General features: G+C 69.2%; 114 protein-coding genes, 3 tRNA genes and 2 pseudogenes (1 of these 119 only partly in view). 31 read left to right on the top strand and 88 right to left on the bottom strand.

The genetic code is table 11. The features are described 5' to 3' along the window. Positions 1-900, top strand: partial view of a 1,4-alpha-glucan branching protein GlgB gene (glgB, locus tag IM777_RS07585; RefSeq protein WP_194385138.1) — the final stretch only. It extends 1,281 nt beyond the left edge of the window; 900 of the gene's 2,181 nt are visible here — the last part of the coding sequence; its start codon lies beyond the left edge, outside the window; it ends in the stop codon at positions 898-900. Positions 901-955: 55 nt separating this feature from the next. On the opposite strand, the gene IM777_RS07580 is transcribed toward glgB, so the two are convergent. Continuing rightward, positions 956-1,858 (bottom strand): tetratricopeptide repeat protein, encoded by a 903-nt coding sequence (locus tag IM777_RS07580; RefSeq protein WP_194385489.1) that lies wholly within the window; start codon positions 1,856-1,858, stop codon positions 956-958. Between the two features lie 23 nt (positions 1,859-1,881). After that, positions 1,882-3,723, bottom strand: a complete 1,842-nt coding sequence (locus IM777_RS07575) for a DUF8094 domain-containing protein (protein WP_228481073.1) — start codon at positions 3,721-3,723, stop codon at positions 1,882-1,884. 174 nt (positions 3,724-3,897) lie between these two features. Between IM777_RS07575 and IM777_RS07570 the strand changes: the two genes are divergently transcribed. Further along, positions 3,898-4,959 carry an AI-2E family transporter gene (locus IM777_RS07570; protein ID WP_194385136.1) on the top strand — a complete coding sequence of 354 codons (1,062 nt, stop codon included), beginning with the start codon at positions 3,898-3,900 and terminating at the stop codon, positions 4,957-4,959. Positions 4,960-4,962: 3 nt separating this feature from the next. Here IM777_RS07570 and IM777_RS07565 read toward each other — a convergent pair whose 3' ends face one another. The 9 genes from IM777_RS07565 to rpsB all read right to left on the bottom strand — a co-directional run bounded on the left by IM777_RS07565 (position 4,963) and on the right by rpsB (position 11,660). Continuing rightward, positions 4,963-5,691 carry an alpha/beta hydrolase gene (locus IM777_RS07565; protein WP_194385135.1) on the bottom strand — a complete coding sequence of 243 codons (729 nt, stop codon included), beginning with the start codon at positions 5,689-5,691 and terminating at the stop codon, positions 4,963-4,965. Next, on the bottom strand, positions 5,691-5,978 hold the full coding sequence (locus IM777_RS07560) for a hypothetical protein (protein ID WP_194385134.1): 288 nt from the start codon (positions 5,976-5,978) through the stop codon (positions 5,691-5,693). The genes IM777_RS07565 and IM777_RS07560 overlap by 1 nt, the downstream gene beginning before the upstream one ends. A gap of 3 nt (positions 5,979-5,981) precedes the next feature. Then, entirely contained in the window at positions 5,982-6,704 is a 723-nt protein-coding gene (locus IM777_RS07555; protein WP_194385133.1) for an aggregation-promoting factor C-terminal-like domain-containing protein, read from the bottom strand. A 55-nt stretch (positions 6,705-6,759) separates the two neighbouring features. Beyond that, the gene (locus tag IM777_RS07550) at positions 6,760-7,347 is read right to left on the bottom strand and encodes a DivIVA domain-containing protein (RefSeq protein WP_194385132.1); all 588 of its coding nucleotides are present in this window, start codon (positions 7,345-7,347) and stop codon (positions 6,760-6,762) included. Further along, on the bottom strand, positions 7,344-8,393 hold the full coding sequence (locus IM777_RS07545) for a phosphatidate cytidylyltransferase (protein ID WP_194385131.1): 1,050 nt from the start codon (positions 8,391-8,393) through the stop codon (positions 7,344-7,346). Before IM777_RS07545 ends, IM777_RS07550 begins: the two co-directional genes overlap by 4 nt. Positions 8,394-8,401: 8 nt before the next feature. After that, complete coding sequence (gene frr / locus IM777_RS07540; RefSeq protein ID WP_194385130.1) at positions 8,402-8,956, bottom strand: ribosome recycling factor; 555 nt, start codon at positions 8,954-8,956, stop codon at positions 8,402-8,404. A 52-nt stretch (positions 8,957-9,008) separates the two neighbouring features. After that, a complete protein-coding gene (gene pyrH, locus IM777_RS07535) occupies positions 9,009-9,728 on the bottom strand; it encodes a UMP kinase (RefSeq protein ID WP_071043235.1) in 720 nt (239 codons plus the stop codon). 83 nt (positions 9,729-9,811) lie between these two features. Then, a complete protein-coding gene (gene tsf, locus IM777_RS07530; protein WP_071043233.1) occupies positions 9,812-10,639 on the bottom strand; it encodes a translation elongation factor Ts in 828 nt (275 codons plus the stop codon). Between the two features lie 97 nt (positions 10,640-10,736). Next, entirely contained in the window at positions 10,737-11,660 is a 924-nt protein-coding gene (rpsB, locus tag IM777_RS07525) for a 30S ribosomal protein S2 (protein WP_071043231.1), read from the bottom strand. Positions 11,661-11,758: 98 nt separating this feature from the next. On the opposite strand from rpsB, the pseudogene IM777_RS07520 reads away from it, so the two are divergent. Then, positions 11,759-12,442, top strand: a pseudogene (locus tag IM777_RS07520) (murein hydrolase activator EnvC family protein); the annotation flags it as partial. 77 nt (positions 12,443-12,519) lie between these two features. Here IM777_RS07520 and IM777_RS07515 read toward each other — a convergent pair. The 6 genes from IM777_RS07515 to IM777_RS07490 all read right to left on the bottom strand — a co-directional run bounded on the left by IM777_RS07515 (position 12,520) and on the right by IM777_RS07490 (position 17,723). Then, positions 12,520-13,113: a DUF3060 domain-containing protein gene (locus IM777_RS07515; protein ID WP_194385129.1), complete on the bottom strand. Its 594-nt coding sequence runs from the start codon at positions 13,111-13,113 to the stop codon at positions 12,520-12,522. A gap of 27 nt (positions 13,114-13,140) precedes the next feature. Then, complete coding sequence (locus IM777_RS07510) at positions 13,141-14,043, bottom strand: tyrosine recombinase XerC (RefSeq protein ID WP_194385128.1); 903 nt, start codon at positions 14,041-14,043, stop codon at positions 13,141-13,143. 48 nt (positions 14,044-14,091) lie between these two features. Beyond that, positions 14,092-15,276, bottom strand: a complete 1,185-nt coding sequence (gene dprA, locus IM777_RS07505; RefSeq protein ID WP_194385127.1) for a DNA-processing protein DprA — start codon at positions 15,274-15,276, stop codon at positions 14,092-14,094. Further along, positions 15,273-16,805: a YifB family Mg chelatase-like AAA ATPase gene (locus IM777_RS07500; protein WP_071043221.1), complete on the bottom strand. Its 1,533-nt coding sequence runs from the start codon at positions 16,803-16,805 to the stop codon at positions 15,273-15,275. The genes dprA and IM777_RS07500 overlap by 4 nt, the downstream gene beginning before the upstream one ends. Positions 16,806-16,941: 136 nt before the next feature. Next, positions 16,942-17,304, bottom strand: coding sequence for a YraN family protein (locus tag IM777_RS07495; RefSeq protein WP_194385126.1), 363 nt, complete (start codon positions 17,302-17,304; stop codon positions 16,942-16,944). Between the two features lie 95 nt (positions 17,305-17,399). Continuing rightward, a complete protein-coding gene (locus IM777_RS07490) occupies positions 17,400-17,723 on the bottom strand; it encodes a DUF2469 family protein (RefSeq protein ID WP_071043217.1) in 324 nt (107 codons plus the stop codon). A gap of 129 nt (positions 17,724-17,852) precedes the next feature. Here IM777_RS07490 and IM777_RS07485 point away from each other — a divergent pair, with 129 nt between their 5' ends. Further along, on the top strand, positions 17,853-18,533 hold the full coding sequence (locus IM777_RS07485; RefSeq protein WP_228481009.1) for an alpha/beta fold hydrolase: 681 nt from the start codon (positions 17,853-17,855) through the stop codon (positions 18,531-18,533). A 14-nt stretch (positions 18,534-18,547) separates the two neighbouring features. On the opposite strand, the gene IM777_RS07480 is transcribed toward IM777_RS07485, so the two are convergent. The 4 genes from IM777_RS07480 to IM777_RS07465 all read right to left on the bottom strand — a co-directional run bounded on the left by IM777_RS07480 (position 18,548) and on the right by IM777_RS07465 (position 21,191). Further along, entirely contained in the window at positions 18,548-19,207 is a 660-nt protein-coding gene (locus IM777_RS07480; protein ID WP_194385125.1) for a ribonuclease HII, read from the bottom strand. Then, the gene (gene lepB / locus IM777_RS07475) at positions 19,204-19,992 is read right to left on the bottom strand and encodes a signal peptidase I (RefSeq protein ID WP_194385124.1); all 789 of its coding nucleotides are present in this window, start codon (positions 19,990-19,992) and stop codon (positions 19,204-19,206) included. Before lepB ends, IM777_RS07480 begins: the two co-directional genes overlap by 4 nt. Before the next feature lie 157 nt (positions 19,993-20,149). Then, positions 20,150-20,497 carry a 50S ribosomal protein L19 gene (gene rplS, locus IM777_RS07470; protein WP_071043209.1) on the bottom strand — a complete coding sequence of 116 codons (348 nt, stop codon included), beginning with the start codon at positions 20,495-20,497 and terminating at the stop codon, positions 20,150-20,152. 172 nt (positions 20,498-20,669) lie between these two features. Further along, entirely contained in the window at positions 20,670-21,191 is a 522-nt protein-coding gene (locus IM777_RS07465; protein WP_194385123.1) for an MFS transporter permease, read from the bottom strand. A 120-nt stretch (positions 21,192-21,311) separates the two neighbouring features. Between IM777_RS07465 and map the strand changes: the two genes are divergently transcribed. After that, positions 21,312-22,094, top strand: a complete 783-nt coding sequence (map, locus tag IM777_RS07460; RefSeq protein ID WP_071043205.1) for a type I methionyl aminopeptidase — start codon at positions 21,312-21,314, stop codon at positions 22,092-22,094. A 21-nt stretch (positions 22,095-22,115) separates the two neighbouring features. Here the strand turns inward: map and trmD are convergent, their stop codons facing one another. From trmD to rpsP, 4 genes are read right to left on the bottom strand one after another with little or no spacing between them, the layout of a single operon-like run. Then, positions 22,116-22,790, bottom strand: coding sequence for a tRNA (guanosine(37)-N1)-methyltransferase TrmD (gene trmD, locus IM777_RS07455; RefSeq protein WP_071043203.1), 675 nt, complete (start codon positions 22,788-22,790; stop codon positions 22,116-22,118). A 7-nt stretch (positions 22,791-22,797) separates the two neighbouring features. After that, a complete protein-coding gene (rimM, locus tag IM777_RS07450) occupies positions 22,798-23,427 on the bottom strand; it encodes a ribosome maturation factor RimM (RefSeq protein ID WP_228481007.1) in 630 nt (209 codons plus the stop codon). Continuing rightward, positions 23,420-23,650: an RNA-binding protein gene (locus IM777_RS07445; protein ID WP_071043200.1), complete on the bottom strand. Its 231-nt coding sequence runs from the start codon at positions 23,648-23,650 to the stop codon at positions 23,420-23,422. The genes rimM and IM777_RS07445 overlap by 8 nt, the downstream gene beginning before the upstream one ends. A 4-nt stretch (positions 23,651-23,654) precedes the next feature. Next, on the bottom strand, positions 23,655-24,077 hold the full coding sequence (gene rpsP / locus IM777_RS07440; RefSeq protein WP_071043198.1) for a 30S ribosomal protein S16: 423 nt from the start codon (positions 24,075-24,077) through the stop codon (positions 23,655-23,657). A 228-nt stretch (positions 24,078-24,305) separates the two neighbouring features. Here rpsP and IM777_RS07435 point away from each other — a divergent pair, with 228 nt between their 5' ends. Genes IM777_RS07435 through IM777_RS07425 form a run of 3 tightly spaced genes read left to right on the top strand, consistent with a single transcriptional unit; the run spans position 24,306 to position 26,238 of the window. Further along, positions 24,306-24,704: a DMT family transporter gene (locus tag IM777_RS07435; protein WP_194385121.1), complete on the top strand. Its 399-nt coding sequence runs from the start codon at positions 24,306-24,308 to the stop codon at positions 24,702-24,704. Further along, on the top strand, positions 24,701-25,024 hold the full coding sequence (locus tag IM777_RS07430; protein ID WP_194385120.1) for a DMT family transporter: 324 nt from the start codon (positions 24,701-24,703) through the stop codon (positions 25,022-25,024). The genes IM777_RS07435 and IM777_RS07430 overlap by 4 nt, the downstream gene beginning before the upstream one ends. A gap of 50 nt (positions 25,025-25,074) precedes the next feature. After that, positions 25,075-26,238, top strand: a complete 1,164-nt coding sequence (locus IM777_RS07425; RefSeq protein ID WP_194385119.1) for a glutamate--cysteine ligase — start codon at positions 25,075-25,077, stop codon at positions 26,236-26,238. 2 nt (positions 26,239-26,240) lie between these two features. Here IM777_RS07425 and ffh read toward each other — a convergent pair whose 3' ends face one another. Together ffh and IM777_RS07415 are read right to left on the bottom strand one after the other, a co-directional pair. Then, positions 26,241-27,794, bottom strand: a complete 1,554-nt coding sequence (gene ffh / locus IM777_RS07420; RefSeq protein WP_194385118.1) for a signal recognition particle protein — start codon at positions 27,792-27,794, stop codon at positions 26,241-26,243. Positions 27,795-27,824: 30 nt separating this feature from the next. Next, positions 27,825-28,382 carry a TetR/AcrR family transcriptional regulator gene (locus IM777_RS07415; protein WP_194385117.1) on the bottom strand — a complete coding sequence of 186 codons (558 nt, stop codon included), beginning with the start codon at positions 28,380-28,382 and terminating at the stop codon, positions 27,825-27,827. A 104-nt stretch (positions 28,383-28,486) separates the two neighbouring features. On the opposite strand from IM777_RS07415, the gene lipB reads away from it, so the two are divergent. Continuing rightward, entirely contained in the window at positions 28,487-29,125 is a 639-nt protein-coding gene (gene lipB / locus IM777_RS07410) for a lipoyl(octanoyl) transferase LipB (RefSeq protein WP_194385116.1), read from the top strand. Continuing rightward, positions 29,122-30,147: a lipoyl synthase gene (gene lipA, locus IM777_RS07405; RefSeq protein ID WP_194385115.1), complete on the top strand. Its 1,026-nt coding sequence runs from the start codon at positions 29,122-29,124 to the stop codon at positions 30,145-30,147. The genes lipB and lipA overlap by 4 nt, the downstream gene beginning before the upstream one ends. 32 nt (positions 30,148-30,179) lie before the next feature. Here the strand turns inward: lipA and IM777_RS07400 are convergent, their stop codons facing one another. Genes IM777_RS07400 through smc form a run of 3 tightly spaced genes read right to left on the bottom strand, consistent with a single transcriptional unit; the run spans position 30,180 to position 35,236 of the window. Beyond that, a complete protein-coding gene (locus IM777_RS07400; protein ID WP_071043184.1) occupies positions 30,180-30,680 on the bottom strand; it encodes a DUF2004 domain-containing protein in 501 nt (166 codons plus the stop codon). Between the two features lie 58 nt (positions 30,681-30,738). Next, entirely contained in the window at positions 30,739-31,611 is an 873-nt protein-coding gene (ftsY, locus tag IM777_RS07395) for a signal recognition particle-docking protein FtsY (RefSeq protein WP_194385114.1), read from the bottom strand. Positions 31,612-31,660: 49 nt separating this feature from the next. Further along, positions 31,661-35,236, bottom strand: coding sequence for a chromosome segregation protein SMC (smc, locus tag IM777_RS07390; RefSeq protein WP_194385113.1), 3,576 nt, complete (start codon positions 35,234-35,236; stop codon positions 31,661-31,663). 449 nt (positions 35,237-35,685) lie between these two features. Between smc and IM777_RS07385 the strand changes: the two genes are divergently transcribed. Then, positions 35,686-35,940 (top strand): hypothetical protein, encoded by a 255-nt coding sequence (locus IM777_RS07385; protein ID WP_194385112.1) that lies wholly within the window; start codon positions 35,686-35,688, stop codon positions 35,938-35,940. A 22-nt stretch (positions 35,941-35,962) separates the two neighbouring features. Beyond that, positions 35,963-37,066, top strand: a complete 1,104-nt coding sequence (locus tag IM777_RS07380; protein WP_194385111.1) for a GNAT family N-acetyltransferase — start codon at positions 35,963-35,965, stop codon at positions 37,064-37,066. 3 nt (positions 37,067-37,069) lie between these two features. Here IM777_RS07380 and mutM read toward each other — a convergent pair whose 3' ends face one another. The 6 genes from mutM to IM777_RS07350 form a co-directional block, all read right to left on the bottom strand. Then, complete coding sequence (gene mutM, locus IM777_RS07375) at positions 37,070-37,978, bottom strand: bifunctional DNA-formamidopyrimidine glycosylase/DNA-(apurinic or apyrimidinic site) lyase (protein ID WP_194385110.1); 909 nt, start codon at positions 37,976-37,978, stop codon at positions 37,070-37,072. Beyond that, positions 37,971-38,675: a ribonuclease III gene (rnc, locus tag IM777_RS07370; protein WP_194385109.1), complete on the bottom strand. Its 705-nt coding sequence runs from the start codon at positions 38,673-38,675 to the stop codon at positions 37,971-37,973. The genes mutM and rnc overlap by 8 nt, the downstream gene beginning before the upstream one ends. Positions 38,676-38,694: 19 nt before the next feature. Then, the gene (gene rpmF / locus IM777_RS07365; protein ID WP_045297913.1) at positions 38,695-38,904 is read right to left on the bottom strand and encodes a 50S ribosomal protein L32; all 210 of its coding nucleotides are present in this window, start codon (positions 38,902-38,904) and stop codon (positions 38,695-38,697) included. Between the two features lie 39 nt (positions 38,905-38,943). Beyond that, positions 38,944-39,417 (bottom strand): YceD family protein, encoded by a 474-nt coding sequence (locus tag IM777_RS07360; RefSeq protein WP_194385487.1) that lies wholly within the window; start codon positions 39,415-39,417, stop codon positions 38,944-38,946. Positions 39,418-39,536: 119 nt separating this feature from the next. Next, positions 39,537-40,034 (bottom strand): pantetheine-phosphate adenylyltransferase, encoded by a 498-nt coding sequence (gene coaD, locus IM777_RS07355; protein WP_071043171.1) that lies wholly within the window; start codon positions 40,032-40,034, stop codon positions 39,537-39,539. A 27-nt stretch (positions 40,035-40,061) separates the two neighbouring features. Then, positions 40,062-42,242: an ATP-dependent DNA helicase RecG gene (locus IM777_RS07350; protein WP_194385108.1), complete on the bottom strand. Its 2,181-nt coding sequence runs from the start codon at positions 42,240-42,242 to the stop codon at positions 40,062-40,064. A gap of 53 nt (positions 42,243-42,295) precedes the next feature. Between IM777_RS07350 and IM777_RS07345 the strand changes: the two genes are divergently transcribed. Continuing rightward, positions 42,296-42,898, top strand: a complete 603-nt coding sequence (locus tag IM777_RS07345) for an RsmD family RNA methyltransferase (protein WP_194385107.1) — start codon at positions 42,296-42,298, stop codon at positions 42,896-42,898. Here the strand turns inward: IM777_RS07345 and thiL are convergent. Next, the gene (thiL, locus tag IM777_RS07340) at positions 42,868-43,848 is read right to left on the bottom strand and encodes a thiamine-phosphate kinase (RefSeq protein WP_194385106.1); all 981 of its coding nucleotides are present in this window, start codon (positions 43,846-43,848) and stop codon (positions 42,868-42,870) included. The genes IM777_RS07345 and thiL overlap by 31 nt on opposite strands. A 52-nt stretch (positions 43,849-43,900) precedes the next feature. Between thiL and IM777_RS07335 the strand changes: the two genes are divergently transcribed. After that, positions 43,901-44,389, top strand: coding sequence for a DUF3515 family protein (locus IM777_RS07335; RefSeq protein ID WP_228481004.1), 489 nt, complete (start codon positions 43,901-43,903; stop codon positions 44,387-44,389). Positions 44,390-44,398: 9 nt separating this feature from the next. Here IM777_RS07335 and IM777_RS07330 read toward each other — a convergent pair whose 3' ends face one another. From IM777_RS07330 to IM777_RS07300, 7 genes are all read right to left on the bottom strand, one after another. Beyond that, positions 44,399-45,481, bottom strand: coding sequence for a D-alanine--D-alanine ligase family protein (locus IM777_RS07330; RefSeq protein ID WP_194385105.1), 1,083 nt, complete (start codon positions 45,479-45,481; stop codon positions 44,399-44,401). After that, positions 45,387-46,517 carry an NAD(P)H-dependent glycerol-3-phosphate dehydrogenase gene (locus IM777_RS07325; RefSeq protein ID WP_194385104.1) on the bottom strand — a complete coding sequence of 377 codons (1,131 nt, stop codon included), beginning with the start codon at positions 46,515-46,517 and terminating at the stop codon, positions 45,387-45,389. Before IM777_RS07325 ends, IM777_RS07330 begins: the two co-directional genes overlap by 95 nt. Beyond that, entirely contained in the window at positions 46,507-47,223 is a 717-nt protein-coding gene (locus IM777_RS07320) for a lysophospholipid acyltransferase family protein (RefSeq protein WP_194385485.1), read from the bottom strand. The genes IM777_RS07325 and IM777_RS07320 overlap by 11 nt, the downstream gene beginning before the upstream one ends. A gap of 52 nt (positions 47,224-47,275) precedes the next feature. Next, positions 47,276-48,646 carry a UDP-N-acetylglucosamine 1-carboxyvinyltransferase gene (gene murA, locus IM777_RS07315; protein WP_194385103.1) on the bottom strand — a complete coding sequence of 457 codons (1,371 nt, stop codon included), beginning with the start codon at positions 48,644-48,646 and terminating at the stop codon, positions 47,276-47,278. Between the two features lie 68 nt (positions 48,647-48,714). Next, positions 48,715-49,311, bottom strand: coding sequence for a 3-isopropylmalate dehydratase small subunit (leuD, locus tag IM777_RS07310; RefSeq protein WP_194385102.1), 597 nt, complete (start codon positions 49,309-49,311; stop codon positions 48,715-48,717). A gap of 1 nt (position 49,312) precedes the next feature. Then, complete coding sequence (gene leuC, locus IM777_RS07305) at positions 49,313-50,797, bottom strand: 3-isopropylmalate dehydratase large subunit (RefSeq protein ID WP_194385101.1); 1,485 nt, start codon at positions 50,795-50,797, stop codon at positions 49,313-49,315. A gap of 162 nt (positions 50,798-50,959) precedes the next feature. Then, the gene (locus IM777_RS07300; RefSeq protein ID WP_194385100.1) at positions 50,960-52,066 is read right to left on the bottom strand and encodes a TerC family protein; all 1,107 of its coding nucleotides are present in this window, start codon (positions 52,064-52,066) and stop codon (positions 50,960-50,962) included. 236 nt (positions 52,067-52,302) lie between these two features. Here IM777_RS07300 and IM777_RS07295 point away from each other — a divergent pair, with 236 nt between their 5' ends. Together IM777_RS07295 and IM777_RS07290 are read left to right on the top strand one after the other, a co-directional pair. Further along, positions 52,303-52,860 carry an RNA polymerase sigma factor gene (locus IM777_RS07295; protein WP_194385099.1) on the top strand — a complete coding sequence of 186 codons (558 nt, stop codon included), beginning with the start codon at positions 52,303-52,305 and terminating at the stop codon, positions 52,858-52,860. Then, positions 52,857-53,951: a DUF4349 domain-containing protein gene (locus IM777_RS07290; protein ID WP_194385098.1), complete on the top strand. Its 1,095-nt coding sequence runs from the start codon at positions 52,857-52,859 to the stop codon at positions 53,949-53,951. Before IM777_RS07295 ends, IM777_RS07290 begins: the two co-directional genes overlap by 4 nt. Before the next feature lie 7 nt (positions 53,952-53,958). Here the strand turns inward: IM777_RS07290 and IM777_RS07285 are convergent, their stop codons facing one another. Together IM777_RS07285 and IM777_RS07280 are read right to left on the bottom strand one after the other, a co-directional pair. Further along, positions 53,959-54,606 (bottom strand): response regulator, encoded by a 648-nt coding sequence (locus IM777_RS07285; protein ID WP_194385097.1) that lies wholly within the window; start codon positions 54,604-54,606, stop codon positions 53,959-53,961. Beyond that, positions 54,594-56,297, bottom strand: coding sequence for a sensor histidine kinase (locus IM777_RS07280; protein WP_194385096.1), 1,704 nt, complete (start codon positions 56,295-56,297; stop codon positions 54,594-54,596). The genes IM777_RS07285 and IM777_RS07280 overlap by 13 nt, the downstream gene beginning before the upstream one ends. Positions 56,298-56,451: 154 nt before the next feature. On the opposite strand from IM777_RS07280, the gene IM777_RS07275 reads away from it, so the two are divergent. Continuing rightward, positions 56,452-58,053 (top strand): serine hydrolase, encoded by a 1,602-nt coding sequence (locus tag IM777_RS07275; protein WP_194385095.1) that lies wholly within the window; start codon positions 56,452-56,454, stop codon positions 58,051-58,053. A gap of 143 nt (positions 58,054-58,196) precedes the next feature. Here the strand turns inward: IM777_RS07275 and IM777_RS07270 are convergent. Next, positions 58,197-58,269, bottom strand: a tRNA-Glu gene (locus IM777_RS07270). A 106-nt stretch (positions 58,270-58,375) separates the two neighbouring features. On the opposite strand from IM777_RS07270, the gene IM777_RS07265 reads away from it, so the two are divergent. Then, positions 58,376-59,011, top strand: a complete 636-nt coding sequence (locus tag IM777_RS07265) for an MBL fold metallo-hydrolase (RefSeq protein ID WP_194385094.1) — start codon at positions 58,376-58,378, stop codon at positions 59,009-59,011. A 15-nt stretch (positions 59,012-59,026) separates the two neighbouring features. Then, the gene (locus IM777_RS07260) at positions 59,027-59,371 is read left to right on the top strand and encodes a YchJ family protein (protein ID WP_228481000.1); all 345 of its coding nucleotides are present in this window, start codon (positions 59,027-59,029) and stop codon (positions 59,369-59,371) included. A 74-nt stretch (positions 59,372-59,445) separates the two neighbouring features. Here the strand turns inward: IM777_RS07260 and IM777_RS07255 are convergent. From IM777_RS07255 to IM777_RS07225, 7 genes are all read right to left on the bottom strand, one after another. Further along, a tRNA-Gln gene (locus IM777_RS07255) sits at positions 59,446-59,517 on the bottom strand. A gap of 70 nt (positions 59,518-59,587) precedes the next feature. Continuing rightward, positions 59,588-61,096, bottom strand: coding sequence for a glutamate--tRNA ligase (gltX, locus tag IM777_RS07250; RefSeq protein ID WP_194385093.1), 1,509 nt, complete (start codon positions 61,094-61,096; stop codon positions 59,588-59,590). A gap of 10 nt (positions 61,097-61,106) precedes the next feature. Continuing rightward, positions 61,107-62,366 carry an MFS transporter gene (locus IM777_RS07245; RefSeq protein WP_194385092.1) on the bottom strand — a complete coding sequence of 420 codons (1,260 nt, stop codon included), beginning with the start codon at positions 62,364-62,366 and terminating at the stop codon, positions 61,107-61,109. Further along, positions 62,356-63,123, bottom strand: a complete 768-nt coding sequence (locus IM777_RS07240) for a fumarylacetoacetate hydrolase family protein (protein WP_194385091.1) — start codon at positions 63,121-63,123, stop codon at positions 62,356-62,358. Before IM777_RS07240 ends, IM777_RS07245 begins: the two co-directional genes overlap by 11 nt. Positions 63,124-63,150: 27 nt before the next feature. Then, positions 63,151-64,257: a branched-chain amino acid aminotransferase gene (locus tag IM777_RS07235; protein WP_194385090.1), complete on the bottom strand. Its 1,107-nt coding sequence runs from the start codon at positions 64,255-64,257 to the stop codon at positions 63,151-63,153. A 45-nt stretch (positions 64,258-64,302) separates the two neighbouring features. Further along, on the bottom strand, positions 64,303-65,355 hold the full coding sequence (locus IM777_RS07230; protein ID WP_194385089.1) for a 3-isopropylmalate dehydrogenase: 1,053 nt from the start codon (positions 65,353-65,355) through the stop codon (positions 64,303-64,305). A gap of 56 nt (positions 65,356-65,411) precedes the next feature. Then, positions 65,412-66,959 carry an MFS transporter gene (locus IM777_RS07225; protein WP_194385088.1) on the bottom strand — a complete coding sequence of 516 codons (1,548 nt, stop codon included), beginning with the start codon at positions 66,957-66,959 and terminating at the stop codon, positions 65,412-65,414. Between the two features lie 73 nt (positions 66,960-67,032). Between IM777_RS07225 and IM777_RS07220 the strand changes: the two genes are divergently transcribed. After that, complete coding sequence (locus IM777_RS07220) at positions 67,033-67,581, top strand: TetR/AcrR family transcriptional regulator (RefSeq protein WP_194385087.1); 549 nt, start codon at positions 67,033-67,035, stop codon at positions 67,579-67,581. Positions 67,582-67,587: 6 nt separating this feature from the next. Here the strand turns inward: IM777_RS07220 and serA are convergent, their stop codons facing one another. The 9 genes from serA to IM777_RS07175 all read right to left on the bottom strand — a co-directional run bounded on the left by serA (position 67,588) and on the right by IM777_RS07175 (position 77,932). Beyond that, positions 67,588-69,192: a phosphoglycerate dehydrogenase gene (serA, locus tag IM777_RS07215; RefSeq protein WP_194385086.1), complete on the bottom strand. Its 1,605-nt coding sequence runs from the start codon at positions 69,190-69,192 to the stop codon at positions 67,588-67,590. 148 nt (positions 69,193-69,340) lie between these two features. Next, the gene (locus IM777_RS07210; protein WP_194385085.1) at positions 69,341-69,697 is read right to left on the bottom strand and encodes a hypothetical protein; all 357 of its coding nucleotides are present in this window, start codon (positions 69,695-69,697) and stop codon (positions 69,341-69,343) included. After that, complete coding sequence (locus IM777_RS07205) at positions 69,694-70,275, bottom strand: DNA polymerase III subunit gamma/tau (protein WP_194385084.1); 582 nt, start codon at positions 70,273-70,275, stop codon at positions 69,694-69,696. Before IM777_RS07205 ends, IM777_RS07210 begins: the two co-directional genes overlap by 4 nt. 240 nt (positions 70,276-70,515) lie before the next feature. After that, positions 70,516-71,592 (bottom strand): ketol-acid reductoisomerase, encoded by a 1,077-nt coding sequence (gene ilvC / locus IM777_RS07200; protein WP_473743251.1) that lies wholly within the window; start codon positions 71,590-71,592, stop codon positions 70,516-70,518. Between the two features lie 31 nt (positions 71,593-71,623). After that, on the bottom strand, positions 71,624-72,133 hold the full coding sequence (ilvN, locus tag IM777_RS07195) for an acetolactate synthase small subunit (protein WP_194385082.1): 510 nt from the start codon (positions 72,131-72,133) through the stop codon (positions 71,624-71,626). 1 nt (position 72,134) lies between these two features. Continuing rightward, a complete protein-coding gene (locus tag IM777_RS07190; RefSeq protein WP_194385081.1) occupies positions 72,135-73,937 on the bottom strand; it encodes an acetolactate synthase large subunit in 1,803 nt (600 codons plus the stop codon). A gap of 43 nt (positions 73,938-73,980) precedes the next feature. Beyond that, positions 73,981-75,687 (bottom strand): dihydroxy-acid dehydratase, encoded by a 1,707-nt coding sequence (gene ilvD, locus IM777_RS07185; RefSeq protein WP_194385080.1) that lies wholly within the window; start codon positions 75,685-75,687, stop codon positions 73,981-73,983. Between the two features lie 53 nt (positions 75,688-75,740). Further along, positions 75,741-76,508: a trehalose-phosphatase gene (gene otsB, locus IM777_RS07180; RefSeq protein WP_194385079.1), complete on the bottom strand. Its 768-nt coding sequence runs from the start codon at positions 76,506-76,508 to the stop codon at positions 75,741-75,743. Further along, positions 76,505-77,932, bottom strand: coding sequence for an alpha,alpha-trehalose-phosphate synthase (UDP-forming) (locus IM777_RS07175; protein ID WP_194385078.1), 1,428 nt, complete (start codon positions 77,930-77,932; stop codon positions 76,505-76,507). The genes otsB and IM777_RS07175 overlap by 4 nt, the downstream gene beginning before the upstream one ends. A gap of 127 nt (positions 77,933-78,059) precedes the next feature. On the opposite strand from IM777_RS07175, the gene IM777_RS07170 reads away from it, so the two are divergent. Further along, positions 78,060-78,320, top strand: a complete 261-nt coding sequence (locus tag IM777_RS07170; protein WP_071043113.1) for a hypothetical protein — start codon at positions 78,060-78,062, stop codon at positions 78,318-78,320. Between the two features lie 203 nt (positions 78,321-78,523). Here the strand turns inward: IM777_RS07170 and IM777_RS07165 are convergent, their stop codons facing one another. The 4 genes from IM777_RS07165 to IM777_RS07150 form a co-directional block, all read right to left on the bottom strand. Next, a complete protein-coding gene (locus tag IM777_RS07165; RefSeq protein WP_194383877.1) occupies positions 78,524-79,930 on the bottom strand; it encodes an IS1380 family transposase in 1,407 nt (468 codons plus the stop codon). 123 nt (positions 79,931-80,053) lie between these two features. Next, positions 80,054-81,238 (bottom strand): acetyl-CoA C-acetyltransferase, encoded by a 1,185-nt coding sequence (locus IM777_RS07160; RefSeq protein WP_194385077.1) that lies wholly within the window; start codon positions 81,236-81,238, stop codon positions 80,054-80,056. Further along, positions 81,235-81,918: a 3-oxoacid CoA-transferase subunit B gene (locus IM777_RS07155; protein WP_194385076.1), complete on the bottom strand. Its 684-nt coding sequence runs from the start codon at positions 81,916-81,918 to the stop codon at positions 81,235-81,237. The genes IM777_RS07160 and IM777_RS07155 overlap by 4 nt, the downstream gene beginning before the upstream one ends. A gap of 1 nt (position 81,919) precedes the next feature. Continuing rightward, the gene (locus tag IM777_RS07150; RefSeq protein WP_194385075.1) at positions 81,920-82,696 is read right to left on the bottom strand and encodes a CoA transferase subunit A; all 777 of its coding nucleotides are present in this window, start codon (positions 82,694-82,696) and stop codon (positions 81,920-81,922) included. Positions 82,697-82,773: 77 nt separating this feature from the next. On the opposite strand from IM777_RS07150, the gene IM777_RS07145 reads away from it, so the two are divergent. Then, on the top strand, positions 82,774-83,598 hold the full coding sequence (locus tag IM777_RS07145) for an IclR family transcriptional regulator (protein WP_194385074.1): 825 nt from the start codon (positions 82,774-82,776) through the stop codon (positions 83,596-83,598). Positions 83,599-83,729: 131 nt separating this feature from the next. Here IM777_RS07145 and IM777_RS07140 read toward each other — a convergent pair whose 3' ends face one another. The 10 genes from IM777_RS07140 to IM777_RS07095 form a co-directional block, all read right to left on the bottom strand. Further along, positions 83,730-84,632: an alpha/beta fold hydrolase gene (locus IM777_RS07140; protein ID WP_194385073.1), complete on the bottom strand. Its 903-nt coding sequence runs from the start codon at positions 84,630-84,632 to the stop codon at positions 83,730-83,732. Next, a complete protein-coding gene (locus IM777_RS07135; protein WP_194385072.1) occupies positions 84,629-85,381 on the bottom strand; it encodes a 3-hydroxybutyrate dehydrogenase in 753 nt (250 codons plus the stop codon). The genes IM777_RS07140 and IM777_RS07135 overlap by 4 nt, the downstream gene beginning before the upstream one ends. Then, a complete protein-coding gene (locus IM777_RS07130) occupies positions 85,374-86,060 on the bottom strand; it encodes a TetR/AcrR family transcriptional regulator (RefSeq protein ID WP_228480996.1) in 687 nt (228 codons plus the stop codon). The genes IM777_RS07135 and IM777_RS07130 overlap by 8 nt, the downstream gene beginning before the upstream one ends. Beyond that, positions 86,044-87,612, bottom strand: a complete 1,569-nt coding sequence (locus IM777_RS07125; RefSeq protein WP_194385071.1) for a class I adenylate-forming enzyme family protein — start codon at positions 87,610-87,612, stop codon at positions 86,044-86,046. Before IM777_RS07125 ends, IM777_RS07130 begins: the two co-directional genes overlap by 17 nt. Next, positions 87,609-88,733 carry a branched-chain amino acid ABC transporter permease gene (locus IM777_RS07120; protein ID WP_194385070.1) on the bottom strand — a complete coding sequence of 375 codons (1,125 nt, stop codon included), beginning with the start codon at positions 88,731-88,733 and terminating at the stop codon, positions 87,609-87,611. Before IM777_RS07120 ends, IM777_RS07125 begins: the two co-directional genes overlap by 4 nt. Before the next feature lies 1 nt (position 88,734). Continuing rightward, positions 88,735-89,610: a branched-chain amino acid ABC transporter permease gene (locus IM777_RS07115; protein WP_194385069.1), complete on the bottom strand. Its 876-nt coding sequence runs from the start codon at positions 89,608-89,610 to the stop codon at positions 88,735-88,737. Then, the gene (locus IM777_RS07110) at positions 89,607-90,320 is read right to left on the bottom strand and encodes an ABC transporter ATP-binding protein (RefSeq protein WP_071043096.1); all 714 of its coding nucleotides are present in this window, start codon (positions 90,318-90,320) and stop codon (positions 89,607-89,609) included. The genes IM777_RS07115 and IM777_RS07110 overlap by 4 nt, the downstream gene beginning before the upstream one ends. Next, positions 90,317-91,090 carry an ABC transporter ATP-binding protein gene (locus IM777_RS07105; RefSeq protein WP_194385068.1) on the bottom strand — a complete coding sequence of 258 codons (774 nt, stop codon included), beginning with the start codon at positions 91,088-91,090 and terminating at the stop codon, positions 90,317-90,319. The genes IM777_RS07110 and IM777_RS07105 overlap by 4 nt, the downstream gene beginning before the upstream one ends. A gap of 17 nt (positions 91,091-91,107) precedes the next feature. After that, positions 91,108-92,313 carry a substrate-binding domain-containing protein gene (locus IM777_RS07100; RefSeq protein ID WP_194385067.1) on the bottom strand — a complete coding sequence of 402 codons (1,206 nt, stop codon included), beginning with the start codon at positions 92,311-92,313 and terminating at the stop codon, positions 91,108-91,110. Positions 92,314-92,584: 271 nt separating this feature from the next. Further along, a tRNA-Lys gene (locus IM777_RS07095) sits at positions 92,585-92,660 on the bottom strand. A gap of 120 nt (positions 92,661-92,780) precedes the next feature. Here IM777_RS07095 and IM777_RS07090 point away from each other — a divergent pair. Both IM777_RS07090 and IM777_RS07085 read left to right on the top strand, forming a co-directional pair. Next, a complete protein-coding gene (locus IM777_RS07090; RefSeq protein WP_194385482.1) occupies positions 92,781-93,593 on the top strand; it encodes an inositol monophosphatase family protein in 813 nt (270 codons plus the stop codon). Next, positions 93,593-94,183, top strand: coding sequence for a hypothetical protein (locus tag IM777_RS07085; protein ID WP_194385066.1), 591 nt, complete (start codon positions 93,593-93,595; stop codon positions 94,181-94,183). Before IM777_RS07090 ends, IM777_RS07085 begins: the two co-directional genes overlap by 1 nt. Positions 94,184-94,552: 369 nt before the next feature. Here IM777_RS07085 and IM777_RS07080 read toward each other — a convergent pair whose 3' ends face one another. Continuing rightward, complete coding sequence (locus IM777_RS07080) at positions 94,553-95,836, bottom strand: LCP family protein (RefSeq protein WP_228480994.1); 1,284 nt, start codon at positions 95,834-95,836, stop codon at positions 94,553-94,555. Between the two features lie 177 nt (positions 95,837-96,013). Between IM777_RS07080 and IM777_RS07075 the strand changes: the two genes are divergently transcribed. After that, positions 96,014-96,841 carry a formate/nitrite transporter family protein gene (locus IM777_RS07075; RefSeq protein WP_194385065.1) on the top strand — a complete coding sequence of 276 codons (828 nt, stop codon included), beginning with the start codon at positions 96,014-96,016 and terminating at the stop codon, positions 96,839-96,841. Between the two features lie 27 nt (positions 96,842-96,868). On the opposite strand, the gene IM777_RS07070 is transcribed toward IM777_RS07075, so the two are convergent. Further along, positions 96,869-97,435, bottom strand: a complete 567-nt coding sequence (locus IM777_RS07070; protein ID WP_194385064.1) for a DNA modification methylase — start codon at positions 97,433-97,435, stop codon at positions 96,869-96,871. 113 nt (positions 97,436-97,548) lie between these two features. Between IM777_RS07070 and IM777_RS07065 the strand changes: the two genes are divergently transcribed. Next, positions 97,549-97,887, top strand: a complete 339-nt coding sequence (locus tag IM777_RS07065) for a hypothetical protein (protein ID WP_194385063.1) — start codon at positions 97,549-97,551, stop codon at positions 97,885-97,887. 8 nt (positions 97,888-97,895) lie between these two features. Here IM777_RS07065 and IM777_RS07060 read toward each other — a convergent pair whose 3' ends face one another. The 4 genes from IM777_RS07060 to IM777_RS07045 all read right to left on the bottom strand — a co-directional run bounded on the left by IM777_RS07060 (position 97,896) and on the right by IM777_RS07045 (position 100,773). After that, entirely contained in the window at positions 97,896-98,558 is a 663-nt protein-coding gene (locus tag IM777_RS07060) for an HAD family hydrolase (protein WP_194385062.1), read from the bottom strand. Positions 98,559-98,654: 96 nt separating this feature from the next. Then, the gene (locus tag IM777_RS07055; RefSeq protein WP_071043083.1) at positions 98,655-99,569 is read right to left on the bottom strand and encodes an NADP-dependent oxidoreductase; all 915 of its coding nucleotides are present in this window, start codon (positions 99,567-99,569) and stop codon (positions 98,655-98,657) included. 32 nt (positions 99,570-99,601) lie between these two features. Next, on the bottom strand, positions 99,602-99,943 hold the full coding sequence (locus IM777_RS07050; RefSeq protein WP_071043081.1) for a hypothetical protein: 342 nt from the start codon (positions 99,941-99,943) through the stop codon (positions 99,602-99,604). 53 nt (positions 99,944-99,996) lie between these two features. Further along, the gene (locus tag IM777_RS07045; protein ID WP_071043079.1) at positions 99,997-100,773 is read right to left on the bottom strand and encodes an alpha/beta fold hydrolase; all 777 of its coding nucleotides are present in this window, start codon (positions 100,771-100,773) and stop codon (positions 99,997-99,999) included. A 67-nt stretch (positions 100,774-100,840) separates the two neighbouring features. On the opposite strand from IM777_RS07045, the gene IM777_RS07040 reads away from it, so the two are divergent. After that, on the top strand, positions 100,841-101,521 hold the full coding sequence (locus tag IM777_RS07040; RefSeq protein WP_194385061.1) for a PhzF family phenazine biosynthesis protein: 681 nt from the start codon (positions 100,841-100,843) through the stop codon (positions 101,519-101,521). Between the two features lie 537 nt (positions 101,522-102,058). Here the strand turns inward: IM777_RS07040 and IM777_RS07035 are convergent. From IM777_RS07035 to arfB, 3 genes and pseudogenes are all read right to left on the bottom strand, one after another. Next, a pseudogene (locus IM777_RS07035) lies at positions 102,059-103,562 on the bottom strand (IS1634 family transposase). A 276-nt stretch (positions 103,563-103,838) separates the two neighbouring features. Next, positions 103,839-104,864, bottom strand: coding sequence for an NADPH:quinone reductase (locus IM777_RS07030; RefSeq protein WP_194385060.1), 1,026 nt, complete (start codon positions 104,862-104,864; stop codon positions 103,839-103,841). A gap of 70 nt (positions 104,865-104,934) precedes the next feature. Continuing rightward, on the bottom strand, positions 104,935-105,372 hold the full coding sequence (arfB, locus tag IM777_RS07025) for an alternative ribosome rescue aminoacyl-tRNA hydrolase ArfB (protein ID WP_071043385.1): 438 nt from the start codon (positions 105,370-105,372) through the stop codon (positions 104,935-104,937). 83 nt (positions 105,373-105,455) lie between these two features. Here arfB and IM777_RS07020 point away from each other — a divergent pair, with 83 nt between their 5' ends. The 4 genes from IM777_RS07020 to IM777_RS07005 all read left to right on the top strand — a co-directional run bounded on the left by IM777_RS07020 (position 105,456) and on the right by IM777_RS07005 (position 109,806). Continuing rightward, positions 105,456-106,439, top strand: a complete 984-nt coding sequence (locus tag IM777_RS07020) for a squalene cyclase (RefSeq protein WP_194385059.1) — start codon at positions 105,456-105,458, stop codon at positions 106,437-106,439. A gap of 74 nt (positions 106,440-106,513) precedes the next feature. Next, positions 106,514-107,449: a nucleoside hydrolase gene (locus IM777_RS07015; RefSeq protein ID WP_071043072.1), complete on the top strand. Its 936-nt coding sequence runs from the start codon at positions 106,514-106,516 to the stop codon at positions 107,447-107,449. 69 nt (positions 107,450-107,518) lie between these two features. After that, on the top strand, positions 107,519-107,914 hold the full coding sequence (locus IM777_RS07010; protein WP_194385058.1) for an ArsR/SmtB family transcription factor: 396 nt from the start codon (positions 107,519-107,521) through the stop codon (positions 107,912-107,914). After that, positions 107,911-109,806 (top strand): heavy metal translocating P-type ATPase, encoded by a 1,896-nt coding sequence (locus IM777_RS07005; RefSeq protein ID WP_194385057.1) that lies wholly within the window; start codon positions 107,911-107,913, stop codon positions 109,804-109,806. Before IM777_RS07010 ends, IM777_RS07005 begins: the two co-directional genes overlap by 4 nt. A gap of 21 nt (positions 109,807-109,827) precedes the next feature. Here the strand turns inward: IM777_RS07005 and IM777_RS07000 are convergent, their stop codons facing one another. Together IM777_RS07000 and IM777_RS06995 are read right to left on the bottom strand one after the other, a co-directional pair. Further along, positions 109,828-110,787, bottom strand: coding sequence for an aldo/keto reductase (locus IM777_RS07000; protein ID WP_194385056.1), 960 nt, complete (start codon positions 110,785-110,787; stop codon positions 109,828-109,830). Between the two features lie 198 nt (positions 110,788-110,985). Then, positions 110,986-111,447 (bottom strand): GNAT family N-acetyltransferase, encoded by a 462-nt coding sequence (locus IM777_RS06995; protein WP_194385055.1) that lies wholly within the window; start codon positions 111,445-111,447, stop codon positions 110,986-110,988. Positions 111,448-111,521 lie beyond the last annotated feature (74 nt).

Raw genomic sequence — 111,521 nt, 5'->3', positions numbered from 1 at the left:
GAGAACCTCGAGGCGATCCGCTTTCTGCAGGAGGTCAACGCGACCGCGTACAAGCGATACCCGGGCATCTCGATGATCGCCGAGGAATCGACGAGCTTCCCCGGCGTCACGGCCCCCACCGACCACGCCGGACTCGGCTTCGGCTTCAAGTGGAACATGGGCTGGATGAACGACTCGCTGCAGTACGTCGCGCGCGACCCGATGTACCGGGGTCATCACCAGGGAGAAATGTCCTTCTCGTTCGTGTACGCCTTCAGCGAGAACTTCGTGCTGCCGATCAGCCACGACGAGGTCGTCCACGGCAAGGGCAGCCTGTTCGGGCGCATGCCGGGCGATCACTGGCAGAAGCTCGCCAACATGCGCGGCTACCTCGCCTACATGTGGGGGCATCCGGGCAAGCAGCTCCTGTTCATGGGGCAGGAGTTCGGTCAGATGTCCGAGTGGTCCGAGGGGCGCAGCCTCGACTGGTGGATGCTCGAGCAGCCCAGTCACGAGCAGCTGGCGCGGTTCGTCTCCACGCTGAACCACGTCTACCGCGATCACTCCGCGCTGTGGTCGCGGGATGCCGACGGAGCGGCGTTCGCGCGCCTCGGCGGTCCGGCGTGGAATTCCAGCGTGATCGCCTTCTCTCGCCGGGACTGGCATGGAAACACCGTCGCGGTGATCTGCAACTTCTCCGGGGTGCCGGTGAGACCGTACGAGATCGACCTCCCGGAGGCCGGGGTGTGGCGGGAGATCCTCAATTCCGACGCCGAGGAGTACGGCGGATCCGGCGTCGGCAACCTCGGAGTGGTCCACGCCGACGAGAACGGCCGCGCCTCGATGGTGCTGCCTCCTCTCGGAGTGCTCTGGCTGAGCCACGATCGCCAGGCGCGCATCCCGTCGCCGACGCACCGCTGACACGAGATCGCCCCCGGCACGAGTGGCCGGGGGCGATCTGGTCGCGTCGTCGGAGTCAGAACAGCAAGGAGGCAAGCCGCGCACGTGCGCGGATCACCCGGGGGTCGGCGTCGCCGACGACCTGGAACAGCTCGACCAGGCGCGCACGCACGGGTGCACGGTCGTCTCCGGCGAGCTTGGAGAACAGCTCGAGAAGCCGGGCGAACGCGTCGTCGACATGACCGCCGGCGACATCGAGATCGGCCACGAGCAGCTGCGCGTCCACGTCGGTGGGCGCATCGGCGGCCGCCGCGCGCGCCTGCTGCAGGTCTGCGCCCTGCACCCGCAGGAGCAGCTGCACCTGCGCCAGACCGGCTTTCGCGTCGGCGTCGCCGGGGTTCTCGGTGATCGCCGCCTCATACGCTCGCGCGGCGCGCTCGTAGTCGCCGGCCTCGATCGCGGCGTATGCCTCGGCGTGGGCCGGCGGCAGTGCGGGCTCGCTTTCGGCGACGTCGTCGTCCGGCGCATCCTCCGGCGTGATCGTGCCCGTCACACCGTTCTGCGCCGCAGCCTGCAGGAGCTGCGCGAACACCTCGCGCACCTGCTGTTCGGGCACGGCTCCCTGGAACAGCGGCACGGGCTGTCCGGCCAGGAGGGCGACGACCATCGGAATCGACTGCGCACGGAATCCCTGTGCGAGCTGCGGGTTCGCATCGACGTCGACCTTGGCGAGGACGATTCGCCCGCCGAGCTCGGTGACGACCTTCTCGAGAATGGGGCTCAGCTGCTTGCACGGCCCGCACCAGTCGGCCCACAGATCCACCACCACCGGGACGGTGCGCGAGAGCTCGAGCACCTCACCGAACGTGGCGTCCGTGACGTCGCGCACGAGCGCCGACGAAGCCGACCCGCCGGCCGGTCGGGGCGCGGCGGGGTCGGGGCGGTTACGGAGGGAAGACAGGTCGACGGCACCGCGCATCGCGGCCGCCGTGGCGGCATCGGTCACTCAATCACCTTCGCGTCGAGAATGTTTGAAACGTATCCGAGAAGCCGGATCTTCTCACTCGAGCCCTGGCCGGGCACGTAGAAGAACAGCTGGTCGACATACACGGTACTGAATCCTTCGGAGGATTCGTCCACACCGGTCAGCGTCTGCACGGTGGGATTGTTGTCGAGCTTGATCACCGCATCGTCGTCGGTGGGCTTGACCGTGTCGGTCTCCTGGATGGTGACCGCCACGATGGCTCCGCTCTCGAGGGTGGCCAGCGCTGTGGGGTCCTCCTCGCCGGGCTCGGTCGAGAAGGTCAGCTCCCCTGTCGATTCGGCCGTCTCGTTGAACTCGTCGAGCCGCTTCTGCCGGTCGGCAGCGACACCGATGCGGAACTGGTCCTCATCGAGCTCGAACAGGGAGGCGTACTCGCTGTCTTCGCCGTTGTTGATCACATCCGCGTAGGCGGTCGACAATTCCTGCGGCTCCATGATGAGGAACGGCGAATCGGGCTGAACCTGCGTCGCACCGACGTACACGGGCGCCAGGTCGGGAAGGGTCGTGTCTGCTTCGAGATACGAGTACGAGGTCAGCTTGTAGTCCGACCATGCGTCCTGCTGGCTCAGGAACATCGTCGTCGCGGCCGTGCCCTCGGGATCGTTCACAACCGCGAGGAAGGTGCGGGGCCAGCCTTCGGTCGCCTGGGGCAGCACGACCTCGAGGGGCGTGGTGGCGAAGGCCGGCAGCCCCTCACGGTCCTCGATCGCCTCTTGCAGGGTGTACAGGGTCTCTCGCTCGGCGAGGGGTGCACCCTCGAGCCGCGTGGCCGCCAGATCGGCGTCTCGGGCCTCGTCCGCCTCGGCGACGGTCGCCGCCACGCGCTCGATGATGCGCTCCGCCTGGGGCCGCGTGACCGCAGGAGACTGCTGGCCCTCCGGGACGATGACCGAAGCGGTGGGCGAAGGGGTGGGTGTTCCGGCCAGGTCGGGCCACGCGTCGGCCGTGCAGCCTGCGAGGACCAGCGCCGAAGCGGCGACGACCGGGACCGCGATCATGCTGCGCCGACCACGCCCCACGGCGCGCCGGGACGGGGTGCTGCTGATCACGCCCTTGTCGGGGTCGTCGACCGCGACGTCGATCGGCTCCGTCGCGGGAAGGGGCAGGCCCTTCCGGCGCGGTCCGCGCGACCGGCGCACGTGACGGATTCCGAGCACGTACAGGATCAGTCCGATGACCATGAGGATCGCACCACCCACGATGAGAGGGCCGGCCCACGGCGTGCCGTTCTCGATCGGCCACGACACGCTGAGATCCGTGGGCGCGGGCTCCGTTCCGTCGGCGGCCACGAGCACGCTCATGTCCGCGGGAAGCTGCAGCGGCGCCACGAGGAGGTCGGCCTGCTGATACTCGTCGAGCCAGAGGTCGGATCCGACCGGATTGCGCCCGGGCGCTGCCTCTTCGGCGGCGGCGTCGTCCGCGGAAGCGGCATCGTCGGCACCCTCACCCTCATCGGCGACCTCCGTCTCTGCCGGCTCCGGGACGGCGGGGGCGATGGTGGACGTCGTGATCGTGCCGGTGTCGTCGGCGGTCACGTGGGCGTACTCGGCGTCGGAGAGCCACGCCTCGAGATCGGCCGTGCGGCCGTAGGCCGCGAAGAGCTCGCCCTCCCCCTGCACCCGAAGCGTCTGCGGACCGGACACAGCCGTCATCGCGCCGCCGTCGATGAGCACGTACGGCACATCTCCCTCGACGTCGAACTGCGCGGTCTGCGCGTCGGGACCCTGGAAGACGGTGCGCTGCGCGATACCCGCGCCGATCATCACCGCGGCGAGGACGAACGCCAGCACGGCCCACACGAATCGCAAGGAAACACCTCTCCACGTCCGCTTCGGGTCCCAACGCAGACGTCAATCGACGTTTCAGACTAGCGGAGACGACCTGAAAGGCCACCGGGAGGCGTCGATGCGCAGACTCCTCGGCGCGCATGCGTATCCTGACACCACAGGAGCACGGCCGAGGCAGGAGACCGCGTGAAGATCCATAACCCGTTCCGGGTGGCGTTCCTCGCCACGCTGGGCGTCGGGCTCGGTCTGGTGCTCATCGCCAGCATTCAGACTCTCTCGACCATCCTCCTCTACGTCGGCACCGCGCTGTTCCTCTCGCTGGGTCTGGACCCGGTGATCTCGTTCCTCGAACGGCGGCGGCTGCCCCGCTGGGCGGCGGTGGTGGTGACGATCCTGGGAGTCCTCGCGCTCTTCGCAGGCATCGTCCTCATGATCGTCCCGCTGATCGTGTCGCAGATCTCGCAGCTCGTCACCGCCATCGTGCGACTCGTCGAGCGCGGCACCTTCATCGAGGATCTGCGTTCCTGGCTGCAGACGACCTTCCCCACGCTGAGGGTCGACGACGTGTTCAGCTACGTCGAGGACTGGCTGACGACGAACGTCACCGAGATCGGCGGATCGATCGGTCAAGGCGTCCTCGCCTTCAGCGGAGCCGTTCTGGCCGGACTCACCGGCGCGTTCATCGTGCTCATCCTCACGATCTACTTCACCGCATCGACTCCCAGCCTGAAGCGAGCGGTCTACCAGCTGGTCCCCGCGTCCAAGCGCGCCCGCTTCATCGACCTGTCCGAGCAGATCACCGACTCGGTGGGCTACTACGTGATCGGGCAGCTCTCGCTCGGCGTGCTCAACGGCGTGCTGAGCGCGATCTTCCTGTCGATCATCGGCGCACCTTTCCCGGCCGTGCTCGCCGTCGTCGCGTTCCTCTTCTCGATCATCCCGCTCGTGGGCACCCTCACCGGATCGACCATCATCGTGCTGCTGTGCCTCATTCCGGGACTGGGCGGCACGTCGACGGCGATCATCGCGGCGGTCTACTACCTCGTGTACATGCAGTTGGAGGCGTACGTGATCTCCCCCCGCATCATGGGTCGCGCGGTCTCCGTCCCCGGCGCCGTGATCGTCATCGCCGCCCTCGCCGGCGGTTCCCTCCTCGGACTGCTCGGTGCGCTCGTGGCGATCCCGGTCGCGGCCAGCATCCTCATCCTCTACCGGCAGGTGCTGATCCCCCGTCAGAACGAACGGTGACCGTCACGCCGTGCCGGGGATCTCCCCCGACCATTCGGTGGGGAGAGGCAGCGCGTCGGGGTTCACCGCGGCGACGATCTCGGTGAGCACCCGTCGCGTCTGCGATTCCCCCACCCACAGGTGCTTGGCGCCGTCGACCGCGATGAGGTTCGCCTGCGGCACGGCGGCGAACCGCTGTGCGGCTTCGTCCGGGCGCAGAAAGTCGTCGAGCTCGGGCACGAGGATGATGAGCGGGCGTTCTTCCTGAGCCCACGCGGCGACCTCCTCCGGTGTCGCACGATGCAGCGGGGGCGAGAGCAGAATGAACCCCTCGGCGGCGTGGTCGCGTCCGTACTTGAGGGTCAGCTCCGTACCGAAGGACCACCCGATCAGCCACGGATGCGGGAGCCCGCGCTCGCGGACGAAGTCCATGGCCGCGGCGACGTCGAAGGCCTCCGCGCGCCCACCGTCGAACTCCCCCTCGCTGATGCCGCGCGGCGATGACGTGCCGCGGGTGTTGAACCGCAGGACCGCGAGATCGGCCAGCGCGGGAAGGCGCGCGGCCGCTTTGCGGAAGACGTGCGAGTCCATGAATCCGCCTGCGGTCGGCAGGGGGTGGAGGGTCACCAACGTCGCGCGCGGCTCACGATCAGCGGGCAGCGCGAGCTCGCCGACGAGGGTGAGCCCGTCGAGCGTCTCGAGCTCGATCTCTTCCCGGCGAGCGGGAAGCATGAGGGGGCCGCGAATCTCCATCAGCTGATCCTCCAGCAGGCGTTGTGCCAGTGTCTGCGCGCCGCGAGGTCGGCGCGGTCGCCGAGCACGCCGTCGGCCCGCCAGGCGACCAGGTGTGCCGTACCCGGCTCGATCGCGCGCGAGCATCCCGGGCACGTGTACGGCTTGACCGCCTGTGCGGCCGAGATGGGCTGCACCGTCCACTCGGCGCCGCGGCGCACCTCCGTGCGCTTCCACCCCGCCAGGAGCCGATCGAAGGATGCGTCGCCCGCCGCCTGGTCGCGGCGCCGACGGTTGGACCGCGGCACGGGTCAGTACCAGCCGACGGACTGCGAGTGCCCCCACGCCCCGCACGGGGTCCCGTAGCGTCCGCCGATGTATCCCAGGCCCCACGAGATCTGGGTGGCCGGATTCGTCTCCCAGTCGGCCCCGGCACTGGCCATCTTGCTACCCGGCAGCGACTGCGGGATGCCGTAGGCCCCGCTGGACGCGTTGTAGGCGTTGACGCGCCAGCCCGACTCCTTGTTCCACAGCGCCACGAGGCAGGAGAACTCGCCGTCGCCCCATCCCCGAGCGGTCACCATCTCGTACGCGATGGCCTGTGCGGACCCGGGATCGGGTGTGACGAACGGCGGCGCCCATCCTCCCCCGGTCGACGATGACGACGACTCGCTCGCGACGACGGGTTCCGGAGTCGGCGTCGGAGTCGGCGTGACATAGACCTCGTAGTTGCCGCGCTCGAAGGTCGGGATCTCGTCGTCGCCGGCGTCGGCGGTGACGAGGGTCTGCACGTCTCCCAACGTGCTCGAGTACAGCGTGATGGGCTGCGTCTCCTCGGCGGCCGCCTGGCTCAGAGCGACGCCCGTCGGGCCGGCGTACGCGATGACGAAGCCGAACGCGGCCAGCGTGGCGAACACAGCGAGGACCCCGCGACGCCGGGACCACCGTTGCGCCGGTGCCGACGGGCGGCGTGCCGGCGCGGCGACGTTCACGACGTCGCGACGCGCGGGGGTAAGGTCGCTTCCGGCAGTCACAGTGACCCGATTCTAGCCGCGAGGACTCCCGGTGTCATCCGCCCCGCGACGCGCGTCACCGCACAGCGAGCATCACCTCGATGACCGCGTCGAGGACCGCATCCACCTGCGCCTCCCGGTACCCGCCGCGCTGCATGCGGAACGCCACCGATCGCACCTGCTCGACCGAGACGGGTTCGCCGTCCGCCAGGTAGCGGGCGAGCTTGTCCCCCACCAGATCGACCTCATCGATGCGGTACCCGTACCGCAGCGCGCCGACACGGTCGAAGCGTCGTCCCTTGCGTCGCGTCAGGCGATCGAGCACCTCCTGCGCGGTTCCGCGCGTCGCGCCGACCCATCCGCCGACGTCACCGTCCGCGAGCGCCGTCTCGCGCTCACGGGCGGCGAAGGCGTCTTCGATGCGCGCGAGCGCCGCATCGACGGCCGCGATGACGTAGCCGTGGCGCGTCAGGGGGAAGGCCGCGCGTCGCACGTCCTCGGAGGTCAGCGCGTCTCCGGTCTCGCCTTCGAAGACACCGCGTGCACGAGCGAGGAAGTCGTCGACGGCCGCGCGGTCATACCCCTTCGTGCGCCCCTGCGCGATCGGGAAGGGCGTGCGCTCGGAGGGCGAGGGGGAATCGGACGACACGGGGGCCGAACTCATGGGGTCACCACCAGCGGAGTGAACAGATAGGACAGTGCGAGGGCCACGGTGACCGACGGGAGGATCGAGTCCAGGCGATCGAGCACACCGCCGTGACCGGGCAGCCACGAACTCATGTCCTTGATGCCCATATCGCGCTTGATCATGGACTCACCGAGGTCACCGGCCGTGGCCGTCGCCAGGATCGCGGCTCCGAAGACGAGGCCGGTCCACCACGGCAGCCCGAGCAGGAACATCGACGCGAGCACACCCGCGACGAGGGCCGCCACGGCAGCTCCGGCGAAGCCCTCCCACGTCTTCTTCGGGCTGATCCGGGGCGCCATCGGATGACGCCCGAAGGTGAGTCCGCTGATGTAGGCGCCGGTGTCGGCCACGACGGCGATCAGGATGAACGTGATGATCCACCACTCGCCGCCGTCCTGACGCAGCAGCACGAGCGAGAGACTCGCGAAGAAGGGTACGTACAGCTGAACGAAGCCGCCCGTCAGCACATCGGCGAGCACGTCCGACGGTGAGCGCTGCTCCACGGCCACCATCTGGGCGATCAGTCGCCAGACGGCGATCACGACGACGGCCACGAACGTGACGACCCAGTGGAACCACAGGTCGGCGAACAGGCCCGACAGCACGAGGACGACGCCGACGCCCACCTGCGGTGCGACATCGATACGGCGGCCGGCGACCGTGAGCGCGCGACTGATCTCGAGGATCCCGAAGAGGGTCGCGACGAGCGCGAAGAGGATGAAGATCCACTTCAGCAGCACGAGCGAGAGCAGCAGCACACCCCCGATCGCGATGCCGATCAGAATGGCGACGATGAGGTCACGACCGGTCCGCTCCTTGATCCGCTCGTTCGCCTGGTCGAATTCCGCCCGCGCGTGGGCCATCTGCGACTCGACACCGGTGCGCATCGCCCGCATGTGCTCCTGGAAAGCCTGCGAGGGGTCCTGCGCGTCGGATCCGGGATCCTGGCGCGCTCCAGCGTCCCGCCGGGTCAGGGGTGGGACGTCGTCGTCTCCGGACGGAGCGTCGGGCGCGTCGGTCATCCGGCGACTCAGACCTCGAGCAGCTCCGCCTCTTTGCGCTTCAGAGCGTCGTCGATCTCGTCGACGTGCGAGCGCGTGAGGGCGTCGAGTTCCTTCTCGGCACGGACGAGCTCGTCTTCACCGACATCGCTCTTGAGGGCGTCGAGGTCGTCCTTCATCTTGCGACGGATGCCGCGCACGTGCACCTTGGCGTCCTCCCCCTTGCCACGGACGATCTTGACGTACTCCTTGCGACGCTCCTCCGTCAGCTCGGGCATGGTCACGCGCACGATGTTTCCGTCGTTGGTGGGATTCGCACCGAGGTTCGGGGTCTCGCGGATCGCCTGCTCGATCGCCTTGAGGGCGGACTTGTCGTAGGGGGTGACCACGAGCGAGCGAGCCTCGGGGTTGGCGAGCGACGCGAGCTGCGCGAGCGGCGTCGGGCTGCCGTAGTAGTCGACGAGGATCTTCTGGAACAACTGCGGGTTGGCGCGCCCCGTGCGCACCGTCGCGAAGTCTTCCTTCGCCGCCTCGACGGCGCGGTCCATGCGCGCTCCGGCATCCGCCAATACGTCAGCGATCACGAGTGACTCCCATCGTTCGAACCGAAAACTCAGTCTAGTCAGCCGGCGGCGATCACGCCGTGACCAGCGTGCCGATCGATTCGCCCAGCAGCGCCCGCGTCACGTTCCCCGCCGGCTCCATTCCGAACACCCGCATGTCCATGCGGTTGTCCATGCAGAGGCTGAACGCCGTCGAGTCGACGACCTTCAGACCGCGCTGCAGCGCATCCAAGTACGTGATGCGGTCGATGCGGGTCGCGGACGCGTCGGTGCGAGGGTCTGCCGTGTACACCCCGTCCACACCGTTCTTGGCCACGAGCACCTCGGATGCGCCGATCTCGAGCGCACGCTGAGCGGCGACGGTGTCGGTGGAGAAGTACGGCAGGCCGGCGCCGGCACCGAAGATGACAACCCGGCCCTTCTCCATGTGCCGCTCGGCGCGCCGCGGGATGTAGGGCTCGGCGACCTGCGTCATCGAGATCGCCGACTGCACGCGCGTGGCGGCTCCGGCCTGCTCGAGGAAATCCTGGAGCGCCAGAGCGTTCATCACCGTGCCGAGCATCCCCATGTAGTCGGCGCGGCCGCGATCCATGCCGCGCTGACTCAACTCGGCTCCGCGGAAGAAGTTCCCCCCGCCGACGACGACGGCGATCTCCACCCGGTCCACCGCCTCGGCGATCTCACGGGCGATCTGCGACACGACGTCGGGGTTGACCCCGAGCGCCCCGCCGCCGAAAGCCTCGCCCGACAGCTTCAGCAGAACGCGCCGGCGTCCGGTCGCTTCATCGATCACGTGATTCCTCTCGTCGCTTACAACTTATCGAAGGGCATGAGAAAAGGCCCGCACCACCGAAGCGGTGCGGGCCTTCTTCAACGTCAGGCTCCGACCTTGAACCGGGCGAAGCCGGTGAGGGTGAGACCGGCGTCGGCGGCGACCTTGGCCACCGACTGCTTGTTGTCCTTGGCGTAGTCCTGGTCGAGCAGCGCGACCTGCTTGAAGAACGCGTTCACACGACCTTCGACGATCTTCGGAAGGGCCGCCTCGGGCTTCCCCTCGTTGCGGGAGATCTCGGTGACGATCTCGCGCTCCTTCTCGACGTCGGCCTCGGGAACCTCGTCCCGACTGAGATAAGACGGGTTGGCGAACGAGATGTGCTGCGCAAGGCTGCGCGCGGTCTCGGCGTCATCGCCGGTGTAGGCGAGGACGACACCGACCTGCGGCGGAAGGTCCTTGCTGGTCTTGTGCAGGTAGACCTCGAACGCGTCGCCGGTCAGGGTGCGAACGCGGCGCAGTTCGACCTTCTCGCCGATGATGGCGGCCTCGTCCGAGATCAGCTGCTCGACCGTCTGGCCCGACGCGTCGGCCGCGAGTGCAGCCTCCGCGGAGTCGGCGCGGGAGGAGGCGGCGGCGGCGAGGACCTTCTCGGCCAGCGCGCCGAAGCGTTCGTTCTTGGCGACGAAGTCGGTCTCGCAGGCGAGTTCGATCAGGGTGACCGCGCCGTCCTGCTCGTGAGCGGCGACGAGTCCTTCGCTCGTGGAGCGGTCGGCGCGCTTGGCGTTGCCCTTCGCACCCTTCAGACGCAGGATCTCGGTGGCCTTGTCGACGTCGCCGTCAGCCTCCTCGAGCGCCTTCTTGGTGTCGACCATGCCCGTGCCGAGCTGCTCGCGCAGCGCCTTGATGTCGGCGATCGTGAAGTTTGCCATGGGTGGCGGCTCCTTGTTCAGATGATTCGTGCTTCGCTTCGGCGGGGCCGTCCGGAGACGGCCCCGCCGAACATACTCGGTGTCGGTTGCGCGACGGTTACTTCGCGTCCGCGGCGGCTGCGCCGGCGGCATCCGCCTCCGACTCGGTGGCCTTCTCGCCCTCGGCGGCCTGCTCCTCGGCGACGATCTCGCTCGCCTCGACCGTGGCCTCGGCCTCATCGGCCACCTTCTCGGTGTCTGCCGACGACTGCGCGGGAGCACCCGACTCGAGCAGTTCACGCTCCCACTCGGCGAGGGGCTCAGCGGCCTCCTCGACCTCGTCCGCGGGCTGGTGGCGCTGGATCAGGCCCTCGGCGGCGGCGTCGGCGATGATGCGCGTCAGCAGGCTCACCGAGCGGATCGCGTCGTCGTTGCCGGGGATCGGGTACTGGAACTCGTCCGGATCGGCATTGGTGTCCAGGATGCCGATGATCGGGATGCCCAGCTTGGTGGCCTCGTCGACGGCGAGGTGCTCACGCTTGGCGTCGACGACCCAGATGGCCGACGGCGTCTTCTGGAGGTTGCGGATACCACCGAGCGACTTGTGCAGCTTGTCGAGCTCGCGCTTCTTCAGCAGCAGCTCCTTCTTCGTGAAGCCGCTCGCAGCCGGGTCGTCGTAGTCGAGCTCCTCGAGCTCCTTCATGCGGGCGAGGCGCTTGCTGACGGTGGTGAAGTTCGTCAGCAGACCACCGAGCCAGCGCTGGTTGACGTAAGGCTGGCCGACGCGGGTCGCCTGCTCGGCGATGATCTCCTGCGCCTGCTTCTTGGTGCCGACGAAGAGGACCGTTCCGCCGTGGGCGACGGTCTCCTTGACGAACTCGTACGCCTTGTCGATGTACGACAGCGACTGCTGCAGGTCGATGATGTGGATGCCGCTGCGCTCGGTGAGGATGAAGCGCTTGACCTTCGGGTTCCACCGGCGGGTCTGGTGTCCGAAGTGAACGCCGCTGTCGAGCAGCTGGCGAATGGTGACGACGGCCATGGCCGTTCTCCTGTTCTGGCGCGTGCGCGCCGATTTCGGTTATCGGTCGGCCGGTCGGCCGACGCGTCCTGGTGCCCGGCGCACCCCCGCCCCTGCCGATGTGTGGATCGGGAAGAGGACCGGAGGGAGTGGATGCCACGCGCCGGAACCGGCGCGCTGAGGGCACGCGTAGTCACCCCGAGAACGGGATGCCCCTCGATCATACCAGCCGGAGACCCTCCCCACGCGGCGGACCGTCGGAGCCCTCCACAGGTTCATCCGTCGGCGTACGCGCACCCGTCACGGGACGCGACGATAGGGCCATGCTCGTCCTGCCGGCCTCGACATCCGCCCGTCGAGGCATCCGTGCGCTCGCGGCGGCGGCGCTGTTGAGCCTGGTCGTCGTCGTTGCCTTCGGCGGCCCGGCACGTGCTGTGGACGACGAGCCGGAGACTCTGGCCGGCTGGAGGTGGCCGGTGCACCCGTTCCGCATCGTCGAAGCCTTCGTCGCGCCGGCGCACGAGTACGGCCCCGGCCATCGCGGTGTCGATATCGCCCCGTCCGACCCCGCCCGCGTGATCTCGTCCCCGGCAGCAGGGGTGATCGCGTTCGCCGGGCCGGTCGCCGGACGCGGCGTCGTCACGATCGACCACGGCGGCGGACTCGTCACGACCCTCGAGCCGGTCTCGCCCGAGGCCACCGTGGGCGAAGCCGTCGTCGCGGGAGAGCCGGTGGGAACGCTGTCGACGGGTGGCCATACCCCGCCGGGCGCGCTCCACTTCGGCGTGCGGCTCGATGGCGAGTACATCAATCCCCTGCTGCTGTTGGGCGGAGTGCCTCGCGCCGTGCTCCTCCCCTGCTGCGAACCGATCGCCGCCGCTCAGCCGATGGTGTTGCGCTCTCCCGCGTCGTCGATCTCCCCGATGCCGCTCGCGGCTGCCACGGTGTTGTCGTGGCCGGTCACGGCGACCGAGTCGATTCCCGTCTCCGATCGGACGGTGTTGCGGTCCCCCGACACCGTGGCGGCTGTGATCTCGTCGGCCTCGACCACGACGTCGTAGCCCGCGATCGACAGCGAAGGCAGCGCTGCCGCCACCACCGAGACGCGGTCGGCGCGAATGATCAGGTCGCCGACGTCGGCACTGCTCACGTCGATGATGAGGTCGTTGCCGCTGACCGTCACCGTGGGACAGCTTCCGACGACGTCGACGCGCGGATCCGCCCTCTCGGCGATCTCGAGAGGCGCCTCGGAGCATTCGACGGTCTGGTCGGCGAGGTTCTCCGGGTTCCTCTCGGCGGGACTCACGAAGGGCGACGCAGAGGACGCGGAGGTCCCCGCCGATCCGGTGGGCTCCTCGGGGAGGCGCACGACGGTCTCGGTCACGCACCCCGTGAGCGACGCGATCGCAAGGATCGTGACGGCGGCCGCGGCGCCCCGGAATCGGGCACCGGGCATGGGAAGGTCCATCGGCATGCATCCAGCCTATGCGCGGGGTGGGCCCTAAGCACGAGGGTGGGCGAGGCGGTAGGTCGCAGCGAGGCGCTCACTCGAGACATGGGTGTAGATCTGCGTGGTCGCCAGGCTCGCGTGTCCGAGAAGCTCCTGGACCGTGCGAAGGTCGGCTCCGCCGTCGAGCAGGTGAGTGGCGGCGGAGTGCCGGAGCGCATGGGGGCCGACGCTCGCACCGATGACCGGCCCGAGTCGTCGCGCGACAACGTCGTAGACCGCGCGCGGGCCGATGCGCGCACCTCGGGTGCCGAGGAATACCGCGGCGACGGGGGCGCCGTCGCAGCGGGCGTGCAGCACCGGGCGACCCCGCACGAGATAGGCCTCGAGCGCAGCGGAGGCCGGGGCACCGAAGGGCACCATCCGCTCCTTGTCGCCTTTCCCGACCACGCGGAGGGTGCGGCGTTCGTCATCGATCGCGTCGCGGTCGAGAGCGCAGAGCTCGGACACGCGGATGGCGGTGCCGTAGAGCACTTCGAGCAGCGCACTGTCCCGCAGCAGCACGGGATCACCGTCGCGTGCGGCATCGCGCAGGTCGTCGAGGAGGTCGGAGACGCCGTCCGCGGTAGCCACCCGGGGAAGGGTGCGCCCCCGTTTGGGGGTGACAAGGCGAGCGCTCGGATCGACCTCGACCAGACCCGTCTCCAGTGCCCAGGCGAAGAATCCGCGAACCGCCGCGGCTCGGCGAGCAAGAGTCGACGCACTGTGACCGCGCTGCACCGACTCCCACAGCCACTCGCGGAGAGCGTGGACGTCGACGTCCGTCAACACCGGATCCCCGGTGGCCGCCACGACATCGGCGAGGTCGCCGCGATATGCACGTACGGTCCGTGGTGAGAGCCGACGCACGTGAGCCAGATGATCCAGGTAGCTCTCCGCCGCCTCGCCGAACCTCATGCTCCCAGCTTCCCCTCCTTTTCGTCGCCGAGGTGCGCGGCGCACCGATCAGGCGCGACGCCATCCGCGATCGTCGCGGCGGACACGCCCTTCGAGTTCGAGCAGCCCGAGAAGTGACCCCGTCTCCGCGACGGAGAGGCCGGCACCGCGCGCCGCCTCGTCGGTGGAGCGACCGGCGCGCGTGCTCAGGGCGTCGACGACGCGCGTCGCCGCATCCGTCCTCGGACCACCCATCGCACCGTCCGCGCGTTCCACCTCCCGCGCGTCGAGCCGACCCACCAGCTCCCAGGCGTCGTCCGCTCCGGTCACGGCGACCGCGTCGTACTCCCGCAGCAGTCGATGGCAGCCCGCCGAGGCGGCACTGGTCACCGGGCCGGGGACGGCGCCGAGTGGTCGCCCGAGGCTCACGGCGTGGCCGGCGGTGTTGAGCGAACCGCTGCGCCAGCCCGCCTCGACCACGACGGTCGCTGCTCCGAGCGCCGCAATCAGCCGATTGCGCTGGAGGAAGCGCCACTTCGTGGGAGCTGCGCCCGGTGGCAGTTCACTCACGAGCGCCCCGACCTCGGCAATGCGCTCGATCAGCGCGCTGTTGCCTCTCGGGTAGGCGCGATCGACGCCACCGGCCAAAAAGGCGACCGTCGGCGAACCCACGGCGAGCGCCGCCCGATGCGCGGCTCCGTCGACGCCGTAGGCCGCGCCCGAGACCACGGCGCCGCCATACGCGCCGATGCCCGCGGCGAGGTCGGCGGCGACGTGCTCGCCGTAGGAGGTCGCCGCGCGGGCTCCGACGATCGCCACCGCCGTCGAGCGCCACGCGTCGACGGTTCCCCGCACCCAGACCGCCACGGGCGCGTGTGCACCGAGGTCGTTCAGACTCTCCGGCCAGTCGGACGCAGCCGGCGTGATCAGCATCGCCCCGATGCGGTGCGCCGCCCGCAAGGAACGGAAGACCGCGTCGCCGTCGAGGCGAGGCCGCCACCGAGCCCACGCGTGGCGCGCGGCCAGCCCGTCGAGCTCCCCGACAGGCGTCGGCACCGAACTGGCGACGGTGTCGAGCGCGACAGCCGGGCCGAGCGCACCGATCAATGCACCGGCGTCGGCATCGCCCGGTTCGGCGACGTGCGACCACGCGACGCGGGCGTACATCTCCACCGCCGCCTCGTCATCGAGACCCTCGCCGAAGGGTCCGAGCGCGTCTCGGATCGCCGTCGGGGTGAGGTCGTAGTCCGTCATGAAGCAATTCCCTTCTTCAGGTAGAGGGCACGTCCGATGTCGTCGAGGCCGAGGCGCGGCCTGCCCGCGAGATCCGCCAGACTCCACGCGACGCGCAGCACGCGGTCGTAGGCGCGGAGCGTGAGCGCGCCACGCTGCAGCGCGATGTCGAGCGGCCGGCGAGCTGCAGCATCCGGCGCAGCCGGGCCCTCGCGCAGCCACGGTCCGGCGACCTGCGCGTTGCGCCGCCACTCGGTCTCCCGAAGCCGGTGCGCCGCCCGGTCTCGCGCCTCGCGCACCCGCTCACGCGCCGTCTCGGTGCTCATCCCCTCACCGCTCGCGCGCCGCTGCGCCACCGAGACGCGGCGCAGGGTCAGTTCGATGTCGATGCGGTCCAACAGCGGTCCCGAAAGGCGCTGCAGGTAGCGACGGATCGCCATCGGCGGGCATGTGCACGACGAACCCGGAATGCCGTACCCGCCGCACGGACACGGGTTGGTCGCGAGGACGAGTTGGAAGCGCGCCGGGAAGCTCGCGACCGCTCCCGACCGGTGGATCTCGATCTCACCGCTCTCCAGCGGCTGTCGAAGCGCGTCCAGCGCGTGACCGCTGAACTCGCCCGCCTCATCGAGGAACAGCACCCCCTCACTCGCTCGTGCCACGGCGCCCGGATGGATCACGCGACTTCCACCTCCGACGAGGGCCGCCGAGCTCGCGCTGTGATGCGGGGCTTCGAACGGCGCTACGCGCGGAAGCGACCGGATGGTTCCGCCTCCCAGTGAGCGGATCGATGCGACAGCCAGCGCCGCCTCGTCGTCCAGTGGAGGCAGGATCCCGGGCAGCCGTCGGGCGAGCATGGTCTTGCCCGCTCCGGGCGGCCCCGTCATGAGGAGATGGTGGCCACCCGCGGCTGCGACGACGAGCGCTTCCACCGCGTCGTTCTGGCCGATGACGTCGGCGAGGTCGTGCCGGGCATCGGAGCGCACGTCGTCGGTCGGGCGCCCGTTCGCCACCGGCTCGCAGTCGGGGACGTCCACCCCGGCGCCGTGGAGGGCAGCGACCTCCGCGAGCGTCGTGGCAGCGCGCACCTCGATACCGTGGACGAGACGCGCCTCCGGGCCGTTCGCATGCGGAACCACCACGCGGGCGAAGCCGGCCCGCGTGGCCGCGACGACCGCGGGCAGCACCCCCGGCACCGGCCGCAGCCGCCCGTCGAGTCCCACTTCGCCGACGTGCACCGTGGCCGAGACCGACCCCACATCGAGATCGGTCTCGGTCGCGATCGCGGCGACGGCGATCGCGAGGTCGAACGCCGATCCGTGCTTGGGGAGGTTCGCCGGCGACAGGTTCACCGTGAGCCGCCGTCGAGGCAGGGGCAGACCGCTGTTCTCGCACGCGTTGTGCACGCGACGCGACGCTTCGTTGAGAGCCTTGTCGGGGAGCCCGATGATGCGCATGTCGGGCGTCTGATTGGACAGGTCGGCCTCGACCTCGACGATCGAGCCGACCGCCCCGTTGAGGGCGACGGCCCAGGTGCGAGCGACGGTCATGCCGGGACCGGCGGGCGGAGGGAGGAGCGTGTCATGCCCCGAGACTGCGCCCTCGCGACACCGGCCGCGGAGCGAATCTGCTCGGCCGTGCATGAACGGCCTCGTGACGAGGCTGGGGAGGGCAGGACAGGAACGGTCAGCGCAGATCGCGGAGATGCTCGATACGTGCACGGCCCGGAGGGGAACCCGTCACGCCGATCACATCCGTCCGAAGGGCGAGCCCCCGGGACGGCTCCGGATGGGCCGCCGCCCACGCGCGCCCCAGGCGCCAGAGGCGACTCCGCTTGCGCTCGTCGATCGCGTCGAAAGGATGCCCGAATCCGGTGCTCCTGCGCGTCTTCACCTCGACGATGACGAGTTCGCCCGCCTCGCGGGCCACGATGTCGATCTCGCCCTGCCCGCAGCGCCAGTTGCGATCGAGAACCACGAAGCCGAGCGCGACGAGATGATCGTGCGCGGCCTGCTCACCGGCACGCCCGAGGTCGTCCTTGATCGCCATGAGACGACCCTGTCCGCCTCAGGCATCGCCGCGCGGCACATCCGGGCGATCTGTGGACGGACCGGCGGACTCACAGGCCCCGCTCCGCCCGGAAGTCAGCTGTCGAGGGAGAGCTCGTCCGGCAGCCGGAAGTCCCGTCGCGTCAGCTCTTCGACGTTGACGTCCTTGAAGGTCAGCACCCGCACGGACTTGACGAAGCGGTCGGCGCGATAGATGTCCCACACCCACACGTCGGTCATCGTGATCTCGAAATAGAAGTCGTGCTCGCTGTCGCGGCGCACGACGTTGACGTCATTGGCGAGGTAGAACCGCCGTTCCGTCTCGATGACGTACTGGAACTGGGAGACGACGTCGCGATACTCCTTGTACAGGGCAAGCTCGAGTTCGCGGTCGTAGTCCTCGAAGACTTCGTCATCCATGATCCCCCCATCCTACGGTCGTGACGGCCGCGCCGAGACCGCGCGATCACGTGGTCCGGATCATCAGGTCGATTCCCGTAGCGTGGTGTGCGCGGCACATCCCGCACCCGCTGAAAGGACTCCATAACCGTGGCTGAGACCGAGATCTTCGAACCGGACGGACGCGCCGTCCCCTACGCCGACGACCACGGCGACGGACCGGCTCTCGTGCTCCTGCCCGGCGCCGGACTCCGGCTCGGCTATCTCGGCCTGCTGGCGGAGGCCCTCGGCGAAGAGGACTTCCGCGTGGTGAGGATCGGCTGCCGCCGGCCGAACGACGCCGTACCGGCGCCGACGCTCCACGATCTCGCGCAGGACGTCGTGGACGTGATGGATCACGTGGGCATGACACGGCCGTGGGTGGGCGGACACGGGTTCGGCGGCACCGTCGCGCGGACGGTCGCCCTGAACCATCCCGCGCGTGCCGCCGGCGTGCTGCTGCTCGCCGTCGAGGGCGAGGCGCCCGTGGAGGTGTCCCCCACGTCCGAGATCCCCGAGAACGCCTACGACCGGGAGCGGATGGCTCTGCAGCGCGCCGCCCGCGCCGCGTCTGCGGAGATCGGCGCCGCGACTCTCGCGCCCGGGATCCCGGTGCTCGCTCTCCAAGGGTCAGCCGACCGCGTGATGCCTCCGGCGAACGGCGAAACCCTGCGCGCCGCGGCCCCGGAGCGGGTCAGCCTCGTGACGATCGACGGCGCGGCCGACCTCTTCCCCCTCACTCACGTCGGCGAGACGGCCTGGCCGATCGAGGACTACCTCGACTGGGACTGACGTCCCGGCGCGGCTCAGAACAGGGTCGGAGCACTCGCGATGGACCACGACGCACGATGGTGGGGGCTCATGCCGTGCCGGCGGATCGCCTCCCGGTGATCGGGGCTGGCGTAGCCCTTGTTGCGCGCCCAGTGGTAGGCGGGCAAAGCGTCGTGCAGCCCGGTCATGAGACCGTCACGGGCCACCTTGGCGATGACCGAAGCCGCCGCGGCGCTTGCGCAATCCCGGTCTGCCTTGATCACCGGTGTGACCGACAGGCCGGCGCCTCCGGCCGGGGTGATGTAGTCGTGATTGCCGTCGAGGATCACGATCGCCTCCTCGGGGACGACCCCCTGGGCGCGCAGATCGCCGATCGCGCGCAGCGCGGCGAGGCCGAGCGCGCGGATGATCCCGACCTCGTCGATCTCCGCCGCGGTGGCCCATCCGACGGCGTTCGCCGACACCCACGATGCAGCGCGCGCCGCCACCTCGGGCCGGCGAGCCTCGGGGACGAGCTTGGAATCCCGCAGCCCCTCCGGCACGCGTCGACGAGAGCGCCCCGCGTCGACCACGGCGGCGCCCACCGCCACCGGGCCCGCGAGCGCTCCGCGACCGACCTCGTCGCACGCGATCACGAGCGCGTGCTCGCGCAGCAGCCGCCGCTCGAGCGTGAGACGAGGAACGGCGACGGTCACTCGACCGACTCCTCCTCGTCGGCCGCGGGCTCGTCCGGAACCCCCGCGAACACCTCGTGGTGGAAGTCGAGGGTGCCGAGCCGATCGAACGGCCACGTAATGAGGAACGCCCGACCCACCAGGTTCTCCAGCGGCACGAAGCCCTCTCCCGGCTGGTCCTGGTTGTAGCGGCTGTCCTTCGAGCGGTAGCGGTTGTCGCCGAGCACCCACAGGCTGTCCTCGGGAACGACGACATCGAAATCGTCGGCGGACGCGGGCGAATCCGGCGTGGGCAGCTTCAGGTAGGTGGTCTCGTCGATGGCGACCCCGTTGACGGTGATCTGGCCGACGTCGTTGCAGCAGACGACCTCGTCGCCGGGCAGACCGATGATGCGTTTGACGAGGTGGTCATCGCTGTCGGGCGCCGCCAGTCCGATGAGCGACAGCAGCCACTCGCCCATGTCCACGAGCATCCCTCGGTCGGGTGCGTCGCTCGGGGGAAGCCACCCGCCGGGGTCGGCGAAGACGACGACGTCACCGCGCTCGTACTCTCCGAACCGGGGCGTGATCTCATCCACGAGGATGCGGTCGTCGATCTCGAGCGTGTCCTCCATCGAGCCGGAGGGGATGTAGAACGAGCGGACCAGGAAGGTCTTGACGAGGAACGACACCAGAAGCGCGACGAGGATGATGATCACCACGTCACGCAGGAAAGTCAGCCAGCCTCGCCCTCGCGACCCCGAGCGATCGGCCGGCGCTTCCTCGGGTGCCCCTGACGGCGGCGTCCCGGTCTTCTCGGTCGTCATGTCGCTCTTTTCCCCTCCGCGCCGCCCTCGCGGACGGGTTCTTCCAGGTTCGCACATCTCCGCCGGTCGCGGGTGCCGTCGGAGCCCGCGCGTCGCCGCCGAAGTGAACGACGAAGCCCCCGGCGTCGACCGCCGGGGGCTTCGTGAGGGCGAAGCGTCAGTTCTCGCGCTTCTCCTTGATCTTGGCCTTCTTGCCGCGAAGGCTGCGGAGGTAGTAGAGCTTCGCGCGACGCACGTCACCGCGGGTGACGATCTCGATGTGGTCGATCACGGGGCTGTGCACCGGGAAGGTGCGCTCGACGCCCACCTGGAAGCTGATCTTGCGGACCGTGAAGGTCTCGCGCACGCCGTCGCCCTGGCGGCCGAGGACGACGCCCTGGAACACCTGGATGCGCGAGCGGTTTCCCTCGGTGATGTTGACGTGCACCTTGACGGTGTCACCGGGAGCGAAGTCGGGAATGTCGGAGCGGAGCGAAGCCGCGTCGACGGAGTCGAGGATCTGCATGATCGTGTCTCTCTGCAGCCGCCACAGGTCGACCGCGCGATATTCGGAAAAAAGGATGGTGTGTGCCCGAGCGCCTCGGATGTCTCCGGCGCCGGCTCCCCTGAGGCAGAGCAGGTCAGGGCACAAACGACAATTCTGCCACGGATACCGTCCCCGGCCAAAACGTGCGGACTCAGCGCCGGCTCGCGTCGGGCGGGCTTTGGGCGTCGGTCTCCGCGATGACGAACACGTCCGGTTCCGCGCCGCCGGTCCGGGAGGCATTCTCCCCCGCCGAGCCCGCTCCGCGTTGCACCGAAGGGTCGGTGCGGAAGTAGACCGCCGCGGGACGCGCCTCCCGCCACAGCTGCCAGAGTTGGAGCCAGAACAGCCCTGCCGCGACGAACAGGGTCAGCACCATGACGGGGGCCCACCACGCGGGGTCGAAGAAGCCGAGCGACACGATCAGCAGGTGCCAGACGGCGAACCCGCCGACGTCCCACCACGACACGGCGCGCTCAGCACGCACCGTGCCCCGCGCCCGCACGAGGAGGGTGAGGATCAGCTGCCCCACGAACACCGAGGGGATGGCCAGGAACAGCACCCACAGGAACGCCCATCCGCTCGCATCGAACACGCCCCAGCCCACCAGGAGCCATACGGGGAGCACGAACGCGGCGGGGAGGAGCCACGCGAAGAATCCGCGACGGAGCCACATGCCCCCGATGGTACGCCGCGCCGCGCTCGGTGGCGGGGCACGTACGGCGATGATGGGCATCCTCACAGCCCGCGGTCGACGTATCGGAGAGAATGGAGACCGCCCCGCGAAAGGACCCCGATGATCGAACTGCGCACTCCGGCCGAGATCGACGCGATGCGGCCGGCCGGCCGATTCGTCGCCGAGACCCTGGCGACGCTCCGCGAAGACACCAGAGTGGGGACGAATCTGCTCACGATCGACCGACGCGCTCACGACCTCATCCGGCGGGCCGGTGCGACGTCGTGCTACATCGACTACCACCCCTCCTTCGGCGCGAGCCCGTTCGGCAAGGTCATCTGCACCTCGATCAACGACGCGGTGCTGCACGGGCTCCCCTTCGATTACGACCTGCGCGACGGCGACCTCGTCACGCTCGATTTCGCCGTCGCCGTGGACGGCTGGGTGGCCGACTCGGCCGTGTCCTTCGTGGTCGGTTCTGCGCGCGACGAGGACCTCGCCCTCATCGACACCACCCGGCGCGCCCTCGAGGCCGCCATCGGCGCCGCGACCGTCGGGAATCGCATCGGCGACATCTCCCACGCGGTCGCCGAGGTCGCGCGCGCCGACGGCCTCTCGATCAACACCGACTTCGGCGGACACGGCGTCGGCCGCGAGATGCACGGCGACCCGCACGTGCCCAACGACGGCAAGCCCGGCCGGGGATACCCGCTTCGCGACGGACTCGTGCTGGCACTCGAGCCGTGGTTCCTGCAGTCCACCGACAAGCTGGTCACCGACAAGGACGGATGGACCCTGCGCAGCGCCGACGGCTCGCGCGGCGCGCACTCCGAGCACACGATCGCGATCACCGACGCCGGACCTGTCGTCCTCACCGACCGGTCGCACCTCGGCGTCGACTGACCTCGCCTCGCCGGCTCGGGCTCAGAGCAGGTCGGGACGGTGAGCGCGCGTGCGCTCGACGCTCTGCGCGAGCCGCCACTGCGCGATCGCGCCGTGGTTGCCGCTGAGCAGGATCTCCGGCACCTCGAGACCGCGCCACACCGGCGGCTTGGTGTAGATCGGGTATTCCAGCAGCCCCTCTTCGTGCGACTCCTCAACGAGACTGCCGGGGTTGCCGATGACGCCCGGAATCAAGCGCGTCGTCGCCTCGATCATGGCCATCGCGGCCACCTCGCCACCGTTGAGCACGTAGTCGCCGAGACTCACGAGACGCACGCGCCCTCGCGCGGCGTAGTGATCGATGACACGCTGGTCGATGCCCTCGTACCGGCCGCACGCGAAGGCGAGGTGGCCCTCGGCGGACAGCTCGCGAGCGAGCGACTGCGAGAACCGTTCCCCCGCTGGCGACGGAACGATGAGGGCGGTCCGTTCCTCGAGGATCTCGTCGAGCGCCTCACCCCACGGCTCCGGCTTCATCACCATGCCGGCACCCCCGCCGTAAGGGGTGTCGTCGACGGTGCGATGACGATCGCGAGTCCAGGAGCGGAGGTCGTGCACGCGCACGTCGAGGAGTCCCCGCGCGCGGGCCTTGCCGATCAGCGAGACATCGAGCACATCGAAGAACGCCGGAAAGATCGTGACGATGTCGATGCGCATGCCGTGATCACTCCTGCTCGGTGCGGGCCTCGGGAACCTCGCCGCCGAGTGCCTCGTCGGCTTCGGGGGGCAGCTCCTCGAACAGACCCGCCGGCGGTGTGATCCGCACCCGGCCTGCCGCGAGATCGACCTCGGGCACGATGGCCTTGACGAACGGAACGAGCACTTCCGTCTCGTCGGCGAGAAGGACCGCGAGAAGGTCCTGCGACGGCAGGTGGTCGACGCGCGCCACGCGACCGACGACGGCACCGTCTCGCACGACGTCGAGTCCGACCAGCTGGTGGTCGTACCACGCGTCCTCTTCGTCGGAGGCGGCGGCCTCGTCGATCCACAGAATCGCGCGGACGAGCTCCTCGGCGGCGGTGCGGTCGTCGACGCCCTCGAAGAAGGCGACGGGATGGGAGTTCATCCAGCGGAACTCGCGCACGGTCAGCGGCTTCCCATGCCAGGGCGAGGACTCGGGAACCTGGAGGGTGAACGTCGCCCCCGGCACGAAGCGTCCGTCGGGGTCGTCGGTGTACAGCTCGAGCTTGAGCGCGCCTTTCAGGCCGTGCGCCTTGACGAGGCGACCGACGCGCAACTGCGTTTTGGAGCCGACCGGCGGGCGGGCGTCACCGGAGGGGGCCACGTCAGTCATCCGCGACGTCGACCCGCACACGGCGGCCATCGGCGAGCGCGGTGATGAGCGTGCGCAGCGCCTTGGCGGTGCGTCCGCCGCGCCCGATCACGCGTCCGCGGTCATCGGAGTGCACGTGCACCTCGAGGACATCCCCTCGTGACGACGAGGAGGAGACGATGCGGACGTCGTCGGGGTGATCGACGATCCCCTTGACGACGTGTTCGAGCGCGGCGGCGAGCACGGAATTACGCTTCGGCGGACTCGTCGGACGCCGCGGCGTCCTCGGCAGCGTCGGCGGCGGGCTCCTCGGCCTTCTTCTCGACCTTGGGCTTGATGACCGACTTCTTGTCGGCGTCGACCTCGAATGCTGCCTTCGTCTCGGCGGTCTTCACTGTCGAAACGGCGTCCTTGTCACCCTGGTGACGACCCCAGTCGCCCGTGAGCTTGAGGATGGCACGCACCTGGTCGGTCGGCTGAGCGCCGACGCCGAGCCAGTACTGGGCGCGGTCGGAGTCGACCTCGATGAACGAGGGCTCCTCGGTCGGGTGGTACTTGCCGATCTCTTCGATGACACGACCGTCGCGCTTGGTGCGCGAGTCGGCCACGACGATGCGGTAATAGGGCGCACGGATCTTTCCGAGGCGCTTGAGGCGGATCTTGACAGCCACGATTCTCCTGAATGAGTGAAAGCGAACGAACCGATCGCCTGGAGCGTGGGGTGCACACCCGGCGGAAGCTCTGGAACGGTCCACGGCGCTGGATAGAGGGTCGAGCGCCGGGTCCGACCCTCTATTCTGCCAGATCCTGCGCGGCGTCGCGAACCGCGCCGACGGCCGCTCCGGCAAGGGTCCGCTAGGGTGAGCGGGTCAACCCGCCCCCGCCCGAAAGTCTCCCCCATGGCCAAATGGTTGTACCTCGTCGGCGCCATCGTGCTGGAGGTGTCGGCGACTCTCTCGCTGCGACAGCTCGTGGACCACGCCGGCTGGATCGTCCTCGTCCTTCTCGGCTACGGCGGCGCCTTCCTGTGTCTGGCTCTGCTGCTGCGCGCGGGAGCCCCGATCGGCCTGACCTACGGCGTCTGGGCCGCGTCGGGTGTCGCGCTGACCGCCGTGCTGGCCGCACTGCTCTACGGCGACCCGCTGACCTGGCTCATGAGCCTCGGGATCGCGATCGTCATCGGCGGGGTGCTGCTGGTGGAGATGGGTGCGAGCACCCACTCCCGGCAGGCGCCCGCGACCGGGCCGATCGCGACGCCTACGGCCGAAGCAGCCGACACGAGGGAGGGACGACGATGACCTGGCTGCTCCTCGCGGGAGCGATCGTCTTCGAAGTGACGGGCACGATGTCGCTGCGCGCATCGGAGGGCTTCAAGAAGCGCGTCTGGATCGCGCCCGTGGTCGTCTCCTATGTCCTGGCCTTCACTCTGCTGTTCCTCTGTCTGGCGAACGGCATGCCGGTCGGTGTGGCATACGGCATCTGGTCCGCATGCGGGGTCGCGCTGACCGCGATCCTGGCGCGCGTGCTCTTCAAGGAGCCCTTCACGTGGGTGATGGGCCTCGGGATCATCGCGATCGCCGGGGGCGTTCTGCTGATCGAGCTCGGCGCGCCGCACTGATTCCCCCGACGTTCTGATCCGCGCCCGCAGCGGCGTGGCAGGATGACGGCATGACGGTGCCCTTCGCGACATCCGCGCGCTCCTCGGTCGGCATCGAGTGGGAGCTGATGCTCGCCGATCGGCGGACCGGCGACCTGGTGCCGCGTGCCCCGGAGGTGTTCGCCGCCCTCCCCGAGGACACGGCGCTCGAACGGTTCACCGTCACCCAGGAGCTGCTGACGAACACGCTCGAACTCACCAGCGGCGTCGGCCAGACGGTCGCTGCCGCCGTGGACGACATCGCCGACGCGATCGAGACGGTGCGCAGCATCACCGATCCGCTCGGGGTCGAGCTGATGTGCGCGGGGAGCCACCCGTTCGCGCAGTGGTACGACCAGGAGATCACCGACAAGACCCGCTATCACGAGCTCATCGAGCGCACGCAGTGGTGGGGGCGCAACATGATGATCTGGGGCATCCACGTGCACGTCGGCATCGATGACGTCGCCAAGGTCCTGCCGATCATGAACGCGCTCTCGGTGTATCTCCCCCACCTTCAGGCCCTCTCCGCCTCGAGCCCCTTCTGGGCGGGGGATCGCACGGGCTACGCGTCGAACCGCGCACTGGTGTTCCAGCAGCTGCCCACGGCGGGTCTGCCCTGGCCGCTGCGGGACTGGGCGGAGTTCGAGGCCTATCTCGACGACATGGTCCGCACCGGCGTGATGGCCGATGCGACGGAGGTGAGGTGGGACATCCGGCCCGCACCACGCTGGGGCACCATCGAAGTGCGCGCGTGCGACGGCATGTCGACGCTTCCCGAACTCGCCGCCGTGGCCGCCCTCACCCAGGTTCTCGTCGAGCACTTCTCGCGCGAACTCGACGAAGGGCGCGAGCTCACCATGATCCAGCCGTGGTTCGTGCGCGAGAACAAGTGGCGGGCTGCCCGATACGGACTGGACGCTCAGGTGATCGTCGCGCCCGACGGCACGCAGGTGCCCGTCCGCGAGCACCTGATGGAGACGCTGGAGCGGCACGCGGAGATCGCGGTCGAGCTCAAGTGCGCCAAGGAGTACGCCGGCGTGAACCGGATCCTCGCCGAGGGCGCGAGCTCGTCGCGTCAGCTCGTCGTGGCCGATGCCGCCGGCGGTGATCTGCGCGAGGTCGTGCAGCATCTCATCCGCGAGTTCCGCGGGGGGCCGACCCTCCGCGAGCACCTCGCCGCGATGCGCGACTGATCTCAGCCCTTGCCGAGCATCTTCTGCAGCTCGGCAAGATCCGCCTCACTGGGCATGTCCCTGCCCGCACCCAGGCCGAATCCCGAACCGGTCGCCTCCGACGCGGCGACTCCCGCGTTCTCGGCCGCACGCTTGGCCGGATTCCCGGAGCGCGATCCGCTCTTCTTCTTGGAGTTCTTGCCGCCGCCGCGCTTGGCTGAAGCACCCGGCTTGCCCCCCATGGGCCCCATGCCCGGGACGTTCGGAACACCTCCCCGAGCGACGGTCTTCATCATCTTGGCAGCCTGGTCGAAGCGCTGGACGAGCTGGTTGACGTCGGTGACCGTCATCCCCGACCCGCGCGCGATGCGCAGGCGTCGGGAGCCGTTGAGAACCTTCGGATTGCGGCGCTCGCCCGGCGTCATCGACCGGATGATCGCCTCCGTCCGATCGATCTCACGCTCATCGAAGTCGTCGATCTGCTGCTTCATCTGGCCCATGCCCGGGAGCATCCCGAGCATCTTCTTCATCGAGCCCATCTTCTTGAACTGCTGCATCTGCTCGAGGAAGTCCTCGAGGGTGAACTGCTCGGTCGCGATCTTGTCGGCGACCTTGCGCGCTTCCTCTTCGTCGAACGTCTGCTGCGCCTGCTCGATCAGGGTGAGGATGTCGCCGAGGTCCAGGATGCGGCTGGCCATGCGGTCCGGGTGGAAGGGCTCGAGGTCATCGAGCCCCTCTCCCGTCGAGGCGAAGATGATCGGGCGACCGGTCACCGAGGCCACCGAGAGCGCGGCACCGCCGCGCGCATCGCCGTCGAGCTTGGACAGCACCACGCCGGTGAAGTCGACGCCCTCCTGGAAGGCCTTGGCCGTATTGACCGCGTCCTGGCCGATCATCGCGTCGATGACGAAGAGCACCTCGTCCGGTCGGGTCGCGGTGCGGATGTCGGCGGCCTGCTTCATCAGCTCGGCGTCGACACCCAGTCGTCCGGCGGTGTCGATGATGACCACATCGTGCTGCTGACGGCGCGCTGTCTCGACGCCGGCGCGCGCGACCGCGACCGGGTCGCCGACGCCATTGCCCGGTTCCGGGGCGAAGATCGCGGCACCGGCTCGCTCGGCGACGACCTGCAGCTGGTTGACGGCGTTCGGGCGCTGCAGGTCGCACGCGACCAGGAGCGGGGTGTGGCCGTCCTTCTCGAGCCGCTTGGCGAGCTTGCCGGCGAAGGTGGTCTTTCCCGAGCCCTGGAGCCCCGCGAGCATGATGACGGTGGGAGGGTTCTTTGCGAACTCGAGGCGACGCTGCTGACCGCCGAGGATGGCCACGAGCTCCTCGTTGACGATCTGAACGACCTGCTGCGCCGGGTTCAGGGCCCGGTTCACCTCATCGCCCAGCGCGCGCTCACGCACTTTCGCGGTGAAGTCCTTGACGACCGTCAGCGCCACGTCGGCGTCGAGCAGCGCACGACGGATCTCGCGGACGGTGCCATCGACGTCCGCGGGAGTGAGCTTCCCTTTGGTGCGGAGGTTGCGGAAGGTCTCGGTGAGCCGGTCGGAGAGAGTGCCGAAAGTCGCCATGATCCCCCGATTCTACGCGTCCGCGGCGGGTCAGCGCGGCAGCACGAGCGCCAGCGCCGCCGTCACCTCGTCAGGGAGAGACGACGTTCCGGGGCCCGACCCGGCCCACCGCCATACGGCGCTGAAGATGGCGGCCGCGCGCGCCGCCCCGTCGATGTCCGCGGCGGCGGAATCGTCCGCCGGAGCGCGAAGCCGGTCCGCGATCAGACCGCTCAGCCGCAGCTGGCGGCGGGCGCGTTCGGACTCGAGATCGCTCTCGATGCCCATGATCGCCGCGTTCACGATCCCGAGCGCGAGACTGTCCGGCGCGAACGCCTCGGCGAAGGAGCGGAGCGCGGCATCCACCTCGACGCCGTCGCTCAGCGATCGCGCGACCACGTCGAGCCGCTCGTCGAACCCGCTCCACAGGATGTCGGACTTGGAGGCGAAGTAGTTGAAGAAGCTCGACCGGCTCACACCCGCGCGCCGCGTGATGTCCACGATCGACGTCGCCGCGAAGCCCTGTTCGAGGAAGAGCTCGCAGGCCGCCTCGGCGAGCGTCTCGCGCGAAGACGCCTTGGGTCGGCCGACACGCGCTCCACTGTCCACGGGTCCACGCTATCGACGCGGACGCAATGCACGCGCGTGTCGCCGCCCGCTGATCGCAGCACGGGTATTGTTGGACGCATTCCAACATTCCAGGAAGGTTCGTGATGCCCGACATCCTGACCCTGGGCCTCGCCCCCGACCTCGTGCCCTATCGCCACGCGTGGGAGCTGCAGCGACGCGTGCACGCCGATGTCGTCGATCGCACGCGCCCGGACACCGTGCTGCTGCTGGAGCACGAGGCCGTCTACACCGCGGGCACTCGCACCGCGGCACACGAGCGTCCGACCGACGGCACGCCGGTCATCGACGTCGACCGCGGCGGGAAGATCACGTGGCACGGACCCGGTCAGCTCGTCGGGTATCCCATCGTGCGCCTCCCCGACCCCGTCGACGTCGTCGCCCACGTACGACGTCTCGAGCGCCTCCTCATCGACGCGCTGGCCGAGCACGGTGTCGAAGGGCACCAGGTGACCGGACGGAGCGGGGTCTGGGTGCGGCGGCCCCTCGGCGACGACAAGGTGGCCGCGATCGGCGTGCGCGTCGAGCGCGGAGTGACGATGCACGGGTTCGCGATCAACTGCGACAACTCGCTCGCGCCGTTCCAAGGCATCATCCCGTGCGGGATCACCGACGCCGGCGTCACCACGGTGAGCGAAGCCTCCGGAGTGGCGACCCGTCCGCGCGACATCGTCGCCACCGTCATCCGGCACCTCACGAGCACCTACGCGGAGGTCGCGGCATGACCGGCTGCGCACCCACGAGCGGCGACAGTGCCGCGACCCGACCCGACGGGCGAAGGATGCTGCGGCTCGAGGTACGCAATGCGCAGACGCCGATCGAGCGCAAGCCGGAGTGGATCAAGACGCGCGCGAAGATGGGACCGGAGTACTCCGCACTGCACTCGCTCGTGAAGACCGAGGAGCTGCACACCGTCTGCCAGGAGGCCGGGTGCCCGAACATCTACGAGTGCTGGGAAGACCGCGAGGCGACCTTCCTCATCGGCGGCTCCCAGTGCACGCGACGCTGCGACTTCTGCCAGATCGACACCGGCAAACCCGCCGACTACGACACGGATGAACCGCGGCGCGTGGCCGAGAGCGTCGCGGCGATGGACCTGCGATACGCGACCGTGACGGGGGTCGCCCGCGACGACCTGCCCGATGGTGGTGCGTGGCTGCATGCGGAGACGGTTCGAGCCATCCACGAGCGGAATCCGCGCACCGGCGTCGAGATCCTCGCCACCGACTTCAACGGGGATCCCGGCCAACTGGACGAGGTCTTCTCGAGCCGCCCCGAGGTGTTCGCCCACAACGTCGAGACGGTGCCGCGCATCTTCAAGCGCATCCGTCCGGCCTTCCGCTACGAGCGGTCGCTCGGCGTGCTCACGCGGGCACACCGAGCCGGTCTCATCACGAAGTCCAACCTCATTCTCGGCATGGGCGAGGAGCCGGAGGAGGTCGCGCGGGCGCTTCGGGACCTCCGCGAGGCGGGCACGGACATCATCACCATCACGCAGTATCTGCGACCGTCCCCGCGGCATTTGCCGGTCGCCCGCTGGGTCAAGCCGGAGGAGTTCGTCGCGTTCAAGACGGAGGCGGAGCGGATCGGATTCCTCGGCGTGCTGGCCGGTCCGCTCGTGCGCTCGTCCTACCGCGCGGGGCGTCTGTGGGCCCAGTCCATGCGGTCGATGGGAAGAGACCTTCCCCGGCACCTCGCGCACATCGGCGAGGAAGCCGGCGCGGACCGCTTCGCCCAGGCCGTCTGACGCGCCCGGCGATCTACCGCGGCTCGCGGTCGTCAGTCGGCGCTGGTCACCGAGACGACATCGCCGTCGGAGTCGAGGTTCACCAGCAGCACATCGTCCGTCGCGTCGGGATCCAGAGCGTACTCGAGCACGGCGAACGGATCGCTGCCGCCGAGTTCATCCGCGAGGATGGTCATGCTCATGATCTGCAACGACCGGATGATGTCGACGTGGGTGTCGCCGCTGATGTCGACGAGCATGTCCTCGAGGTCGTCGCCGAGCGACTCCTGCTGCTGCAGGATGTACTCGATCACCTCGCTGGTGCGGTCGCCGAGCTCGGAGACCATCGCTCCCCGGGCCTTCGCGTCGACGGCCTCCAGCGCAGCGATGAGCGCCGCGGCGACATCGAGAGCGGCGGGAGAGACATCGTCCTGATCGGGAGCGGTGAGATCGACGGTCACGGACTGGTCGCCGAGCTCGACGACCTCCGACCAGAAGAGCGACCCGTCGGGGCCGGACTCGAGAAGGCCGAAGTAATCGTGCTCGATCGCCATCCCTCCATGAAACCAGCACGCCCGCCCGGGCGATAGATCTGCGGGTCGTGTCGCCGGATCAGTCAACGAGCGACGCGGCGAACACGTGCGGGGTGAACCCCGTGAGGTCGCCGATGCCCTCGCCCTGCCCGAGGAGCTTGACCGGGATCCCGGTGCGCTCCTGCACGTTGAGGATGAAACCGCCCTTGGCGGAGCCGTCGAGCTTGGTGATGACCAGTCCGGTCACACCGGCGTGCTGCAGGAACGCCTCCGCCTGCATCACGCCGTTCTGTCCCGTCGTGGCATCGAGCACGAGCAGCACTTCGCTGATCGGCGCCTGCTTCTCGACCACCCGGCGGATCTTCGTGAGTTCATCCATGAGCCCACCCTTGGTGTGCAGGCGTCCGGCGGTGTCGATGAGCACGATCTCCGTGCCGGTCTGCTTGGCATGGTCGATCGTCTGGAACGCCACCGAGGCGGGATCCTGACCCTCCTGCTGGGGACGCACGATCGTCGCGCCGCCGCGCTCGGCCCACGTGGCGAGCTGCTCGACGGCGGCGGCCCGGAAGGTGTCGGCCGCCCCGACGACGACGGTGCGTCCGTAACGCTGCAGGAACTTGGCGAACTTGCCGATCGTGGTGGTCTTGCCCACGCCGTTGACGCCGACCACGAGGACGACGGCCGGACGCTCCGTGAGTTTCAGCGTGGTGTCGAACCGGGCGAAGTGCTCCTCGAGCGTCTCCCGCAGCATCCGCTGCAGGTCTCTCGGATCGGTGGTGCGGTACCGATCGACCTTCTCGCGCAGCTCGTCGACGATGCGCTCGGTGATGTCCGGACCGAAGTCGGCGGTGAGCAGCGCCGTCTCGAGGTCGTCCCACGTCGTCTCGTCGATCGTCGGCTTCACGAACATGCCGCGCAGCGCGCGACCGAGCGACCAGGAACTCTCTGCCATGCCCCCAGCCTAGGGGCGTCGCCCCGCCGCGACCGGAGCCCGCCACGGATCAGGCGGTGACGCGCTCCCGGTCGCGCACGCGCTGGCCGACGACGGCGGACACGCCGTCCTGCCGCATCGAGACGCCGTAGAGCGCATCGGCGATCTCCAACGTGCGCTTCTGGTGCGTGATGACGATGAGCTGGCTGCTCTCGCGAAGCTGTTCGAACACGCCGAGCAGCCGGCCGAGGTTCGCGTCGTCGAGGGCAGCCTCGACCTCGTCGAGGATGTAGAAGGGGCTCGGCCGCGCCTTGAAGATCGCCGTCAGCAGCGCGACGGCGGCGAGTGAGCGCTCTCCCCCGGACAGCAGCGACAGCCGCTCGATCTTCTTGCCGACCGGACGCACGGAGACCTCGATCCCGGTCGTCAACGGCGACTCGGGGTCGGTGAGCGAGATGCTGCCGGTTCCTCCGGGGAAGAGGATCGGGAAGACCTCGCCGAAGGCGACCTTCGTGTCCTCGAACGCCTCGAGGAAGATGGCCCGCATCCGCTCGTCGAGCTCCTCGATGATGGTCGCGAGATCCTTTCGGGTACGCGTCAGATCGTCGAGCTGATCCACGAGGAACTTGTGACGCTGCTCGAGGGCGGCGAACTCCTCGAGCGCCAGCGGGTTCACCCGGCCGAGCTGCGACAGCTTGCGCTCGGCCTCCTGAAGCCGCTTCCGTTGGGCCGTCCGGTCGTATGCGACCGTCGGCATATCATCGTCCGTCGTACCGTCAGATTGCTCGCCTGTGGCGGCGAGACTGCCCGATGAGAGGTGTAGGCCGCTAGGAAAGGGCTGATCCGGGCCGTATTCCGCGACCAGGACGTCTTCGCCGAGACCCAACTCGTTCGAGACCCGCTCCAGCAGGCTCGACACGTGCAGCTTCTTCTCGTGAATCGTCAATTCCAGCCCGTGCACGCTCTCGGTGAGCCCGGCGAGCCGCTCCCGCGTCGAGGCTTCGGATCGGCGGAGGTCGGCGAGCTCCGCCGTCAGCGCCGTGCGCGCGGACTCGGCCGCGGCCAGTTCGACACGCGCCTGGCTGAGCGAGCGGTCGACGGAGTCGAGCACCGCGGGCAGCGCGGCCGAGATCCCCTGCGCGGTCTCGCGCTGCGCACGGCGGATGACGGCGCGCCGCGCGGCCTCCTCCGCGGCCGCTCGCTCGCGCTCACGCTGTCTCTCCAGTTGCTGCACCCGTGCCTGACCGGCTCGCACGCGCTCGCGCAGCGTCTCGACGTCGAGCCGCGCGCGCATCTCGGCGTCGCGGGCCTCTTCGAGCGCGAGGAGAAGGCCGTCGCGCGCGGAGACGTCGAGAATGGGCCGGGGAAGCTCCAGCGCGTGGGTCAGCTGCTCCTGTGCGGACCGGGCCGCCGCCTCGGCCTCTTCCACGGCAGCCTGAGCCTGACGAAGTCCGGCTGTGAGCCGCTCGCACTCCGCAGAGGCCGACTCCTGGCGCACCGTCGCGCGATTGACGCGCTCGGCGTGGGCCGCGAGCGCGGCGTCGTGCTCGCGGAGCGCGGACAGGCTCGCCTTCGTCTCGGCGCGGGCGCGATCGAGCTGTGCGGATCGTTCGCCGAGCGCCTCGCGCAGCGAGTCGGCGACGACCAGGATCTCGGCTCGTCGATCCGCGGCGCCGTCGCGTTCAGCGGCGAGCTCGAGGCGCGATCGCCCCTGACCGGAGCCGGCACGCACCGTCGGTCCGGTGAAGACCTCGCCGTCTCGCGTGACCACCGTCAGCGGCGCGGCGGGCTGCGCGTCGAGAGTGTCGGCGACGGCGCGCACGGCGTCGAGGTCGTCCGCGATCAGCACACGCGCGAGCATGTCCTGAATGCCGGCCGGCGCCGTCACCACCTCGTGAGCGGGACGCGCGCCGGGGATCTCCGGCAGGTCGCTGCCGCCGACCCGGACGTCGGCGATGACGATGTCCACGACACCGAGATCACGACCGCGCAGGGTCGACGCGAGGTCGAAAGCGGCGCCGCGGTCCTGGGCGAGAACACCCTCGGCGAGGGGGCCGAGCACGGCGGCGATCGCGGCCTCGTATCCCGGCGTCACCTGCACCGCGTCCCCCACGAGGCCGACAAGCCCGGCAGCGCCTTCGGCGAGGAGCTCCGACGCCGCATTGCGCACGTCGAGCGCACGGGAGAGGGCCGCGGTCTGCGCGCTGAGGGCCTCGCCCTCGCGCTCGGCGGCGTGCAGTCTGTCGCGCAGCTCCGAGACCTCGGTCTCGAGGTCGCCGGCGGTGCGCTGAGCGCGCTCGTAGGCGGCGGTGTTCTCGTCGACGGCGCTCTGCGGCGCCGAGCCGACGTCGATCTCGTCGAGTTCCGCCTCGGCCTCGGCACGTCGGGTCAGTGCCGCATCGAGCGCTTTCTGCTGGCGGTCGACCGCAGTGCGCACCGCTGTCAGGGCGGAATCCGCTGCTTCGGCCGTTCCGCGCATCGCGGTGATCTTCATGTCGTGCGCCGAGACGAGTGAGCTCTGCTCGGCGATGTCGACATCGAGAGCGTCGAGCTCGGCGCGGGCACGGATGACGTCGCGCCCCGCCGATTCGGCGGCGTCCTGCGCGTCGCCGAGGCCCGCGGCGATGTCGTCGATCTCGGCTCGAGCCTCGTCGATCGCCGCCTGGGTCACCGTCGCGCCCTCGACGATGTCGCTCTGCTCCGGTTCCGCCAGCAGCGACAGGCGCTGCCCGGCGAGGGCGTAGAGCGACCGGAGGCGCTCCTGAACACGCTCTAGGCCGTGGGCGACGCGCCGCGCCTCGTCGACGGCTTCCGAACGCTGTTCGGCTTCGAGATGCGCGATGCGGCCCCGCACGACGTCGAGCTGCTCCTGCAGTGCTCCGCGCTCGGTGTGCCGCTCCTGCTCGGTGCGGGCGAACGCGTCGAGCTCGGTTCGCAGGGCGACGAGGTCGTCGGCGAGCAGCCGCGCCTTCGCGTCGCGCACGATCGCGGCGATCGATTGCGCCTCTCTGGCGACCTCGGCCTGCCGGCCGAGCGGCTTGAGCTGTCGGCGCAGCTCGCCGGCCAGGTCGCTGAGGCGCGTGAGGTTCGCCTCCATCGCCTCGAGCTTGCGCAGCGTCTTCTCTTTGCGGCGCCGGTGCTTGAGGATGCCTGCTGCTTCTTCGATGAAGCCGCGGCGGTCTTCGGGAGAGGCCTGCAGCACGGCGTCGAGCCGGCCCTGACCGACGATGACGTGCATCTCGCGACCGAGCCCCGAATCGCTCAGCAGCTCCTGCACGTCGAGGAGCCGACACGACTCGCCGTTGATCGCGTACTCACTCGATCCGTTGCGGAACAGGGTGCGGCGGATGCTCACCTCGGCGTACTCGATCGGCAGGGCACCGTCGCCGTTGTCGATGGTCAGCTGCACCTCGGCACGTCCGAGCGGACCGCGCGTGGCCGTTCCGGCGAAGATGACATCCTCCATCTTGCCGCCGCGCAGCGTCTTCGCACCCTGCTCCCCCATCACCCACGCGAGCGCGTCGACGACATTGGACTTGCCGGATCCGTTCGGCCCGACGATGCACGTGACCCCTGTCTCGAGTTCGAAGGTCGTCGGCTGGGCGAACGACTTGAACCCTTTGAGCGTCACGCTCTTCAGGTGCATGGATGCGTCCTCCGGCCTGTCTGGATCACCGATACACGCTACCCGAGACACGCCGCGACGTCGGCGCGACAGACGGTCATCGATCGCATCCGACACGCCCGTCGTCCACCGAAACCGAAAAGACCCTTGACGTCTTGGATCCGCCGCGCTAGTGTCCAGATCGCGTCTCAGCCGGAAAGGAGGTCACCGATGATTCAGATGCTTGCGCCTTTCGCGCCGATCACCCGTACCGGGATCCGCTCCCCGCACCGTGGTCTCGCTCCGGTGGCCGGATTCCGCGACGTCGTCACGCGCGTCGTCGCCTGACCGCCGCCTCACCCGCACCCCGCGCCGTCCGTGCGCGCCGCTTCGGCACCCCCGGCTCGACCTCGCTTCACCCCGATTGCGAGGCTCCCCGCCGCTCGATGATTCTGCGCCACTCGCGCGTCCTCACTCGAAAGTGCACTTCCGTGAACACACTCGCACCCTTCGTGACTTCGCACGAGCGGGAAACCCTGTCCGCCGCGGTGAGCGATCACCGCCTGTCCGCCGTCGATCGCCTCGAACTGCGTCTCGGCCTGTGGCTGCTCCTCCGGAGCGCTCGGCGCCTCGACGTCGCCGATGACCCTGCACAGCTGTCTCGACGCGACGCCGCACGCCGCGAACGCGCCGAACGCGAGAGACGGGCCGAACGCGTCTACCTGCTGCGCGTTCCACGCCTGTGACCACCCGATGGAAGAAGCGATCATGTCCGACACGACCCCCGAGGTCGTCCCCTTCCATGGCGGCTCGTTCCGCCGCGTCGGGATCCCCCGATCACCGGCGGATCCCGACGCGGCGGACTTCGTCGCCACCGTGGCGGCACGCAACACCGTCTCCCGGGAGGTGTCCGGGACCGACGACCACACCCGCACCGTTGCGGAGCTGTTGCCGCACTACCGCCCGGACGCGTATGAGATCCGGCACCTGTGGCTCGTGACCGACGACGACGGACGCGCGATCGGCCGGGTCGGCGTGGACATCCCTCTCGAAGCCGGGTCGACGGTGGCCTTCTGGACCATCGAACTCATCCGGGCGTCGTGGGGGCGAGGCATCGGCTCGGCCGCTCACCGTCTCGTCGAGAGCACGGCGCGCGAACACGGTCGCACGGTGCTGCAATCATGGGCGGACCACCCCGACGCTCCGGGCGAACGTCTTGCACCGCCGACGGGGTTCGGCAGCATCCCCCTCGATCACGCCGCGCGCTTCTATCGACGGCACGGCTACACCCTCGAGCAGATCGAGCGATGCAGCGCCTTCGACCTCACCGCCGCACCGGATCGGGTGCAGAGCCTGCTCACCGCTGCCCGGGCGGCGGCCTCCGGCTACCGGGTCGTGCCGTGGATGCTGCCCACTCCCGCGGAACGCGTCGCCGGGTACGCCTGGATGAAGTCGCGGATGTCGACGGATGTTCCCGCCGCCGCGCTGACCTTCGACGAAGAGGCCTGGGATGCCGCCCGCGTGGAACGGCACGACGCCCTGTGGCTCGACGGCGGCCACCGCGTGCTGGTGACCGCCGCAGAGCACATCGCCACCGGTGAGCTGTGCGCGTTCAACGAGCTCGTGCGCGGCTCCGCTCCCGGTTCGGTCACGTTCCAGGAGGACACGCTCGTGCTCGCGGCGCATCGCGGGCACCGCCTGGGCATGCTGGTCAAGTGCGCCGGACTGCTGCGGTGGCGCGAGATCGCGCCGGACTCCCCGCGCGTGCTCACCTACAACGCCGAGGAGAACCGGCCGATGCTCGACATCAACGAGGCACTCGGATTCGTCCCCGTCCTGTACGACGGCGCCTGGAAGAAGACGCTGACGTGAACCTCAAGATGCGCGCTTCTGGCACCGGGCGCAGAAGTGGCTGCTGCGGTTGGTGAACGACACCCGCACGACCGGATGCCCGCAGCGCGGACAGGCCTGCCCGGTGCGCCCGTAGACGTTCAGCGAATGGGCGAAGTAGCCCGCCTGCCCGTTGACGTTGACGTACTGCGCGTCGAAACTCGTCCCACCCTCGGCGAGGGCCTTGTGCAGCACCGCGCGAACCTCGGAGAGCAGGCGCCGCACGGCTCGAGTGGCCAACGCGGACGCCGGCGTCTCGGGATGGATGCGAGCAGCCCACAGGGACTCGTCGGCATAGATGTTCCCGATGCCGCTCACGACGGTCTGATCCAGCAGCACGCGCTTGATCGCGGAGCCCTTGCGACCCAGCGCCTTCCGGAAGTCCGCCTCGGCGAACGCGGGGTCGAGGGGGTCGCGGGCGATGTGAACGACCTGCGTCGGAACGGTCGCGGCCGGCCAGCCGGCGCCCCCGGCCGCGGCGTCCGGTGTCGGCACGAGGGCGTCCCAGGCGAGCGAGCCGAAGGTGCGCTGATCGGCGAACACGACGGCGAGCTCGCCGTGCTCGGGGTGCTGCACGTCGAGGCGAATGCGTTCGTGACGCTCGGGGGGCGAACCGGCGGGACGAAGGAGCAGCTGACCGCTCATGCCGAGGTGCGCCACGACGCCGACCGATTCCTCCGGCGCTTCCGGCAGGAGCGGGAGCCACAGGAACTTGCCGCGGCGCGCGGCCGCCTGCATCGTCCGCCCCGTCAGTCGCGCCTCGAAGTCGGCCGCGGTGCCGGGGTGCCGTGTGAGTGCCCGGTCATCGAGCACCGTCACGGCGGTCACCCGGGCGCCGCTGACGGCGGGGGCGAGGCCCGCACGGACGACCTCGACCTCGGGCAGCTCAGGCACGCGCGCTGAGTTCGTGCCACGCGGTGAGCGCCGCGGCCATCTCGGCCTGCTTCTTGCTGGTCCCGACGCCGACCGAGGAGTGATCGCCGACGGCGACCGTGGCGGTGAACACCCGGTCGTGGTCGGGACCGGTGGAATCGACCTCGTAGACCGGCGCCGGACGCTCGAGCCTCGCGGCGAGCTCCTGGAGTCCCGTCTTGGGATCCATCGCGACGCCGTAGCGCTCGGGATCCGCGAGCAGCGGCTCGACAAGCCGCAGGACGAGGGAGGTCGCCGCGTCCGGACCCGTCGACAGATAGGTCGCGCCGATCACGGCCTCCATGGTGTCGGCGAGGATCGAGTCCTTGTCCCGCCCGCCCGTGCGGTCTTCGCCGACCCCAAGACGCAAATGCTCTCCGAGCCGGATGCCGCGCGCGACCTCGGCCAGCGCGACGGTGGACACCACGCTCGCACGACGCTTGGCCAGCGAGCCCTCGTCGAGCTCAGGATGCCGGGTGTACAGCCGCACGGTGACGGCTTGGCCGAGCACACTGTCGCCGAGGAACTCGAGACGTTCGTTGTGCGGTCCTTGGCCGTTCTCATACGCCCACGAACGGTGCGTGAGCGCAAGCGACAGAAGCTCGGGGTCGATATCGACCCCGAGCTTGTCGAGAAGGGACGCGTCGGACGCCGTCGCCCGCGTGCCACGCTGCGCCATGATCAGCCGCGACGGCCGATCAGACGTCGGCGACCTTGCGGCCCTTGTACTCCAGGAACAGCTCCGTGCCCTGCGAGTCGGTGACGACCTTCGCCTGGTGCGGACGGCTGTAGACGGTCTTGCCGTTCTCGACGGTCTTGACGAGCGTGGGGGCCTCGGCCTTCCACTGCGCGCGGCGTGAGCGCGTGTTGGAACGGGAGACCTTCCGCTTCGGGGGGTTACCTGCCATGGCTGACTCTCTTCTGTGTTCTCGGCGACCTGCCCGCCCTCACGGGCGCGAGGTGTCGTCGTGGTCTGTGGTGTAGTCCTGCAGCGCGGCCCAGCGCGGATCGATCGGAGCGGGCTGCTCCTGAACCGTGCGCCCCGTCAGCCTCTCGCCCGTCACGGGGTCGAGCCCGGGACAGTCCGGCTGACACACCGGCTGGAACGGAAGCGACAAGACGATCGCTTCCCTGACCGGAGGTTCAAGATCCACGTGGTCGTCGTGAACCTCGAAGTCAGTTTGTTCCGATCCAGGATACGCGAAAAGCTCCTGAAACTCGACTTCGACCGGTTCCGACACATCGGTGAGGCACCGACCGCAGACGCCTCGGTAGTCGGTGTCGATGTCCGCGGAGACGAGAATGCCCTCGTGAACCGACTCCAGACGCACGTCGACGGTGATCGGCTCACCCTGCGGAACCGAGACGAGGCCCTCGCCCCACTTCTCGGGAGCAGTCACCTCGATCTCGAACTCGCGCATCTCACCCGGGCGGTGGGTGATGTCGCGGACGGGGAGGACGAACGGTCCCTGACTGTGCTTGACCACGGTCGACAATGCTACCCGTGCGAAGCGGGAGGCGGGCCGGTCGGAGCATCCCGTCAGATCCCGCGGGCCCCCGTGTCGAGGAAGCGCGCAACCGGCGCAGGCACGAACGGCGACACGTCGCCGCCGAGAGCCGACACCTGCCGGACCAGGGAGCTCGACACCATGGCGTGGGCGGGGTCGGGCAGCAGGAACACCGTCTCGATCTCGGCGAGGTGCCGGTTCACGATGGCCATGGGGGTCTCGTATGCGACGTCCACCTGTGAGCGGATGCCCTTCACGAGCACGCCCGCTCCGACCTCCACCGCGTAGTCGACGAGCAGACCGACGCTCCAGGCCGCAACGACGACGTCGCCGTCGACGTCGCCCTCGGCGATGGATTCCTCCAGCAGCGACAGGCGCTGCGCGATCGGAAGCATCGCCTCCTTGTCCGGATTGTGCACGACCAGTACGTGCAGCCGGTCGTACAGACCCGCGGCGCGACGGATGACGTCGAGGTGGCCCAGGGTCGGCGGGTCGAAGGATCCCGGGACCACGGCGACACGGCTGCTCATGCAGCCAGCCTAGCGGCGCGGCCGTGCTCAGTTCTTGGCGAGGGCTGCTCGTTCCGCCATCCCCACCCTCCGCGCGAGGGCCGCCTCCAGCGCGGGGTGTCCTTCCAGGGCCGGATCGGCGGCGAGCACCTCCTCGGCCGCGGCGCGCGCGTGGGCGATCATGTCGGCGTCGGTGACGACCCGGAGCAGTCGCAGCGATGTGCGCGCCCCCGACTGCGCGTCACCGAGCACATCTCCCTCGCCCCGCAGCTCGAGGTCCACCTCGGCGAGGGCGAATCCGTCGAGGGTGCGCGCCACCGCATCGACCCGGTCGCGCGCGGGACTGCCTCGCTCGGCCTCCGTCACGAGCAGGCACAGGCCCGGCACGCCGCCGCGGCCGACACGCCCCCGCAGCTGGTGGAGCTGCGACACACCGAATCGATCGGCCTCGAGGATGACCATCGTCGAGGCGTTGGGCACATCGACGCCGACCTCGACGACGGTCGTGGCCACGAGCACGTCGACCTCGCCGCGGGCGAAGGCCTGCATCACGGCGTCCTTGTGCTCGGCGGGCATCTTGCCGTGCAGCGTCTCGACGCGCAGCGCCGCGAAGGCCGGGTGCCCCGCCAGCAGCTCGGCGACCTGCACGACGCCCCACCGCGTGCGCGCCGGGCCCGTGCCCGCCGCAACGGCGTCAGCGACGGGGTCGGCGGCGGGGTCGTCGGCGCCGTCGCGCACGGCTCCTCCGCGGCCGTCGGCGTCGATCGCCGGGCACACGACGAACGCCTGGCGTCCCTGCGACACCTCTTCGGCGATGCGGTCCCACACGCGAGCGAACCAGGCCGGTCGCTCGGCGACCGGGGCCACGTGCGTCTCGATGCCTGCTCGACCGGCCGGCATCGAGCGGATCGTGGAGACGTCGAGGTCGCCGAACACCGTCATCGCGACGGTGCGGGGGATGGGTGTGGCCGTGAGGACCAGCGCGTGCGGGGAGGTTCCCTTCGCCCGCAACGATTCGCGCTGGTCGACTCCGAACCGGTGCTGCTCGTCGACGACGACGAGCCCGAGGTCGGCGAAGGTCGTGCTCTCGCTCAGGAGGGCGTGCGTGCCGACGACGACGAGCGACTGACCCGACGCGACGCGCAGGGCTGCGCGGCGTCGTTCCGCTGCCGAGAGCTGCCCGGTGAGCAGCGTCGGCATGATCCGCGGAGCGAGTTCGGGGCCGAGCATCCTGGTGATCGAGCGAAGATGCTGAGCGGCGAGGACCTCGGTCGGCGCGATGAGGGCGGACTGCCCCCCGCTCTCGGCGACCTGGAGCATCGCTCGGAGCGCCACCAGCGTCTTCCCCGAGCCGACCTCGCCCTGCACGAGACGGTTCATCGGCCAGGCCCCGGCGAGGTCCGCGCCGATGCGCGCACCGACCTCGACCTGATCCTCGGTGAGCTCGAACGGCAGTCGCGCATCGAAGTCGGCCAGCAGCGCGCCCGGTGTCCGGGCGGTCGCCGACATCGCCCGCACGAAGTGACGCTGCTGCAGCAGCGCCGCCTGCAGCACGAAGGCCTCGTGCATGCGGAGCGTCTGTCGGGCTGGTTCGATCTGCTCGTCGAAGTCCGGACGGTGGATGCGTTCGATGGCGGTGCCCAGCGGAAGCAGACGCGCAGCCTCGCGAAGCCTGTCGGGCAGCGGGTCGGGCACGGGGTCGAGCACGTCGAGCGCGTGGTGGACGAGCTTGGTGATCTGCCAGCTCGTCAGCGTGCTCGTCGCCGGATAGATCGGGATCGGAAGCTTCGCCCACGCTTCGGCCGACATGAGAGCGGTGTCGATGTCATCGAAGAGTTCGTAGGCGGGATGCGTCAACTGCACCGACCCGCGGTACTCCCCCACCTTTCCCGAGAAGGTGCCGCGACGCCCCGGCCGGAGGTCCTTCATGCGCCAGGACTGATTGAAGAACGTCAGCGACATCTCGCCGGTGCCGTCGCCGATCACGACCTCGAGGATGCTCCCGCTGCGGTTGCGCATGCGCCGTTCGCCGACGCGGCGCACCTCGGCCACGATGGTGACCGTCTCTCCAACGGGCAGTGTGAGGATGGGCGTCAGCTCGCCCCGACGGGCGTAGCGACGAGGATAGTGGCCGAGCAGATCGCCCACGGTCCTCATCCCGAACGCGCGCTCCAGCGTCTTGGCCGCCGTGCCGACGACACCGTCGAGGCGGGAGTCGAGGGTGGGCATGGCAGAAAGTCTAGGCACCGCCACCGACGCCCCCGGCTTTGTAGGGTGGAGCGGTGACCCGCATCATCGCCGGAGGCGCCGGCTCGATCCCCCTCGAGGTCCCCGACGCCGGCACGCGACCGACTTCGGAGCGCGTGCGCGAATCCGTGATCGGGGCGCTCGAGTCCGCCGGGGCGATCGCCGGATCCGCTGTCCTGGACCTGTACGCCGGCTCCGGGGCGCTCGGCCTGGAATGCCTCTCCCGCGGCGCCACGTCGGCAGACCTCGTCGAGAAGGCACCGAAGGCGGCCGCCGTCGCCACGCGGAACGCCCGACGAGTGGCCAAGGCCATGGACGGCGTGACGGCGCTGGTGCACCGGTCCAGCAGCGACGCGTTCCTCCGCGGCACGTCTCATCGGTTCGACCTCGTGTTCCTCGATCCGCCGTACGACCTCGCCGACGCGGAGCTGACCGAGACCCTCGCGCTCGTGGCCGGAGTGCTCTCCGCCGACGCGGACGTCGTGATAGAGCGCGCCACACGCTCGGGCGAGCCGACCCTTCCGCCGGGACTCCGCTGGCAGCGATCCCGACGCCACGGCGACACGACGATCTGGTGGGCGCGGCCGGAGCCCGCTGGGGAATCGGATCAGCCCCGGCCTGCGTCCCAGTCGGCGTAGGGGTCCCAGCCGCCACGACCTCGCGGAGCCTGCCCGTCGATGAGCACGGCGTCGCCTCCCGCGGGGACCACCCTCCCGACGACGCGGAAGCCCTCCGGACGTGAGGCCTGCGGCGGGAAGGTGGCCAGCAGCGCGTGGTCCTCGCCGCCGGACAGCGCCGATTCCCCGCCGATCGCCGACGAGCGCAGATCGATCGTCACCCCCGAGGCGGACGCGAGGCGTGTCGCGTCCAGCACGAGCCCGTCCGACACGTCCATCATGGCCGTCGCCCCCGCGCGGGCGGCTGCGGGACCGGCCGCGATGGGCGGCACCGGACGGAGCTGACGGGACAGATCGAAACGCTCCGCCGCGTCGAGCACGCTCTCGTCGACAGCGACCGGCGTGCCGTCTCGGTCGCGGAATCGCTGGAACAGCAGCCCGAGGCCGCGCGCAGCAGGGCCGATCTCCCCCGCGACGGCGACGACGTCGCCCGCGTGCGCCCCGCTGCGCCGCACCGGTTCCCGACCCTCGAGGGTGCCGAGCGCGGTGACGGCGATCGTCAGGGTGTCGGACGCGGTGAGGTCGCCGCCTTCCACGCGGCTGCCGGGCGCCAGGGTCTCGCACGCGGCCCGCAGACCGTCGGCGAGGGAGGCGACGGTGTCCATCGACGTGTCGTCGGGCATCGCGAGCGCGACCAGCAGCGCGACGGGGCGTGCACCCATGGCCGCCACGTCGGCCAGGTTCACCGCCGCGGCCTTCCACCCGAGGTCGAAGCCGCTGGACCAGGCCAGACGGAAGTCCGGCCCGTGCACGAGCGTGTCGGTCGTCGCCACGACCCGGTGGTCCGCGAGCGGGAGCACCGCGGCGTCATCCCCCGGGCCCACTTCCGCCGCGGAGGTCCCGAGGTGGTCGAGGATGCGCGCGAGCACCTGCATCTCGCCCAGCTGTCCCACGGTGCGGCTGTCGGTCATGACTCCACGCTATCGGCGGGCGGCTCGCAGGATCGCCGGGTAGCGTGGACGGGTGCTCACCTCCCGTGGTCCGTCGCGCCGCATCGCCAGCGGAACGGTGGGCGTCTCACTCGCTGTCGCCCTCTTGGCCGGCTGCTCGTCGACGGTCGCCCTCGACCCCGCCGCCGACGCCAACGACCCTCTCTGCGCCGACGTGATCGTGCGCCTTCCCGACGCGCTCGACGGTCAGGATCGGCGGTGGACCGACGCCCAGTCGACGGGAGCGTGGGGAGACCCCGCCGCGGTGCTGCTCACGTGCGGGGTCACCCCTCCCGGGCCCACAGAGGCGCAGTGCATCACCATCGGCGGCGTCGACTGGATCGTCGACGATTCGCAGGCCCCGACCTACCTGATCACGAGCTACGGGCGCACGCCGGCGGTGGAGGTCTTCGTCGACAACGAGACGGTCTCCCCCAACGAAGTGCTCGGTTCCCTCGGTCCCCTCGTGGAGCAGCTGCCGGCCGAGAGCTACTGCACGACCACCGACACGCTGCTGCCCTGAGCGGTCGGCTCAGCGCTCGCGCGCGCCGTCGATCAGTTCGGAGATCAGCTCGGTGTAGGTCATGCCGGTCGCGATCCAGCAGGCGGGGAACATCGAGATCGGGGTGAAGCCGGGCATCGTGTTCACCTCGTTGACGAAGAAGTCGGTGCCGGTGAAGAAGAAGTCGACGCGAGCGAGACCCTCGCCGCCCACGGCCTCGAAGGCGCGGGCCGCGACGCGCTGCATCTCGGCCATCTCGCCGTCGCGCAGCTGGGCCGGACACACCAGTTCGACCCCGGGCGCGCCGAGGTACTTGGCCTCGAAATCGTAGAACTCGCGTCCCGTGATCACGATCTCCCCGGGCAGGCTCACGCGCGGCAGACCGCCGTCGCGCCCGGGCAGCACGCCGCACTCGATCTCGCGACCCGTCACGGCTTTCTCCACGAGCACCGTGTCGTCTTCGGCGAAGGCGGTTTCGAACGCGGCGTCCAGGTCAGACAGGTCCGCCACCTTGGTCACCCCGACGCTCGATCCGGCGCGCGCCGGCTTGACGAACACGGGGAGGTCGAGGGCACGCACGCGATGCTCGATCTGCGCGCGGTCTCGGTCGAGATCGGCGCGGGTCACCGTCACCCATGGAACGACGGGCACGCCCGCCGCTTTCAGCACGCTCTTGGTCGTGTGCTTGTCCATGCCGATCGCCGACATCAGCACCCCGGCGCCCGCGTAGGGGATGCCGAGGAGCTCGAGGAACCCCTGCACCGTCCCGTCCTCCCCGAATCGCCCGTGGAGGATCGGCAGCACGACGTCGATTCGGCCGAGCGAACGCTCGCCCGCGGCATCCCGCACCCGCAGTTCACGGGTCTCGGCGGAATCCGGCCAGACGATGCGTGTGCCGTTGTCGACGACCTCGGGCATGCGGCTCGGGTCGAGGGCGAACTTCTCGGGGTCGTCGTCCTCGAGCACGTAGGCGCCGGAACGGGTGATCCCGATCGGGATGACGTCGAAGCGGTCCCGGTCAATCGCGCGGAGGACGCCGCCCGCCGTCGCGGAGCTGATCGAGTGCTCGCTGGAGCGACCTCCAAAGAGCACCGCCACCGCCCGCTTGTCCATTCTGCGTCCTCTCCCCCTGGGGGTCGTCGTCGTCGGTCGTCAGGTGCGGCGCGATCTCGCGCGGGTCCATCGTGCCATCCAGCACGCGCTTGACCTGCTCGACGATGGGCATCTGCACACCGGCCTCACGGGCCAGCTGGAGCACCGGAGCCACCGACGCCAGGCCTTCGGCGGTCTGCTCCATCTGCTTGACCACGTCCTGAAAGCTGTAACCCTGTCCGAGCAGCCGCCCGGCGGTGTTGTTCCGACTCAGGGGCGACTGGCAGGTGGCGATCAGGTCGCCGAGGCCTGCCAGGCCCTGGAGGGTCTCGGGCTGCGCGCCCTGCGCGACCGCGAAGTCGGTCATCTCGACCAGACCGCGGGTGATGATCGACGCCTTGGTGTTCTCGCCGTATCCCACGCCGTCGACGATCCCGATCGCGACCGCGATGAGATTCTTCAGCACGCCACCGAACTCGGTTCCGATGACATCGGTGTTCACGAAACTTCGGAAGTACCGATTCCTGGCACGGCGCGCGACGGCGTCGGCGGTGTCCTGGCTGAGCGAGGAGATCACCGCGGCCGTCGGCTGCTCGCGGGCGATCTCGAGAGCGAGGTTCGGTCCCGACGCCACGGCGATCCGCGCCGGATCGCACACCAGCTCCTGCTCGATGACCTGACTCATCCGCAGGCCGCTGCGCCGCTCGACGCCCTTCATGAGCGACACGATCGGAACATCGGTCGCCGCCACGAGCGGACGCAGAGCCTTGAGGTTCTGCCGAGCCGACTGGCTCGGGATCGACAGATAGATCTGTTCGGCTCCCTCGACCGCCTCCGACAGGTGGGCGGTCGCGCTCATCTCGCGGGGAAGGTTGATGCCGGCGAGGTACTGGCTGTTCCGCTTGGCTTCGTCGATCTCGTGGGCGAGCTCCGGGCGACGAGCCCACATGGTCACGTGCGCGCCGCCGTCGGCGAGGATCTTGCCGAAGGTCGTTCCCCAGCTCCCGGCGCCGATGACCGCCACGCGCGGCAAGGTCGCCTCGTGCTTACGACTCAAGGCGTCCGGTCTCCTTCTGCCCGTGGGCACTCGGGTCCCACCGCTCGGCGGGTGCGGGCTCGTCGCGGAGGGTCGCCAGCAGGCGGGAGATCTCGCCCATCACCACGTCGGTCGCGGGGATGAGGGCGGCCGCCTGCCCGTCGCGCGCGGCGTAGGCCGTCAGATCGACGGGATCGCCGACGACCACCCGGACCCGACGGCGCAGCGGCCAGAGCTTGAGCTTCCCGTAGCGCGGCAGGATCTGCTGAGTCCCCCACTGCGCCACGGGGATGACGGGGATGCCGCCGGCCAGGGCCAGCCGCACCGCTCCGGTCTTGCCGCGCATCGGCCACAGGTCGGGGTCGCGGGTGAGGGATCCCTCCGGGTAGACGATCACGCCGCGGCCGTTGGCGACGATCTCGGTGGACGCCTCGAGAGTCGCACGCGACGATGACGCGGAGGCGGAGCGTGCGACCGGCACCATGCCCGTCGTCCGCAGAGCCCAGCCGAGCACCGGCACGCGGAACAGGCTCTCCTTCGCGAGAAAGCGCGGTGCGCGGCCCATGCGCCACGTCGCGACGGCGACGATGATCGGATCGAACTCGCTGTTGTGATTCGGCGCCAGCACGTAAGCACCCTCGCGCGGAAGCTTGTGACCGTCGATGACCTCGATCTTGGCGAGGAGTCCGGTCAGCGGCACGATGATCGCGGCGAGCGGCCAGAACATGCTGGGGCGCGTCTTCTCCGTCGAGGCGCGCGGGCGAGGCGACGTCACCGGGTCATCCGATGATGTCGAATTCGGCGCCCAGGGCGTCGAGCTTTGCGAACAGCTTCTCGTAGCCGCGGCGCAGGATGTCGACGTTCCGCACGATCGACTCGCCCTCGGCGGCGAGCGCGGCGATGAGGTAGCTGTACCCTCCGCGGAGGTCGGGCACGACGACATCCGCCCCGCGCAGCGGCGTGGGTCCGTTGATGACGGCCGCCTGCTCCAGCGCGCGACGCGGCACGCGGCGCTCCGGGGTGTCCAGGCCGTCGGGGTGCACGACGATGTCGGCGCCCATCTGGTTGAGGGCGGCGGTGAATCCGAGACGGTTCTCGTACACCGTCTCGTGCACGATCGAGCGTCCGTCCGCCTGGGTGAGCGCGACGATCAGCGGCTGCTGCCAGTCGGTCATGAAGCCGGGGTGCACGTCGGTCTCGACCATGACGGGTTTCAGCGATCCGTCTCGCCGGAAGAGGATGCCGTCCTCGTGGACGTCGAACCAGCCCCCGGCCTTGCGGAAGACGTTGAGGAAGGTGAGCATCTCCTGCTGCTTGGCGCCGTCGACGAAGATCTCGCCGTCGGTGGCCAGCGCCGCGCAGGCCCACGAAGCAGCCTCGTTGCGATCGAAGATGCAGCGGTGGTCGTAGCCGCGCAGCGAATCGACGCCCTCGATGAGGATCACACGGTTCGGCTCGTACGAGATGATCGCGCCCATCTTCTGCAGCACCGCGATCAGGTCCATGATCTCGGGCTCGATGGCGGCGTTGCGCAGCTCCGTCGTGCCCTTCGCGCGCACGGCGGTCAGCAGGACCTGCTCGGTGGCGCCGACGCTCGGGTAGGGAAGCTCGATCGACGCACCGTGGAGGCCGTCGGGTGCCGTGATGCGGATGCCCTCGTAGCTCTTGTCGACAACCGCGCCGAACGCTCGCAGCGCGTCCATGTGGAAGTTGATCGGGCGATCTCCGATGCGGCATCCGCCCAGGTCGGGGATCAGGGCCTCGCCCAGCAGGTGCAGCAGCGGACCGCAGAACAGGATCGGGATGCGGGAGGCACCCGCGTGCGCGTCGATCTCCTCGAAGTGGGCCGCCACAGCGCCTCGCGGGTCGAAGGTGTAACTGCCGGGCTCCGGCCCCTCCGCCACGGTCACGCCGTGCACTTCGAGGAGGGACCGGACCACCTGCACGTCGCTGATGTCGGGAACATCGCGAAGAACGCTCGTCGTCTCGCCGAGCAGCGAGGCCACCATCGCCTTCGTGGCGAGGTTCTTCGCACCCTTCACCTCGACGCGGCCGCGCAGCGGCCGACCGCCCGTGATCCGCAGGGTTTCTCCGGTCATCTGCTTCTCTCCTGACGTGGGCTCGGCCGAGTCGTCGAGAAGTGTCTTCATCCGGTGAACCTCATTCGCGTGTTCGAGGGGCGCTTGTCGCCGACCCTTCCGGTGGGAAGGGTCCGGGCTCAACGGACGGGTGTCGTCCGTGGCCGCCACGCCTCGCGGCGAGCCTCGAATTCTGCGATCTTGTGTTCGTTCCGCAGGGTGAGCCCGATGTCATCGAGCCCCTCGAGAAGCCGCCACCTAGTGTAATCGTCGATCTCGAATCGAGCTTCGAGGTTGCCGAGTACGGCGGTTCGCGCTTCGAGGTCGACAGTCATCTCGGCTCCGGGCTCGGCCGCCATCGCGTCCCAGAAGGCCTCGAGCTCGGTGTCGGTGATCACCCCGGTCACCAGTCCCTGCTTGCCGGAGTTGCCCCGGAAGATGTCCGCGAACTTGGTGCTGAGCACGACCTTGAAGCCGTAGTCGCGCAGCGCCCAGACCGCGTGCTCACGGCTGGACCCGGTTCCGAAATCGGGCCCGGCGACGAGGATCGACGCGGATGCATACGCGGGCTGGTTGAGGACGAAGTCGGGTTCCTGACGCCAGTTCGCGAACAGCGCATCGTCGAAGCCGGTCTTCGTCACCCGCTTGAGGTAGACGGCCGGGATGATCTGGTCGGTGTCGACCGCGGAACGGCGCAGCGGGGCGGCGACGCCGGTGTGGGTGGTGAACTTCTCCATGTCAGGCCCCCGCTCCGCTCGTCGCCGGCACAGCCTGCTCGACGGGTTCGAGATCCGAGGGGCTGGACAGCGTGCCGCGCACCGCCGTCGCGGCCGCGACCAGGGGCGAGACGAGGTGGGTGCGGCCGCCCTTGCCCTGTCGCCCCTCGAAATTGCGGTTGCTCGTCGACGCGCAGCGCTCCCCCGGGCTCAGCTGGTCGGGATTCATGCCGAGGCACATCGAGCAGCCGGCGAACCGCCACTCGGCACCGAAGGCCGTGATGATCTTGTCGAGTCCCTCGGCCTCGGCCTCCAGCCTCACGCGCGCGGAGCCGGGAACGACCATCACCCGGACACCGGGTGCCTTCGTGCGCCCATCGATGATCGACGCGAACTCGCGCAGGTCTTCGATGCGGCTGTTCGTGCACGATCCCATGAAGACCGCGTCGACGGGGATGTCCTTCATCGGCGTCCCCGCCTGGAGATCCATGTACTCGAGGGCGCGCTCGGCCGCGACGCGCGCGTTCGCGTCCGCGAAATCGTCGGGCGAGGGGACGCGATCACTCAGCGACACCCCCTGCCCGGGGTTCGTGCCCCACGTGACGAACGGCTCGAGTTCGGCGGCGTCGAGGAACACCTCGGCGTCGTACACGGCCCCCTCGTCCGAGGGCAGAGTGCGCCAGTACGCGACCGCGTCATCCCAGTCCTGTCCGGTCGGCGCGTGATCGCGACCCTCGAGGTAGGCGAAGGTCGTCTCATCCGGGGCGACCATGCCGGCGCGGGCACCCGCCTCGATCGACATGTTGCACATCGTCATGCGGCCCTCCATCGACAGGCCGCGGATCGCGCTGCCGCGGTACTCGAGCACGTAGCCCTGGCCGCCGTTGGTGCCGATCTTCGCGATAACGGCGAGGATGATGTCCTTCGCCGTCACGCCGGGGCGGAGCTCGCCCTCGACGGTCACCGCCATGGTCTTGAACGGCTTCAACGGCAAGGTCTGCGTCGCGAGCACGTGCTCGACCTCGCTCGTGCCGATGCCGAAGGCCATCGCCCCGAACGCTCCATGGGTCGAGGTGTGGGAGTCACCGCACACGACGGTGATGCCCGGCATCGTGAGTCCGAGCTGCGGGCCGACGACGTGGACGATGCCCTGCTCCATGTCACCCAGCGAATGCAGACGCACGCCGAACTCCTCGGCGTTGCGGCGCAGGGTCTCGATCTGGGTGCGACTGGTGACGTCGGCGATGGGCTTGTGGATCTCCAGCGTCGGCGTGTTGTGGTCCTCGGTGGCGATCGTGTGCTCGAGACGCCGCACCGGGCGATTCTCGGCGCGCAGACCGTCGAACGCCTGCGGGCTGGTGACCTCGTGCACCAGGTGCAGGTCGATGTAGATCAGGTCGGGCTGGCCGCCCTCGCCCTTGACGACGAGGTGGTCGTCCCACACCTTCTCGGCGAGGGTGCGGGGGCGGTCGGGAATGACGGATGCGTCGGGAATGGGTGTGCTCATTGCGCTCTCCTCGGGATGGGGGATCAAGCCCGCGACGAAACTCCGCGACGAGTGAGGCCTGGGTTACGAGGACTCGTCGCGGCCGCTAAGGAGAAGGCGAGCGATCCACACGGAGCCAGGCTATCACTGCCGCCGACGTGCCCGGACGTGCACCGGCACGCCTCAGCTGCGGTCGCGCGGGTCGACCGTGGGCGGAGTGGCGTGCTCGTCCGCGACGACGGATGCCGCCTCTTCGGCGTCGGTCGCGCCGCTGCCGTCGGGGATGGCGGGCGTCTCCGGCTCCGGCACCACCGGCTCCTTGCCGGCGGCGACGAGACTGGCGACGGTCGCGACCGCCATCGACACCAGGATGACGCCCAGCGAGACCCAGGTGGAGATCTCCGGTGCCCACTCGACGTGCTCGCCGCCGTTGATGAACGGAAGCTCGTTGACGTGCAGGGCGTGCAGGAAGAGCTTCACGCCGATGAACGCGAGGATGAACGCGATGCCGTAGTGCAGGTAACGGAGCCGGTCGAGCAGTCCGCCGAGAAGGAAGTAGAGCTGACGCAGTCCCATCAGCGCGAAGAGGTTCGCCGTGAACACGATGAACGCACTCTGGGTGATGCCGAAGATCGCGGGGATCGAATCGATCGCGAAGACGAGATCGGTGAAGCCGATCGCCACGAAGACGAGGATCATCGGCGTCCACACCTTCTTGCCGCCCATCACCGTGCGCAGCTTGGGGCCGTCGTACGAGTCGGAGATGTTGAAGAAGCGCCGCATGAAGCGCACCAGCCCGGTCTCGGTCTGCGCCGAGTTCTCGTGCGATCCGGGGAACGCCTGCCGCCACGCCGTGTAGACGAGGAAGAGGCCGAAGACGTAGAAGATCCAGCTGAGGTTCTCGATGAGGACGGCGCCGAGCATGATGAAGATCGCGCGCAGGACCAGCGCGATGATGATGCCCACCATCAGCACCTCCTGCTGGTATCGGCGCGGCACGGCGAACTGGCTCATGAGCAGGACGAAGACGAAGAGATTGTCCACCGACAGGCTGTACTCCGTCAGCCATCCCGCGACGAACTCCCCCATCGCATCGTGGCTGCCGGTCACCCACAGCAGCACGACCGCGAACACCAGCGCCAGCGAGACGTAGAAGACCACCCACAGCGTCGCCTCGCGCATCGACGGGATATGCGGGCGCTTCAGGATCAGCAGCAGGTCGGCGACCAGAATGACCACCAGCACGGCGAGCGCGGCGATCTGGAACCACGCGGGGATCTCGTAACCCATCAGGGCCTTTCGAAGAGGGATGCACGAATCATCGAAAGTCTCTCCCCCGCTGACGCGGCGCGCGCCCGGGGCCCTGCAGGACCCGTGATGACGGACGCGCGAGGACGGGATACTCCCTCTCGCGGCCTCAACCCTACCGGGTCGCCGCGCGGCACCCCACCGATGTGAGACGATCGCGCCGGTGCCGACACTTCACGGGTGTAGGACCACCCTCGGCCTCGAAGGAGCAGCACCGCATGAGTTCCGCGCCCGCATCCGACGACGCGACGCTCGTGGCGCTCGCCGCGAGCGGGAGCGAGCACGCGTTCCGCACGCTGTACCGCTCCTACGCGCCCGCCCTGTACCGCGTCGCGTACGCGCTGCTCGGTGACGCGCCCGACGCCGAGGACGTGCTGCAGGAGACCTTCCTCGTGGCGTGGCGGAAGCTGCCGGGCATGCGCCTGGCGGGCGAGTCGCTCTTTCCGTGGCTGGTGACGATCTGCCGCTTCCAGTCGGCGAACCGGATGCGCCAGCAGCGTCGCGACCGGGAAACCCGCGGTCGGCTCCCCGAGGGCGCGCCCGCGCGGGTGGACGTCGAGCAGCAGGTGATCGGAGCCGACCTCGCGCGTCGCATCGGCGACGAGGTCGACGGACTCGGCGAGCTCGATCGGGGCATCTTCCTGCTGTGCGCGGTGGAAGGACTCGACTACGGCGCGGCGGCCGCGCGGCTCGGTGTCTCGCACGGGGTGGTCCGCAATCGCCTGTCCCGCATCCGTTCACGGCTGCGGGCAACCGTGAAGGAGAGCACGTCATGACATCGAACGACCCGCTGCCGCACATCTCCGAGGCCAGCCTGGATCGCATCGAGGACTCGGTGTTCACCGGAATCGCGCGCGAACGCGACCGACGCCGCACGCGACGTGCGCGGTGGTGGGCCGGCGGCGCCGCCGCGGTCGCCGTGATCGCAGCGGCCGCGCTCATCGGCCCCGCCGTGCTGGTCGGGCCGGCCTCCACCGACATCAGCGCGGTCGAGGTCCCCGACGGCGGCGGCCAGATGGCGGATGCCCCCGCCGACGGCGCGACGGAGTCGGGCATGGCTGCCGACGATGCGACCTCGTCGGGGATCGAGATCGGCCCCGTCGACACCGATCGCGAACTCATCACCTCCGCGACGGCGACTCTCGTCGTCGACGACGCCGCGACCGGCGCAGAGGCGGTCGCCGTCGCCGCACGAGCCCGCGGAGGCTGGGTGGAGTCGCTGACGATCACCGAGGACGAATCCCGCTCGGACGACGCGTACACGTCGGGGATGACGGACACGTCGATGCCCGTCCCGTACGCCGGATCGTGGGTCACGGTGCGCGTTCCCGCCGATCAGCTCGACGCGATCGTCGCCGACCTCTCCGCGATCGGGGAAGTGCGTTCGAGCTCGGTCGACACCTTCGACGTCACGGAGCAGGCGATCGACCTTCGCGCACGGGTCGAGGCCACGGAGGCGTCGGTTGCCCGGCTCACGGAACTGCTCGACGAATCCGCGGACCTGTCTGATCTGATCGCCGCCGAGACGGCGCTCGCCGACCGTCAGGCGCTCCTGGAGTCGTACCGCCAGCAACTGGAAGACCTCGAAGGGCGGGTCGCGACATCCAGTCTGACGGTGACCCTCGTCGAGCCGTCGGAGCCGGTCGAAGCCGACCCCACCGGATTCGGCGACGGGCTGGCGGCCGGGTGGAACGGGCTCGTGGCCACACTCAACGGAATCGTCATCGGCCTCGGTTTCCTGCTCCCCTGGCTCCTGGTGGTCGCCGTGGTGGTCGCCGCCGTCTGGCTCGTCGTCATCGGTCGCCGAGCGCGTGCTCGGCGCCGCGCCGCATCCGTCGCCCCCACCCCGGAGGACGACGACGTCTGAGGCCCGCTCAGTGCGTCAGATAGTGGATGACCGCGAGCACCCGACGGTGGTCGTCGGCGTCCACGGCGAGCCCGAGCATGTCGTAGATGTTCGAGGTGTGCTGCACGATCGCCTTCTCCGACAATCCGAGTTCCGCGGCGATCCACCCGTTGCTCCGCCCCTGCGCCATGAGTGCGAGCACCTCGCGCTGCCGCGGAGTCAGGGCCTCGACGCCCCCGCCGAGCAGACGGGCGCGTGCGACCATGATCTCGACGACGTCGGGGTCGAGGGCCGTGCCGCCTCGGGCGACGCGACGCAGGTCGGCGGTGAAGGTCCGCACGTCGGCTATCCGCTGCTTCAGCAGGTATCCGATCCCCGCGCCGCCGTCGCCGATGAGTTCTTCGGCGTAGCGGCGCTGCACGTGCTGGGAGAGCACCACCACGGGCATCGCCGGCCGCTCCGATCGGATGCGCGCCGCGGCGGCGAGGCCCTCATCGGTGTAGGAGGGCGGCATGCGGATGTCGGTGATGACGAGATCGGGGTCGTGAGCCCGAACGGCTTCCTCCAGCGCGACCGCGTCGGGCGCGACCTCCACCACGTCGAACCCGTCCTGTCGCAGCAGCAGCGCGAGTCCTTGGCGCAGGAGCGCTTCGTCTTCACCGATCACGACGCGCACGGCAGACGCACCTCCAGACGTGTGCCCTCCCCGTGCGGCGACGAGATGAACCAGTCGCCGCCGAGGGTGTCCACCCGATCGGCGAGTCCCCGCAGACCGCGACCGGTCGGGTCGGCACCGCCGATGCCGTCGTCGGTCACGGTGATGCGCAGCGTCGGGCCATCGTGCACGAGTACCACCGCGGCGGACCCTGCCCTCGCGTGCTTGACCGCGTTCGCGAGAGCTTCGGCCACGACGAAATAGGCCGTGGTTCCCGTGGCGGCGGGCAGCAGACCCGGCTCGACCCGCGCCGACATGGTCGTCGGCACGGGCATACGGTCGACGAGGTCCTCCACGGCCGCGACGAAGCCGCGCTCCATGAGCGGCATGGGCAGCACGTCGTGTACGAGCCGGCGCAGATCTCCGGCGGCGACGTCGATACGACGACGCAACGCCGTGGCCGCCGCCGCGGCAGCGAATCCGACTTCCGGCGCATGCGCGATCTGCTGAGCCTCGACGCCCAGCAGGACCAGCTGCGCCTGCAGTCCGTCGTGGAGGTCTTGGGCGATGCGGAACCTCTCGCGATCGGCGGTCTCCACGATGCGGATGCGGGATGCGAGCACCTCGCGACGGCTCTGGCGCAGTTCGGCGGTCAGGCGGGAGCGGTCGATCGCGACGGCGATGATGCGCCCGGCGCGACGCACGCGCGTCTCGTCGATCTCGGAGCGGCAGTCGTACTCGATCGCACCCACCGGGCGTCCGTCGATGTCGACGTCGACGACCCCGCGGTCGGGATGCGCCGACACGCGCGCGGGTTCCCCGTCCTCGTCGACCAGACCGTCGGGCGCGCGCAGGAGCACCCGGAGCGACGGATCGCCGAGGGTGTCCGCCACAGCATCGGACAGGGGACGCGAGCCGTCGGAAGAGGTCGACAGCTGCTCACCGAGATCGGCGAGATCCCGCGTCGGAGTGAATCCGCCGCCGAGCACGCCGATCAGGAACGCGATCGGGAAGCCGAGCAGGAGCAGCAGCTGGAGCCCGGCGCGCAGCACCGCCTCGTCGGCGGGCAGGACCACGGGAAGCGCGACGATGGCGAGCACAGCGACGATGCCGTAGGCGTAGAGCGGCAGCAGCACCCGCCTCGCGCGAGCATCGGCGTGCTGCAGGCGTCGCACCAGCAGCCACGCCGTCGCGACCATGAGCGCGAGCCCGACGGCGCTCTGCACGGCGGCCACCGGCGCCGCAACCGCGGGCGCATCCAGCAGCACGGCCGGCAGCGGGAGGAGGATGGCGATCGTGTAGGCGATCGCAGCGAGTCCGACCGCGAGCCTCCCCGAGAGCCGGCCGGTGGGGAAGGCCAGCAGCAGGTGGACGATGACGGCGAGAACCGCCGTCGCGAACACGTTGCCGAGTGTCGCGAGCTCCGGCACCGGCGCGTTCGCGAGATTCGCGACCGTGAGGGAGACCCCGCCGCAGACCAGCAGCATCCCGGTCGCATTCGCAGGGCGTCGAAGCCAGGCGACGGCGCCCGAGACGAGATAGACGATCGCGACGACCGCGAACAGGGTGATGGGGACGGACCCCTCCCCCGCGCCGGGGAGCACGAGCGCGAGCACGACGAGCGCCAGCAGCGATCCGACGAGCGTGAGGATGCTGAGGACCCCGCGCATCGACCGCACCGACGGCGCCCGGTAGCGCGTGGGTGCTGCCATGCGTCCTCCCCGATCATCACCGGCCCGGTCATCGCCGGCGGGTTCGACTATCCTCGCGCATCCCGGTCACCGCCATGGACCTGGGTCTATGTTCCTCACGCGTGGTCCACCGCCAGAGTGGAAGAGGCCCTGCCCCACCCGATACGGAGAGCCCATGCCCCGAAGATCCCTCGTCCCCGCCGCCGCCATCGCCTCGGCGGGCCTCCTTCTCACCGGGTGCGTCCCTGAAGCCGGCGGTGAGGCGGTGGTCGTCGAGACGGCAGACGCTCCGCCGGGCGATGCGATCGCCCTGCCCGCGGCGAACGTCGACGATGCCGTCACGGACGCGCTGTCGCAGCTGCCCGGCCTGATCGCGGACGACCTCGCGGAGACAGGCGTGCCCGGACTCGCCGTGGCCGTCGTCCACGGCGGCGAGATCGTGTACGCCGAAGGCTTCGGGGTGAAGACCGCGGGGGAAGGAGATCCAATCGACCCGGAGACGGTGTTCCAGATCGCGTCGGTCTCGAAGTCGCTGTCATCGACGGCGATCACCGCCGCCATCGGACAGGGTGCCCTCACGTGGGAGACCCCGGTGTCCGACCTCCTCCCGGGCTTCGCGCTGAGCGACCCCTATGTGACCGAGCACGCCACGGTCGGCGACTTCTTCTCGCACCGGACGGGACTGGACACCGGAGCCGGCGACGACCTGGAAGACCTCGGGTACGGGCGCGAGTACATTCTGGATCATCTCGACATGCTCCCCCTCGACGCGTTCCGATCCAGCTACCACTACTCCAATTACGGCATCACCGTGGGCGCTGAGGCGGCCGCCGCCGCAGTCGGCGAGCCGTGGGAGGACGTCACCGAGTCGCTGGTGTACGAACCGCTCGGGATGACACGGACGAGCTCCCGCTACGAGGACTTCCTCGCGGAGGACAACCGCGCGACCATCCACGCGTTCGTCGACGGCAGGTTCCAGCCGCTCTTCGACCGCGACCCCGATGCACAGGCTCCCGCCGGCGGCGTCTCGTCGAACGTCATCGACCTCGCCGCGTGGATGAACGCCGTCCTGGCCGGCGGAGAGCACGGCGGGGAGCAGATCTTCGACGCCGCGGCCCTGACGGCGGCGACGACCGGTGAGATGATCTCGAGCCACCCTCCCGAAGCGACATGGCGCACCAGCATGTACGGGTTCGGCTTCAACGTCGACACGGCGGTGGGAGGACGCACCGGCATCGCCCACTCGGGCGGGTTCGTGCTGGGAGCCGCGACGAACTTCCGCCTGATCCCGAGCCTGGACCTGGGGATCGTGACCCTCACCAACGGGGGCCCCTACGGCCTTCCCGAGGCGGTCAACGCACAGTTCCTCGACCTGGTGCAGTACGGCGACCTGACCCGCGACTGGATCACGGACTACCGTGCCGCCGTGGCGAGCCTCACCACGCCCGTCGGCGATCTCGTCGACGAGCAGGCGCCGAGTGCCCCCGACGCGCCTCGTGACCTCGCCGACTACGAGGGGACCTACGACAACGCCTACTTCGGACCGCTCACCGTGTCCGAGCGGAACGGTCAGCTCGTCCTGGCGATGGGAGCGGATGACGGGTACGTGCTCGAGCTGAGGCATTGGGACGGGGATGCCTTCGCGTTCGTCCCGACGGGTGAGAACGCCCCGGAGGGATCGATGTCGTCCGCGACGTTCCTCGAGGACGGGGGTGATGTCACCGGCGTCACGCTGCAGTTCTTCGACGCCCAGGGGCTCGGGACCTGGAGCCGGTGACGACGGCGCGTCGAGGCGGGTGAGCCGGGACTGGGGCCGGCTCACCCGCCTCGGTGCCGCTGCGATGAGGGGGGAAACGAAGAACTCCCCGGCGCAAGCCGGGGAGTTCTTCGTTGTTGCCGGATAAGGTGTGTCAACACGTGTGACCCCAGCGGGATTCGAACCCGCGTTACCGCCGTGAGAGGGCGGCGTACTAGGCCGCTATACGATGGGGCCGGAAGGCAACCGTTCGATTATGGCACGGCTTCGCCATGCCTCCAAATCGATGCAGGCATGCCGATCGGCGCTTGCCCGACAGCCCTTGCGGGAGTTGACTCGACCCATGCGAGTGACCAAGTTCGAGCACGCCACCCTCACGCTCCGCGAGTCCGGCAAGACGCTCATCATCGACCCGGGCTCCTTCACCTCTCCCCTCCCCGATCTCGAAGACGTCGTCGGCGTGGTCATCACTCACGAGCACCCCGACCACTGGACGCCGCAGCATCTCGACCGCATCCTGAAGGCGTTCCCCGGCACTCCCCTCTTCGGGCCGCAGGGGGTCGCCGACGCCGCAGCCGAGTACGACATCACCATGGTCGCGCCGGGCGATGCGCTCAGCGTCGAGCCGTTCCGGCTGCAGTTCTTCGGCGGCCGTCACGCCGTCATCCACGAGTCGATCCCGGTGATCGACAACGTGGGCGTGCTGGTCAACGACACGGTCTACTATCCGGGTGACTCCTATACGGCACCCGAGGTCCCCGTGAAGCTGCTGGCCGCACGCGTCGGCGCACCGTGGCTGAAGATCGGCGAGGCGATGGACTTCGTGCTCGCGGTCGCGCCGCGAAGTGCGTTCGGCACGCATGACATGACGCTCTCGGTGGCGGGCCGGCAGATGGGGCGGGCGCGCTTGACGTGGGCGGTCGAGCAGAACGGCGGCGAGTTCTTCGAGCTCGATCCCGGTGAATCCGTCGACGTGTGACGCGAGGCGGACGCGGTGGGAACGGACCGGATGACCGACGACGCGCGGGAGCCGATCACAGCGGAGGCGTTGATGCGGTCGCGCTTCGACGCGTTCCGGAGGGCGGACGCCGCCTGGTTGATGCGCACGTGGCATCCGGACACCCGACCGGCCCAGCTCGACCTGACGGGCAATCCGCGATGGCGGGGCCTTCAGATCGTCGACGTGGTGGCCGGCGGGGAGGATGACGACACCGGCCTGGTGGAATTCCGTGCCAGTTACCTCACCGACGAGGGGATCGCCGTTCTCCACGAGCGCTCGAGATTCGTACGGGAAGGTGGACGCGGGTTCTATCTGGACGGCGACGACCGCGCGGACTGAGAGGCTGCCAGCCGGGTGGCGAGAGGCTCTCGTGAAACGCAAAAACCCCCGCTGAGCGGGGGTTTTTCACGTTGCTGGGGTACCTGGACTCGAACCAAGAACAACTGAACCAGAATCAGCCGTGTTGCCAATTACACCATACCCCACCGGTCTCGACCGGGGTCGTGCCGAAGATCGAGTCTAGACGACCGACGGTCCCGAGACAAACCGAGGCGATCAGCGACGATGCCGCACGAGGGCGTCGAGCCGCCGCAGGGTCTCGGCCTTGCCGAGGAGCTCCATCGACTCGAACAGCGGCGGCGACACCTTGCGTCCGCTGACCGCGACACGGAGCGGCCCGTAGGCCACGCGCGGCTTCAGCCCGAGTCCCTCCACGAGCGCGCCCGCCAGCGCATCCTGCACCGCGGCCGCCGTGAATTCGCCCCCGGGGATGATCTCGAGCGCACCCACGGACGCGACGACGACCTCGTCGGCGTTGTCGGGGAGGCCCGACAGCGCATCCTCCTGATAGTCGACCTCGTCGACGAAGAGGAAGCCGAGAAGGTCGGGTGCGTCGCCGAGGAGCGGCATGCGCTCCTGGACGAGCGGGGCGGCCGCGGCGATCAGACGATGCTGCTCGTCGGTCGGCGGGTTCGAGACCAGCCCTCGGGCGACGAGGTAGGGCACGATCCGCGCGGCGAAGTCGGCCGGCTGGAGCATGCGGATGTGATCGCCGTTGATCGCCTCCGCCTTCTTCTGGTCGAAGCGCGCCGGATTCGGGTTGACGTCGGCGATGTCGAAGGCCTCGACCAGCTCCTCGAGTGTGAAGACGTCCCGATCCGGAGCGATCGACCAGCCGAGGAGCGCGAGGTAGTTCAAGAGGCCTTCGTGCGTGAAGCCCTTCTCGCGCTGGAGGAACAGGTCCGCGCGCGGGTCGCGCTTGGAGAGCTTCTTCGTGCCCTCCCCCAGCACGAGAGGCATGTGGCCGAAGCGCGGGATGACATCCGTGACTCCGGCATCGACGAGAGCACGATACAGCGAGAGCTGGCGCGCGGTGGAGGGCATGAGGTCCTCACCGCGCAGCACGTGCGTGATCCCCATGAGCGCATCGTCGACGGGGTTCACGAACGTGTAGAGCGGCACTCCCCCGGCGCGCACGATCACGAAGTCGGGGAACGAGCCAGCGGGGAATGTGACCTCGCCGCGGATGAGGTCGACGTACGTGAGGTCTTCGTCCGGAACACGCAGGCGGTAGGCCGGCTCGCGGCCCTCCGCCCGGAAAGCCGCCTTCTGCTCGTCGGTGAGGTCGCGGTCGAAGTTGTCGTAGCCCAGCTGCTTGGCCCGGCCGTTGGCCTCGTTGCGCGCGTCGATCTCCGCTGCGGTGGAGTAGCTCTCGTAGACGACTCCCGCGGCGAGCAGCTTGTCGAGGACCTCGCGGTAGAGCCCGTGACGCTGCGACTGCCGATACGGAGCGTGCGGCCCGCCGACCTCGACGCCCTCGTCCCAGTCGATACGGAGCCAGCGCAGTGCGTCGAGCAGCTGCTGATAGCTCTCCTCGCTGTCCCGCGCGGCGTCGGTGTCTTCGATGCGGAAGATCATCTTGCCGCCGTTGTGGCGCGCGTAGGCCCAGTTGAACAGGGCGGTGCGCACGAGCCCGACGTGGGGAAGCCCGGTGGGCGAAGGGCAGAAGCGCACCCGGATGTCGGAGCCGGCTGCGGTGGTGGTGCGGGGGTCAACGGAAGCCATCGCCTCCAGTCTAGGTCGGCGTCGCCTCCGACTGTGGCACCGAGGATCGCACCGTCGGCGCGAGCGCCACGGCGGCCAGCACCCCGACGCCCACGACGAGGGCGAGTCCGCCGTAGCCGATCCAGCCGAGGATCACACCGGCGGCGATCGCGCCCCCGGCGCCGACGAGACTCATGACCGTGTCGCTCAGCCCCTGACGTCGCGTGCGCCGGACTTCATCGCTCGCTTCCGTCAGCAGCGCCGCTCCAGCGACGGTCGCGGCACTCCAGCCGAGGCCGAGGAGCACGAGCGCGACCGTCACGGCGACCGTGGAGTCCTGTCCGAGGAAGGCCAGGACGAGCGACGCCGCCAGCAGAGCCTGACCGAGCAGGATCGTCGGCATGCGCCCCCATCGGTCGGCGAGGATGCCGAACACGGGCGCGAGGGCGTACATCCCGGCGATGTGCAGGCTGATCGTGACGCCGATGATGGTGAGGGTGGCGCCGTGGTGCAGCAGATGCACGGGTGTCATGGCCATCACCGACACCATCACACCGTGCGCCGCAGCGACGACGACGATCGCGTATCGCGCCACACACGGCCTGTCCGTTCCGGCGATCGGTCGCGTCGCACCGGATCGATCCGCGGCAACGGCGGCCTGCGCGGTCAGGAGCGGGTCGGGCCGCAGCGCAGCCAGGTAGAGCAGAATCGCCAGCCCCTGACCGGCGACGGTGAACAGGTACGGGCCGGTCAGAGCCGGCATGCCCATGAGCGCTCCCAGCGCCTCACCCGGACCGACGAGGTTGGGGCCGAGGACCGCGCCGATGGTCGTCGCCCACACGACGATCGACAGATCACGACCGCGGGATGCGGCGGTCGCGAGGTCGGTCGCCGCGAAACGCGACTGCAGGTTCGACGCCTGGCCGGCTCCGATGAGCGCGAACGCGAACAGCAGGAGGGGGAACAGCGACGCGGCGGCTCCGACGACGACCAGCGCGACGCCGGCGAGGGCCACCGCCATCCCCGTCGTCAGCGCGGGTCGACGCCCGCGTCGCCGCGCGAAGGCCGCAAGCGGAGCCGCGAACGCGGCCGTGCCGAGAGTGACGGCCGCCGTCGCGAGTCCGGAGAACGCCTCGTCGCCGCTGATCTCGGCGGCGAGGACCGCGCCGAGCGAGATCGTCGCGCCGAACGCCACGCCACCGAGGATCTGACCCAGCGACAGCACGGCGACCGTGCGTCGCTGCAGGCGGCGCAGGTCGTCCTGCGGATGCGTCGAGGTTTCAGGCGCCACGGGCGGGGTTCCGCAGGATCCCCAGCCCGGTGATCTCGACCTCCACCGCCTGTCCCGAGCGGATGGGGCCGACGCCGGCGGGCGTTCCGGTGAGGATGACGTCGCCCGGCAGCAGGGTGAACGCCGCTGAAGCGTAGGCGATCACCTCGGCGACGCCGTGCACCATATCGGTCAGCGGCGCCTCCTGGCGCACCTCTCCGTCGACGCGTGTGGTGAGCACGGCGTCGCCGGCAGGGTCGAACTCGGTCTCCACGATCGGGCCGAGCGGGCAGAAGGTGTCGAACCCCTTCGCTCGCGCCCACTGGCCGTCGCGGCGCTGCAGGTCGCGCGCGGTGACGTCATTGGCGTTGGTGTAGCCGAAGACGTAGTCGAGGGCGTTCTCGGCGGCGACGTTCTTGGCGATGCGCCCCATGACGACCGCCAGCTCCCCTTCGACGTCGATGCGTTCGGACTGCGGCGGCAGCACGATCGCATCGTCGGGGCCGATGACCGAGGTGTTGGGCTTGAAGAACAGCATCGGCTCGCCCGGCACGTCGTTGTCGAACTCCGCTGCGTGGTCGCGATAATTGCGACCCACGGCGATCACCTTCGACCGCGGGATCACCGGCGCGAGCAAAGCCACGTCGCCGAGGGGCACCCGCTCGCCGGTGGTGTCGTACCCGGCGAACATGGGGTCTCCGGCGAGGACGACGAGCTCGCGCTCGTCGACGATGCCGTACTTGATGGCGTCCTGATGGCTGAAGCGGGCGATCCTCACGCGTCCACCCTACGAGGCACGGCGGCTTCAGGCATCCAGTCGATAGAGCCAGCCGTGCGTGTCGTCACGGCGACCGTATTGGATGTCGGTGAGCTCCTCGCGCAGCGACAGCGCCAGCTCGCCCAGCGGCTGCTGGTCTTCGAAGTCGGCGCCCTTGAGCGTGCCGATGGGCGTCACGACAGCGGCGGTGCCGCACGCGAAGACCTCGACGATGTCGCCCGAAGCCACGCCGTCTCGCCATTCGGCGAGGGTCACCGGGCGCGCCTCGACCTTGTGCCCGCGGTCCCGCGCGAGCTGCAGGATGGAGTTGCGGGTGATGCCGTCGAGGATGCTGGGCGATTCCGGCGTGACCAGCGTGCCGTCCTTGCGCACGAACACGACGTTCATCCCGCCGAGTTCCTCGACGTTCCCGTCGGAGTCGAGGAAGACCACCTGGTCGCACCCCTGCTCGTAGGCTTCGGACTGCGGCAGCAGGCTCGCGGCGTAGTTGCCGCCGGTCTTGGCCGCACCCGTGCCGCCCTTGCCCGCGCGAGCGTAGTTGTCGCTGAGCCAGATCGACACCGGCTGCACCCCGCCCTTGAAGTAGGCAGCGGCGGGGCTCGCGATCACGTAGTAGCCGACCTTGTGAGCCGGACGCACACCGAGGAAGGCCTCCTTCGCGAACATGAAGGGGCGCAGGTAGAGGCTCTGGTCGGCACCGGACGGCACCCAGTCGAGGTCGGCGCGCACCAGCTCGGCGAGCGACTGCACGAAGTAGGGCACGGGGAGCTCCGGAAGCGCCAGACGCCGGGCGCTTCGCTGCAGTCGACGGCCGTTCTGGTCGGGCCGGAACGTGTGCACCGACCCGTCCGCGTGGCGGTAGGCCTTGATGCCCTCGAAGATCTCCTGGCCGTAGTGCAGCACCGCGGCCGCGGGGTCCAGCGACAAGGGTCCGTAAGGCTGCACGCGGGGCCGGTGCCATCCACCCCTGACCGACCAGCACACGTCGACCATGTGATCGGTGAAGTGCGTGCCGAACCCCGGCTCGGCGAGGATCTCCGCGCGGCGCTGTGCGGAGGCGCCGTTGAGATTGCGGGAGACGACGAACTCGAGCGGCTCGAGGTCGGCGTCGATGTCGGAGTCGATGAGGGTCATGTCACGTCCTGGCGGTTCAAGGCGCTGGATGCGCCTGGTCAAAGGTTACGCCTGCACCCGCGCGGCGATCGCGTCGCCGATCTGAGCGGTGGTACGGGGCGAGCCGTCGCGGGCGGCGACGTCCTCCTCGACCGCACGGGTGATGCGGGCCGATTCGTCGGTCAGCCCGAGGTGGTCGAGCATGAGGGCGACGGAGATGATCGCTGCCGACGGGTCGGCCTTCTGCTGCCCCGCGATGTCGGGCGCCGATCCGTGTACGGGCTCGAACATCGACGGGAAGGCGCCGTCGGGGTTGATGTTGCCCGAGGCGGCGAGGCCGATGCCACCGGTGACGGCGCCGGCCAGGTCGGTGAGGATGTCGCCGAAGAGGTTGTCGGTGACGATCACATCGAAGCGGCTGGGGTCGGTCACGAGGAAGATCGTGGCCGCGTCGACGTGGAGATAGTCTACGGCCACGTCGGGGTATTCCTCACCCACCGCGTCGACCAGGCGCTTCCAGATCGATCCGGCGTGCACGAGCACGTTCGTCTTGTGCACCAGGGTCAGGGCACGCCGTCGCACCTGGGCGAGGGCGAAGGCGTAGCGCACGACGCGCTCGATTCCGAAAGCGGTGTTCACCGACACTTCGTTGGCGACCTCGGCGGGGGTGCCCTTGCGGATCGCGCCGCCGTTGCCCACGTAGGGTCCCTCGGTGCCCTCGCGCACGACGACGAAGTCGATCGCGCCCGGGTTCGCCAGCGGGCTGGTCGAACCGGGATGGAGCTTCGACGGCCGCAGGTTCACGTAGTGGTCCAGCTCGAACCGGAGCTTCAGCAACAGGCCGCGCTCGATGTTGGCGCCGGCCAGGCGAGGGTCGCCTGGCACGCCGCCGACGGCACCCAGCAGGATCGCGTCGTGCGTCGCGATCGCGGCGAGGTCCTCGTCGGTGAGCGTGTCGCCGGTCTCCAGGTAGCGCGCCGCCCCGAGCGAGAAGTGCGTGGCGTCGAAGCGCGTCTCCCCTCCCGCGGTGACGGCGGCGAGCACCTTCTCCGCTTCGGCGACGACTTCCGGACCGATGCCGTCACCGGGGATGACGGCGAGCTTGATGACGCGCGACATCGCTCTCCTAGGGTGCAGGGCCCGGCGGACGCCGAGCGGAGCGGGCTGCGGCCCCGTCAGTGCTCGATGCGGGACGGGGCGCGGGACCCTCCCAGGGTAGCGGCGGCGATGACCGCCGCGACGACCACGAGAGCGGCCCCCATCGCGGCGGTGACGCCGACACCCGCTCCGAAGGCGCTCGCGGCGGCATCCCGCAGCGCGGCCCCGAGGGCGCCGCCGAGGAGGTCGGCCTCGACCATCGCACCGGCGAGCGTCTCGCGGGCCGGTTCCCGCACATCGGCCGGCAGCGCCGCCGGCAGCGCCAGGTTGCTTCGGTAGAGCGCCGTGACGACGCCGCCGAGCACCGCCGTTCCCAGCACCGCGCCGAGCTCGTAGGCGGTCTCGGAGACCGCGCTCGCGGCCCCGGCCTTGGCCGGCGGGGCGCTCGCGAGGATGAGCTCGTTCGAGACCGTCTCGGCGGCACCGATCCCGATCCCGAGCGAGACGAACGCGACGACGAGGGTGGCAGGCGACGCATCGGCCCCGGAGACGCCCACCATGACGTAGCCGAGCACGGAGAACGCCAGGGCGACCGGCACCAGCATTCGGGGCGCAACGCGGCGGCCGAGGGGGACGACGAGAAACCCGGCGACGATCATCGCGGCGAGTCCCGGCACGAGAGCCATGCCGGCCTCGAGGGGCGACAGTCCCAGCACCAGCTGCAGGTGCTGGGCGACGAAGAAGAGGAAGCCGACCAGACCGACCACCGACAGGAGGTTCACGAGCAGCGCACCCGTGAAGGTGCCCTCGTGGAACAGGCGCATGTCGAGCATCGGCGTCCGCATCCGCAGCTGACGACGCACGAACAGCACGCCGAAGACCGCACCGGCCGCGGCGAAGGCCCACGCAGCGCTCCCGACGCCGTGCACCGCGAGTTCCTTGATGGCGAACACGATCGGGACCATCGTCGCCATCGACAGGGCGATGCTGATCGGGTCGATGCGACCGGGATGCGGGTCACGGCTCTCGGGGACGAGGAACGGCGCGAGCGCGAGCAGGGGGATGAGCACCGGGATCGCCAGGAGGAACACCGAACCCCACCCGAAGTGCTCCAGCAGGATGCCGCCGACGATGGGGCCGAGGGCGGCACCGGCGGAGAACATCGACGCCCACACCGCGATCGCGAGACGCCGCTGGTCGCGATCGGTGAAGATGCTGCGCAGCAGAGAAAGCGTCGAGGGCATGAGCATGGCACCGAAGAATCCCATCGCGGCACGCGCAACGATCAGCAGCTCCGCCGTGGGCGCGAAGGCCGCCAGCGCCGAGATGGCCGCGAACCCGGTCGCGCCGATCAGGAGCATCCGTCGACGACCGAACCGGTCCCCCATCGTGCCCATCGTCACCAGCAGGCCGGCGAGCACGAGCGGGTAGACGTCGACGATCCACAGCTGCTCGGCGCTCGAGGGCTCGAGGTCGCGACCGATCGCCGGCAGGGCGAAGCTCAGCACGGTGTTGTCGACCGACACGAGCAGCACAGGAAGCATGAGCACGGCCAGAGCCGCCCACCCGCGCCATCCCACACGGGTGCCCTCGTCGCGGGTCACCGGCATCGTCTGCGTCGTCATGTCACATCCTTTCTATACCGTCCAGCCGGTATAGTATCAGGATGACAGCATCGCCGTCGATACGATCGATCTCGTGAGTCGCCCTCCCCTGGCCCGCGAGAAGGTGCTGGACGCGTACGAGGCGATCCTCATCGCCGACGGAGCGCGCGCCGCGACCATGGAGGCGATCGCGCGCGAAGCAGGGGTGTCCAAGGGCGGACTGCTCTACCACTTCGAGTCGAAGGAGGCGCTCGAGGCGGCCCTCATCGCGCGCATGACCGACCTCGCCCTCGCCGACATCGCGGAACTCTCCGCCGACGCCGACGGTCCCGTTGCCGCCTTCGTGCGCACATCCGTGATGACGGGGCACCCGCTCGATCGCGCGATCACCGCGACGTCGAAGCTCGCCCAGACCGGCAACGTCGCCGCATCGGACGCGCTGCGCGGCATCCGTGACCGCTGGGCAGACCTCGTGCGACCGCACGTTCGCGATGACGCCGCACTGCAGCTGGTGCTGCTGGTCAGCGACGGTCTCTACTTCAACAACGCTCTCGTCACCGGCGTGCTGCCGGGTCCGCTGCCGCGCGACGCCGAACTGGATGCCCTCGTGGAGCTGGTCGTGCAGGCGACGCGCGGCGCGTGAGGCCGATCAGGCCTCGGTGATCTCGATCTGACGGAACAGGTCGGCGTGGATGGCCGAACTGACCTCCTCGAGAAGTGCGTCGTCGACGGGCGAGTCGACCGTGAGAACGGACAGCGCCTGGCCGCCCGCAGCCTCGCGCGCGATCTGCATGCCCGCGATGTTGATGCCGGCCTCACCGAACTTCTGGCCGTACACGGCGACGATGCCGGGGCGGTCGGTGTAGAGCATGACGACGTGGTGCTTCTCGATCGGGAGCTCGATCGCGTGACCGTTGATGCCCACGAGCTTCTCGACCTGCTTGGTCCCGGTCAGGGTTCCGGACACCGACAGCTGCGAGCCGTCGCTGAGCGCACCGCGCAGCGTGATGACGTTGCGGTACTCGGGGCTGTCGTCGTCGACGAGCAGCCGCACCTCGACGCCGCGCTGCTCTGCCAGCAGCGGGGCGTTCACGTACGACACGGTCTCGCTGACGACGTTGGTGAACACGCCCTTGAGCGCGGCGAGCTTCAGCACGCCCACCTCGTAGTCCTTCAGCTCACCGTGCACCTCGACATCGAGGCTCGTCAGCGGCGAGTGAGAGAGTGCCGAGAAGATCTGACCGAGCTTCTCGACGAGGGGGATGCCGGGACGCACGTACGGGTCGATGACGCCGCCGGCGACGTTGACGGCGTCGGGCACCAGTTCGCCGCCGAGGGCGAGGCGCACCGAGCGGGCGACGGAGACACCGGCCTTCTCCTGCGCTTCCTCCGTCGATGCCCCCAGGTGCGGGGTGACGACGACGTTCGGCAGGTCGAGGAGCTTGTGCGCCGTGCCGCCCTCGGCCGGCGGCTCTGACGTGAAGACATCCAGGCCGGCGCCGGCGATCTCCCCCGTCGTGAGCGCGTGGAACAGCGCCTCCTCGTCGATCAGACCGCCGCGCGCGACGTTCACGACGTAGGACGACGGCTTCATGAGCTTCAGCTGCTCGGCACCGATCATTCCCGTGGTCTCGGGCGTCTTCGGCATGTGGATCGTGACGAAATCGCTGTGCTCGAGCAGTTCGTCGAGACCGACCAGCTGCACACCGAGCTGCTGGGCGCGGGCGCTCGTGACGTAGGGGTCGTACGCGACGATCTTCATGTCGAACCCCTGCAGGCGAGCCGCGATCAGCGCACCGATGCGACCGAGGCCGATGATGCCGACGGTCTTCTCGAAGAGCTCGGTGCCGGTGTAGGAGCTGCGCTTCCACGCGCCACCCGACAGCGACGCGTGCGCGGCGGGGATGCGGCGGGCGAGGCTCAGGATGTGACCGACGGTCAGCTCCGCGGCGGAGATGATGTTCGAGGTGGGCGCGTTGACCACCATGACACCTGAGGTGGTCGCCTGCTTGATGTCGACGTTGTCGAGGCCGACGCCGGCGCGGGCGACGACCTTGAGGTTCGGCGCGGCCGAGAGCGCCTCGGCGTCGATCTTCGTCGCGGATCGGACGAGGACCGCGTGCGAGTCTGCGAGGGCCGCCAGCAGAGCGGGCCGATCGGTGCCGTCGACGTGGCGCACGTCGAAGTCGGGACCGAGGGCGTCGATCGTGGCGGGAGAGAGCTGTTCGGCGATGAGCACGACGGGCTTCGACACGTGGTGTTTCCTTCGGTGGCGGTGCGCGAGGGCGCGGTGCAGAGCGTGAATGCCGCGCCGGGCGGGGGCGAGGCGAGGCCGAACTCAGCCTAGCGCGCGGGTCGGAAGCCGACGAACCGTGTGACGGCGAGAGGTGCTGCCGCGGCAATCACGTCTCGACCGGGTTCAGGAGGCTGTCGGTGATCGACGAGTAGGCGAGCACGTCGAGCCAGAACACCGCCACGAGCGCGAGACCCACCAGCAGGATCACCGCCAGGGCCGCCGCACCGCGTCGACGCCCGAGAGCGAAGGCGAAGGCGAAGACCACGACGGGGAAGACGACGGCGAACCCCAGGACCGCCCACCCCACGCCGTTCAACCCGCGCACTCCGCTGGCCTGCAGGATCAGGAAATCGAGCGCGTTCCACACCGCGTAGGCATAGAGCAGTCCGAAGGCGCCGGTGATCGTCGCCGTGAGCCAGGTCGGGATGCGTCGCGTGCTCGTCGTCGCGTTGTCGGCGGTCATTGTCCGATCGCTCCGATCATCGCGAAGGGCCAGGGAACGAGGAGCACCACGCCCCCGGCGAGCCAGACGAAGCGCACCCACGAACGCGATCGACGGGTCAGCAGCACGGTGGCTGAGAACCAGATCGCCGGTGCCGCGACGGCGATCCACAGGGCGAAGGCGTACGCGACGTGGGCTACGGCCGTCTCCGGCAGAAGGAACGGGATCACGTCCTGCAGTCGAAGGCCGCCGACGATCCATCCGATCGTGTAGAGCAGATAGACCCCGCCGAGCACGCCCAATGCGATGAGCGCGGCGTTGCCCATGGGCTGCGCCTGGTCAGCGTCGGCCGGAGCGGCTTCGCTTGCCGCCGCATCCTCGTCCGGTTCGGCGTCGGACCGCCTGATGTCGTCTGCCCCGCGGCCGACCGCGGTATACCCCGCCGGAAGTCCGGTCGAGCTCTCTGCGCCGGCGGCGATGCGACCGTCGTCGTCAGCGGATGCATCCTCACCGACCGTGTCGTCGGCGGACGAACCCGTGTCGAGGGTCGGATCGTCATCGCCGTCCCAGCTCAGGGCGTCGCGCTCTCGAGGGGTCACTCCCCCAGCCTAACCGCGCCCGAGCCGACCGCGCCTTCAGAGCCGGTGTCCACCGTTCACCTGTCACCGGTGGTCGCCATGGCGATCCGAGGCGACATCGCGCGACAACCGAAGCGGCGAGTGCCGCGAACACGACGGAGGGTGGGCGCCGAAGCACCCACCCTCCGTGTGAGGTCAGCGCGCGGCGCTGCCCTGGTTTCGATACGCGGCTGAGCCGCTACTCAACCCAAGCTACCTCGGTCAGCGCGCGGCGCTGCCCTCGGTGTAGTCCTCATCCTGCTGCTTCCACGCGAAGAGCGAGCGCAGCTCCTTGCCAACAGCCTCGATCGGGTGCGACGCGGCCTTCTCGCGCATCTCCATGAACTCCGCAGCACCGTTGTCCTGGTCGTCGATGAAGCGCTTCGCGAACGCGCCGGACTGGATGTCGGCGAGGACGGCCTGCATGTTCTCCTTGACGCGCGGGTCGATGACGCGCGGGCCGGACACGTAGTCGCCGTACTCGGCGGTATCGGAGACCGACCAGCGCTGCTTGGCGATGCCGCCCTCCCACATCAGGTCGACGATGAGCTTCAGCTCGTGCAGCACCTCGAAGTAGGCGATCTGCGGCTGGTAGCCCGCCTCGGTGAGCGTCTCGAAGCCGTACTGCACGAGCTGCGAGACTCCGCCGCAGAGCACGGCCTGCTCGCCGAACAGGTCGCTCTCGGTCTCCTCGGTGAACGTCGTCTTGATCACGCCGGCGCGCGTGCCGCCGATCGCCTTCGCGTACGACAGCGCGGTTTCCCAGGCCGAGCCCGAGGCGTCGCTCTCGACGGCGATGATGTCGGGGATGCCGCGACCGGCGACGAACTCGCGACGCACGGTGTGACCCGGCGCCTTCGGCGCGACGAGGATCACATCCACGCCCTCCGGAGCGTCGATGTAGCCGAAGCGGATGTTGAATCCGTGCGCGAACGCGAGGGTCTTGCCCGCGGTCAGCTTGTCCTTGATGCTCTCGGTGAAGATCGAGCGCTGGTGCTGGTCGGGCGCAAGGATCATGATGAGGTCGGCCCACTCGGCCGCGTCGGCGACCGACTTGACCTGGAAGCCCTCATCCTGCGCCTTCTGGGTCGACTTCGACCCCTCCTTCAGGGCGATGACGACCTCGACCCCGGAGTCCCGCAGGTTCTGCGCGTGTGCGTGGCCCTGCGAGCCGTAGCCCACGATCGCCACCTTCTTGCCCTGGACGATGCTCAGGTCGGCGTCGTCGTCGTAGAAGATCTCAGCCATTCTTCGTGTCTCTCCTTGTTCGTGTCGTTTCGTCTCGCTCCGCTCGCTCAACGACCGGAAGCGAGCGGATCTGTCTCTCGGGTCAGCCGCGCAGCACGCGCTCGGTGATGCTCTTGGGCCCTCGGCCGATGGCGAGCAGGCCCGACTGAGCGAGCTCCTTGATGCCGAACGGCTCGATGGCGCGCAGGAAGGCCTCGACCTTGCCCTGATCGCCGGTGATCTCGATCACGACCGCGTCGGGGGCGTAGTCGACCACCGAGGCGCGGAACAGGTTCACCACCTCGAGCACGTTCGAGCGTGTGGCGTTGTCGGCGCGCACCTTGACGAGCATGTGCTCGCGCTGCACCGACGCGACCGGCTCCAGCTCCACGATCTTGATGACGTTGACGAGCTTGTTCAGCTGCTTCGTCACCTGCTCCAGCGGCAGGCCCTCGACGTCGACGACCACCGTGATGCGCGACAGCCCGGGCACCTCGGTGACCCCGACCGCGAGGGACTCGATGTTGAAGCCGCGACGGGCGAAGAGGCCGGCGACACGCGTGAGGAGGCCGGGCTTGTCTTCGACGAGCAGGCTCAGGACGTGCTTCGACATCTCACTCGTCCCCTTCGAACGACGGCGCGTGCTCGCGCGCGTACTGGATGTAGCTGTTGCTGACGCCCTGCGGCACCATCGGCCACACCATCGCATCGGCGCTGACGACGAAGTCGATCACGACGGGTCGGTCGTTCGTCTCCAGCGCGAGGGCGATCGCGTCGTCGACCTGATCTTCGCGTTCGACGCGGATGGCGAGACACCCGTAGGCCTCGGCCAGCTTCACGAAGTCCGGGATGCGCGCCGTGCCGTGCCCGGTGTTCAGGTCGGTGTTGGAGTGTCGCCCGTCGTAGAACAGCGTCTGCCACTGGCGCACCATGCCCAGCGAGGAGTTGTTGATGACGGCGACCTTGATCGGGATGTTGTTGATCGCGCAGGTGGCGAGCTCCTGATTGGTCATCTGGAAGCATCCGTCGCCGTCGATCGCCCACACCTGACGGTGCGGCTCCGCGACCTTCGCACCCATCGCCGCGGGCACCGCGTATCCCATGGTGCCGGCGCCGCCGGAGTTGAGCCACGCGTTGGGCCGCTCGTACCGGATGAACTGCGCCGCCCACATCTGGTGCTGTCCGACGCCGGCCGCGTAGATGCCCTCCGGACCCGTCAATTCGCCGATGCGCTGGATGACGTGCTGGGGAGAGAGGAGTCCGTCGGAGGTGGGAGCGAAACCGAGCGGGAACTCGTCGCGGAGGCCGTCGAGGAACGACCACCACTGATCGATGTCGGGCTTCTGCCCGTCGGCCACGCCGCGGAATGCCGAATCGAGGTCGAGCAGCACATCCTTCAAGTCCCCCACGATGGGCACGTCGGCGGTGCGGATCTTGGAGATCTCCGCCGGGTCGATGTCGACGTGGATCACCTTGGCGTGCGGGGCGAACAGAGCCGCCTTGCCGGTGACGCGGTCATCGAACCGGGCGCCGAGGGTGATGAGGAGGTCGGCCTCCTGCAGCGCCAGCACCGCCGGGACGGTGCCGTGCATGCCCGGCATGCCGAGATGCTGCGAATGCGAGTCGGGGAAGGCGCCGCGTGCCATCAGGGTCGTGACCACGGGCGCACCGGTCGACTCCGCGAGCGTGCGCAGCTCGTCCGCAGCGCCGGCACGGATGACCCCGCCGCCGACGTACAGAACGGGCTTCTTGGCTTCGGCGATCAGCTGCGCAGCGGCCTGGATCTGCTTGCCGTGCGCCTTCGTGACCGGTCGATATCCCGGCAGGTCGTACTTCGGCGGCCACACGAAGGGAACCTCGGCCTGCTGTGCGTCCTTCGTGATGTCCACCAGCACGGGGCCGGGGCGACCGGTGGTGGCGATCTCGAACGCCGCGGCGATGGCGCCCGGGATCTCGGCGGCATCCTTCACGAGGAAGGAGTGCTTGGTGATCGGCATGGTGATGCCGACGATGTCGGCCTCCTGGAACGCGTCGGTCCCCATGAGGTGCGAGAACACCTGACCGGTGATGCACACCAGCGGGACGGAATCCATGTACGCGTCGGCGATGGCCGTGACGAGGTTGGTCGCGCCGGGTCCGGAGGTCGCGATCGCGACGCCGGGCCGGCCCGATGCCGACGCGAACCCTTCGGCGGCGTGACCGGCACCCTGCTCGTGACGCACGAGGATGTGACGCAGCTCGCTGGCGTCCATCAGCGGGTCGTAGAAGTGCATGATCGCCCCGCCCGGGATGCCGAAGACATCGGTGACGCCGAGCAGCTCGAGCGAGCGGACCATGGCCTGCGCGCCGGACAAGACGGGCGCGGAGGCGCTGCGGGCGGGTGGCCGCGGCACGGCGGCTGCGGTTTCTGAAGGCATGGTGGTTCCTCTGTCGAGAACGAACAGATGTGTCGGAGGCCCGCTACCCCGTCACGGCGCCCTGCGCGGCAGAGCGCACGAGCTTGGAGTACTTGGCCAGGACGCCACGGGTATAGCGCGGGGGAAGGGGCTCCCAGCCGGAACGGCGGGAGTCCAGCTCCGCTTCGTCGACGAGTAGGTCGAGAGTGCGGGCTGCGATATCGACCCGTATCAGATCACCATCGCGCACGAAGCCGATGGGACCTGCGTCCACCGCTTCGGGTGCTACGTGGCCGATGCACAGGCCGGTTGTGCCGCCGGAGAATCGACCGTCCGTCAAGAGTAGTACATCTTTGCCGAGCCCAGCGCCCTTGATGGCGGCCGTGACCGCCAGCATCTCGCGCATCCCGGGGCCGCCCTTCGGGCCTTCGTAGCGGATGACGACGACGTCGCCGGCCGTGATCGCGCCCGCCTCCAGGGCGTCCATCGCGGCGCGCTCGCGCTCGAACACCCGCGCCGGGCCCTCGAAGACCGCTGCGTCGAAGCCGGCGGTCTTGACCACCGCACCCTCGGGGGCGAGCGATCCGTGCAGGATCGTGATGCCGCCGGTGGCGTGGATGGGGTTGTCGAGGGTGTGGATGACGGTGCCGTCGATCGGGTCGGGGTCCAGCTCCCGCAGGTTCTCGGCGAGCGTCTTGCCGGTCACCGTGAGAGCGTCGCCGTGCAGCAGCCCCTCGTCGAGCATCGCCTTCATGATGACGGGGATGCCGCCGTGGCGGTCGACGTCGTTCATGACGTACTGGCCGAACGGCTTCATGTCGGCGATGTGGGGAACCTTGTCGCCGATGCGGTTGAAGTCGTGCAGGTCGAGGTCGACCTGCGCCTCGTTGGCGATCGCGAGAAGATGGAGCACGACGTTGGTGGATCCGCCGAGCGCCATCGCGAGGGCGATCGCGTTCTCGAACGACTCCTTGGTGAGGATGTCTCCCGTGGTGATGCCATGGCGCAGCAGGTTCACGACGGCCTCGCCCGACCTGTGCGCGAAGTAGTCGCGACGGCGGTCGGCCGACGGCGGTGCAGCCGACCCGGGGAGGCTGAGCCCGAGGGCCTCGGCCACCGAGGCCATCGTGTTGGCGGTGTACATGCCGCCGCAGGCACCCTCGCCCGGCGCGATCGCGCACTCGATGCGCTTGAGGTCTTCTTCGCTCATCTTGCCCGCGAGACACGCGCCGACGGCCTCGAACGAGTCGATGATCGTGACGTCCTTCTCGGTGCCGTCCGACAGCTTGACCCAGCCCGGCGCGATCGAACCGGCATAGAGGAAGACGCTCGAGAGGTTCAGTCGCGCCGAGGCCATCAGCATGCCCGGGATGGACTTGTCGCAGCCGGCGAGCAGGACGCTGCCGTCGAGACGCTCGGCCATCATGACCGTCTCGACCGAGTCGGCGACGACCTCGCGCGAGACGAGCGAGAAGTGCATGCCCTCGTGGCCCATGGAGATGCCGTCGGAGACGGAGACGGTTCCGAACTGCAGCGGGTAGCCGCCGCCGGCGTGAACGCCCTCCTTCGCCCCCTGCGCGAGGCGGTCGAGGCTCAGGTTGCACGGGGTGATCTCGTTCCAGCTCGACGCGATGCCGATCTGGGGCTTGTCCCAGTCCTCGTCGCCCATGCCGACCGCGCGGAGCATCCCGCGGGAGGTGGTGGCTTCGATGCCGTCCGTGACGGCGCGACTGCGGGGCTTGATGTCGATCGATTCCTCGGGGTGGGCCATACCTGCGAGTCTATTCCCGGTGGGCGCCTCCGCCCGACCCGGGGTGCGTTCGGTCACCGCGGGCTGGAGCGCTCGGTCGCCAGTCTCGTCAGGAGGGCGGCGAAGGCGGGGATGTCGGGGACCGACACCGTCGCGTGCGTGTCGCGCGAGCCGATGTGAACCCCGAGATCGTCATCGCCGAGGCTCGCCAGCGCGTCTTCATCCGTGACGTCGTCTCCCGCGAAGAGCACGCCGGTCGCGCCCACCAGCTCGCGCAGGTGAGCGACGGCGGAGTCCTTGCCCTCGTGCCGGAAGGCGTACTCGACGATGTTGTGTCCGGTACGGCGACGCCAGTGCGGCGCCTCAGCAGCGACGATCGCGTCGACCGCGGCGTTCGCATCCGCTGCCGTCTCCGGAGTGGCGACGCGGGTGTGGACACCGAACCCGAATGTCTTCGGCTCGATGAACACGCCCGTCATGCCTGCGGTGGCCTTCTCGGCATGGGCGCGCAGCGTGTCGCGGAGCTCCTCGTCGACGGTGTCTTCAGTGGCGTTGAGGGCGCCGCTCCCGGGCTGCCAGAACTCGGCGCCGTGGGATCCGGCGAGCCAGATCGCGGAGTCGTCGGCGTGCTCGGCGATCACCCGCAGGTCGTGGAGGCTGCGGCCCGAAACGAGGGCGACCGTGGTGTCGGGTGCGCGCAGCAGCGCGTCGACCGCATCGCGCGCCGCCGCGAGCATGCGTGCTTCCATCGGCTCGTCCTCGAGCGGCGAGAGCGTTCCGTCGAAATCGAGGGCGACGAGGAGAACGGGGGTGCGGGCGAGCATCGAGACAGGATCGGTCATCGCGTGCGGTTCTCCTTGGCGGTGCGGGCCTCGTCGAGTGCGGAGAGGAACGAGGCGGACCACGCCTTCACGTCGTGCTCGATGACGCGCTTGCGCATCGAGCGCATGCGGCGCGACTGTTCCGCTTCGGGCATCTCGATCGCCTGGATGATCGTGTCCTTGAGGGTGTCGATGTCATGCGGATTCACCTTGAGCGCCGACCCCAGCTCGTCGGCGGCACCGGCGAATTCCGACAGCACGAGCACGCCGCGGTTGTCCGCGCGCGTGGCGACGTACTCTTTCGCGACGAGGTTCATCCCATCCCGCAGCGCGGTCACGAGCATGACGTCGGCGGCGAGGAACAGCGCGACCATTTCCTCGCGCGGATATCCCTGATGCAGATAGCGGATCGCGCTGTGGCCGAACGTGTCGTGGTCGCCGTTGATGCGGGCGACCGTCAGCTCGATCTCGTCGCGCAGCTGGACGTAGGCCTCGACACGCTCGCGGCTGGGGCTCGCGACCTGCACGAGGGTGACGTCGTCGACGGCGACGCGCCCGTCTTCGAGGAGCTCGCCGAACGCCTTCAGGCGGTGGCGGATGCCCTTGGTGTAGTCCAATCGGTCGACGCCGAGGAGGATCGCCTTGGGGTTGCCGAGCCCCTCTCGGATCTCCCGCGCCCGGGCCTGCACCTCGGGCTTCTTGGCCAGTTCGATGTAGGTCTCGGCGGCGATGGAGATCGGGAACGCCTTGGCCAGAGCGATGTGTGCCGTGCCGTCGTCGCCCGGAACCGTGATGCGGCCGGCTCGCGTCTCGTAGCGGAACAGACGACGCACCGCTCGAGCGAAATTCCCCGCGTCGGCAACGCGCTGGAAGCCGATGACGTCGGCTCCGAGCAGACCTTCGAGCACGAGCCGTCGCCACGGAAGCTGCGAGTACAGGCCGTATGCGGGGAACGGAATGTGGTGGAAGTAGCCGATCGTGAGATCGGGACGCATCTCGCGCAGCATCTTCGGAACGAGCTGCAGCTGGTAATCCTGCACCCACACGGTGCCGCCTTCTGCGACGGCGTCCGCCGCCGCTTCGGCGAATCGCCGATTCACCCGCACGTATGCGTCCCACCACACGCGTCGATAGCGTGGGGCGGCGATGACGTCGTGGTAGAGCGGCCAGATGGTGTCGTTGGAGAAGCCCTCGTAGTACTTCTCGATCTCGTCCGCACTGAGGGCGACCGGGATGAGGCGGGTGCCGTCGAAGTCGAACGGCTCGACGTCGAGATCAGCCTGCCCCGGCCATCCAACCCAGGCGCCGTCGGTCTGCTTCATCACCGGCTCCAGAGCGGTGACGAGGCCCCCCGGCGAGCGGCGCCAGCCGTCTTCCCCTTCACCCGGCCCGGCATTGTCCACGGGCAGACGGTTGGCGACGACGACGAATTCGGCCTGGGTCACAGGGGCTCCTGACGGTGATCGGGCCTTCAGGCTAACAGCGCCGTGTTTCGCGCAAACGCCGCTTGACGGCCGAGCGGCGCAGTGTCAAGGGGCGACGCCGCGGCGATACCCGCGCTAGCGTTGCGGCATGCGTCAGTATCTCTTCGGCACCGGAATTCTCTCGGCGGTCACCGGCGGCGTGACGCTGCTGCGCAGCATCCGCAACAACGAACCCTTCACGTGGCGCACGGCGCTCGCCTGGCTGAGCTGGGGCATCTCCCTGGCCCTGGCGATCGGCGCCGTCGTCGACACCCGCCGGGCAGCGCGCGGGCACAACATCCCGCAGGACTCCCCCGTGGCGGGCAAGGAGGAGAAGCTCATGAAGAAGCGCCTCGCCAGAGGACGCTGAGCACTACTCCTCGCACTGACCAGAGCCCCGAGGCGCGTCGCCTCGGGGCTCTCGTCCGCCTCAGCCTCGATCCACCGATGAGCCGTAGTTGCGCCGGGGCGGCATGATCGGTGCGCGGTGACGTGTCGAGGGCAGGGTTGAGTTCCGGGCGTCGCATCCCGGTCGTCCACGTGGTCCTCGGTCGTGCCGCGTTGCGGCGATGGTCAGGTGGTTACCGTTGGCGGTGGTGCGTGCGTGATCTTGAAGAGTTGTGTGAACGCGTGCTCCCAGGGCCAGGCCTCGGGCAGGTGGAGCGTGATCCGGCGCGCGGAGCGTGCCAGCCGTGCGGGGACGTTGATCAGGGTGCGGCGGATCGTCGCGGTCGTTGCTCTCGCGAGCCGTCCCACCCGGTCGGCGATGACCCCAGCGGTCCGGGTGAGGTTGAACGCGATCACGGCGAGCACCAGCCAGGCGCTGTTCGCGGTGAACACCCCGGAGGGCAGGTGCGCGAGCGGCCCCGCTTTGAGGTCGGCGTGGACTTGCTCGATGATCGCGTGACCGCGGTGCGTCTTGTCCGCGGCCACCGTGTCCATCACGTCCTTCGCTGTGGTGGTGAAGAACGCGTGATGCCGCCAGACGTCGAACAGCGTCGGCTGCTGCACCTGTCGCGGGTTCAGGTCGGGGACCCGGCGCACCACCAACCGTCCTGCGACCTGTTCGGCCTTCTTCCTCGATCGGAACGCAGTGAACGGGACCTCGGCGACTTCGGCTTTGGAGATCAGCTGCCCGGTGGTCTCGTCACGGATCGAGTCGGTGTACTCGATCATCGTCCACGCGTCATCGGGGATGGTCGCGATCGCGGCCTTCACTGCGGGGTCCATCCTGACGGTCACCGACACGTCGGCGCCGGCTGTGATCGCGGTGCCGACGGTCGCGTGTCCGTAGAACGCGGAGTCCGCCCGCAGCAGCGGCCGAGTCCCTGCGGCGACACCGGTGCGGCGCAGGGTCGCCAGAGCATCGCCGACGATCCGTGCGGCCCCCTTCGGGGACCCGGTCTTCCCTTGCCGCAGCCGCTGCCCGAGGATTACCGGCGCCGACGAGGTGGTCGATGCCGTGGCGAGGAGGGCGTTCAGGCCGCGGACGCCGGAGTATCCGAAACCGGCGCCCTGCTTCTGGTATCCGTGGACCTCGATGATCGTGTCGTCAAGATCGACCATCACCCGCTCGCCATCGCCTGCTCGGAGCAGCGGCGCGTTGACAGCGAGATTCGCGAACACCCGGGAGGCGACGGCGTCGAGCTGGCGGACGTGTCCGAACCGGAACTCCCGCAGGAACGACCCGAGCGTCGACGGCGCATACGTCCGGTCGAACAACCGGCCAATTCCGCCATGGCGGAGCAGGTTCATGTCGTCGATCGAGTCCGCCCCGGCGAGCATGCCCGCGACCAGTGCCATCACCTTCGCACCCGCGTTGGCGCCCTTGTCCGCCGGGACGCTCAACCGCTCACGCGCGAGCTCGTCCAGCCCCGCGGAACGCGCCAGACGGAGCATCGGCACCAGCCCCGCGGCCGACACGAGATTCGGATCGTCGAACACCGCGGACACCCCAGCAGGAGCGTGCTTGAATTGCATCTACGAGATGCCTCTCGGATCGGGTGAATAGGGGCCTTAGACAAGCTCTATTCTTCCTGATCAGAGGGGCATTTCTACGTCACGACGCTCGCTCAGCGCCCCCGCCCATCGGTGGATCGAGGCTCAGCGCGTGAGGATGAGGGCGTCGCCCTGGCCGCCGCCACCGCAGAGGGCCACCGCGGCGGTACCGGAACCGCGCCGCAGCAGCTCGTGGACGGCATGGACGACGAGGCGATTGCCGGAGGCTCCGATCGGATGCCCGATGGCGATGCCGCCGCCGTGGGGATTGACGACGTCGTCCGACAGGCCGAGCTCCGCCTGGGAGCGCGCGACGACCGCGCCGAACGCCTCGTTGATCTCGGCGATGTCGAGATCCGTCGGTGCGATCCCCTGCTTGGCGCACGCCTTCTCGATCGCGCGTGCCGGCTGGGCGTGGAGGGAATTGTCGGGGCCGGCGACCTGACCCGATGCACCGACGACGGCGAGCACCTTCCAGCCGTTCTCATCGGCATGCGAGCGGGTGGTGAGCACGACGGCCGAGGCGCCGTCGGAGATCTGCGACGCGTTGCCGGCCGTGATGGAACCGCCCTCGGCGAACGCCGGGCGAAGCTTCGCCAGAGAATCGACAGTCGTCTCGGGACGCACCCCCTCGTCGCGGTTCACGACGAGCGCGTCTCCCTTGCGCTGGGGGATCTCCACCGGCACGATCTCGTGCTCGAACACGCCGGCCTCGTGTGCGGCGGCGGCCCGCTGATGCGAGCGCGCGGCGACGGCGTCCTGCACCTGTCGCGTGAGACCGAGTCGGTCGTTGTGGCGTTCGGTCGACGCGCCCATGCTCTCTTCGTCATACGCGTCGGTGAGCCCGTCGTACGCCATGTGGTCGAGCACTTCGACCGATCCGTACGCCCAGCCGTTCCGCGAGCCCATCATCAGATGCGGTGCGCGGGTCATCGACTCCATGCCGGCGGCCACGACCACGGTCGCGTCGCCGAGCGCGAGCATGCGGGCGCCGTCGATGACGGCGGTGAGTCCGGACAGGCAGACCTTGTTCACGCTCGCGGCATGCACATCCCACCCGATTCCCGCGGCGATCGCCGCCTGCCGGGCGGGGTTCTGCCCCGCACCGGCGGGGAGCACCTGCCCGACCAGCACCGCGTCGACCGCGTCTGCGGGTACGCCGCCCCGCTCGAGCGCACCGCGGATGGCGGTCGCACCGAGCTGCACGGCGGTGAGGGGGGCGAGCCGGCCCTTGAGACGACCCTGCGGGGTGCGGGCGGCGGCGACGATGACGATGTCGTCGGGGATCATGAGGTGCTCCCTTCGAGAGCGGGATCGACGGCGACGGCGGTGAGCGCGTCGGAGATGTGCAGCGTCGGCTCGGTGGCCGCGACGACGTCGGCGACCTCGACCCCCGGGGCGACTTCGATCAGAAGGAGCCCGTCGTCGGTGACGTCGATCACGGCGAGGTCGGTGATGATGCGGTCGACGACCCCGCGCCCGGTGAGGGGCAGCGAGCACTCGTCGACGATCTTGGCGGACCCGTCTTTGGCGACGTGTTCCATCAGCACGATCACCTTTCCGGCACCGTGCACGAGGTCCATCGCTCCGCCGGGGCCCTTGACCATCTTGCCGGGGATCATCCAGTTCGCCAGATCCCCCGTTCCCGAGACCTGCATCGCGCCCAGGATCGCGGCGTCGATCTTTCCGCCGCGGATCATTCCGAAGCTCGTCGCCGAGTCGAAGAAGGCGGTACCCGGCAGAGTCGTGACGGTCTCCTTACCGGCATTGATGAGGTCGGGGTCGACAGCGGCTTCGGTCGGATAGGGCCCCACCCCGAGGATGCCGTTCTCGGACTGGAGCACGACGGTCACCCCGTCCGGCACATGGTTGGGCACGAGGGTCGGCAGACCGATGCCGAGGTTCACATACGAGCCGTCGGCGAGTTCCTGAGCGGCACGGGCGGCCATCTCGATACGGGTGAGGGCCATCTCACACCTCCTGTTCCGTGCGGACCGTGCGCCGCTCGATGCGCTTCTCGATATCCGTGCCGACCTCGACGAGGCGATGCACGAAGACGCCGGGAAGGTGCACATCGTCGGGATCGATGGCGCCGGGCTCGACCAGCTCCTCGACCTGCGCGATGCACACGCGTCCGGCCATGGCGGCGAGCGGATTGAAGTTGCGCGCGGCCTTGTTGAAGACGAGGTTGCCGTGACGGTCGCCGCGCAGCGCGTGCACGAGGGAGAAGTCCGTGCTGATCGCCTCCTCGAGCAGGAAGTCCTTCTGCGAGCCGTTCACGGTGAAGCTGCGCACGTCCTTCGCCGGTGACGCCAGGGCGATGCCGCCGGCGCCGTCGTAGCGCTGCGGGAGTCCCCCCTCGGCGACCTGCGTGCCGACGCCGGTCTGCGTATAGAACGCGGCGATGCCGGATCCGCCCGCGCGCAACTTCTCCGCGAGCGTGCCCTGCGGGGTCAGCTCGAGCTCGAGTTCGCCCGACAGGAACTGCCGTTCGAACTCCTTGTTCTCCCCGACGTACGACGAGGTCATCTTGCGGATGCGCTTGGCACGCAGCAGCACGCCGAGGCCCCAGTCGTCGACGCCGCAGTTGTTGCTCACGACGCTGAGGTCGCTCGTGCCCTGGGCCAGGAGCGCCTCGATGAGGGCGATGGGGTTTCCGGAGAGTCCGAAGCCCCCCACCGCGAGCGATGCTCCGTCGGGGATGTCGGCGACCGCCTCGGCCGCCGATGGATACGTCTTGTCGATCACACGCACTCCTTCGTCGTCGCATCCATCCTCCCCCGGTGATCCGCGCGTCACCAGCGGGCTCTTGCGATGTGGATGCGATGGCGCGTACCGTCCACATCGTGGACACCCCTTCTTCCCGTCGCGCACAGGCGACCGTGCCGGGCGCGCAGGCGATCGCGCGCGCTGCCGCGCTGTTGCGCCTGGTGACCTCTGCCGGAGCCGACGGCGCCGCCGTCGGCGACCTCGCCCGTCGAGCCGGCCTGACGCGACCGACCACGCATCGGCTCCTCACCGCCCTCGCCCACGAGGGGCTCGTCGACCACGACGAGGAGATCGGAAGATGGATGCCGGGTCCCGAGCTCTACCTCATGGGGTCGGTGGCCGCATCCCGCTACGACATCACCGCCGTCGGGCGCGACGTGGTTCGATCGCTCGCGGTGCGCACCGAGGAGAGCGCGTTCCTGTCGGTGCGCCGAGGCGACGAGACGGTGTGCCTGCTGCGAGAAGAAGGCAGCTTCCCGATCCGCTCTTTCGTGCTGTCGGAGGGCGTGCGCTTCCCCCTGGGGGTCGCGTCGGCGGGGATCGCAATCCTCGCATTCCTGCCGCACCACGATGTGGACGCCTACCTGGCTCGACACCCCGAGATCGAGGCGTCGTGGGGACCGAGCCACTCCCCCGACCGCATGCGCGCGAGACTGCGGGAGACGACCGCGCGCGGCTACGCCGTGAATCCGGGGCTGATCGTCGAGGGCAGCTGGGGCATGGGCGCGGCGGTCTTCGACCGTGAGGGCCACCCGCAGTGGGCGCTGAGCCTCACCGGTGTCGAGTTCCGATTCTCGGCCGATCGGCTCCCCGACCTCGGCCGCACTCTGCTCTCCCACGCGCACCAGCTCACGTCGCGCATCGCCGCCGCCCGCCGCTGACTCGCCCGCCCCGCGCGCGCCCCCGCGCATCCTGTTCATCGAGAAACCACTTCCGCCGCGAGAAACCACGCAATGCGGTGCGTCTCGGGCGCGAACTGGTTTATCGCCACGCCCGGGCCTCGCGAGAAGGGTCAGACGAGGGCGAGGTGGGATCGGAGGATGCGCGCGACGACGTCGGCGCCGTCATCCGACATGACGATCGTGTAGTGGTTGAATCCGTCCACGCGGCGATGATCGATTCCCGGATGCGCGCGGAGCACCGCATCGAGGTGCGCCGCCGGGTAGAGCCCTGGCTCCTCGTTCTGCAGCCCGCGCGGCACGGTGACGAGCGTCGTGGGATGCGACAGCGAACGCAGCGCGTCGGGCAGCGTCGTGCCGGTGGTCATGTCGGCGGTGTCGTCACGCGTGACGGCGTATCCCGTGGCCGGACGGTGCCCCCCGTCGGCGGCCGGCACGAGGTCGTACGCGAAGTAGTCGTCCAACCGCGGTTCCCAGGCGCCGGCGAAGGCGGGATGCTCGCGCCAGAACGCCAGGTACGCGGCTTCGTCGTCGAACCGCATCGACAGCCGGGCGGCGGTGGGGCCGAGCACGGCCGTCATCGTCTCATCCGGATCCATTCCGGTCGGAACGGCAAGCGGCAGCCCGCCGTCGACGAGCACCAGTCGCGACACGCGCTCCGGATGCCGGTGGGCGAAGACGACCGAGACGAAACCGCCCATGGAATGGCCCGCGACGATCGCCCGCGACACCCCGACGGCGTCGAGCAGCAGTTCCAGATCGTCCGCGTGCACGGCGAGACCGGCGGGTCCTGCCACGTCGTTGCTTCGTCCGCGTCCGCGCAGATCGGGCGCGATCACGCGGACGTCGGCAAGACGCTGAGCGACCCACGCCCACGCGAGGTGCGACGAGGTGACCCCGTGCACGGCGAGGATCGTCGGCGTCTCGGCGGTGGCACCAGCCGGCTCCCAGACCGCGGCGTGCAGCGTGCCGCCGGGCACCGTGACGTCGACGGTGCGGTACGTCTGCGCGCTCATCGGGCGGTCCATCCACCGTCCATGGTGTACGACGCGCCGGTGACCATGCCCGCGTCCGGCCCGGCGAGCCACGCGACCAGCGAGGCGACCTCGTCAGGTTCGATGAGACGCTTCACGGCAGACTCGGTCAGCATGATCTTCTCGACCACCTCCGACTCCTCGATTCCGTGGATGCGTGCCTGGTCGGCGATCTGCTTCTCCACGAGCGGGGTGCGCACGTAGGCGGGATTGATGCAGTTGCTCGTCACCCCGTGCGCGGCGACCTCGAGCGCCGTGACCTTCGACAATCCCTCCAGGCCGTGCTTGGCCGACACGTAGGCGGACTTGTAGGCGCTGGCACGCAGGCCGTGAGCACTGGAGACGTTGATGATCCGGCCCCAGCCCTGCTCGTACATGTGCGGCAGCGCGGCACGCACGAGCAGGAACGGCGCCTCGAGCATGAGGCGCAGCAACAGCCGGAAGTCGTCGGGGACCACCTCGGTGATCGGTGCGACGCGTTGGATGCCGGCGTTGTTGACGAGGATGTCGACGTCCAATCGCAGGTCGTCGAGGGCGGTGGTGTCGGACAGGTCGACCGCCCACGAGCTCCCGCCGAGGCGCTCGGCGGCCTCGGTCGCAGCATCGGCGTTGAGGTCGGCGACCGTCACCTCCGCGCCACGGGCGGCGAAAGCCTCGGCGCACGCCAGGCCGATCCCGCTCGCGCCGCCGGTGACCAGCGCCCGCTTTCCCGCCAGGGTCTGTTCAGGCATCCGTCGTTCCTTCCGTTCGGCCTCGGGGGGCGAGGGCGTTGTCGATGAAGCGCATCATCGCGTCGAACACGTGCGCGTCGAGCTCTTCGGGAGGCACGCCGTCGGCGTCGCGCTCCCACAGCAGGAACCGCATGCCGATGAGTTCCCCCATGCCCATGAGCGCCCAGGCCGTCACGGTGGGATCGAGGCGGCGGTCGACGTCGCCGACCTGTTGCGCCGCCCGAAGGCCCTCTTCGTAGCCGTCGACGATGCGGGTGTAGTGCAGGTGCAGCGTGTCGGGTGAGACGAATTCGGCTTCGCGCACCACGCGGTAGAGGGCGGGGTGTGCGGCGGTGAAACGGAAGAAGCCCGCGAATCCGGCACGTTCGGCCTCGAGGCGGCTGGATGCGCTGGCCATCGCCTCGCTCATCGAGTGGCGCACGCGGCGATTCAGGTCGATCACCAGCGCTTCGAAGACGGCCTGCTTGCTGTCGAAGTAGAGGTAGAAGGTACCGAGCCCGATGCCGGCGCGCTCGGTGATCTTGACGATGGACGCCTCGTGGTACCCCTGCTCGGCGAAGACCTGCTCGGCGGCCTCGAGGAGGCGTCGGCGGGTCGCCTCGCCACGTTTGGTGAGTGGTCGCCCTGTCGCCTTCGACACGGCGGGCGCGTCCGGCTCGACGTCAGCGGATGTGCTCACGCGACACCCCCTCCACCACGCGGACGGCCCGCTCGCGCAGCCGCGCGCGGGCGATCTTGTCTATCGCCGACGTCGGCAGCGCCTCGACGAAGGCCACGGCGACCGGCACCTTGAAACCGGCGAGGTGAGTCTTCGCATGGGCGAGCACCTCATCGGCCGACAGCGTCGCACCGCGTCGGACGACGCAGAACGCCACGCCGCGTTCACCCCAGACCGGGTCGGGGACGCCGACGACGGCCGCGGCGGCGATGAGCGGATGCAGAACCAGGGCGCGCTCGACCTCGGCTGGTGCGACGTTCTCACCGCCGGAGATGTAGATGTCCTTCAGGCGGTCGACGATGGTGTGCACACCGTCGTCGTCGCGGTGGACGATATCGCCGCTGCGCAACCACTCCCCAGCACGTGCTCGGGCCGTCGCGTCGTCGTCGAAGAGATACCCCGCGAAGACGCTGGGGCCGCGCACCCACAGCTCCCCCGTCCCGGCGCCGGCCGGTTCGAGACCGGTCTCGCGGTCGACGACGCGCACGTCCACGTGCGGATAGGGCCGCCCGACCGCACCAGGATGCGCGCGCGCGTCGGTCTCGGACAGGTGCAGCACGTTCGGCCCCGCCTCCGTGAGCCCGTATCCCTGCGTGAGGGCGACGCCGCGCGCGGCCCAGCTCTCGCGCACCTCGCGGGGGACGGTCGCGCCGCCGACCAGCGCCAGCGTGAGTGCACTCAGGTCGACGTCGTGCCAGCCGGGATCCGCGGCGAGCATCGCATACTGCGTGGGCACCCCCATCATGGCCGTGACGCGCCGCTGAGACAGGAGCTGCAGCGCGCGGGCAGGCTGGAACGCACGCTCGAGCACGACCGTCGCCCCGACCCACCAGGCCAGCAACGGCTGGCAGTTCCACGCGGCGACATGGAACTGCGGGAGCATCGCCAGCACGACGTCGCTGCTCGTCAGCGGCAGGGCACCGGCAAGCGCCATGTTGTTCCAGAAGCAGTTGGCGTGGGTGAGTACGACCCCCTTGGGCGCCGCCTCCGAACCGGACGTGAAGATGATCAGGAGCGGATCATCGTCGCGGACCGCGCGTTCCGCGCCGGGCCTCCCGGCTCGAGGCAGGTGCGTCTCGACCGCGCCGGCACCGAGCAAGACCATGGCGGGGGCCTCGGCGACGGTGCGGAGCGCTTCGTCGGCCAGGACGACGTACTCGTCGTCGACGAGGAGCAGATCGGGGTCGCTGCGACGCAGGAGCCCGCCGACCTCGCCCGGGGTGAGCCGCCACGACAGGGGCACGAACGCGACACCGGCCAACGCGCATCCGAAGAACGCCACGACATGATCGGCGGAGTTGCCCGAGATCGTCGCGATGCGATTCCCGGGTCCGTACCCGGCGCGGCGCAGCGACGCGGCCAGCGCGGAGGCCCGGCCCGCAAGCGTGGCGTAGTCGACGGTCACGCCGCGGTCGTCGATGGCGAACGCGTGCGGCGACTGCGCGGCGCGATCGGTCACCCAGCGCCCGACCGTGTGGACGCCGGCGGACTCGATGGGTGCCGCCGTGCTCATGCGCGCACCTCGACGGGGTTCTCGGCCTGCGCGGCCGCATCGTCGATCTCCTCCAGCGGGCTCTCGTCGTGACCGGACCGCCGCCGTCGACGGAACAGCTTGTCGACGGTGCCGGCGATGCCACCGGGGAGGAACATCACCACGAGGATGAAGAGCGCGCCGAGGAGGAACAGCGGCTCCGACAGCGGGATGCGCAGGATGTCCGGAAGGCCGGCGATCGCCTCGGAGCCGGCGAGCACGGTGAGTCGCTGGTCCAGGAGCGTATAGAGCACACCCCCCACAATGGCACCCCACCGGAAGCCCACGCCGCCGAGGACGACCATCACGAGGATCGTGATGGTGAGGTCGGCCGATACCGCCCGTGGCACCGTGCCGGACTGCAGGAGCAGGTAGGCGACGCCGGCGAGGCTCGCCAGGACCGCGGCGATGACGAAGACCGTCAGGCGCACGGTGAACGGCGAGAGCCCCAGCACCCGCACGCGTTGCTCGTTCTCGCGGGTCGCACGGGCGAGGTGTCCGAGGCGGCTCTTGTCGACCCACAGGGAGACGAGGTAGACGATCACGAGGATCGCGAGGGTCAGCCAGTAGAGGTTGCGGGTGTTGACGACGCCGACCAGCGCATCGGGCACCAGGTCGGTGTTCAGCCCGAGGCCTTCCTCACCACCGGTGATGTCGGAGTTGCGCCGCACGAGCACTGAGCCCGCCTGCGCGAAGGCGAGCGTCACCATGGCGAACGGGATGCCGGAGACCCGCATCGACACCGCACCGGTGGCCAGCGCGATCACCATGCCGCCGAGCAGGGCGATGAAGACCCCCGGCCACAGCGGCACACCGAGGTGCTCGAGGGCGATGCCGAGACCGTACGCGCCGGCGCCGAAGTAGAGCGCGTGGCCGAAGGACAGCATCCCGGATGTGCCGAGGAGCAGGTTGTACGAGAGGGCCAGGGCGGCGAACACCATGCACAGCGACAGCAGTGCGAGCGTTCCGGGCATGTAGGTGGGGGTGGGGAGGATTCCCGGCAGCGACAGGTTGAGCATCGGGAGCAGCGCCATGAAGGCGATGAGGACGACACCGATGACGACCGGAACGAATCGGCGCACGTTCTTCGTCGAGCGCGGCATGTCAGGCCCTCCTTCCCATGAGTCCGGTCGGTCGCAGCAGCAGCACCGCGGCCAGCAGGATGACGACGATGAAGTCGCCCGTGCCGTTGAGATAGGTGTTGGCGACCTGCTGGAGCACGGCGACCAGCACCGAGGCGATCGCGGCGCCGGTGAGCGAGCCGAGGCCGCCGACCACGGTGACGATGAACGCGAAGATCAGCAGCGTCGCGCCCATGTGGGCCGAGACGTAGTTGGTGTAGTGCATCGCCATCACCCCGCCGATGCCGGCGGCGGCCCCGCCGATGGCGAAGACCAGGGTGAAAGAGCGGCGCACGTCGATGCCGAGGGCGGTGACCATCGCGCGGTTCTCGACACCGGCGCGGATGACCATGCCGTAGCGGGTCTTCTGCAGGAACAGCACGAGAGCCAGCAGCACCAGCCCCGCCGCGAGAATGAGCGCCCAGTACTTGTTCGGGATGCGCGCGCCGAGGATCTCGGTGGTCTGGGTCAGCCACGGCGGACCGGCGATGGTGATCGCATCGGTGCCCCACATGCCCTCGAACAGCGCGACGGCTGCCAGCGACAGGCCGACGGTGACGAGGACCTGTTCGATGTGCCTCTCGTACAGCGGTCTGATGAGGACGAGCTCGGTGAGGGTGGCGAACACGGCGCCGACGACCGCGCCGACGAGGATCGACAGGAGGAACGAGCCCCAGGAATCGGTGCCGAGCGCCTGCGCAACGAACCACCCCATGAAGGCGCTGAGGGTGAGGAATGCCCCGTGCGCGAAGTTCAGCACGTGCATGAGGCCGTAGATGAGGCTCAGACCGCTGGCGACGAGGAAGTAGAGGGCGCCGAGTCCGACGCCGGTGACGAGGGTGAGGACGAGGGTGCTCATGCGTGGGCCTCCGCGTGCACACCCAGCAGGCGCTTAGTCAGCTCGTCGTCGTCGAGGATCTCTGCGGCCGATCCGGTGTGCACGACGCGTCCGGCGCCGATCACGACGGCGGAGTCGGCGAGTCGTCGAACGACCTCGAGGTTCTGCTCGACCAGCAGGATCGGCACGACCTTCGCCGCTTCGTGCAGCGCCTCGGCGACTTCGTCGACGATCCGCGGTGCAAGCCCCTTGGTGGGCTCGTCCACGAGGAGGAGGGCGTTGTCGTTGATGAGGGCGCGTGCGACCGAGACCATCTGCTGCTGTCCGCCCGAGAGCGTGCCGGCCGGCTGATCGCGGCGTTCGACGAGGTCGGGGAAGAGCTCGGCGACGAACTCGCGGCGCGGGTTCTTCTGCCGCTCCGCGAGCGCGAGGTTCTCGGCGACGGAGAGTTTGGCGAACACCTCGCGGTCCTCCGGCACGTAGCCCACTCCCCGCTGGACGATCTTGTGGGTGGGCATCGTGTCGATGCGCGTACCGGCCAGGGTGACGGTGCCGCGTCGCTGGATGAGGCCGAGGATGCCGCGCAGCGTGGAGGTCTTGCCGGCGCCATTGCGGCCCAGGACGGCGGTGATGCCGGTCGCGGGCACCTCGAAGGAGACGTCTTCGACGACCTGCTGCCCCGCGATGGAGCACCGCAGGTGTTCGACGGCGAGGATGGGTGCGGCGCTCATGCGGCATTCCCCAGGTACGCCTGCTGCACGACGGGGTCCGCCATGACCTTCTGCGGCGTGTCGTAGGCGATGATGCTGCCGAAATACATGACGGCCACCTTCTCGACGAGGCCGAGCAGCACCTCGAGGTGGTGTTCGACCATCAGCACCGTGCAGCCCTTGTCGGCCTGCATGGTGCGGATGTTGTCCACGAGCCCGGCGACGTCGCCCGAGGCGACGCCGGCCATCGGTTCGTCCAGCAGCACGATGTCGGCCTGGGTGGCGAGGATCACCGCGATCTCGAGCTTGCGCTTGTCGCCGTGCGAGATGTCACCGGCGAGGGCGGCGGCCTTGTGGTCAAGGCCGACGGTGCGCAGCTTCTCGTGAGCGATCTCGACGGCGTGGTCGGCTCGGCGCGGGAAGTGCAGGAGCGAGCCCGACCCGCCTCGCGCTGCTTGAGCCGCCAGCCGGACGTTCTCGAGCACGCTCAGCTGCGGGAACAGGCTCGAGGTCTGGAAGGTGCGGCCCAGTCCCGCCCGGGCCCGCGCCGGTACCGACATCGTGGTGATGTCCTCCCCGTGCATGAGCACGCGGCCGGCGGTGGGCTTGACGAGTCCGGAGATCACGTTGAACAGCGTGGTCTTGCCAGCGCCGTTGGGGCCGATGACCCCGACGAACGATCCTGCAGCGACGTCGAGCTGGACATCTTTGAGGATCGTCGCTCCCCCGATCTGCAGACCGAGGCTGTCGACGCGGATCGCGGACTCCACGGGCGGGACGGGTGCGTTCATCGCTGCTGCTGCCCGCCTTACTGTGCTTCGGCGGGGGCGACGGCGTCGGCGTCGACCGTGTCGATGAGCTCGGGCACGAACGTGTCGCCGTCGGCGACGAGGCGCACCTGGTACATCTCCTGGATGAGTGCGTGATCACCCTCGCGCACCGTCATGGTTCCCTTGGGGCCCTCGAAGGTGAAGCCCTCGAGCGCGTCGATCATGCCGGCGACCTCGCCGCCGCCCTCGGCGATCGCCTGGACGATCATGACGGCCGCGTTGAAGCCGTCGGGGCTGAACAGGTCGGGTGTGCCTCCCTCGGCTTCGATGTACTCGACCATCGCCGCGTTGACGTCGTTGTCGGGTCCGCCGGGGAAGTAGTGGTTGAGGAAGTTGATCTGCTCGGAGGCTTCCCCGTAGGCGCCGAAGGTCGCGGCGTCGCCGAGGCCGGTCACGACCGGGATCTCTTCGAGGACACCCTGCTGGCTCATCGCCTGCCACATCGCCCCGCTGGTGGCACCCGCCCAGGCGACGAAGACGAGGTCGGGGTCGCCGGCGAGCACCTGCTGCGCGAAGGGCGTGAATTCGGTGATGTCCTCGGCCACGAGCACGGAGTCGACCTCGGCCCCCTGGGCGCCGAGGATGGCGGCGACCGCCGCCTCGTTGCCCTGCCCGAACGCGGTGTCCTGGGCGAAGACGGTGACCTTCATGCCGTCGAGGTCGTCGAGGAAGGTTCCCGCGGTCGCGACGTCTTGCGCGCTCTGTCGGCCCGAGCGGAACGTGTAGTCGTTGATGCCGGTGACCGCATCGGCAGCGGCGGGCCCGGAGATGTAGAGGACCTGGTTCTGCTCGGCCTGCTCTGCCACGGCGAGGGCGACACCGGAGGAGACGGTTCCGGCGAGGATGTTCACGCCCGACCCGATGAGCTCCTTCACCGCGGTGACGGCCTTGTCGGGGTCGCCGCCGTCGTCGCGGTACTCCACGTTGATGGCCGTGCCGTCGACTTCCATCGTGCCGTCGGTGGCCCAGTCGAGGCCGGCCTTGAAGCCGTCGAGGTACTGTTCGCCGTAGCCGGCGAGAGCCCCGGTTTCGCTGGTGACGATGCCGACGGTGACCTCGCTCGCGGCGCCGTCGTCACCCGAGGCGTCGCCGCCATCGGTTCCGGCCTGCGGTGCGCAGGCCCCCAGGACGAGGGCGCCCGCGGCGACCGCGGACCCCAGGAGGAACTTCTTCGTACTCCGCATGTGCGTGCCTTTCGCCATTGAGAAGGGTGCATGACCTGAAAGCTCATTCAGGTCCCGGGAACACCTAAACATGAGACCTCATTCAGGTCAAGCACCGCGCATCCCTCGACGCCGGTCTTGCCTCGAGAAACCCCGATTGCCGCGAAACATCGCGCATCGCGGTGTTTATCGTGCATTGCGGGGTTTCTCGTCGAGCCGTCAACCGCGTAAACCGGCCGACGGAACGACGAAGCCCCGGGATGCGGTGGCATCGTCCGGGGCTTCGAGGAGGTGGTGCGCCCCCAGGGACTTGAACCCTGAACCCACTGATTAAGAGTCAGTTGCTCTGCCGATTGAGCTAGAGGCGCGGAATCGATTCGCCGGATATTCCTGGGCGAACCGAGGGTCAACGTTACCATCACGATCCTCACATCTGAAATCGAGGAAGGTATCGGCCGCTTATCCTTGAGATCGTGCCTTCCCCCGACATGTCGTCATCGCCCGCGCGCGCCGAGCCCGCCGACCTGGAGCTCGCGCTGCGCATCGCGGACGCGGCCGACGCGGTCACCATGGCACGATTCGACGCGGCCGATCTCGACGTGCAGCTGAAGCCGGATCACTCGCATGTGACCGAAGCCGACCTGGCGACCGAGCGTGCGATCCGCGGGATCCTCGCCGCCGAGCGCCCGGATGACGGCGTCTACGGCGAAGAGTTCGGCGTCACCGGCGACAGCACGCGCCAGTGGATCATCGACCCGATCGACGGCACCGCGAACTACCTCAAGGGCATCCCGATGTGGGCGACCCTCATCGCGCTCGCAGTCGACGGCGTACCCACCGTGGGCGTCGTCGCCCAGCCCGCGCTCGGGCGGCGCTGGTGGGGCGCGACCGGGCACGGCGCGTGGACGAACTCCCCCGCCGGCGACCGCCGCATCCGGGTGTCGGATGTCTCGGACGTGTCGGAAGCAAGCGTCAGCTTCCAGTCGATCGGTCAATGGCGTGACTATGGTCGTCTCGATGCCCTCGAGCGGGTGACGAGCGCCGCCTGGCGAGACCGTGGTTACGGCGATGCGTGGCCCTACATGCTCCTCGCGGAGGGACGGCTGGAATTCGTGGCCGAGTTCGACGTGAAGCGGTACGACATCGCCGCCCTCATCCCGATCGTGCGCGAGGCCGGGGGCGAGTTCACCGACATCGACGGCGGCGACGACCTCGACGCCCTGTCGTCGCTGGCCACCAACGGCCGCCTGCACCGCCCGTTCCTCGACCTCATCCACGACCGCCTTCCGGAGACCCCCTGATGCCTCTGCCCCGCGCCCGCGCCGGCCTGCTCGTCGCTGTGACCGTCGCATCGCTGACGCTCGCGGCCTGCAGTACGACCCCCGAGACCGTCGTCACCGAAGATGCGCTTCCGTCACCGAACGCGACCTCTCCGGAGCCGACGGCGACCGCCGAACCGTCGGAGGACTCGGCCGAGCCCGTCTCGGCGGAGACACCGACGTGCGAGGGGATCATCCCCGCGTCGCTGATCGCGGAATTCGAAGCGGAGGGATGGTCGGTCGAGGAGGACGTCTTCCGTGTCGCGGGCATCGAACTCGCCGACGGCGTGCAGTGCCTGTGGGGCGACTTCACCATCGCGAGCGACCATGTGCAGCTGTTCGGATGGGCTCCCATCACGAGCGAGCAGTCGGGCACCGCTCAGGGGGAACTCGTCGCCTCAGGGTGGCACAGCGAACAGGACGCCCGTGGCGTGATCGTCACAGAGAGCGCGGACACCGCCGTCGCGACGGACGACGAGGGGTACGGTCTGACCTACCTCTTCGGAGACGGCTGGGTGAAGTGCGCCGACACCAAGCAGAGCATCGCCCTTGTGGAGTGGCCGCGGGACTGATGAGAACGTGAAGAACCCTCCGATCCGAAGATGTCGGACAGGAGGGTTCTTCGCACAGGAGCGAGAAGTCGCTCAGGTGGCGGCCCCGTGGTTGATGACGTGCAGCCAACGACCGAAAGACGTGTCTTCGCTCTCCACCGTGACCTCGGGCACGTGGGTGCTTTCTTCTGTCGTCATAGAGACCCCCTTTGTTATGCGGTTCCCTTACTGTGCACCATGCCGCCTTCGCAAGACATGCCCTTGACAGAAGTTGTAACAGTTTGAGAGCGGTTTCTTATGCCCGTCGCCAGAATCGCCGTTCTTAACGCTGCCGTCGCAGAGACGACGCGCGATTCGATCGCGTGGCGGATCGCCGTTCGTCCCACCCGGTCACCCCTCTGGCACCGTGCAGGTGACCTGCTCCGCCGTCGTTCCCGCGACCGTCGACGGCAGTGCCACAGCCGTCTCGGTCGGGCCGGGAGCGGACCCGCCGGTCGCTGACGTCGACGGGTCGGCCGTGGGCTCGGGCGAGATGGTGCCATCGGCATCCTCTCCCTGCACGACGACGCCGTCACCCTGGGATGCCTCGCCGGTGAGCTCGATCGGCTCGTTCGCCCGGATGGCCGCAAAGATGGCCTCGGCCGTCTCGGTGAGGGGCAGCACGAGGTTGTTTTCGGGGTTCCCGCTCGGCGCGTAGCTCGTGGGGTACTGCACGAAGACGATGTCGTCCATCGGCACGTCTTTCAGCGCCATCGCGATCTGCACCATCCGCGTCGGGTCTGCGAGGCCCTCATCCAGCACGAGTTGCCCGCTGTTGACCTGTTGCATCGCGGTGGTCGCGAGGCTGAACAGGGTCGTGGGATCGCGCAGGGTGTCGTCGTCCTGCAGCTTGCGCATGAGCGATGACATGAACTGCTGCTGATTCGAGATGCGGGCGAGGTCGGACCCGTCGCCGATTCCGTGACGGATGCGCAGGAACTGCAGCGCCTGCTCACCCTGCAGCGTGTGCGTTCCGGCGGTGAGCTGCAGGCCGGTGTGACGGTCGCTGATGTCGCCGGCGACGCAGACCTCGACCCCGCCGAGGGCGTCGGACATGTGGATGACGCCGGTCCACCGGATCGCGCCGGCGAAGTCGATGTTCATGCCGGCGAGATTCGACACGGTGAGCGCGGTGCAGGCCAGCCCGCCGTAGCCGTAGGAGGCGTTGATCGGCATCTGCGTCATCGCGGAGTATCGCCCGCCGTCTTCGGCGGGACACGACGGGATCTCGACGAGCATGTCGCGCGGGAATGACACGACCGTGACGCGTCGCGGTTCGTCGCTGATATTGACGAGCATCGTGACGTCGTTGCGTTCGAGCCCGTCGTCGTCGATCCCGCATCGCGGGAACAGCCGAAGGTCCTGGCCCTCGCAGGAGTCGGTGCCGACGAGCAGAAGGTTCACACCCCCTTCGATCTCGCCGATCGTCGGGGGAAGCGGGGCGTCGCGTTCCAGGGTGACGGCGGTTCGCTGCAGCGTGGCCGTGGAGTCCCACAGCGCGAAGGCCGCGACCGACAAGCCGGAGACGGCGACGATCGCCACGAGCACTCCGACGATGGTGAGGATGCTCCGGGAGGGCCGCGGCGAGGACAGCTCCCCATGGCGTGCCACCGTGTTGCGCCGTCGTGCGGCCATGCGTCTCCTCCAGCGTCGACGCCCGCTCCGTCGGTCGTCGACGTCGTTCCCCTCACGCTAGACGCTGGTGACCGCCCGATCCAGCTTCCGCTCCGCACTCGCCCGACGCCCGCTCGCACGGGGGCGACCTGTGGTCAAGTCCCCACATGCTCGGCCGCGCCCGGCCAGGATGGACGCATGCGAGACGATCACGAGCGGCGCGCCGACGAACGCCGGCGAGACGGCGACAACGAGGGTCCCGTCGAGGAGGAGCTCGAGCTGGAGTTCGAAGACGTCGTCGGCGAGGGCGCGGAGCGACTCCACCGCACCTTTCGCGCAACGACCGTCACCGGGTTCCTCGGCGGCATCGAAGTCGGCGTGGGCGTGCTGGCCTACATCGGCGTCCTCTACGCAACGGACGACCAGCTGCTCGCGGGTCTCGCGTTCAGCATCGGCCTCCTCGCCCTGCTCATGGCGCACAGCGAGCTGTTCACCGAGAACTTCCTCATGCCGATCGCAGCCCTCATCGCCCGCGAAGGAACGATCGGCCAGTTGCTGCGACTGTGGAGCGGCACCCTGCTCGCGAACCTCGCCGGCGGCTGGCTCGTCATGGCGATCATCGTGCTCGCCTTCCCCGAGTGGCACACGGTGCTGGATGAGACGGCGCACCACTTCCTGGATGCTCCCCTCGACTGGCGCTTCGTGATGCTGTCCGTGCTCGGCGGTGCGGTCATCACACTGATGACCCGCATGCAGGAGGGGACGGACTCGGAACCGGCCAAGATCGTCGCAGCGGTCGCCGGCGGCTTCATCCTGGCCGGCTTCCAGCTGTTCCACTCGATCCTGGACTCGCTGTTCGCCTTCGGTGCGATCCTGAGCGGCGCCGAGATCACCTACCTCGACTGGCTGCTGTGGTTCCTGCCGGTGCTGGTGCTGAACCTTCTGGGCGGGCTGCTGCTGGTGACCGTGCTGCGCATCGTGCGGGAGGGCGAGCTCTTCACGCTCCGCCGGCAGAACCGAGACTGATCCCTCGCATGCGGCGCCTCTGTGCCTCTACGGCTCGACGTCGACGTACCAGGGGCACTCTTCCGGACCCTCCGCGTTCGGTTCGATCTGCCGCAGATACTCCAGGCATCCCCCCAGCACCGGCACCTGCACGGTGACGGCCTCAGCGACGTCGGTTTCGAACGTCACGGGGATGGTTCCGCCGGGATCAGCGTCCAGCGGGTCGATGAGAGGCGGGTCGTCCAGGCTGTCGCGCGCGCCGTAGCTGACGGTGCTGTCGGCCGCCACATCGATGCGAAGGGTGTCCTGCACGGGATCGCCGACGGAAACGGTCATCGAGCGCTCCTGGTCGCTGTTGTTCACGACGGCGGCGACGAGGTTCCCCCGCGTGCCGTCGTCGTTGGCGACGACGAGAACGTTGCGTACGGCCACGTCTCCCAGACCCTCGACGTTGACTCCGTCGCCCGCAGAGGAGCGGTACTCGTTCTCGTCGACGAAAAAGCTGCACGCGCTGGTGCCTGCGACCACAGCCGCCAGGAGCATGATCACGCCTGTCAGGCGTGTCCTCGCACGGTCGCGCGCACGGGTTCCGGTGGTCTTCTCTCGTTCACGCATGAGGCCATCGTCACCAGCTGCACGGCGACGGTGAAGGGGTTGCATCAGCGACGCCCGTCGTTCTCGTTCCCGGATCCGGCCCAGCGCGGATCGGGCCGGGTTAGCCTGCCCCTGTGACCGCCGCGCCCCGCTCCCGCATCGGGATCTTCACGCGAGCGCTGCTCGCCGGTGGCATCGGCGTCACCGTGGTCGCTCTCACCGCGACCGTGACAGCGAGCATGAGCGACGATGTCGACGGGATGCGCGGGGCCGGCGTCTTCATCGTGTCGGGCCTCACCTTCACCGCGGCCGGGCTCGTGATCTCCGCGGTCGCCACCCACGGGGCGGAGTTCATCCACGCCGTGGTCGAGGCGGGGACCATCCGCCGATCGCACACGCCGTCGAACGACGAAGACACCGCGGCGCCTGGAAACGACCCGGAGTCCGACGACCCGCCCCGCCCGAGCGCCTGACCGCGCGCTCAGCGCGTCGATCGTGCGAGGGGTCCGCCGTCGAGGTTCTCGTGAAGTTCGACCAGCGACTCGTACACCCGGAACGCACCGGCCTCCCGGAGTTCCGCTTCGGAGAAACCGCCGGTGCGCACGGCGATCGTGGGTACGTCGAGCTTGCCGGCGGCGACCGCATCCCACACCGAATCGCCGATCATCACGCCGGACGCGCCGTCGACCTTCTGCAGCGCGACGCCGACGAGGTCCGGCTCGGGCTTGGTCGCATCGACGTCGTCGGATGTCGTCCACGCGTCGGCGACCTCGCGCCCGCCGAGCAGGTCGAGGAAGTGCTCCACGTGCGCCTTCTGACCGGAGCTGGCGAGCACGAGGCGGAAGCCACGGGACGCGACCTCGTCGATCAGGGCACGAGCCCCCTCGAAGGGCTGGATCTCATCCAGCATCGGCTCGAACTCCTCGGTCCACGCCGCGCGAAGCTCGTCGCCGTGCGCCTTCTCGACGTCTTCACCGGCGATGGCGGTGACGAGGTTGTCGCCGCCCATGCCGATCGCGCGATGGATGCGCCACACGGCGGGAGTGATGTCATACCGCCGGAACGCGCGGTACCACGCGAGTGCGTGCTGATAGTTGGTGTCGACGAGGGTTCCGTCGACGTCGAAGATCGCGGTGTCGGCCATGGGCTCCTCCGGGGATGCGGGTGCGTCGAACCTCGCCAGCCTCTCAGCCGGAGGCAAATCGGCCGGAGGGGTTGCGCTGGGCGCGATGTCGCGACATCAGGGGATCACGACGATCTTTCCGGGCGCGTGCGACGACTCCACTGCCGTGAACGCGGCGACGATGTCGTCGAGCGGGAACGTCTGCGCGACCGGAAACGCGAGCTCACCCGAAGCGATGCGGTCGAGCAGCATGGCGAAGTTCTCCGACGTGCGGGCCGCGCGCTCGACGTTCGGCACGCCCAGCTCATCGAGGGCCGCATACGCCGCGATCGCGGTCATCCGTTCGGTGGGCACGCCGAGGCTGATGCCGATGTCGAGCGCGTCGCGCCCGTGGCAGTCGATCACGGCCGTGATCGTGCCGTGCGCGGCGACCCGGTCTCCGGCGCCTTCGCCGTACTCGACGGGCTCCGCACCGAGGGAGCGGATGAGCTCGGCGTTGGCCCGGGATCCCGTTCCGATCACCCGCGCACCGGCCGCAACGGCGAGCTGACACACGACCGTGCCCACCGCACCCGAGGCACCCCCGACGAGCAGCGTGTCGTCGAGGCCGACGGGAACCGTCGTCACGCACGACACCGCCGTGAGGCCCGCGACCCACAGCGAGCCGGCGACTTCCACCGGCACATTCTCCGGTCGCCGGGCGAGCGCGGATGACTTCGCCAGCGTCCGCTCCGCGATGCTTCCGGGACCGCTGCCCGCCACCTCGTCTCCCACCTCGATCGGTGTGCCGTCGGCGTAGGCCGCTCCCTCCCCGACCGCTTCGACCGTGCCGGCGAGGTCCGATCCGATGCGCCGCGGGAAGGCCGTCTTCAGCGTGATGAAGCCGCTGCGCACCTTGGCGTCGTAGGGGTTCACGCCGGCGGCGCGAATGCGCACCGCAACCTGGCCCGGGCCGGGCGCGGCATCCGCCACCTCACTGACGTGGAGCACCTGGGGTGCTCCGACCTCGTCGTACATCACGGCACGGCTCATGGCGACCTCCTCCTTGCGGTGGTTCCGCCAGCCTACGGTCGCCCGTGCCGCTCCTTCTCGTTGCGCGAGATCCGGCTGTTGACGACCATGATCACGATCGCTGCGGGCAGCAGGAACGCGACGATCAGCAGGCCGGCCAGCCACCCGAGACCTGGCCCTTCCCACGTCGCCGAACGGGTGATCGCCCACATGACGACCCCAAGCAGCACGAGCACGATACCGATGCCACGCAGCACCGCCATCCACGGCTTCTCGCCCTCGGGCTGCTTCGACCACGGGATCACCGTGCCGGGGTTCGATCGCGCGTACGCGATCACTCCTCCGGCGTAGCAGGCCGCTCCGATGACGGCGAGGACGATCCAGAGCGTTTCCATCCCGCCAGCATCCCGTCGCGGGGTCTCCCACGCAACCACGGGCGTATGATCCCTCACCCCGCCGCGGCGGCGAACTCCCTCATGCGGGCGACGAAGCGCTCGGGTTCGGCGAGGTGCGGGTAGTGCGTCGCCTGCCACACCTCGTAGGAGGTGCTCGGGATGCGCTCGCGCAGCCACGCGACATAGTCCGGCCCGGGGTCGAGCCCGGCGATGACGAGATAGGGCACATTCGGCGGCACCGCGACGGTTTCGTCGACGGTGACGGCCAGTTCCTCGGGAGTCTGTGTGAGCATCGGAGCCCACACGCCGAGCACGACCTCCCGCCGAGGGGTGCGCAGCCGGGCGAGCCGCTTGTTCTCCGCCTTCGGGAGGGGTCCCTTCATCGAGCGGAAGAGTCCGCTCACGAGGAGCGGGAACAGCGGGCTCCTCAGCAGCGGTTCCATCTTCTTCACACGCTCCTGCATGTCGCCGAGAGCGAGCGGCTGGTCGATGTTGACGACGCCGCGGGTGGGATACGTGGAGCCGTACGCGGTGGCGATGATGCCGCCCATCGAGTGTCCGACCACGATGGGCACCGCGCCCGGGCGCACGGCCTCGACGGTCGCGTGCACGTCAGCCGCGAGGGTGAGTGGATCGAACGGCGCCTGGAGGGCTGATCGGCCGTGACCGCGCACATCGACGCGGAGCACCTCGAAGTCGGCGGTGAGATCGATGGGGTCCCACACGGCGCGGTTCTCGGTGATGCCGTGGATGAGCACGAGCAACGGGCCGGAACCGGCGATGTCGTGAGCGAGGACGAGTGGAGCGGCGGTGTCGGGTGCGCCTGTCATGAACCAAAGGTAGAGGCGTCGGTGTCAACGCGTCACGCGACGCTCTCGACCCTGCAAGAATCGCGGGATGAGTCTGATGGTGAATGTCGTCAACGTGTTCGTCGATGACGACGGCGAGCACGGCAATCCTCTGGGAATCGTGTGGGCGTCACCGCAGACGAAGAAGCGCGAGCAGGACATCGCCACCGACCTCGGTTTCAGCGAGACGATCTTCATCGACGCCGTCGACGACGGCACGGTCACGGCGCGGATCTTCACCCCGTCGCGGCAGTTGCGCTTCGCCGGGCACCCCGTCGTCGGACTCGCGGCATGGCTGCGGAGCACGGATGAAGACGTCAAGGAGATCGACGTTCCCGCCGGCAGCGCCCGGGTGCGTTTCGACGGCGATCGGGTGTTCGTCAACGCTCTGCCCCAGTGGTGCCCCGAGTTCACCTTCACCCAGCTCGATGAGGCGTCCGAAGTGACCGCCGTCGACCCCGACGCCTATTCCTTCGGGGCCAATTACGTCTGGGCGTGGATCGATCGTGAGGCCGGCACCGTGCGTTCCCGCATGTTCGCACCCGACCTCGGCATCCGCGAAGACGAGGCGACCGGCGCGGCCGCCGTCCGCCTGACGGCGGAACTCGGTCGAGACCTCGACATCACCCAGGGTCTCGGATCGCGGGTCTACACCCACGCGCGCTACCTGGGTCAGCAGGTCGAGGTCGGCGGACGCGTGTCGGACGCACGGCTCATGGAGCTGACCTGAAGCTGACCCGCGGGTTCGTTTGCTCCGCACTCCCACTCAAGCTCGCGCATGCGTGCTCGCCGAACCTCGGGCTAAGATCCGGGAATGCGGATCGTCGTCTCGGGGACGCACGCGATCGGCAAGAGTACGCTCATCGGAGACTTTGCCGCGTCGCATCCAGAGTACGAAGTACTTCCCGATCCTTTCGAGCTGGTCGACACGGCCGCGGATGAGCCCGACGCATCGACCTATCTCGCGCAGCTTCGCCTCTCCGCGGACCGTCTCGTCGAGCTCTCGCCCGCTGATCGAGTCATCGCGGAACGCGGCCCCCTCGACTTCCTCGCCTACCTGGCCGCGATGGACCATCTGCGCCGCATTCGCCTCCAGGAGGAGGTTCGCATACGTGCCGCCGCTCTCATCGCGCAGGCGATGTGCGCGGTCGACCTGCTCGTGGTGCTCCCAGCGACGGGGTATGACGACTTTCGAGCCCCGGAAGACGAGGACCCCGAACTTCGTCAGGCGATGAACGACGCGCTGCTCGACCTGAGTCGTGCCAAGTTAGTGCCCCGCGGCGGTGAGGATGGCGTGGGCGTCGGGGCCGGGTGGGGTGGTGGCGGTGATCTCGTTGCCGGCGATGCTGATGGTGATGTCGCGGAGGGGCCGCAGAGCGCGGATGATCTTGCGGATGGTGACCCCGGTGGTGTCTTGCAGGTGGCGTGAGATCGCGAGGGCGGTGAACACGATCGTGAGGTGCGCGTGGATCGAATCGGCCTCGTGATGGAACATCGGCCTGGCGCGTAAGTCGGTCTTCGCCATCCGGAAGGACCGTTCGACCTGGAACAGGTCGTGGTAGGCCGCGACGACCTCGTTCCCGGTGAGGCGGGCAGCGGGAATGTTGCTGACGTAGCCTTTCAAGCCGGCGAGCTGGCGGGCGCGGTCCACGAGCGTCTGATCGACGCTGGGGCGGGTTCCGGTCAGCTTCACGAACCGGTCCTTGCGCAGCGGCCGGGTGCCGTCGGCGATCTTCTGCGCCTTCTCGACCTGCTTGTTCAGCGTGTAGTTGTCTCGCCGGTCCCTCTTGTAGGAGTAGTGGTAGACCACCCGCCGCTCCCGGGCGTTCGCCCCGGTCCCCATGACGCGCTTGGATTCCATGGTCTCGCCGTCGTGGAGGACCCCGCCGTGCTTGTCGAAGTGGTCGGCGAGGTCGTAGGGGGCCTTGCTGATCCGGGACCCGACGATGAACGAGAACCCGGCATCCTCGAGCGCGTTCAGATTCGACGCGGACAACATGCCGGCGTCGGCGACCACGACCACGTCATCGACCTGGTGGCGGTCCTGGAACGTGCGCAGCACCGGCAGCAGGGTGAGGGTCTCGGCGGTGTTCCCGGTGAACTCGTGGACCTCGAGCGGGAACCCGCCGGCGGTGACGAGCATCCCGACCAGGATCTGCGGGTCCACCCGCCGTTCCTTGCTCATCCCCACCTTCCGGAGCGCGTCCTCGTCCTCGGCCTCGAAGTAGAGGGTGGTGACGTCGTAGAGCACCAGCTTCAACGCCCCACCGCAGGTCGCATGGGCGTAGGCCGCGGCGGCAAGCTTGTCCCGCCAGTCCTGCTCGACGCAGCGAGCGAGGGTCCGCCAGATCGTCCGTAGCGACGGCGCCGGAACACCAAGATCGTCGAGGACACGGATCGTGTCCGCCTTCGAGGTGGGCTCGACCACGCGGGCGAGGACGAGCTTCATGAACGTGTCATCATCGACCGCGGCGGCGAACCCGAGGACCCTGGTAGGTGGCCTCCAGCAGATCCCACAGCACCCGCGACCGGGAACCCGTCACAATCGGTGCGACCCCGGTCGGCGCGGTCGGGGTCAACGCGTCGAGATCGAACGCGAGCTGCCCGGCCGTGATCCGCTCCTTCGCGATACGGACCAGTGCCGCCAGCTGGGCGTCATCGTGCGCGGAACCGATGTGCTCCACGATCGTGCGGACCCCGCGATGCTTACGCGCGATCTGCACCGCCGTCGCCCCCGACGCGGTACGCACCTTCCGCACGAACAACCCCACCGACCGAGTCTAAATCGACGTCGTTAGTGCCCCCGCCGCGCACTAACACCCCCGGAAAATCAACGATCCCAGGCCACTGAGCCGCTGATCACGCGAAAGTGGCACGATTCAGGCCGGAAGACGAGGACCCCGAACTTCGTCAGGCGATGAACGACGCGCTGCTCGATCTGGTCGACGACTCAGACCTCCTTGCAGGCACAACCCTTGTTGAAATCGCCGGGCCCACGAGCTCTCGCTTGAATCGGGTGGAAGAAGCGCTACGGAACAGAGAACGATTCAGGCCTCGCCGCTGACCTCGATCAGCACCTTGCCGACGGCGCCCTGCTCGACGGCGTCGTGAGCGGCTGCCGTCTCTTCCAGCGAGAACCACGTCAACGGCAGCCCCGCCTCTTCGCCGACAGGCAGCGCCCCGTCGTATAGTGCGGCGGTGATGTCCTCGGCGGCGGCGCGCAGCGCATCCTCGCCGACGGTGTAGAGCAGAAGCCCCTGGGTGCGCACGTTCTTCGCAAAGGTCGGTCGCACCGGCAGGGTGGCCTGCTCGCCGCCGTTGTCGGCGTAGTAGGCGATGGAGCCGTGATTCGCGATGACCTGACCGTCGAGCTCCGCGTTCTCGGCGATCGAGACCTCCACGATGTGATCGATGCCGGCGGGGGCGAGCGCGCTGATCTGGTCGGCCGCGTCGGCGTCGCGGTAGTTCACGGTGTGGTGGGCGCCGGCTGCACGGGCGAGCGCGGCCTTCTCGTGGCTCGAGACGGTGGCGATGACCTCGGCTCCTGCCCACACGGCGAGCTGGATGGCGGCGTGTCCGACAGCCCCCGCTCCCCCGGCGACGAGCACGACGCGCCCTTCGAGCGAGCTCGGCGACAGGCGCGCCGGGCCGTTCTCGTGCACGGTGAGCGCGCGGTGGGCCGTCATCGCGGGAACGCCGAGACTCGCGGCCACGTCGAAGCCGATCCCATCGGGAAGCTTCACTGCGCGCGAGGCCGGTACGACCGTGTGCTCCTGCGCGGTTCCGGTCGGGCGCTCGTGCTGGGCGAGGTAGATCCATACCCGGTCGCCGACGGCGAGGTCGGTGACGCCGTCGCCGACCGCATCGATCACGCCGGCCCCGTCTTGATTGGGCACGACCTCGTCGAATCCGAGCGGCGCCGCGCTGCCGGCGCGAGCCTTCCAGTCCGTGGGGTTGACGCCTGAGACGGTCACGCGCACGCGCACCTCGCCCGCGCCGGGCGCGACGGGCTCGCGCTCGGCGAGCGTGAGGACGGAGGAGCTTCCGGTACCGGTGTAGACGATTGATCGCATACGGGTGCCAACCCGCCGGGCGCGGGCGACATTCCGATTCGCCGGTCGGATCGACCGCGCGCCGGCCTGCTCAGTCCGACGGCGGGCGGCGCAGCCGTTTCACGTCGGTGCGCTGCTTCTTGGCCTTGAGTCGACGTTCCTTCGCTCCTCGGCTCGGTTTCGTCGCCCGTCGAGCGGGGCCGGGCGGTCTCAGGGCGTCGGCGACGAGCGCGGCCAGACGGTCGCGGGCGGCATCGCGGTTGCGCAGCTGCGCACGATGCTCGGATGCGGTCACCGTCAGCACGCCGTCGACCAGGCGATGGCGCAGCCGATCGAGCATCCGTTCCCGCTGTCGCTCGGAGAGCGTGGTCGATTCGGCGACATCCCACAGCAGTTCGACCCGGGAGTCGGCGGTGTTGACGCCCTGCCCGCCCGGACCCGACGATCGCGAGAACCGCCAGGTCAGTTCGGACTCCGGGATCGTGAGGCGGTCATCGATCCGGAGCCCGGGGCGCTGGGCACTGGGCATGTCATCCATCTTCACCGCGATCTCCGACGGGCGCACCGTCTGAGGTCTTCCCCGTGTCGGCGCCGAGGTCTACTGTGCGAGCCATGGTCGTCGAACAACGTGTGCTCGAGTGGATGCTGGACACCGATCCGGCGCTTCGGTGGCAGGTGGAGTGCGACATCGCCCACGCTCCACCCGAGGTGTGGCAGGCGACGCGGGCGCGCGTGCCGCATGAGGGGTGGGGTGCGCTGCTGCTGTCGAAGCAGGACGACGACGGCCAGTGGGCCGGTGGCGCGTACTTTCCGGCGGGCTTCTTCGGCAGCGAGGAGCAGACTCAGCCGGGCCAGCCGTGGGTCGCCACGACGTGGACGCTGAAGGATCTGCGCGAATTCGGCGTTCCCGCCGACGCCCTCGGTGACACCGCCGCGAGGCTCGAGCGGAACAGCCGATGGGAGTACGAGGACCTGCCCTACTGGAACGGCGAGGTCGATGTCTGCATCAACTCGTTCACGCTGGCGACCGGCGCCTGGCTGGGCGTCGACATGACCGATCTCGCCACGTGGTTCCGCGAGCACCGGCTCGACGACGGCGGCTGGAACTGCGAGGCCGAGGAGGGCGACTCGGTGCGGTCGTCGTTCCACTCGACGCTCAATGCGCTGCGCGGTCTGCTCGCCTACCAGCGGCTGACCGGCGATGAGTCGCTCACCGAAGTGCGCCGCACGGGCGAGGAGTACCTGCTCTCCCGCCGGCTGATGTATCGCGCATCGACAGGTGAGCTCGTCGACCCGTTCGTGACGCACTTCATCTACCCGAACCGGCACGTCTACAGCGCTCTCGCCGCTCTGGACTACTTCCGCGATGCCGCCGCGTACGAGGGCACCGCCCCGGACCCGCGCCTGGCCGAGGCGATCGACCTCGTGCGTGAGCAGCGTCAGCCCGACGGCACGTGGATCCAGTCCCGTCGCCTCGCGGGTCGGGTCTGGTTCCACATGGACGTTCCCGAGGGCGAGCCCTCCCCGTGGCTGACCCTCATCGGCACCCGCGTTCTGGAGTGGTGGGACGCGTCGCGAGAGGCGCCCGCGGCGTAGCTCCCCAAGAAGGACTCGGCACACGCTCGAAACATGGCGCCTCTACAGTCGGACGCGATCCGAAAGGCCTCGCCATGACCCTCCGCCTGATCCACGACACCGACACCGCGCAAGACGACGCGTTCGCGCTCATGATCGGGCTGCGGCATCCGAACACGCGCGTCGAGGCGGTGACCGTCAACTACGGCAACGTCGACTTCGATCAGATGGTCGAGAACGCCCTGTACACGATCGAGGTGGCCGGCTTCGGCGGCCAGGTGCCGGTGTACGAGGGGTGCCGGCTGCCGCTCATCGCTCCCTTCGACGACTCGTCGTACGTGCACGGGGTGGATGGATTCGGCGGCGCGAACTTTCCCAAGGCGGCGCAGCGGCCTGAGACCGAGAACGCCGTGTCTGCGCTCATCCGTCTGATCAACGACAACCCCGGCGAGCTGACGATCATCGCTCAGGCGCCGCTGACGAACCTCGCCTGTGCTGTGGCCGCCGACCGCTCGATCGCCGGCAAGGTGAAGCACCTCTACGTCATGGGCGGCACGAACAATGCGCTCGGCAACATCACCGCGGCGGCCGAGGCGAACTTCTGGCATGACCCCGAAGCGGCGAAGATCGTGCTTGCGGCCGGGTTCCCCACGACGATCGTGCCGTGGGACCTCGTGATGTCGCACGGGCGGTTCAGCCCCGATCAGCTGCGGATCATCGAGGAGCTCGACACCCCGCAGTCGCGTTTCTTCACCCGCGCGAACCGGGCGAGCGTCGAATACGTCGAGAAGACGCATGGGGTGCCCGGCAGCACTCATCCCGACTCGATCGCCGCCGCGATCGCGGTCGAACCGTCGATCATCACGAAAGCGTCCGACTACTTCGTCGACGTCGAGACGAACCCGGGCCTCACCCAGGGATACATGCTCGTCGACGCCGTGCGTCGCTCGGGCCGCGAGCCGAACGCACGCGTCATCGAGGCGATCGATCAGGACTTGTTCTTCCAGACGATGGTCAACGCCCTCTCCTGACCACAACCGCCGTCCTCTCGGACGCGATCTGCCTTCCACGACACGGACAAACTGACCTAGTATCTGCGTATGGGTGAAGATTCACAGGCGTGCACCTTCGATGCATCCAGTCAATACGTCGACCTCGCGGCCGAGGTGTTCTCGCTGCTGTCGGATGCGACACGGATCCGCATCATCCTCGCCCTGCGCCGAGGCGAACTGTCGGTCGGCGAGATCGCGGAACGTGTGGGCAAATCGCCGACCGTCGTGTCGCAGCATCTCGCGAAGTTGCGGTGGGCGCGCATCGTCGCGACGCGTAAGGAGGGCACCCGGGTGTATTACAACCTCATCGACGAGCACGCGCGACAGCTCGTGACGCATGCCGTGTTCCAGGCTGAGCACGTCGTGGGCGACACCCTGCCCCGTCATCACGTCGGCGCATCGGGCCTGCCGGTGGCAGACGGCGATGCGGAGACAGCGCCGTGAGCGTCGACGCGCGCACAGCGACACACGTCACCTCGGGCGCACGGGAGCGGAGCCTGTGGGGCCGCATCGACCGCGGCGATCTGATCCGCACCCTCTTCGTCGCCGCGTGTGCCGTGGCGGTCGCGCTCGGCGCGACCTGGCCGTGGCCGCAGGTACCGGTCATCGCGGTCGTGGGTCTCGTGGTGGGATGCTGGCCGATCGCCACCGAGGCCTGGGAAGACGTGCGACACCGCCGCATGAGCATGGAGCTGTCCATGCTCATCGCGATCGTGGCCGCCGCCGCGATCGGCGAATGGGTGACCTCGCTCGTGATCGCTGCGTTCGTGCTGGCTGCCGAGATCCTCGAAGACCTCTCGATGGATCGCGGCCGCGACGCTCTGACCGACCTCATGAGCTTCCTGCCCGACACCGTGCAGGTGCGCACCGACGATGGGTCGCCGGTCACGCGACCGCTCGCCGACGTGCAGGAAGGCGACACCGTCATCGTGGCGCCCGGGGGTCGCATCCCGGTCGACGGGGTGGTCCTATCCGGTCGGTCGAGCGCGGACCAGTCGCGTATCACCGGCGAGTCGTGGCCGGTCGACCTCTCCCCCGGCAGCGAGGTCTTCGCCGGGTCGATCAATCAGATCGGGGCGGTCGAGGTGCGCGCCGAACGCGTGGGCGCCGACTCGTCCTACGGCCGCATCGTCGACGCGGTGCGTCAGGCGCAGTCGTCGGAGCCACCGGTGCAGCGCCTCGCCGATCGTCTGGCCGCATGGCTGGTCTACCTCGCTCTCGGCGGTGCGGTGATCACCTATGTGGTCACGCGCGATCTCGAAGCGACGATCGCCGTGGTGGTCGTCGCCGGCGCGTGCGGCATCGCCGCGGGGACGCCGCTCGCCGTTCTCGCCGCCATCGCTCGCATCGCCCGTGCCGGCGCCTTCGTGAAAGATGGCGCACACCTCGAGGCTCTCTCGGCGGTCGACACGGTCGTCTTCGACAAGACCGGCACGCTCACAGCCGGCACGCCGTCGGTCGTGGAGGTGCGCACCGACGGGATGCTCGATCAGGACCGTCTGCTGACCTTCGCGGCGTCGGCGGAGGCCTACTCCGAGCATCCACTGGGGAAGACGATGGTCGCCTCCGCCCGGACGCGCTCCCTCGAGCTGTTCCCGGCGTCGGAGTTCACCTATGAACCCGGATGCGGTGTGACGGCTGTGATCGAGGGTCACACCGTGGCGGTGGGAAACCGCACCCTGGTGGCAGACGCACCCGAGGTGGTCGACGCGCCGGGAATCGCTTCACCCGTTCACGTCGGCGTCGACGGAGCGTATGCCGGCACGATCCTGCTGGCGGATGTCATCCGCCCCACGGCTCGGGCGGCGATCGCCGAATTTCATCGGCGCGGTGTTCGCACGCTCATCCTCACCGGCGACCAGCCGGCGACCGCGCAGGCGGTGGCAGCCGAGCTCGGCATCGACGATGTGCGGGCCGGCCTCCTTCCGGAGCAGAAGCTCGCGGCGATCGACGCCGAGCGCGAAGCGGGGCGACGAGTGGCCATGGTGGGCGACGGGGTGAACGATGCCCCCTCGCTCGCGCGTGCTGACGTCGGCATCGCCATGGGGTCGGGAACGGACATCGCGCGCGAGAGCGCGGACATCGTGCTGATCAGTTCTGACCTGAGCGATCTCGTGCACACCCTGCACGTCGCCAGGCGGGCACGCCGGATCGTCATGGCGAACTTCGTCGGCACGATCGCGATCGACCTGGTCGGGATCGTGCTGGCGTCCTTCGGACTCCTGAGTCCGGTGGCGGCCGCATTCATCCACGTCGGCAGCGAGACCGCGTTCATCCTGAACTCTGCGCGCCTCATCCCTCGCCGACGCGTGGGCGCGAAGGTGCAATCCGGCTGATGCAGCCCGGGGCCGGCGTGCTCAGGCCGAAACGGCGGCGGGCGCCCACTCCGAGACGCGGTCGAGTTCGGCGATCTCGTCTGAGGTCAGGTCCAGACGGGTGCTGGCGAGCAGGTCGGTCAGCTGCTCGACGCGTGAGGCGCTCGCAATCGGAGCGACCACGGTCGGCTTGGCGCGGAGCCACGCCAGCGCGGTCGTCGTGATCGACGCGTCGTGGGCGTTGCCGATCTTCTCGAGGGTGTCGATGATCTCGATGCCCTGCGGCGTCGCGTACTTCGCGGCCCCACCGGCGCGCGGCGAACCTCCGCCGTCGGCACCGGCCGAGCGGTACTTGCCGGTGAGGAATCCGCTCGCGAGCGCGAAGTAGGGGACGAGGCCCATCCCGAACTCTTCCGCGACCGGGGCGATGTGCTCTTCGACATCGTTCCGGTGCACGAGGTTGTAGTGCGGCTGAATCGCAACGGGGCGCGTGACGCCCAGCTCGTCGGAGATGCGAACCCACTCGCGGATGCGCTCGGCGCTGTAGTTCGACACCGCAGTGTGGCGGATGAGGCCATCGCGCTGCAGCTCCGCGAACGCGGCGACCGTCTCTTCGAGAGGCGTCTCGGCGTCGTCGAAGTGGGCGTAGTAGAGGTCGATGGCGTCGATGCCCAGGCGTCCGAGAGATGCTTCGGCGGCGGCGCGCACGTTCGACGCCGACAGCCCCTTGAAGTCGGGGTGGGTGCTGACCTTCGTGGCGATGACGAGGTTCTCGGGCTTGCGCTGCGCGAGCCACTCCCCGATCAGCGTCTCGCTCTCGCCACCGGAGTTTCCCGGCACCCACGCGCTGTATCCGTCGGCTGTGTCGATGAAGTCACCGCCGCCGGCGATGAACGAGTCGAGGATGCGGAACGACGCGTCGCGGTCGGCCGTCCAGCCGAACACGTTGCCGCCGAGGGAGAGAGGAAGAACGTCGAGGTCGCTGTTTCCGATCTGGGTCATGTTTGGATCAACGGCGAGCGCGACTCGGTATTCCGGGAGCGGTGGTTGCAAGGACGCCGTCGCGCTTTCGACGTGCGGTTGGGGTTCACCCTGCGCGCATCGCATCGGGCGAGGTACCCGGGCATTGCTCGCGCCACACCAGGCGCACCACCCATGCCCACGGAAATGCGCCCCGAAGGTTCACTCACGCTGAGGCATTCAGACCGAGAGTCGGAAGTAGGCGCTGTTCGGATCCTCAACGTAGTCGGCGAACGGCCCACGGATGCGGAATCCGTACTTCGCGTAGAGAGCGCGAGCGGGTGCGAAGTGGTCCTGCGTGCCGGTTTCGAGGTTGACCTCACGGTACCCGCGGGCCCGACACTCCTGCAGGATCGCCGTCAGCACTGCGCTCGCCACCCCACGACCGCGGGCTGCGATGCTCGTGCGCATCGATTTGAGCTCACCCATCGCGGCGTCGTGCTGCTTCAATGCCCCGATGCCGAGCAGCACGCCGGTTTCGGCGTCACGCACACTCCAGAACGTGATGCTCGGATGCGCGAGCGCATCAGGGTCAAGCGCATGCACGCTCTCCGCTGGCGCTGTCTCGAACATGTCCCGCAGATGCTCTTCAAGCAGCGCGAGCACGTCGGCCGCCCTCGGATCATCAACCGAAATCAGCACCCTCCGAGACTAACGACGAGCCCGTCACCTCATGAGCGCCGCCATCCCTCGCGGCCCCGCGAGGAGTACGCAGC

It is taken from the genome of Microbacterium luteum, from assembly GCF_015277875.1.
GTDB classification, from domain to species: Bacteria; Actinomycetota; Actinomycetes; order Actinomycetales; family Microbacteriaceae; genus Microbacterium; species Microbacterium luteum.
The sequence above is the reverse complement of the archived record's forward strand: the minus strand, read 5'-3'. Positions and strand labels throughout refer to the sequence as shown.

Coding starts and splice junctions, on each gene's coding strand:
- IM777_RS07580 (WP_194385489.1), bottom strand. CDS start 1,858: ATGCGCGGTGCCGTCGACCTGTCTTCCCTCCGTAACCGCCCCGACCCC.
- IM777_RS07565 (WP_194385135.1), bottom strand. CDS start 5,691: ATGGAGATTCGCGGCCCCCTCATGCTTCCCGCTCGCCGGGAAGAGATC.
- IM777_RS07550 (WP_194385132.1), bottom strand. CDS start 7,347: ATGAGTTCGGCCCCCGTGTCGTCCGATTCCCCCTCGCCCTCCGAGCGC.
- IM777_RS07545 (WP_194385131.1), bottom strand. CDS start 8,393: ATGACCGACGCGCCCGACGCTCCGTCCGGAGACGACGACGTCCCACCC.
- tsf (WP_071043233.1), bottom strand. CDS start 10,639: ATGGCAAACTTCACGATCGCCGACATCAAGGCGCTGCGCGAGCAGCTC.
- rpsB (WP_071043231.1), bottom strand. CDS start 11,660: ATGGCCGTCGTCACCATTCGCCAGCTGCTCGACAGCGGCGTTCACTTC.
- IM777_RS07515 (WP_194385129.1), bottom strand. CDS start 13,113: ATGCCGATGGACCTTCCCATGCCCGGTGCCCGATTCCGGGGCGCCGCG.
- IM777_RS07510 (WP_194385128.1), bottom strand. CDS start 14,043: ATGAGGTTCGGCGAGGCGGCGGAGAGCTACCTGGATCATCTGGCTCAC.
- dprA (WP_194385127.1), bottom strand. CDS start 15,276: ATGACGGACTACGACCTCACCCCGACGGCGATCCGAGACGCGCTCGGA.
- IM777_RS07500 (WP_071043221.1), bottom strand. CDS start 16,805: ATGACCGTCGCTCGCACCTGGGCCGTCGCCCTCAACGGGGCGGTCGGC.
- IM777_RS07495 (WP_194385126.1), bottom strand. CDS start 17,304: ATGGCGATCAAGGACGACCTCGGGCGTGCCGGTGAGCAGGCCGCGCAC.
- IM777_RS07490 (WP_071043217.1), bottom strand. CDS start 17,723: ATGGATGACGAAGTCTTCGAGGACTACGACCGCGAACTCGAGCTTGCC.
- lepB (WP_194385124.1), bottom strand. CDS start 19,992: ATGACGACCGAGAAGACCGGGACGCCGCCGTCAGGGGCACCCGAGGAA.
- rplS (WP_071043209.1), bottom strand. CDS start 20,497: ATGCAGATCCTCGACTCCGTCGACGCGGCTTCGCTCCGCTCCGACATT.
- IM777_RS07465 (WP_194385123.1), bottom strand. CDS start 21,191: ATGTGGCTCCGTCGCGGATTCTTCGCGTGGCTCCTCCCCGCCGCGTTC.
- map (WP_071043205.1), top strand. CDS start 21,312: ATGATCGAACTGCGCACTCCGGCCGAGATCGACGCGATGCGGCCGGCC.
- trmD (WP_071043203.1), bottom strand. CDS start 22,790: ATGCGCATCGACATCGTCACGATCTTTCCGGCGTTCTTCGATGTGCTC.
- rimM (WP_228481007.1), bottom strand. CDS start 23,427: ATGACTGACGTGGCCCCCTCCGGTGACGCCCGCCCGCCGGTCGGCTCC.
- IM777_RS07435 (WP_194385121.1), top strand. CDS start 24,306: ATGGCCAAATGGTTGTACCTCGTCGGCGCCATCGTGCTGGAGGTGTCG.
- IM777_RS07430 (WP_194385120.1), top strand. CDS start 24,701: ATGACCTGGCTGCTCCTCGCGGGAGCGATCGTCTTCGAAGTGACGGGC.
- IM777_RS07425 (WP_194385119.1), top strand. CDS start 25,075: ATGACGGTGCCCTTCGCGACATCCGCGCGCTCCTCGGTCGGCATCGAG.
- ffh (WP_194385118.1), bottom strand. CDS start 27,794: ATGGCGACTTTCGGCACTCTCTCCGACCGGCTCACCGAGACCTTCCGC.
- lipB (WP_194385116.1), top strand. CDS start 28,487: ATGCCCGACATCCTGACCCTGGGCCTCGCCCCCGACCTCGTGCCCTAT.
- lipA (WP_194385115.1), top strand. CDS start 29,122: ATGACCGGCTGCGCACCCACGAGCGGCGACAGTGCCGCGACCCGACCC.
- IM777_RS07400 (WP_071043184.1), bottom strand. CDS start 30,680: ATGGCGATCGAGCACGATTACTTCGGCCTTCTCGAGTCCGGCCCCGAC.
- ftsY (WP_194385114.1), bottom strand. CDS start 31,611: ATGGCAGAGAGTTCCTGGTCGCTCGGTCGCGCGCTGCGCGGCATGTTC.
- smc (WP_194385113.1), bottom strand. CDS start 35,236: ATGCACCTGAAGAGCGTGACGCTCAAAGGGTTCAAGTCGTTCGCCCAG.
- IM777_RS07380 (WP_194385111.1), top strand. CDS start 35,963: ATGTCCGACACGACCCCCGAGGTCGTCCCCTTCCATGGCGGCTCGTTC.
- rnc (WP_194385109.1), bottom strand. CDS start 38,675: ATGGCGCAGCGTGGCACGCGGGCGACGGCGTCCGACGCGTCCCTTCTC.
- rpmF (WP_045297913.1), bottom strand. CDS start 38,904: ATGGCAGGTAACCCCCCGAAGCGGAAGGTCTCCCGTTCCAACACGCGC.
- IM777_RS07360 (WP_194385487.1), bottom strand. CDS start 39,417: ATGCGCGAGTTCGAGATCGAGGTGACTGCTCCCGAGAAGTGGGGCGAG.
- coaD (WP_071043171.1), bottom strand. CDS start 40,034: ATGAGCAGCCGTGTCGCCGTGGTCCCGGGATCCTTCGACCCGCCGACC.
- IM777_RS07350 (WP_194385108.1), bottom strand. CDS start 42,242: ATGCCCACCCTCGACTCCCGCCTCGACGGTGTCGTCGGCACGGCGGCC.
- thiL (WP_194385106.1), bottom strand. CDS start 43,848: ATGACCGACAGCCGCACCGTGGGACAGCTGGGCGAGATGCAGGTGCTC.
- IM777_RS07330 (WP_194385105.1), bottom strand. CDS start 45,481: ATGGACAAGCGGGCGGTGGCGGTGCTCTTTGGAGGTCGCTCCAGCGAG.
- IM777_RS07320 (WP_194385485.1), bottom strand. CDS start 47,223: ATGTTCTGGCCGCTCGCCGCGATCATCGTGCCGCTGACCGGACTCCTC.
- murA (WP_194385103.1), bottom strand. CDS start 48,646: ATGAAGACACTTCTCGACGACTCGGCCGAGCCCACGTCAGGAGAGAAG.
- leuD (WP_194385102.1), bottom strand. CDS start 49,311: ATGGAGAAGTTCACCACCCACACCGGCGTCGCCGCCCCGCTGCGCCGT.
- leuC (WP_194385101.1), bottom strand. CDS start 50,797: ATGAGCACACCCATTCCCGACGCATCCGTCATTCCCGACCGCCCCCGC.
- IM777_RS07300 (WP_194385100.1), bottom strand. CDS start 52,066: ATGGGTTACGAGATCCCCGCGTGGTTCCAGATCGCCGCGCTCGCCGTG.
- IM777_RS07295 (WP_194385099.1), top strand. CDS start 52,303: ATGAGTTCCGCGCCCGCATCCGACGACGCGACGCTCGTGGCGCTCGCC.
- IM777_RS07290 (WP_194385098.1), top strand. CDS start 52,857: ATGACATCGAACGACCCGCTGCCGCACATCTCCGAGGCCAGCCTGGAT.
- IM777_RS07280 (WP_194385096.1), bottom strand. CDS start 56,297: ATGGCAGCACCCACGCGCTACCGGGCGCCGTCGGTGCGGTCGATGCGC.
- IM777_RS07275 (WP_194385095.1), top strand. CDS start 56,452: ATGCCCCGAAGATCCCTCGTCCCCGCCGCCGCCATCGCCTCGGCGGGC.
- IM777_RS07265 (WP_194385094.1), top strand. CDS start 58,376: ATGCGAGTGACCAAGTTCGAGCACGCCACCCTCACGCTCCGCGAGTCC.
- gltX (WP_194385093.1), bottom strand. CDS start 61,096: ATGGCTTCCGTTGACCCCCGCACCACCACCGCAGCCGGCTCCGACATC.
- IM777_RS07235 (WP_194385090.1), bottom strand. CDS start 64,257: ATGACCCTCATCGACTCCGACATCGACGCCGACCTCGAGCCGCTCGAG.
- IM777_RS07230 (WP_194385089.1), bottom strand. CDS start 65,355: ATGTCGCGCGTCATCAAGCTCGCCGTCATCCCCGGTGACGGCATCGGT.
- IM777_RS07225 (WP_194385088.1), bottom strand. CDS start 66,959: ATGACGACGCAGACGATGCCGGTGACCCGCGACGAGGGCACCCGTGTG.
- IM777_RS07210 (WP_194385085.1), bottom strand. CDS start 69,697: ATGACCGCCGACAACGCGACGACGAGCACGCGACGCATCCCGACCTGG.
- ilvN (WP_194385082.1), bottom strand. CDS start 72,133: ATGTCGAAGCACGTCCTGAGCCTGCTCGTCGAAGACAAGCCCGGCCTC.
- IM777_RS07190 (WP_194385081.1), bottom strand. CDS start 73,937: ATGCCTTCAGAAACCGCAGCCGCCGTGCCGCGGCCACCCGCCCGCAGC.
- ilvD (WP_194385080.1), bottom strand. CDS start 75,687: ATGGCCCACCCCGAGGAATCGATCGACATCAAGCCCCGCAGTCGCGCC.
- otsB (WP_194385079.1), bottom strand. CDS start 76,508: ATGACCGATCCTGTCTCGATGCTCGCCCGCACCCCCGTTCTCCTCGTC.
- IM777_RS07170 (WP_071043113.1), top strand. CDS start 78,060: ATGCGTCAGTATCTCTTCGGCACCGGAATTCTCTCGGCGGTCACCGGC.
- IM777_RS07165 (WP_194383877.1), bottom strand. CDS start 79,930: ATGCAATTCAAGCACGCTCCTGCTGGGGTGTCCGCGGTGTTCGACGAT.
- IM777_RS07160 (WP_194385077.1), bottom strand. CDS start 81,238: ATGATCCCCGACGACATCGTCATCGTCGCCGCCGCCCGCACCCCGCAG.
- IM777_RS07155 (WP_194385076.1), bottom strand. CDS start 81,918: ATGGCCCTCACCCGTATCGAGATGGCCGCCCGTGCCGCTCAGGAACTC.
- IM777_RS07145 (WP_194385074.1), top strand. CDS start 82,774: ATGGCGCGTACCGTCCACATCGTGGACACCCCTTCTTCCCGTCGCGCA.
- IM777_RS07140 (WP_194385073.1), bottom strand. CDS start 84,632: ATGAGCGCGCAGACGTACCGCACCGTCGACGTCACGGTGCCCGGCGGC.
- IM777_RS07135 (WP_194385072.1), bottom strand. CDS start 85,381: ATGCCTGAACAGACCCTGGCGGGAAAGCGGGCGCTGGTCACCGGCGGC.
- IM777_RS07125 (WP_194385071.1), bottom strand. CDS start 87,612: ATGAGCACGGCGGCACCCATCGAGTCCGCCGGCGTCCACACGGTCGGG.
- IM777_RS07120 (WP_194385070.1), bottom strand. CDS start 88,733: ATGCCGCGCTCGACGAAGAACGTGCGCCGATTCGTTCCGGTCGTCATC.
- IM777_RS07115 (WP_194385069.1), bottom strand. CDS start 89,610: ATGAGCACCCTCGTCCTCACCCTCGTCACCGGCGTCGGACTCGGCGCC.
- IM777_RS07110 (WP_071043096.1), bottom strand. CDS start 90,320: ATGAGCGCCGCACCCATCCTCGCCGTCGAACACCTGCGGTGCTCCATC.
- IM777_RS07105 (WP_194385068.1), bottom strand. CDS start 91,090: ATGAACGCACCCGTCCCGCCCGTGGAGTCCGCGATCCGCGTCGACAGC.
- IM777_RS07100 (WP_194385067.1), bottom strand. CDS start 92,313: ATGCGGAGTACGAAGAAGTTCCTCCTGGGGTCCGCGGTCGCCGCGGGC.
- IM777_RS07090 (WP_194385482.1), top strand. CDS start 92,781: ATGTCGTCATCGCCCGCGCGCGCCGAGCCCGCCGACCTGGAGCTCGCG.
- IM777_RS07085 (WP_194385066.1), top strand. CDS start 93,593: ATGCCTCTGCCCCGCGCCCGCGCCGGCCTGCTCGTCGCTGTGACCGTC.
- IM777_RS07080 (WP_228480994.1), bottom strand. CDS start 95,836: ATGGCCGCACGACGGCGCAACACGGTGGCACGCCATGGGGAGCTGTCC.
- IM777_RS07075 (WP_194385065.1), top strand. CDS start 96,014: ATGCGAGACGATCACGAGCGGCGCGCCGACGAACGCCGGCGAGACGGC.
- IM777_RS07070 (WP_194385064.1), bottom strand. CDS start 97,435: ATGCGTGAACGAGAGAAGACCACCGGAACCCGTGCGCGCGACCGTGCG.
- IM777_RS07060 (WP_194385062.1), bottom strand. CDS start 98,558: ATGGCCGACACCGCGATCTTCGACGTCGACGGAACCCTCGTCGACACC.
- IM777_RS07055 (WP_071043083.1), bottom strand. CDS start 99,569: ATGAGCCGTGCCGTGATGTACGACGAGGTCGGAGCACCCCAGGTGCTC.
- IM777_RS07050 (WP_071043081.1), bottom strand. CDS start 99,943: ATGGAAACGCTCTGGATCGTCCTCGCCGTCATCGGAGCGGCCTGCTAC.
- IM777_RS07045 (WP_071043079.1), bottom strand. CDS start 100,773: ATGACAGGCGCACCCGACACCGCCGCTCCACTCGTCCTCGCTCACGAC.
- IM777_RS07040 (WP_194385061.1), top strand. CDS start 100,841: ATGAGTCTGATGGTGAATGTCGTCAACGTGTTCGTCGATGACGACGGC.
- IM777_RS07030 (WP_194385060.1), bottom strand. CDS start 104,864: ATGCGATCAATCGTCTACACCGGTACCGGAAGCTCCTCCGTCCTCACG.
- arfB (WP_071043385.1), bottom strand. CDS start 105,372: ATGCCCAGTGCCCAGCGCCCCGGGCTCCGGATCGATGACCGCCTCACG.
- IM777_RS07020 (WP_194385059.1), top strand. CDS start 105,456: ATGGTCGTCGAACAACGTGTGCTCGAGTGGATGCTGGACACCGATCCG.
- IM777_RS07015 (WP_071043072.1), top strand. CDS start 106,514: ATGACCCTCCGCCTGATCCACGACACCGACACCGCGCAAGACGACGCG.
- IM777_RS07010 (WP_194385058.1), top strand. CDS start 107,519: ATGGGTGAAGATTCACAGGCGTGCACCTTCGATGCATCCAGTCAATAC.
- IM777_RS07000 (WP_194385056.1), bottom strand. CDS start 110,787: ATGACCCAGATCGGAAACAGCGACCTCGACGTTCTTCCTCTCTCCCTC.